Annotated in this window: 111 protein-coding genes and 3 pseudogenes (2 of these 114 only partly in view); 58 read left to right on the top strand and 56 right to left on the bottom strand. The window is 60.0% G+C overall.

Translation table 11 applies throughout. The features are described from left to right. The 6 genes from qatA to CWC48_RS25780 all read right to left on the bottom strand — a co-directional run. On the bottom strand, positions 1-461 hold the 5' portion of the coding sequence (gene qatA / locus CWC48_RS25805) for a Qat anti-phage system ATPase QatA (RefSeq protein WP_100490647.1). The gene continues 1,489 nt to the left of window position 1, outside the view; 461 of the gene's 1,950 nt are visible here — the first part of the coding sequence; the start codon lies at positions 459-461; the stop codon falls past the left edge of the window. Between the two features lie 354 nt (positions 462-815). Next, positions 816-1,613, bottom strand: coding sequence for a hypothetical protein (locus CWC48_RS25800; RefSeq protein WP_157806773.1), 798 nt, complete (start codon positions 1,611-1,613; stop codon positions 816-818). Between the two features lie 536 nt (positions 1,614-2,149). After that, positions 2,150-2,839, bottom strand: a complete 690-nt coding sequence (locus CWC48_RS25795; RefSeq protein WP_100490645.1) for a retron system putative HNH endonuclease — start codon at positions 2,837-2,839, stop codon at positions 2,150-2,152. Beyond that, positions 2,836-4,203: an AAA family ATPase gene (locus CWC48_RS25790; RefSeq protein ID WP_157806772.1), complete on the bottom strand. Its 1,368-nt coding sequence runs from the start codon at positions 4,201-4,203 to the stop codon at positions 2,836-2,838. The genes CWC48_RS25795 and CWC48_RS25790 overlap by 4 nt, the downstream gene beginning before the upstream one ends. A 246-nt stretch (positions 4,204-4,449) precedes the next feature. After that, positions 4,450-5,094 carry an HNH endonuclease gene (locus CWC48_RS30255; protein WP_157806771.1) on the bottom strand — a complete coding sequence of 215 codons (645 nt, stop codon included), beginning with the start codon at positions 5,092-5,094 and terminating at the stop codon, positions 4,450-4,452. Beyond that, a complete protein-coding gene (locus tag CWC48_RS25780) occupies positions 5,087-6,292 on the bottom strand; it encodes an AAA family ATPase (protein WP_157806770.1) in 1,206 nt (401 codons plus the stop codon). The genes CWC48_RS30255 and CWC48_RS25780 overlap by 8 nt, the downstream gene beginning before the upstream one ends. A gap of 341 nt (positions 6,293-6,633) precedes the next feature. On the opposite strand from CWC48_RS25780, the pseudogene CWC48_RS25775 reads away from it, so the two are divergent. Then, positions 6,634-6,859 (top strand): annotated as a pseudogene (locus CWC48_RS25775) (low affinity iron permease family protein); the annotation flags it as partial. A gap of 836 nt (positions 6,860-7,695) precedes the next feature. Here the strand turns inward: CWC48_RS25775 and CWC48_RS25770 are convergent. Further along, a complete protein-coding gene (locus tag CWC48_RS25770) occupies positions 7,696-8,124 on the bottom strand; it encodes a hypothetical protein (protein WP_100492462.1) in 429 nt (142 codons plus the stop codon). A 191-nt stretch (positions 8,125-8,315) separates the two neighbouring features. Beyond that, positions 8,316-9,065, bottom strand: a complete 750-nt coding sequence (locus CWC48_RS25765) for an SDR family NAD(P)-dependent oxidoreductase (RefSeq protein ID WP_100490641.1) — start codon at positions 9,063-9,065, stop codon at positions 8,316-8,318. Positions 9,066-9,168: 103 nt separating this feature from the next. Between CWC48_RS25765 and CWC48_RS25760 the strand changes: the two genes are divergently transcribed. Further along, entirely contained in the window at positions 9,169-9,528 is a 360-nt protein-coding gene (locus CWC48_RS25760) for a helix-turn-helix domain-containing protein (protein ID WP_078048471.1), read from the top strand. Between the two features lie 60 nt (positions 9,529-9,588). On the opposite strand, the gene CWC48_RS30975 is transcribed toward CWC48_RS25760, so the two are convergent. Both CWC48_RS30975 and CWC48_RS30970 read right to left on the bottom strand, forming a co-directional pair. Then, on the bottom strand, positions 9,589-10,314 hold the full coding sequence (locus CWC48_RS30975) for a methyl-accepting chemotaxis protein (protein ID WP_371857079.1): 726 nt from the start codon (positions 10,312-10,314) through the stop codon (positions 9,589-9,591). A 132-nt stretch (positions 10,315-10,446) separates the two neighbouring features. Then, positions 10,447-10,587, bottom strand: a pseudogene (locus CWC48_RS30970) (HAMP domain-containing protein); the annotation flags it as partial. A gap of 867 nt (positions 10,588-11,454) precedes the next feature. On the opposite strand from CWC48_RS30970, the gene CWC48_RS25750 reads away from it, so the two are divergent. Next, entirely contained in the window at positions 11,455-12,663 is a 1,209-nt protein-coding gene (locus CWC48_RS25750; RefSeq protein WP_099492059.1) for a multidrug effflux MFS transporter, read from the top strand. Here the strand turns inward: CWC48_RS25750 and CWC48_RS25745 are convergent. The 8 genes from CWC48_RS25745 to CWC48_RS25710 form a co-directional block, all read right to left on the bottom strand. Continuing rightward, complete coding sequence (locus CWC48_RS25745; protein ID WP_099492060.1) at positions 12,633-12,941, bottom strand: gamma-butyrobetaine hydroxylase-like domain-containing protein; 309 nt, start codon at positions 12,939-12,941, stop codon at positions 12,633-12,635. The genes CWC48_RS25750 and CWC48_RS25745 overlap by 31 nt on opposite strands. Continuing rightward, a complete protein-coding gene (locus tag CWC48_RS25740; RefSeq protein WP_100490640.1) occupies positions 12,938-13,882 on the bottom strand; it encodes a HEAT repeat domain-containing protein in 945 nt (314 codons plus the stop codon). The genes CWC48_RS25745 and CWC48_RS25740 overlap by 4 nt, the downstream gene beginning before the upstream one ends. Continuing rightward, positions 13,879-14,709: an ABC transporter ATP-binding protein gene (locus CWC48_RS25735; protein ID WP_100490639.1), complete on the bottom strand. Its 831-nt coding sequence runs from the start codon at positions 14,707-14,709 to the stop codon at positions 13,879-13,881. The genes CWC48_RS25740 and CWC48_RS25735 overlap by 4 nt, the downstream gene beginning before the upstream one ends. Continuing rightward, positions 14,709-15,491, bottom strand: coding sequence for an ABC transporter permease (locus tag CWC48_RS25730; RefSeq protein ID WP_078048477.1), 783 nt, complete (start codon positions 15,489-15,491; stop codon positions 14,709-14,711). The genes CWC48_RS25735 and CWC48_RS25730 overlap by 1 nt, the downstream gene beginning before the upstream one ends. Positions 15,492-15,504: 13 nt before the next feature. Beyond that, the gene (locus CWC48_RS25725) at positions 15,505-16,911 is read right to left on the bottom strand and encodes an ABC transporter substrate-binding protein (RefSeq protein ID WP_100490638.1); all 1,407 of its coding nucleotides are present in this window, start codon (positions 16,909-16,911) and stop codon (positions 15,505-15,507) included. Positions 16,912-17,032: 121 nt separating this feature from the next. Then, positions 17,033-17,278, bottom strand: coding sequence for a ferredoxin family protein (locus CWC48_RS25720; RefSeq protein WP_028616162.1), 246 nt, complete (start codon positions 17,276-17,278; stop codon positions 17,033-17,035). Positions 17,279-17,409: 131 nt separating this feature from the next. Further along, entirely contained in the window at positions 17,410-19,140 is a 1,731-nt protein-coding gene (locus CWC48_RS25715; RefSeq protein WP_100490637.1) for a fumarate reductase/succinate dehydrogenase flavoprotein subunit, read from the bottom strand. Next, the gene (locus CWC48_RS25710; protein WP_078048480.1) at positions 19,137-19,892 is read right to left on the bottom strand and encodes a GntR family transcriptional regulator; all 756 of its coding nucleotides are present in this window, start codon (positions 19,890-19,892) and stop codon (positions 19,137-19,139) included. Before CWC48_RS25710 ends, CWC48_RS25715 begins: the two co-directional genes overlap by 4 nt. A 184-nt stretch (positions 19,893-20,076) precedes the next feature. Here CWC48_RS25710 and CWC48_RS25705 point away from each other — a divergent pair, with 184 nt between their 5' ends. Next, the gene (locus CWC48_RS25705) at positions 20,077-20,934 is read left to right on the top strand and encodes an SDR family oxidoreductase (RefSeq protein ID WP_078048481.1); all 858 of its coding nucleotides are present in this window, start codon (positions 20,077-20,079) and stop codon (positions 20,932-20,934) included. Positions 20,935-21,115: 181 nt separating this feature from the next. Here the strand turns inward: CWC48_RS25705 and xerC are convergent, their stop codons facing one another. Continuing rightward, positions 21,116-22,030: a tyrosine recombinase XerC gene (xerC, locus tag CWC48_RS25700; RefSeq protein ID WP_078048482.1), complete on the bottom strand. Its 915-nt coding sequence runs from the start codon at positions 22,028-22,030 to the stop codon at positions 21,116-21,118. A gap of 108 nt (positions 22,031-22,138) precedes the next feature. Continuing rightward, positions 22,139-22,963, bottom strand: a complete 825-nt coding sequence (locus CWC48_RS25695) for a M949_RS01915 family surface polysaccharide biosynthesis protein (protein WP_100490636.1) — start codon at positions 22,961-22,963, stop codon at positions 22,139-22,141. Between the two features lie 412 nt (positions 22,964-23,375). Here CWC48_RS25695 and arnC point away from each other — a divergent pair, with 412 nt between their 5' ends. The 12 genes from arnC (at position 23,376) to CWC48_RS25635 (ending at position 36,386) form a co-directional block, all read left to right on the top strand. Continuing rightward, positions 23,376-24,401 (top strand): undecaprenyl-phosphate 4-deoxy-4-formamido-L-arabinose transferase, encoded by a 1,026-nt coding sequence (gene arnC, locus CWC48_RS25690; protein ID WP_061436935.1) that lies wholly within the window; start codon positions 23,376-23,378, stop codon positions 24,399-24,401. 2 nt (positions 24,402-24,403) lie between these two features. Continuing rightward, positions 24,404-26,395: a bifunctional UDP-4-amino-4-deoxy-L-arabinose formyltransferase/UDP-glucuronic acid oxidase ArnA gene (gene arnA, locus CWC48_RS25685; RefSeq protein ID WP_078048484.1), complete on the top strand. Its 1,992-nt coding sequence runs from the start codon at positions 24,404-24,406 to the stop codon at positions 26,393-26,395. Further along, positions 26,395-27,279 carry a 4-deoxy-4-formamido-L-arabinose-phosphoundecaprenol deformylase gene (gene arnD / locus CWC48_RS25680; RefSeq protein WP_100490635.1) on the top strand — a complete coding sequence of 295 codons (885 nt, stop codon included), beginning with the start codon at positions 26,395-26,397 and terminating at the stop codon, positions 27,277-27,279. The genes arnA and arnD overlap by 1 nt, the downstream gene beginning before the upstream one ends. Further along, positions 27,276-28,931 (top strand): lipid IV(A) 4-amino-4-deoxy-L-arabinosyltransferase, encoded by a 1,656-nt coding sequence (gene arnT / locus CWC48_RS25675; protein ID WP_100490634.1) that lies wholly within the window; start codon positions 27,276-27,278, stop codon positions 28,929-28,931. Before arnD ends, arnT begins: the two co-directional genes overlap by 4 nt. Then, positions 28,928-29,275, top strand: a complete 348-nt coding sequence (arnE, locus tag CWC48_RS25670) for a 4-amino-4-deoxy-L-arabinose-phosphoundecaprenol flippase subunit ArnE (protein ID WP_078048487.1) — start codon at positions 28,928-28,930, stop codon at positions 29,273-29,275. Before arnT ends, arnE begins: the two co-directional genes overlap by 4 nt. After that, positions 29,272-29,685: a 4-amino-4-deoxy-L-arabinose-phosphoundecaprenol flippase subunit ArnF gene (gene arnF / locus CWC48_RS25665; protein ID WP_099492070.1), complete on the top strand. Its 414-nt coding sequence runs from the start codon at positions 29,272-29,274 to the stop codon at positions 29,683-29,685. The genes arnE and arnF overlap by 4 nt, the downstream gene beginning before the upstream one ends. Continuing rightward, positions 29,682-31,073, top strand: a complete 1,392-nt coding sequence (locus CWC48_RS25660) for a UDP-glucose/GDP-mannose dehydrogenase family protein (protein ID WP_078048489.1) — start codon at positions 29,682-29,684, stop codon at positions 31,071-31,073. The genes arnF and CWC48_RS25660 overlap by 4 nt, the downstream gene beginning before the upstream one ends. A gap of 3 nt (positions 31,074-31,076) precedes the next feature. Continuing rightward, entirely contained in the window at positions 31,077-32,699 is a 1,623-nt protein-coding gene (locus tag CWC48_RS25655) for a glycosyltransferase family 39 protein (protein WP_100490633.1), read from the top strand. A 240-nt stretch (positions 32,700-32,939) separates the two neighbouring features. After that, a complete protein-coding gene (locus CWC48_RS25650) occupies positions 32,940-33,104 on the top strand; it encodes a type VI secretion system contractile sheath small subunit (RefSeq protein WP_157806769.1) in 165 nt (54 codons plus the stop codon). A gap of 175 nt (positions 33,105-33,279) precedes the next feature. Beyond that, positions 33,280-33,987, top strand: a complete 708-nt coding sequence (locus CWC48_RS25645) for an HPP family protein (protein WP_078048492.1) — start codon at positions 33,280-33,282, stop codon at positions 33,985-33,987. Between the two features lie 140 nt (positions 33,988-34,127). Then, complete coding sequence (locus tag CWC48_RS25640; RefSeq protein ID WP_099492073.1) at positions 34,128-35,231, top strand: enoyl-CoA hydratase/isomerase family protein; 1,104 nt, start codon at positions 34,128-34,130, stop codon at positions 35,229-35,231. 3 nt (positions 35,232-35,234) lie between these two features. Continuing rightward, positions 35,235-36,386 carry an acyl-CoA dehydrogenase family protein gene (locus CWC48_RS25635; RefSeq protein ID WP_100490632.1) on the top strand — a complete coding sequence of 384 codons (1,152 nt, stop codon included), beginning with the start codon at positions 35,235-35,237 and terminating at the stop codon, positions 36,384-36,386. Between the two features lie 137 nt (positions 36,387-36,523). Here the strand turns inward: CWC48_RS25635 and CWC48_RS25630 are convergent, their stop codons facing one another. From CWC48_RS25630 to CWC48_RS25615, 4 genes are read right to left on the bottom strand one after another with little or no spacing between them, the layout of a single operon-like run. Then, on the bottom strand, positions 36,524-37,297 hold the full coding sequence (locus CWC48_RS25630; protein ID WP_078048495.1) for an enoyl-CoA hydratase: 774 nt from the start codon (positions 37,295-37,297) through the stop codon (positions 36,524-36,526). Between the two features lie 11 nt (positions 37,298-37,308). Beyond that, a complete protein-coding gene (locus tag CWC48_RS25625) occupies positions 37,309-38,436 on the bottom strand; it encodes an acyl-CoA dehydrogenase (RefSeq protein ID WP_100490631.1) in 1,128 nt (375 codons plus the stop codon). 9 nt (positions 38,437-38,445) lie between these two features. Beyond that, positions 38,446-39,630 carry an acetyl-CoA C-acyltransferase gene (locus CWC48_RS25620; protein WP_078048497.1) on the bottom strand — a complete coding sequence of 395 codons (1,185 nt, stop codon included), beginning with the start codon at positions 39,628-39,630 and terminating at the stop codon, positions 38,446-38,448. Between the two features lie 12 nt (positions 39,631-39,642). Beyond that, positions 39,643-40,410 carry an SDR family NAD(P)-dependent oxidoreductase gene (locus tag CWC48_RS25615; RefSeq protein WP_078048498.1) on the bottom strand — a complete coding sequence of 256 codons (768 nt, stop codon included), beginning with the start codon at positions 40,408-40,410 and terminating at the stop codon, positions 39,643-39,645. A gap of 200 nt (positions 40,411-40,610) precedes the next feature. On the opposite strand from CWC48_RS25615, the gene CWC48_RS25610 reads away from it, so the two are divergent. The 4 genes from CWC48_RS25610 (at position 40,611) to CWC48_RS25595 (ending at position 45,955) form a co-directional block, all read left to right on the top strand. Further along, positions 40,611-41,504 (top strand): bestrophin family protein, encoded by an 894-nt coding sequence (locus CWC48_RS25610; RefSeq protein ID WP_078048499.1) that lies wholly within the window; start codon positions 40,611-40,613, stop codon positions 41,502-41,504. A gap of 76 nt (positions 41,505-41,580) precedes the next feature. Then, positions 41,581-42,639 (top strand): tetratricopeptide repeat protein, encoded by a 1,059-nt coding sequence (locus tag CWC48_RS25605; protein WP_099492078.1) that lies wholly within the window; start codon positions 41,581-41,583, stop codon positions 42,637-42,639. Between the two features lie 146 nt (positions 42,640-42,785). After that, positions 42,786-44,288 (top strand): ATPase domain-containing protein, encoded by a 1,503-nt coding sequence (locus CWC48_RS25600; RefSeq protein WP_100490630.1) that lies wholly within the window; start codon positions 42,786-42,788, stop codon positions 44,286-44,288. After that, the gene (locus tag CWC48_RS25595; protein ID WP_100490629.1) at positions 44,285-45,955 is read left to right on the top strand and encodes an ATP-binding protein; all 1,671 of its coding nucleotides are present in this window, start codon (positions 44,285-44,287) and stop codon (positions 45,953-45,955) included. Before CWC48_RS25600 ends, CWC48_RS25595 begins: the two co-directional genes overlap by 4 nt. 40 nt (positions 45,956-45,995) lie before the next feature. On the opposite strand, the gene CWC48_RS25590 is transcribed toward CWC48_RS25595, so the two are convergent. The 7 genes from CWC48_RS25590 to CWC48_RS25560 all read right to left on the bottom strand — a co-directional run bounded on the left by CWC48_RS25590 (position 45,996) and on the right by CWC48_RS25560 (position 56,999). After that, positions 45,996-49,133, bottom strand: coding sequence for a hypothetical protein (locus CWC48_RS25590; protein WP_100520205.1), 3,138 nt, complete (start codon positions 49,131-49,133; stop codon positions 45,996-45,998). After that, positions 49,130-50,278 carry a hypothetical protein gene (locus tag CWC48_RS25585; protein WP_100520204.1) on the bottom strand — a complete coding sequence of 383 codons (1,149 nt, stop codon included), beginning with the start codon at positions 50,276-50,278 and terminating at the stop codon, positions 49,130-49,132. Before CWC48_RS25585 ends, CWC48_RS25590 begins: the two co-directional genes overlap by 4 nt. A gap of 141 nt (positions 50,279-50,419) precedes the next feature. Beyond that, the gene (locus CWC48_RS25580; protein WP_078048504.1) at positions 50,420-50,797 is read right to left on the bottom strand and encodes a response regulator; all 378 of its coding nucleotides are present in this window, start codon (positions 50,795-50,797) and stop codon (positions 50,420-50,422) included. 78 nt (positions 50,798-50,875) lie between these two features. Then, entirely contained in the window at positions 50,876-52,069 is a 1,194-nt protein-coding gene (locus tag CWC48_RS25575) for a hybrid sensor histidine kinase/response regulator (RefSeq protein WP_078048505.1), read from the bottom strand. Further along, entirely contained in the window at positions 52,063-52,668 is a 606-nt protein-coding gene (locus tag CWC48_RS25570) for a chemotaxis protein CheB (protein ID WP_100490627.1), read from the bottom strand. Before CWC48_RS25570 ends, CWC48_RS25575 begins: the two co-directional genes overlap by 7 nt. Next, on the bottom strand, positions 52,665-53,495 hold the full coding sequence (locus CWC48_RS25565; protein ID WP_371857052.1) for a protein-glutamate O-methyltransferase CheR: 831 nt from the start codon (positions 53,493-53,495) through the stop codon (positions 52,665-52,667). Before CWC48_RS25565 ends, CWC48_RS25570 begins: the two co-directional genes overlap by 4 nt. After that, positions 53,496-56,999: a response regulator gene (locus CWC48_RS25560; RefSeq protein WP_100490626.1), complete on the bottom strand. Its 3,504-nt coding sequence runs from the start codon at positions 56,997-56,999 to the stop codon at positions 53,496-53,498. A 240-nt stretch (positions 57,000-57,239) separates the two neighbouring features. On the opposite strand from CWC48_RS25560, the gene CWC48_RS25555 reads away from it, so the two are divergent. The 4 genes from CWC48_RS25555 (at position 57,240) to CWC48_RS25535 (ending at position 61,985) form a co-directional block, all read left to right on the top strand. Next, positions 57,240-57,602, top strand: a complete 363-nt coding sequence (locus CWC48_RS25555) for a response regulator (RefSeq protein ID WP_100490625.1) — start codon at positions 57,240-57,242, stop codon at positions 57,600-57,602. A gap of 328 nt (positions 57,603-57,930) precedes the next feature. Further along, on the top strand, positions 57,931-59,331 hold the full coding sequence (locus tag CWC48_RS25545) for a DUF1254 domain-containing protein (RefSeq protein ID WP_100490624.1): 1,401 nt from the start codon (positions 57,931-57,933) through the stop codon (positions 59,329-59,331). A 126-nt stretch (positions 59,332-59,457) separates the two neighbouring features. Beyond that, positions 59,458-61,005 (top strand): J domain-containing protein, encoded by a 1,548-nt coding sequence (locus tag CWC48_RS25540; protein ID WP_100490623.1) that lies wholly within the window; start codon positions 59,458-59,460, stop codon positions 61,003-61,005. Beyond that, complete coding sequence (locus CWC48_RS25535) at positions 61,002-61,985, top strand: DUF3829 domain-containing protein (RefSeq protein ID WP_100490622.1); 984 nt, start codon at positions 61,002-61,004, stop codon at positions 61,983-61,985. The genes CWC48_RS25540 and CWC48_RS25535 overlap by 4 nt, the downstream gene beginning before the upstream one ends. 3 nt (positions 61,986-61,988) lie before the next feature. On the opposite strand, the gene CWC48_RS25530 is transcribed toward CWC48_RS25535, so the two are convergent. From CWC48_RS25530 to CWC48_RS30965, 3 genes and pseudogenes are all read right to left on the bottom strand, one after another. Beyond that, on the bottom strand, positions 61,989-62,660 hold the full coding sequence (locus CWC48_RS25530) for a DUF3313 domain-containing protein (RefSeq protein ID WP_100490621.1): 672 nt from the start codon (positions 62,658-62,660) through the stop codon (positions 61,989-61,991). A 153-nt stretch (positions 62,661-62,813) separates the two neighbouring features. After that, a complete protein-coding gene (locus tag CWC48_RS25525) occupies positions 62,814-63,308 on the bottom strand; it encodes a hypothetical protein (RefSeq protein WP_100490620.1) in 495 nt (164 codons plus the stop codon). A gap of 107 nt (positions 63,309-63,415) precedes the next feature. Next, a pseudogene (locus tag CWC48_RS30965) lies at positions 63,416-63,502 on the bottom strand (hypothetical protein); the annotation flags it as partial. A 224-nt stretch (positions 63,503-63,726) separates the two neighbouring features. On the opposite strand from CWC48_RS30965, the gene ccoN reads away from it, so the two are divergent. The 3 genes from ccoN to CWC48_RS25505 all read left to right on the top strand — a co-directional run bounded on the left by ccoN (position 63,727) and on the right by CWC48_RS25505 (position 66,147). Further along, positions 63,727-65,154 carry a cytochrome-c oxidase, cbb3-type subunit I gene (gene ccoN / locus CWC48_RS25515; protein ID WP_100490619.1) on the top strand — a complete coding sequence of 476 codons (1,428 nt, stop codon included), beginning with the start codon at positions 63,727-63,729 and terminating at the stop codon, positions 65,152-65,154. Position 65,155: 1 nt separating this feature from the next. Then, positions 65,156-65,365 (top strand): CcoQ/FixQ family Cbb3-type cytochrome c oxidase assembly chaperone, encoded by a 210-nt coding sequence (locus tag CWC48_RS25510; RefSeq protein WP_099492090.1) that lies wholly within the window; start codon positions 65,156-65,158, stop codon positions 65,363-65,365. Positions 65,366-65,454: 89 nt separating this feature from the next. Next, positions 65,455-66,147 (top strand): aspartate/glutamate racemase family protein, encoded by a 693-nt coding sequence (locus CWC48_RS25505; protein ID WP_100490618.1) that lies wholly within the window; start codon positions 65,455-65,457, stop codon positions 66,145-66,147. Here CWC48_RS25505 and CWC48_RS25500 read toward each other — a convergent pair. From CWC48_RS25500 to CWC48_RS25485, 4 genes are all read right to left on the bottom strand, one after another. After that, positions 66,144-66,656: a GNAT family N-acetyltransferase gene (locus tag CWC48_RS25500; RefSeq protein ID WP_099492091.1), complete on the bottom strand. Its 513-nt coding sequence runs from the start codon at positions 66,654-66,656 to the stop codon at positions 66,144-66,146. The two genes, CWC48_RS25505 and CWC48_RS25500, sit on opposite strands and share 4 nt — an antisense overlap. 61 nt (positions 66,657-66,717) lie before the next feature. Beyond that, positions 66,718-67,782: a DUF1176 domain-containing protein gene (locus tag CWC48_RS25495; protein ID WP_099492092.1), complete on the bottom strand. Its 1,065-nt coding sequence runs from the start codon at positions 67,780-67,782 to the stop codon at positions 66,718-66,720. Positions 67,783-67,835: 53 nt separating this feature from the next. After that, positions 67,836-68,975 (bottom strand): glycerate kinase, encoded by a 1,140-nt coding sequence (locus CWC48_RS25490; protein WP_100490617.1) that lies wholly within the window; start codon positions 68,973-68,975, stop codon positions 67,836-67,838. 91 nt (positions 68,976-69,066) lie between these two features. Further along, positions 69,067-70,173 (bottom strand): sugar diacid recognition domain-containing protein, encoded by a 1,107-nt coding sequence (locus tag CWC48_RS25485; protein WP_099492093.1) that lies wholly within the window; start codon positions 70,171-70,173, stop codon positions 69,067-69,069. Between the two features lie 162 nt (positions 70,174-70,335). Between CWC48_RS25485 and CWC48_RS25480 the strand changes: the two genes are divergently transcribed. Next, entirely contained in the window at positions 70,336-71,646 is a 1,311-nt protein-coding gene (locus tag CWC48_RS25480) for an MFS transporter (protein ID WP_078048521.1), read from the top strand. Positions 71,647-72,529: 883 nt separating this feature from the next. Here CWC48_RS25480 and CWC48_RS25475 read toward each other — a convergent pair. Then, positions 72,530-73,234: an SDR family oxidoreductase gene (locus CWC48_RS25475; RefSeq protein ID WP_100490616.1), complete on the bottom strand. Its 705-nt coding sequence runs from the start codon at positions 73,232-73,234 to the stop codon at positions 72,530-72,532. 100 nt (positions 73,235-73,334) lie between these two features. On the opposite strand from CWC48_RS25475, the gene CWC48_RS25470 reads away from it, so the two are divergent. The 3 genes from CWC48_RS25470 (at position 73,335) to rarD (ending at position 76,359) form a co-directional block, all read left to right on the top strand. Next, on the top strand, positions 73,335-74,237 hold the full coding sequence (locus CWC48_RS25470) for a LysR family transcriptional regulator (RefSeq protein ID WP_100490615.1): 903 nt from the start codon (positions 73,335-73,337) through the stop codon (positions 74,235-74,237). A 79-nt stretch (positions 74,238-74,316) separates the two neighbouring features. Next, complete coding sequence (locus CWC48_RS25465) at positions 74,317-75,327, top strand: aldo/keto reductase (protein ID WP_100490614.1); 1,011 nt, start codon at positions 74,317-74,319, stop codon at positions 75,325-75,327. A 150-nt stretch (positions 75,328-75,477) separates the two neighbouring features. Then, on the top strand, positions 75,478-76,359 hold the full coding sequence (rarD, locus tag CWC48_RS25460; protein WP_078048525.1) for an EamA family transporter RarD: 882 nt from the start codon (positions 75,478-75,480) through the stop codon (positions 76,357-76,359). Positions 76,360-76,414: 55 nt separating this feature from the next. Here the strand turns inward: rarD and hppD are convergent, their stop codons facing one another. After that, entirely contained in the window at positions 76,415-77,491 is a 1,077-nt protein-coding gene (gene hppD, locus CWC48_RS25455) for a 4-hydroxyphenylpyruvate dioxygenase (RefSeq protein WP_078048526.1), read from the bottom strand. A gap of 245 nt (positions 77,492-77,736) precedes the next feature. Next, positions 77,737-78,660, bottom strand: a complete 924-nt coding sequence (locus tag CWC48_RS25450; RefSeq protein ID WP_100492461.1) for a DMT family transporter — start codon at positions 78,658-78,660, stop codon at positions 77,737-77,739. 77 nt (positions 78,661-78,737) lie between these two features. Here CWC48_RS25450 and CWC48_RS25445 point away from each other — a divergent pair, with 77 nt between their 5' ends. The 3 genes from CWC48_RS25445 (at position 78,738) to CWC48_RS25435 (ending at position 81,794) form a co-directional block, all read left to right on the top strand. Next, positions 78,738-79,607, top strand: a complete 870-nt coding sequence (locus tag CWC48_RS25445; protein WP_078048528.1) for a LysR family transcriptional regulator — start codon at positions 78,738-78,740, stop codon at positions 79,605-79,607. A gap of 81 nt (positions 79,608-79,688) precedes the next feature. Next, the gene (locus CWC48_RS25440) at positions 79,689-81,230 is read left to right on the top strand and encodes an EAL domain-containing protein (protein ID WP_100490613.1); all 1,542 of its coding nucleotides are present in this window, start codon (positions 79,689-79,691) and stop codon (positions 81,228-81,230) included. Positions 81,231-81,428: 198 nt separating this feature from the next. Continuing rightward, on the top strand, positions 81,429-81,794 hold the full coding sequence (locus tag CWC48_RS25435) for a histone-like nucleoid-structuring protein, MvaT/MvaU family (protein ID WP_049713271.1): 366 nt from the start codon (positions 81,429-81,431) through the stop codon (positions 81,792-81,794). A 111-nt stretch (positions 81,795-81,905) separates the two neighbouring features. Here CWC48_RS25435 and CWC48_RS25430 read toward each other — a convergent pair whose 3' ends face one another. Next, a complete protein-coding gene (locus CWC48_RS25430) occupies positions 81,906-82,442 on the bottom strand; it encodes a DUF4946 domain-containing protein (protein WP_078050926.1) in 537 nt (178 codons plus the stop codon). Between the two features lie 196 nt (positions 82,443-82,638). On the opposite strand from CWC48_RS25430, the gene gloA reads away from it, so the two are divergent. Continuing rightward, the gene (gene gloA, locus CWC48_RS25425; RefSeq protein WP_025856006.1) at positions 82,639-83,160 is read left to right on the top strand and encodes a lactoylglutathione lyase; all 522 of its coding nucleotides are present in this window, start codon (positions 82,639-82,641) and stop codon (positions 83,158-83,160) included. Positions 83,161-83,214: 54 nt separating this feature from the next. On the opposite strand, the gene ahpF is transcribed toward gloA, so the two are convergent. The 3 genes from ahpF to CWC48_RS25410 form a co-directional block, all read right to left on the bottom strand. Next, positions 83,215-84,780 carry an alkyl hydroperoxide reductase subunit F gene (gene ahpF / locus CWC48_RS25420; RefSeq protein WP_078048531.1) on the bottom strand — a complete coding sequence of 522 codons (1,566 nt, stop codon included), beginning with the start codon at positions 84,778-84,780 and terminating at the stop codon, positions 83,215-83,217. A 128-nt stretch (positions 84,781-84,908) separates the two neighbouring features. Continuing rightward, positions 84,909-85,472: an alkyl hydroperoxide reductase subunit C gene (gene ahpC, locus CWC48_RS25415; protein WP_010210361.1), complete on the bottom strand. Its 564-nt coding sequence runs from the start codon at positions 85,470-85,472 to the stop codon at positions 84,909-84,911. Positions 85,473-85,616: 144 nt separating this feature from the next. Next, a complete protein-coding gene (locus CWC48_RS25410) occupies positions 85,617-86,549 on the bottom strand; it encodes a site-specific integrase (protein WP_100490612.1) in 933 nt (310 codons plus the stop codon). 170 nt (positions 86,550-86,719) lie between these two features. On the opposite strand from CWC48_RS25410, the gene CWC48_RS25405 reads away from it, so the two are divergent. Further along, positions 86,720-87,727, top strand: a complete 1,008-nt coding sequence (locus tag CWC48_RS25405) for a DNA-binding protein (RefSeq protein WP_100490611.1) — start codon at positions 86,720-86,722, stop codon at positions 87,725-87,727. Here the strand turns inward: CWC48_RS25405 and gorA are convergent, their stop codons facing one another. Further along, positions 87,728-89,086, bottom strand: a complete 1,359-nt coding sequence (gorA, locus tag CWC48_RS25400; protein ID WP_078048534.1) for a glutathione-disulfide reductase — start codon at positions 89,084-89,086, stop codon at positions 87,728-87,730. Between the two features lie 105 nt (positions 89,087-89,191). Continuing rightward, positions 89,192-90,031 (bottom strand): UTP--glucose-1-phosphate uridylyltransferase GalU, encoded by an 840-nt coding sequence (galU, locus tag CWC48_RS25395; RefSeq protein ID WP_003173830.1) that lies wholly within the window; start codon positions 90,029-90,031, stop codon positions 89,192-89,194. Positions 90,032-90,341: 310 nt separating this feature from the next. Here galU and CWC48_RS25390 point away from each other — a divergent pair, with 310 nt between their 5' ends. Beyond that, a complete protein-coding gene (locus CWC48_RS25390) occupies positions 90,342-90,527 on the top strand; it encodes a hypothetical protein (RefSeq protein WP_029294643.1) in 186 nt (61 codons plus the stop codon). 142 nt (positions 90,528-90,669) lie between these two features. After that, on the top strand, positions 90,670-90,951 hold the full coding sequence (locus CWC48_RS25385) for a hypothetical protein (RefSeq protein ID WP_078048535.1): 282 nt from the start codon (positions 90,670-90,672) through the stop codon (positions 90,949-90,951). A 9-nt stretch (positions 90,952-90,960) separates the two neighbouring features. Here CWC48_RS25385 and CWC48_RS25380 read toward each other — a convergent pair whose 3' ends face one another. Together CWC48_RS25380 and CWC48_RS25375 are read right to left on the bottom strand one after the other, a co-directional pair. Next, positions 90,961-91,191 (bottom strand): hypothetical protein, encoded by a 231-nt coding sequence (locus CWC48_RS25380; protein WP_100490610.1) that lies wholly within the window; start codon positions 91,189-91,191, stop codon positions 90,961-90,963. 222 nt (positions 91,192-91,413) lie between these two features. Then, the gene (locus CWC48_RS25375; protein ID WP_099492101.1) at positions 91,414-91,767 is read right to left on the bottom strand and encodes a hypothetical protein; all 354 of its coding nucleotides are present in this window, start codon (positions 91,765-91,767) and stop codon (positions 91,414-91,416) included. A gap of 212 nt (positions 91,768-91,979) precedes the next feature. Here CWC48_RS25375 and CWC48_RS25370 point away from each other — a divergent pair, with 212 nt between their 5' ends. From CWC48_RS25370 to ada, 4 genes are all read left to right on the top strand, one after another. Continuing rightward, the gene (locus CWC48_RS25370; protein ID WP_003191319.1) at positions 91,980-92,282 is read left to right on the top strand and encodes a DUF1883 domain-containing protein; all 303 of its coding nucleotides are present in this window, start codon (positions 91,980-91,982) and stop codon (positions 92,280-92,282) included. Between the two features lie 25 nt (positions 92,283-92,307). Next, the gene (locus tag CWC48_RS30425) at positions 92,308-92,475 is read left to right on the top strand and encodes a hypothetical protein (RefSeq protein ID WP_177409454.1); all 168 of its coding nucleotides are present in this window, start codon (positions 92,308-92,310) and stop codon (positions 92,473-92,475) included. A gap of 4 nt (positions 92,476-92,479) precedes the next feature. Further along, positions 92,480-93,145 carry a DNA oxidative demethylase AlkB gene (gene alkB, locus CWC48_RS25365; protein ID WP_099492103.1) on the top strand — a complete coding sequence of 222 codons (666 nt, stop codon included), beginning with the start codon at positions 92,480-92,482 and terminating at the stop codon, positions 93,143-93,145. Positions 93,146-93,220: 75 nt separating this feature from the next. Then, positions 93,221-94,273 (top strand): bifunctional DNA-binding transcriptional regulator/O6-methylguanine-DNA methyltransferase Ada, encoded by a 1,053-nt coding sequence (gene ada, locus CWC48_RS25360; RefSeq protein ID WP_078048539.1) that lies wholly within the window; start codon positions 93,221-93,223, stop codon positions 94,271-94,273. 78 nt (positions 94,274-94,351) lie between these two features. On the opposite strand, the gene CWC48_RS25355 is transcribed toward ada, so the two are convergent. After that, the gene (locus CWC48_RS25355) at positions 94,352-94,945 is read right to left on the bottom strand and encodes an ABATE domain-containing protein (protein ID WP_100490609.1); all 594 of its coding nucleotides are present in this window, start codon (positions 94,943-94,945) and stop codon (positions 94,352-94,354) included. Positions 94,946-95,118: 173 nt separating this feature from the next. Here CWC48_RS25355 and CWC48_RS25350 point away from each other — a divergent pair, with 173 nt between their 5' ends. The 8 genes from CWC48_RS25350 to CWC48_RS25315 all read left to right on the top strand — a co-directional run bounded on the left by CWC48_RS25350 (position 95,119) and on the right by CWC48_RS25315 (position 103,446). After that, a complete protein-coding gene (locus CWC48_RS25350; protein ID WP_100490608.1) occupies positions 95,119-95,997 on the top strand; it encodes an alpha/beta fold hydrolase in 879 nt (292 codons plus the stop codon). Positions 95,998-96,106: 109 nt separating this feature from the next. Beyond that, a complete protein-coding gene (locus tag CWC48_RS25345) occupies positions 96,107-97,165 on the top strand; it encodes a nitronate monooxygenase family protein (RefSeq protein WP_078048542.1) in 1,059 nt (352 codons plus the stop codon). A gap of 119 nt (positions 97,166-97,284) precedes the next feature. Beyond that, the gene (gene modA / locus CWC48_RS25340; RefSeq protein ID WP_100490607.1) at positions 97,285-98,043 is read left to right on the top strand and encodes a molybdate ABC transporter substrate-binding protein; all 759 of its coding nucleotides are present in this window, start codon (positions 97,285-97,287) and stop codon (positions 98,041-98,043) included. Further along, the gene (gene modB / locus CWC48_RS25335; RefSeq protein WP_046034197.1) at positions 98,044-98,724 is read left to right on the top strand and encodes a molybdate ABC transporter permease subunit; all 681 of its coding nucleotides are present in this window, start codon (positions 98,044-98,046) and stop codon (positions 98,722-98,724) included. 5 nt (positions 98,725-98,729) lie between these two features. Further along, positions 98,730-99,809, top strand: coding sequence for a molybdenum ABC transporter ATP-binding protein (gene modC / locus CWC48_RS25330; RefSeq protein WP_100492460.1), 1,080 nt, complete (start codon positions 98,730-98,732; stop codon positions 99,807-99,809). A gap of 78 nt (positions 99,810-99,887) precedes the next feature. Further along, positions 99,888-100,925 (top strand): DNA topoisomerase IB, encoded by a 1,038-nt coding sequence (locus tag CWC48_RS25325; RefSeq protein WP_099492108.1) that lies wholly within the window; start codon positions 99,888-99,890, stop codon positions 100,923-100,925. A gap of 124 nt (positions 100,926-101,049) precedes the next feature. Beyond that, positions 101,050-102,672 (top strand): ABC-F family ATP-binding cassette domain-containing protein, encoded by a 1,623-nt coding sequence (locus tag CWC48_RS25320; protein ID WP_100490606.1) that lies wholly within the window; start codon positions 101,050-101,052, stop codon positions 102,670-102,672. Positions 102,673-102,741: 69 nt separating this feature from the next. Beyond that, a complete protein-coding gene (locus tag CWC48_RS25315; RefSeq protein WP_078048546.1) occupies positions 102,742-103,446 on the top strand; it encodes a YoaK family protein in 705 nt (234 codons plus the stop codon). A 143-nt stretch (positions 103,447-103,589) separates the two neighbouring features. On the opposite strand, the gene CWC48_RS25310 is transcribed toward CWC48_RS25315, so the two are convergent. The 4 genes from CWC48_RS25310 to CWC48_RS25295 form a co-directional block, all read right to left on the bottom strand. Then, the gene (locus tag CWC48_RS25310) at positions 103,590-103,943 is read right to left on the bottom strand and encodes a hypothetical protein (RefSeq protein ID WP_078048547.1); all 354 of its coding nucleotides are present in this window, start codon (positions 103,941-103,943) and stop codon (positions 103,590-103,592) included. Positions 103,944-104,115: 172 nt separating this feature from the next. Further along, on the bottom strand, positions 104,116-104,427 hold the full coding sequence (locus CWC48_RS25305) for an AzlD domain-containing protein (RefSeq protein WP_034105135.1): 312 nt from the start codon (positions 104,425-104,427) through the stop codon (positions 104,116-104,118). After that, entirely contained in the window at positions 104,424-105,119 is a 696-nt protein-coding gene (locus CWC48_RS25300; RefSeq protein ID WP_100490605.1) for an AzlC family ABC transporter permease, read from the bottom strand. Before CWC48_RS25300 ends, CWC48_RS25305 begins: the two co-directional genes overlap by 4 nt. A gap of 71 nt (positions 105,120-105,190) precedes the next feature. Beyond that, the gene (locus tag CWC48_RS25295) at positions 105,191-105,406 is read right to left on the bottom strand and encodes a hypothetical protein (RefSeq protein WP_005788169.1); all 216 of its coding nucleotides are present in this window, start codon (positions 105,404-105,406) and stop codon (positions 105,191-105,193) included. 177 nt (positions 105,407-105,583) lie between these two features. On the opposite strand from CWC48_RS25295, the gene CWC48_RS25290 reads away from it, so the two are divergent. The 6 genes from CWC48_RS25290 (at position 105,584) to CWC48_RS25265 (ending at position 109,954) form a co-directional block, all read left to right on the top strand. Next, entirely contained in the window at positions 105,584-105,940 is a 357-nt protein-coding gene (locus CWC48_RS25290) for a metalloregulator ArsR/SmtB family transcription factor (RefSeq protein ID WP_068933077.1), read from the top strand. 19 nt (positions 105,941-105,959) lie between these two features. Further along, on the top strand, positions 105,960-107,243 hold the full coding sequence (locus CWC48_RS25285; protein WP_100490604.1) for an arsenic transporter: 1,284 nt from the start codon (positions 105,960-105,962) through the stop codon (positions 107,241-107,243). Positions 107,244-107,257: 14 nt separating this feature from the next. Beyond that, positions 107,258-107,728: an arsenate reductase ArsC gene (locus CWC48_RS25280; protein ID WP_100490603.1), complete on the top strand. Its 471-nt coding sequence runs from the start codon at positions 107,258-107,260 to the stop codon at positions 107,726-107,728. An 11-nt stretch (positions 107,729-107,739) separates the two neighbouring features. After that, a complete protein-coding gene (gene arsH / locus CWC48_RS25275; protein WP_100490602.1) occupies positions 107,740-108,426 on the top strand; it encodes an arsenical resistance protein ArsH in 687 nt (228 codons plus the stop codon). A 50-nt stretch (positions 108,427-108,476) separates the two neighbouring features. Next, complete coding sequence (locus CWC48_RS25270) at positions 108,477-109,268, top strand: AraC family transcriptional regulator (RefSeq protein ID WP_100490601.1); 792 nt, start codon at positions 108,477-108,479, stop codon at positions 109,266-109,268. Between the two features lie 74 nt (positions 109,269-109,342). After that, entirely contained in the window at positions 109,343-109,954 is a 612-nt protein-coding gene (locus CWC48_RS25265; RefSeq protein WP_100490600.1) for a LysE family transporter, read from the top strand. Here the strand turns inward: CWC48_RS25265 and CWC48_RS25260 are convergent, their stop codons facing one another. Beyond that, positions 109,955-111,262, bottom strand: coding sequence for an MFS transporter (locus CWC48_RS25260; RefSeq protein WP_100490599.1), 1,308 nt, complete (start codon positions 111,260-111,262; stop codon positions 109,955-109,957). Between the two features lie 19 nt (positions 111,263-111,281). Beyond that, a complete protein-coding gene (locus CWC48_RS25255; protein WP_068933064.1) occupies positions 111,282-111,548 on the bottom strand; it encodes a metal-sensing transcriptional repressor in 267 nt (88 codons plus the stop codon). A 431-nt stretch (positions 111,549-111,979) separates the two neighbouring features. Here CWC48_RS25255 and CWC48_RS25250 point away from each other — a divergent pair, with 431 nt between their 5' ends. Beyond that, positions 111,980-112,273 carry a hypothetical protein gene (locus tag CWC48_RS25250; protein WP_016975784.1) on the top strand — a complete coding sequence of 98 codons (294 nt, stop codon included), beginning with the start codon at positions 111,980-111,982 and terminating at the stop codon, positions 112,271-112,273. Positions 112,274-112,508: 235 nt separating this feature from the next. Continuing rightward, positions 112,509-113,673, top strand: the beginning of a protein-coding gene (gene mgtA / locus CWC48_RS25245; protein WP_100490598.1) for a magnesium-translocating P-type ATPase. 1,550 nt of this gene lie beyond the right edge of the window; 1,165 of the gene's 2,715 nt are visible here — the first part of the coding sequence; the start codon lies at positions 112,509-112,511; its stop codon lies beyond the right edge, outside the window.

Below are 113,673 nucleotides of genomic sequence, written 5' to 3'. Positions count from 1 at the left end.
TCGCCCGGGTTCTGCACGAAGGCGGAAATGGACTCCACTGCCCCTTTGAGCTGATCAATGCTGGGGATGCCGGACAATGCGGTGAGCCCGAGACCTCCGGCATGCTTCGCCAGCTTGAACCAATCAATACGTCGCAAGACCTTCTTCGCGGCGTCGGCGACCTTCTTAGAGCCTGGCCGTGCACGCTGCAATTCATCAACAATGGTCTGGATAACGACAGTTTTCGCGTCCTCAAAGCCTTCGAATGTCCAGCCGTTGAACCAAATACAGCAGACGCGCTTATCAGCGTTGAGTAGTTGCTGAGTCATCTTCAGGACGCTAGATTTACCCGCCCCCCAGTCGCCGTGCACACCAATAGTGACCGGGGTTCCCCGAGATTCATCAAGTAGGCGCTTTACCGTTTTGGCAATGGGGGCGTAATACAGCAGGTCAGTGGCTGTTTCCTGATCATTCAGGAACATGTAAAGAACTCCTTTTCTAGCATTTGAGATCAAACCAAAGGGGTGACCAGCGGAAAGCCGCCGCTCTCACATCAGGTTATGGGCATCGATAGATGTCCGCGAGTAGGCCAAAGTCGGCACATTGATGTCAATACGCCATTTGGCGGGGTGATGAACTGCCACTACTCAAGCGCGAGTTGGCTGGAGCCACCAAAGGGCGCGTTTTTCAAGAGACGGTGGCAGTGCGCCATGCAAGTGAAGCATCGGCAAGTAGACATTGCGCCATACACTGACGTAATGAGTGAGGGGCTAAGGCAAAACTCGATTTTCTAAGCGAATTAGCTCGTAGAAAATCACAATCACCTCAAAGCTAATCTACACGTTTTCAGGATGGTTTTTTGACCCCCTAAGGTAGTTATCGAGCTCCCTGCAAAGTAAACAATATCGGTAAAAACGACCTGAGAAATTAGTCAAATCCTCAGCACCCATTGTTACACTTTCAAAAATTGAAAGCGCTTCAAAATGCTCACAGCCCTCGACCCTTGTAAGAATTTCTACAGTTTGAGCATCCAATCCAACTGGCTGTGCAATAATTTTCGCGATTCGAGCATGGGCCTCCCTCTTATAGTAGATCATGCTCTCAATCCAAGGCGCATAGACGGGTGGCATTCTGACTTCTGCAATCAATCTAGAAGGCCCGTAAGGCTTCAATTTTTTGAATGCCTCCTCAACCTGCGCCTCCGTAATCTGATTAAAACTCATGTGTACCGAGGCTGCGTCGGAAAATGCAGTGATTTGTGCGGTACACGCGCTAACGATAGCTCCTGCATGCTTCTGGATATAGGGCTGTACTAGCATTTTGTCGGAGCGTTCCTTTATGTGAACGACCACAATATAAAACGCATAGCTCGCGATAATTGACGCCAATATCGAATCTACCCACAGTCCAATTTCATAGGCACCAGAGAATATTGCAGGAATTTTATTCAGAAGGAGGATTTTAATAAGTAGAAGGAAGGTTGCAGAAATCGCAAGTGCATTCGCTTCCGTTGACGCAGTACGAAAAACCTCAAACAATTCCCTTAACCAATTAAGCAGTTTATTTTTCTTTCCGCTAGTCTTCGCTCGTTGCATAAAACTAATAGTCCTTGGCGCATCCATGGAAATTTTCAAATCATTCTCATGATGGCACATCGCCCACAAAGAGTCTCGAGACGTTTCAGTTTCGTATCAGCGATCGATCGAGTGGCTGTAACTGTACGTCGCGCGCAGATAAAGGCATCAATGTGATTACCAATTAGCACTCTTTAATATTTCATTAACAGATAGCCCAGCTTCAGCGCCGGACTACCTGTGTTAGAGCCGTGCGGGTACTCACGACAATCACGGCGTCAACGCCAAGCCTGACCGGGCGTGACGGAAGAATGAAACCTTATGCAGCACCTTGACGCCAGACGTCGCATCTGCTGAGTTTAGGGCGAAGATTGGGAAATACCCCAAACTGGAAAGGGCTGCTCGAAAGGGATACCCGGGGCAGATCTGGCCGAATTTCCAGGATTGGGCCCATGCGCCCCAAATGGAGCAGCCGGTCACATTCAATCAGGCTTAGACTGAGTGGATGATGAAGTGATCGGGTAGATTCCTGCTGGCAGCGTTCGATGTGGAAATTGCGCTGATCAGCGCTAACAATCCAATTACACACGACATACCTACCTTGGAGAGAATATTTGACGAGTCAAACTATAGAAAGACATCAATTTATTCTCGTTAGGATTCAAGTATTTCTGTGAGATTTCATCAAGAAATAGAGTTTCTGAAAGGTGCTGGTCAATATAAAGACTTATCTCATCAGACCAGCTCTTACGCTGCTGAATTAGAAATTGGCTATTTAGATTTAGTATATCTATTGTATATGCGGCTCGTTGCTCATCTTCTCTCTCAAGTTCCTCGCTCGGAACTACTCGTCCGTCCGAAAGATAAGCAAAAAAGCGTTCGCAACCCCTGAGATGTGGTGATATGAAAAGGTGGGGATTAACAGGTTTTATTTTGCCATGTGCATGGCCGCCAAATGCAGAGCCAAGCCCCTCTGACTTTAACCTTTTAAGACCATCACTGGATAATATACTAGCAGCAAGATTTGTGTAGTCGAATGTGCGCAGAGGGTATTCACTCTTGTTCATCACATGCTCAATGTGATAACCAAATTCGTGACTTTCTGCTTGAATCTCAGTGTAGCAGCATAGGGAGAACTGTTCTCTAAGGAGAAGCTTAAGAAGCCGTTTTTTAAACTTACTAAACTTATGCCATCTCAGATTAGCATCCTGAGAGGTTTCGGGCGGTGAAAGATTAGCAGTGTGGAGTGGCTTGTACGTGCTTTCTTTTTTGGAGATATACCTCATTTTCTAAAAACTCTTTGGCGAGCAATGCTGCGTCTCAAACGTTGTAACTGGGGGTGTTTTTCACCCAGTGCAGGCTCCAATTTATGCAGTAGATTACTCGCTTCGATACCGTCATAAAGGCCTTGGTCAACCAATGCGGTCAGTCGTTGTAAATCAGACTTTTCTGGTACTGGTGGCTGCGGGTCAACCAGCATAACCCCCTGAAGTACTTCGCCGCTGGGTTCGCCGTAGAACTGAACGAAGGGTTTGGACGCAGTTACTCTGCCATCTGCATCTACGTTTAGAGTGCGTATGTTGTCACGATGTACCGTGCTAAGCACCTGGGGGCTATGGGTTGTGATGATAAATTGTATTTCAGGAAACGCCTGCTGCATTTGGGTGACAATCGTTTGCTGCCAGCTGGGATGAAGATGAAGGTCAACTTCATCTATCAATACTACACCCGAAGTTTTTTGTGAGGCATGTTGGCCATAATGAGGGTTCAATAGTGCACATCGACATGCGAGATCACTCACAAGCCCTATCATGCAACGCACCCCGTCTCCTAGTTGAGAGAGTTTTAATCCAGTGCTTTTGCCTCGGCGGTAAAGTATGTCAGTGCTTCCTTCTGTGGGTAAGATGATTTCCCATTCTGTGACCAGCCGAACTACCTTGGTAACCCCTATCCAAAGCGCCCCAATTTTTTGGCGGTCAGATATTTTTGTCACGACATACGAAAGTATGTGAGCAATAAATGTTTCAAATCCGATGAAGTTTGTTGTGAAGTTTATCGCGCCGTCATACCCTGCCGCTCGAGGAATATGTTCGGGCGCTGAGCGATATCGGACCGTCTTTTTCCACAATCGATTTGTCCCATAGCAAGCAATGACTGGAAAGTCTGTGGTATTGATCTTGTGGCCTAAGGGGCGATCAAATGATTCAAATAATACATCAAGCCCTTTTGATAACGCTTGGGTTTCTGCAACCCATCGGCCATGCCATTTTATTTTTTTGCGCTCACCTGTTAACGTGCAACCTATTGTATTAAAATCAAAGAGGAGGTCATTCTCGTCTTCATTTTGCTCCCAGTCGTCAGCGAAGAAAATATCGTCATCAAAATATATCTGCCCCTCAACTGAACATGGGAATTGGAGGCTTTTTCCATTGAAATAAATATCTTCATGCCGGATTGTGGGAGGCGCACCGCGGCGAACGTCTTTACCGAAAGCTCTCACGTAAGACCAGAGTAACAAGCGTATCGCTGCAACAACCGAGCTTTTCCCACAGCCATTTTCTCCGATCAACACGGTCATGCGTTTATCGAATTTTATCTCGAAATTTTCTAGGCCCCGATAATTTTTAAGCGACATCATTTTTACTTTCAAGCCTCTCCGCCCTCATCCAAATACCTGTGAACGCTCTGCACGGTCTAATGTGGAGTTACCTTTACCCCTACCAGAAGATTCATCTGCGCTGATTTCGAGATTATTCTATTCGATTACTAGGATGATGTGCTTATTTTATCTCCAATGTTCATGTCATGAGGCATCCCAGTAAACACAGGCAACCGATGCGACAGAGTCGAGGTGTCCTCACAGTGTCAAGAGTGGGAGGCAGTGCCCCCCATCCATTTACTGGCCAAACTCCGCGACAATTGCACGTGCTTCAAGCACTGTTTCACTCGGGTTAGGCGTTCGAGTCTTCAAGCCTTGAGCTGCATTAAGGCTTTCGATTTCAAGGTCTTTGAGTTTGAAGTAGTCGTACGTGTACTGTCCTTTTTCACTCTGATCTATTATCGCGTATTTTACAAACACAAAACGGCTGATCTGATGTGCTTCTCTGATAAGGTGTTGCTCCCATTCATCAAAGTTAGGATGAACGAATAAATAGTTTCCGCTTGCTTTGAACTTTAGAGGGTCGATTTTTTCGATGGCAAATCCATCATCTTCGCCCTTGACTTCCATGTTGCATCTCTTACAAGAAGTTGAGAGATTCCAAGGCTCAAAACAAAGATGCCTATATTTTGCATTTCCTTTGGGTAAAATGTGTTCACGATCAATCATGAAATGTCCGCTTCCTTGCAGGATAATTCTGCAGTAGCAGCATGTTTGCCCGTGGCGAGCGAGATGGTGGGCCCTGATTTTAGTTTTAACACTTTTTATATAATCGTTTTTTTCATCCCAAGGCTTGGGCAGAGCTAAGGCAGCCCGAATGGCGCTTTCTTCATCTACTGTAAACTCTAGCTCAGAAAGCGCTGGCAAATAAGCGTCAGTCATCCTTGTTAGACCCCTTAGAAGCATGAGCTATTTTTCGCGCCTCTACCTTGTCAACCAACACGAATAGGGCAGAAAAGAACTCTGTTTGAGTGTCGTCAAAACTGCTTCTTCGCATTCTTGAAATGAGAGTTAAAACATCTGACTTGCTCAGTTGATTGCGCTCGTACTGATTGATAGTCTCCACTATCTCCTCACTGACGAAGTGGTTTTCGGGTGTCACTATCTCAAAAATTTTCCAGAGAATTGCCTCGATTCCACCGGAGTCGACAATCTTCTTTGTCACCTGTTGACCATGGCCTCCATCTGACCTGATTTCGTACACGGATATCAGGTCGGGACGTTCTGTAACAGCGCCAGTCACCAGCATCGGAGAGTGAGTGGCGATGATCACAGACGCGTTGCGGTATCCTAGAGCAGCAAATATTTTACCCACATACTCTCTTTGCCACCCTGGATGTAAGCTATTCTCGGGTTCGTCGATCAAAACTAGAGAGTTTTCTTCAACCGTAGTAGCTAAAAAAAACATTGAACAAATTAGGGATAGCTCTCCAGAGCTTGCACCGCTCAGTTCGAACTGCGCACCATTTTTCTTCGCAAGGTAGACTTCGACTCCCTTCGTAATCCCCGCTTTTTTTAGGAATTTCTCACAGCGTAATACCGCCGCAAATTCGCGACTCAATGAGTACTGGTGAGCCGTTTGCGAGGAATCCACCCACAGAATGTCATCGTGATCCCAGCGTTCTATAAAACGCCGTGCGCTCGCGTAATCTTCGAATTCTTCTTCGGTTTTGAAAAGCCGGTGGACGTCGGTCATCAAGCTTTCAAATCTTGCAATAGTACCTGAATCGCATCCCTTCATTCGGAAGCCCAGGCTCGGATGATAGTGACAGTAGTCAAGAATTGAAGTTAGCTGATAGAACTCTGAGCTTTCTCGGTCAAGTGTCTTGGCGATCGCATTCTTGATGATCGTACCCGGTGAGGCCCCATTTCGGCCGCCCGATATTTTGTTTACCTTGTTAAGGTGGTTGAGGCGCCCATATGGGGTATTGGAAATGACTGTAACTTGTCTTTTCGTACGGTAATTCAAGGCCAACTGTAGCATATAAAAGCTTTTGCCTGCCCCATTCGGGCCCACCAATAGCGCTACGCCGTCATCGCGTGCAGCATGCTCATCAAAACCGAGTTCTGAAAGTGACATAGAATGTTTACTGTGTGAAATTGATGTAAGCGATCTCCGACTCAGCAAGGCGTCCTGGCGGCCGCTAGGCGCTTTAAGAATGTACTGAGCGGTATGACCTGCGATTGTCCCTGCGCAACCCCGATGCCTCTCCCGCTTCGGCGGCCACATCTAGTCGGTTATTCTTGCCTGTTTTTTGTTGCTGGCCAAGTGATATCGCTTGCTCATAAATTTCCTGTCTCGACTCTGTGGGTCGCACGTAGGCATTTGATTGAGCGCTGTGACGATTAATGGCAAGTCTGCATCTGGTGTGCGAGCAGCTCCAGACTGAGCGATGACAGGACATGATCATCAACACGTGAACAACCATCATCACGTTTCTGACGGTTCCTCATCCAAAACACTCAGAACAGAGATAACGACATCATCCATGTAAAGCTGGACGAGCTCATCAGGGCTACAAAGTCGGCAGAATGCTCGGTGCTTGATTTGAAGGCATTGGATTGCAGGATCTACGGCTGGCTGAGGGTCGCTCCCTGTCCTATGCAACCGCAGATGGAACAATCCTCTTCAAGGACCCTTCTATAGGCGAGCCAGGAGACGGTGCCGCCGTCGTTGATTACGGCGCGTTTCGTTCCTATCTCGATTCACATGAGCTCGAAATTGTGTGGATTTTCTCAGGCGAGAAAAGCTTTCACGGAGGGCGTCGAGGATCGGGCGGGATGCTCAGCTATTGGGGTATGTACCGATTTAACGGCAGCGTCATTGAAGGCAGCCTGACCTTTTCTCGCCAAGACGCTAGCGCTGATCAGCTTGCGGAGCTTATGTCCAATCCATAGCAGCCAAATTGAATCAGAGCCATGGTCAGGATCTGGATGCATCCAACCTGACTACTCCTATTTCCATTGGACTTGTATTGCGTACGCGGGCGAGTGTGATTAAACGAGAATCCATGCAACCCGGCGTGACTCTGTCAACCGTTACCATTTCCCGCGATGTCAACGCAAATGTCATGCACAAATGGTTACCGTTTTATTGGATTCTGTGAAGTACGGCGATAGGCTGCCGGTGAGCGCAACTGATTAAACAGCAACATTAGCCTCAATTGCTTATCCAATTCTCATGTCAGTTAGCCCAAAAATGTTGCGTATGAATAAGTAGCTCCATGCAACAAAACCGTATTTCGGCTTATCGCAACAGGAATTTGTAATATTTTTATAAAAAAACAACAAATTCAGAGAGTAATGAATCGCACAATCATCCGAACAATCCTACTTTCAGCGCCATCCGAGCTATCCGTTAGCAGCTCCGTACGACGCATTTCACTAAGCGGCCTGCAACCACCACCCGCAGATTCAAACGCAGCCACCGTCGCCCTCGTTGATCTGTCTTCGTTCGCCCCCTGGGCAGTCCGACATTTACGACTAGTCAGCGCACCGTTCACCAACATTGTGGTGAAATTGATAACGTTGCCCGTCGTAACGCATTACTGGAAAACAAAAGCCCGGGCCGCCGATCTCGACATCAGGCCAACCATCATTGCCTTTGCTGGCGAGAAACTGAGCGACACCGTTTTCTTCGAGCATGAGTTTCCAATGACCGTCAGATTGCTGGCTGACTAGATAAAATCCAGTGCCCGCTTGCCCATAACAGTCAGTGCTGCCTTCGGTAATCAACGCATCCGGCCGGCCGTCACCATTCAGGTCCTTAACCAGCTCCATGGTTGCCGGCGTGTAGCTACCAGTTGTCTCGATTTCGCACTCCGACGTCTCTTGATTAAATCCAGCAGCGCGGAATGCTTTTAACTGCTCGCTACGCGGTAGTTCATCTGCCAGCGCTGTAGCACTGGTCATGAAACATGCCACCCACAGACCTGATTTAAGCCGTCCCAGCATATAGACCGTCCCTTTATGAAGCCCAATGTGAAGTGTCGCGACTGTACCCGCACTAGCGTAAAGGATAAAACGAGAAGTGCTAAAGGGTTCGCTACGCGCAATCAGGGGCCGTGCCCGTCAGATTTCAACAGGCAAAACCCCTGTCTGGCTCAAACCTGAGCAAAGCCTCCGTCGACAAACATTTCACTGCCGGTCATGAAGCTGCTCTCATCCGATGCCAGGAACAACGCGGCTGCGGCAACTTCTTCAGGTTTGCCGATACGACCCAGAGGAACCTGCGCCGTCATGTCGTCGATGATTGCGTCCTTCTGGCCCGTACCCGACAACGCCAAGTCCAGACCCGGTGTCGAGATCGGGCCTGGTGAAAGTACGTTGACGCGAACGCCGGTGCCTTTCAGGTCCAGCGCCCAGCTCCTGGCGAAATTTCGTAGCGCGGCCTTGGTAGCGCTGTACACGCTGAATGCCGGTGTGCCCATTGTGCCTGTGGTCGAACCGGTGAGGATCACTGAGCTGCCAGCGCTCATCAGGGGCAACGCTTTTTGTACAGTGAACAATGTGCCTTTGACGTTGATACCAAAGGTACGGTCGAACGATTCCTCTGTGATCGATCCGATCGGCTGGAAATCTCCCAGGCCTGCGTTGGCGAACAATACGTCAACCCGGCCCTTGGCGGCCTTGACCTGGGTAAAGATGCGCTCCAGGTCGTCCAGGTTTGAAATGTCGCCCTGGATGGCGATGGCTTCAGGGCCGATCAGTTGCAGCGCCTTATCCAGTTCTTCCTGGCGACGCCCTACGATGACCACCTGCGCGCCTTCTGCTGCAAAGCGAATGGCGGTTGCCAAGCCGATGCCGCTGTTGCCACCGGTCACCACTGCGATTTTCCCGTTAAGCCTGCTCATGCTGAACTCCAATGAATTAGGTTGAGGCCCAACTCTAGATCTGCGCTATTCTTTTGAATAGTATGCACCTTTAAGTAAGTACCCCCATTGGAGCCAAGCCATCATGGCCAATAACTCATTCAACTGTGGTCTGGAAGCTGCCCTGGCGGTGATTGGCGGCAAATGGAAGCCCCTGGTGCTGTTCAACCTGGCCCAGAATGTTCATCGATATGGTGAATTAAGACGCGCAATTGGCGGTGTGACCGATAAGGTGCTGATCCAGCAGCTCAAAGAGTTGGAGCGCGACGAGATCATTGCCCGTGTGGACTTCCACGAGATACCGCCGAAGGTCGAGTACTCCCTGACACCCTTCGGGCAATCCCTTGCCACGGCGCTGGGCGCGTTGTGCCAGTGGGGCACGCAGCATATGCAAACGGTTGAGCGTATCGCCGAACGACGTACGTCTGCCCTCTCCCAATCCTGAGCCCCCTGCCCTGATTGCCAACTCAACTAAATGACTATTTAGTTGAGTTAAATCAATAGGTTACAGCCTAAAGCGATCAACGGACCGTGACAGCTGGCCTGCCAGGCTGGACAACTCGTCTGTTGTCGACGCTGTCTGGCCAATGACCCGGCTATTACTCTCCGACATCCCCGCAATCATCTCCACCTGGTGAGCAATTTCATTGCTGGCCAGGCTCTGCTCCCTGATGGTGCGGGAGATATCGTTGACCATCTCGGTGGTATTCAACGTGGCTTGGAGAATCTCGCGAATTGCTCGCTCCACCTCGGCGGTCACCGCCATGCCCTTATCGACCTGTGCTACGCCCTCCTCCATGCTGGTGACCGCTTCCCGCGTGCTTTGCTGGATGCGCCCCACCATGCTGGCAATCTCCTGGGTCGAAGCACTGGTGCGCCCGGCAAGGCTGCGCACTTCATCGGCGACTACGGCAAAACCGCGCCCCTGCTCGCCAGCGCGGGCGGCCTCGATGGCGGCGTTCAAGGCCAGCAGGTTGGTCTGGTCGGCAATCCCTTTGATCACCTGGATAATGCTGAAAATTGCCTCAGACTCTTTGTCCAGCGTACGGATCACCTGGGCCGATTGCTGCGCGGAACGGGCGATGCCATCCATGTCGCTGACCACTTGATGAATCACCCGGCCGCCGTCCTTGGCCAGGATTTGTGCTTGGTTGGCCATCTCTGAGGCGCGCCCGGCATGCCGAGTGATTTCCTCGATGCTGGCGGTCATTTCACTCGCGGCAGCGGCCATGGTACTGGCTGCGGCGCTTTGTTGCTGGCTGCTGCCGGCGACTTCATGGCAGCCATGGCTCAGTTGTTCGCTCATGCCGTTGACGCCGTGGGCGTTGCTGCGCACCACTTCGATCATGCCGCGCAGGTCGCGTTGCATGGTGGCGAGGCTGCGAATCAACGCGCTGGCTTCATCCTTGCGGCGGGGTTCGACAATGGTTTCGCTCAAGTTGCCATGGGCGATACTCTCGGCAATGCGGCTGGCCGTGTGCAGCGGCCCCATGATGCTGAGCATGACCCACCGCCCCTGTGCCAACAGTAATAGCAGACTGGCGATCAGCACCACGCCCAAGGTGAGGTTGGCATTGCTGATGCTCTGCCGAGTGCCGGCACTGGCCTGCTGGGTGTTGTTCTCGATCTGCTCGCTGAGCGACGCCATTTGGTCTTCAAGCTGGCTGAACGCCGCGTTGAACGTCCCCAGTTCACCGCGGGCGGCGTCGGGATTGTCGAGTGCCAGGGCGACGATGCGCTCGCCGGTGGCGATGTAGTTATCCAGACTGGGGCGGATTTTTTCCAGGCTGGCCTTGAGCGCATCGTCCAGCGGCAACTTGAGATTGTCCGCGAGCACCTGGCGAAAATGCTCGGCGTGTTCCTGCAACGAGCTGTTGACCTCCGCTTTGCTGCTGGTGCTCTTGCCCAAGCCCACCAGCATCGCCGACAGCACGTCCGCGCGCAGGGCGTCGTGCATCATGTCGGCTTCCATATGGTTACGCAGCACCGTCATGCTGAGTTCGCTGCCATGCACCGCAGTGCCCATCCGGGTGTTTCCCAGGTAGCCGGCCAGGCTCATGATCAAGGCGGTCAGCAATCCGGTCGCAATCAACAACATCAAGCGCAATTTGATCGTCATGCAGGTATCCCCATGGCCTGGACAGGCGGCTGGGAACCCAACCGCTTGAGCGTCTATTACCGTTATCGGCAACAGTTGGCTATTAGTGAAGCCCAAGTCAGGGGATCTGCGCGTTTCCCTTGCGCGGACATGCAAGGGAAACGGTTGCCAAGGCTACGCCGAACGAAAATGTAACAACTGTGTAATCGTCACCTTGTATACCCACGGTCGGCTCACTAAGCTGGCCGATCCCTTGATGGCGCCGGAAATTCCATGTCTCGAAGCATCGCCCACCTCGCCCTCCTCCTGGGCTTGATCACCGCCGTCGGCCCCTTTGCCATCGACATCTACCTGCCCGCCTTGCCGACCCTGGGCGCGAGCCTGCACGCCTCGCCGGCACTGGTGCAGATGAGCCTCACGGTGTTCTTCGTCATCGTTGGCGTGTGCCAGCTGTTCTACGGGCCGATCAGCGATGTGTTCGGGCGCAAGCCGCCGATCTACGCCGGCCTGGTGATTTTTGCGCTGGCCAGTGTTGGCTGCGCCCTGGCGCCGACCATCGAAACCCTGATCGCCTTTCGTGCCCTGCAGGCGTTTGGCGCGTGCGCGGGCATGGTGATTCCGCGCGCCATCGTGCGGGACCTCTACACCGGGCATGAAGCCGCGAAACTCATGGCCTTGTTGATGTTGGTGATGAGTGTCTCACCGATCCTGGCGCCGCTCGCCGGCAGCCTGGTGATCTCGTTGTGGAGCTGGCGTGAAGTGTTTGCCGTGTTGGCGGTGGTGGCCGTGGCGTGCCTGGTGATGACCATCGTGCAACTGCCCGAAACCCATCCGGCCGAGCGCCGCCTGGGCAAGACCCTGGGCAACGCGTTCAGCAGCTACGGCGCGTTGCTGCGTGACCCGGTATTCATCGGGCTGTCAGTGGTATGCGGTTTTGGCCTGGCGACCTTCTTCGTGTTTATCGGCAGTGCGCCGTTCGTGTACATTGAGCATTACGGCCTGACGCCAACGCAATTCAGCCTGGGGTTTGCGCTGAATGCCGCCTCGTTTTTCGCCATGAGCCAACTCACTGCACGCCTCAGTGCACGCTTTGGCCTCGCGCCGCTGATTCGTTGGTCGGTGGTAGCCGTGGCGGCGGTCATGACCGTGCTGGCGGCCACCACGCTGTGGGTCGACAGCCTGGCCTTGACGATGACGCTGCTGTTTATCGGCTTCGGTTTTCTCGGGCTGTTGCTGCCCGCAGCGGGCGTGTTGTCGTTGGAGGATCATGGCGCGGTGGCGGGTTCTGCCTCGGCCTTGCTCGGAGCGATCCAGATGATCACCGCCGCCGTGTCCATGACGCTGGTCGGTGTGTTCGCCGATCACACACCCGCGCCGATGTTAATCGGCATCGCACTGTGCGCTGTCGCGGCGATGCTCACCACGCTGTGGACGCTGCGCCGTCTACCGGCTCACTTGGCGAGCGCCCCGCCCTCCTCCTGATCGCTGCCCAATTGCGCCAGGTACGCCCACGGATAAATCCCGCGCTGGTGGCCATCGCTGAACACCAGTTGCACGCCATAACCCTGAGGGTGGACCTCCACCACCCTCACCGCTTCCGACACCATCGGTGGGCTGCCCCGTAGCCGAAACGCCCGGCACTGCGAGCAGGGGCATGCACGGCGCAGGCGTGCATGCTCGATCCATTGGGCACCGTCGGCCCACTCCAGGCGCAGACGGCCGTCGCGGCCTTTGCCAATGGCGTTCGGCGCGGCGGTCATTGCAGCTGCGCCAAGGCTATCCGCACGGCCTTGCGCACTTCCGGGTCGCCATCGTCGGCTGCATCACGTAACGCCGCCAACGCCTGGCGATCGCCCAATTCACCGAGTGCCAGGGCGGCCTCCTTGCGCAGGTTGCTGATGCTGTGGCCCAGGGTCTGGATCAACGCCCCCAGCGCGGGGAGATAACGCAGGCGGCCAAGGCTGCGCGTCGCCCGCAAGCGAACCTGCCAGTACTCGTCCGCCAGCGCTGCGACCAGCGCATTCCCCGCATTGAGGCTGCCGACTTTACCCAAGGTGGTTGCGGCTTCCTCCCGTACTTGCCAGGCCGGGTCCAGCAACGCCTGGTGCAGCGCCGGTAGAACCTGGTCATCGTTCGCCAACCCCAGGGCGCCGGTGGCAGCGCGGCGGACCTCGGTGTCGGGATCGCTGCTGGCCAAGGTCGCCAGGGCTTCAAGCGCAGGCAGGTGCTTGAGCCACCCCACCACGCCCACCGCTTCACGCCGGATACCCGCGTCGGCGTCCGCCAATGCCAGCAAGGCCGCCGGCGCCGCCGCTGCCAGGCGCAGCTCACGCAATGCGCGGAATATCGCGGTGCGCACGCTCACATCGGCATGCTCGGTCCAGGGCAACAGCAATGCCCCCGCCTCGGCGGTTTTCAATACGCTCAGGCTCTGGGCGGCCGCCTCGCGCACGGGCGGTTCGGCATCTGTGAGCGCCTCGCACAACGCCTGCACCACCTCGGTTTCTTCCCAGGCTTCCAGCAAGGTGGCGGCCTGGGCACGCACGTCCACGGAGGGATCGTTGCGCAGGCTGTCCACCAGCCATTCAAGGCCGTCGGGGTCTTCGAGGTCAGCCAGGTCGATCAGGGCAATGCGGCGCATGCCTGCGTCCGGGGCTTGCAGGCGCGGGCGCAGGGCTTCTATTTCCAGGTTATAGGTCATATGGCAAATCGCGGTGTTGAATGATCGGAGGGCAACCCGAGCGGGTTCAGGCGTGGCAACTGGCGGCCATCTTCATGGTGCAGCAGTTCCAGGCAATGACGCTTGAGGTGAGTGAATTCGGGGGTGGTCATCAGTTCGGTATGGCGCGGCCGCGCAAAGTCCAGCGAGAAGTCTTCGATAATGCGCCCCGGGCGCGGGCTCATTACCAGGATGCGATCGGCCAGGAACAGCGCCTCATCAATATCGTGGGTGACGAACACCACCGTGGTGCGAATGCGCGTCCAGATATCCAGCAGCAAGGCCTGCATCTTCATGCGCGTCAGCGCGTCCAGCGCGCCGAACGGCTCGTCCATCAGCAACAGGCGTGGGCGATTGACCAGTACCCGGGCGATTTCCACGCGCTGCTGCATGCCGCCCGACAGCTGGTTCGGCCAACGCTCGGCAAATCCTTCAAGCCCGACCAGGGTCAGGATCTCGTCGGCTGCCGCCAACCGCTCAGCCTTGGCCACGCCGCGCATCTTCAAACCGAACGCGACGTTCTCGCGCACGCTGCGCCACGGGAACAACGTGTGCCGCTGGAACACCATACCGCGTTGCTGGGACGGGCCGACCACTGGCTGCCCGTCCATCTGCAACGTGCCCTGGCTCGGCACCAGGTGGCCGGCCAACGCGCCAAGCAAGGTCGATTTGCCGCAGCCCGACGGGCCGAGAATGCACACGAATTGCCCCGGCTCGATCCTGCAATCCAGTGCCTTGACTGCCTCGAATGCCTGCGCCTGTTCGCCCAGGACAATGGACAAACCGCTGATTTCAATCCGACCTTCCATCAGGCTTTACCTCGCGAACGGTGCCAAGGGGTGAACACGGCGCCCAGGCGCTTGACCAGCCAGCTGCTGCCCATGCCCAGCACGCCGATCAACAGCATGCCGACCACAATGTCGGCATAGTTCTGGATGGTGTATGACTCCCAGGTGTAATAGCCGATGCCGAACTGTCCGGAGATCATCTCCGCCGTCACCAGGCAGAACCACGACGTACCCATGCCAATGGCCAGGCCGGTGATGATGCTGGGTGCGGCGCCCGGCACCACCACTTCCCGCAGGATCGCGCCCCGCCCTGCCCCCAGGCTGCGTGCCGAAGCAATCAACCGTGGATCGACGCCCTCGACGCCGTGCACGGTATTGAGCAGGATCGGAAACAGCGCACCGGTAAAGGTGATGAACACCATCGACAGCTCCGACGATGGAAACATCAGGATCGCCAACGGTATCCACGCCACCGCCGGAATCGGTCGGATCACTTCCAGGGGTGGCAGCAGCACATCTTCAGCCCATTTCGAACGACCGATAGCGATGCCCAAGCCAACCCCCACCAGCACTGCCGCCAGGTAACCTTCGAACACCCGGGTCAGGCTCGCACTTAAATGCCGGGCCAGCTTGCCCGAGTCCGCCAACCCCAGCGCCGCCTCCAGCACGGCGCCTGGGGTGGGTACGTTGGCAAAGGTCACCAGCCACAGGTTCCAGTGGTGGCTGGCAGCAAGTTGCCAGAACAACAGGCACACCAGCAGTGACGCTGTGCGCGGCAACCAGCGATAAGCAGCAGTCGACATGGGCCTATTCCTCTCAGCGACCGACCACGGCCTGCGCTCCGGCCGTGGTGAAATCAAACACCTTGCCGCCCTGGGCATCCGCGAACTGCTGCGCCTGGCCCTTGAGCAGGAATGCACTCAACGCGCCTTGGCGGTCACTGGCAAACCACGCCTGGTTGGCGAGCAGCTTGATGCCGCTGTCTTCGGCCTGGGCGTAGACGGCACGCACGTCCTTGCCGTCTTTTTTCAAACGGGCCAATGCACTGAACGCGGATTCGGCAGACGCGTAGTCACGCACCTTGGGCTCGCCTTTCACCCAGATTTGTGCCACGTGTTTCCAGTCGGTGATGGGCTTGCCGGTCAAGGCGTCGTTGGCCGTGAGCGGGGCCTGGGCGTAATTGCCGAGCTGCGCCTGGTAGTCCAGGCCGGACGCCTTGAAGGCAGCGCGGATGTACTGGTCATCGATAAAGGTAGTGAGGTCGAGGCCACGGTCGGCTTTTTTCAGCAGCTTGAGGGTGTCGATGGCGGTGCCGACAGCCTGGCGGTATTCCGGCTTCCAGCTCAGGTCACGGGTTTGCACGCCAAGCGGGCCGTGGAACAGGTAGTTGACCTCGGCTTCGACGCCGGTGACTTTTTCGATCAGTTCGCTGTATTTCTCCGGTTCCGCCGCCAGCAACTGGTTGGCTTCGATAGTCGCACGCAGGTAGGCGACGACCACTTCCGGGTACTGGCGGGCGTAGCTTTCATCCACCAGCGCGCCGTGGAAGGTCGGGGTGTTGGACTGCGAACCGTCATAGATCTTGCGGGCGAAACCCCGGTTGGGGAACAACTCGGCAAACGGCACGAAGTCGGCATGCGCCTCGATCTTGTTGGCTTGCAGCGCCGAACCCGCCACTTCGGGCGCCTGGGCGATGATGTTCACATCCGTGAGTGGGTCCCAGCCTTGCGCCGCGACCGCCCGCAACAGCATGCCGTGGGCGGTGGACGCGAACGGCACCGAAATGGTCTTGCCCTTCAGGTCGGCCAACGACTGGGCGCTGGACTCGGTCGGCACCACAATGCCGTTGCCACTGCCTTTGATATTGCCCGACAGCACGCTGATAAACAGGCTGTGCTTGCCAGCGCCCTCAAACGCCACGCCGTTGAAGGCGCCGGGGAAGTCGGCCATGGCGCCGAAGTCGAGCTTGCCGGCCACCATTTCGTTGGTCAGCGGTGCGCCACTGGTGAAATTTTTCCACTGGATGTCGTAGGTGGCGTCCTTGTACTTGCCGTCATGGGGCAAGTACTTGTCCAGCAGGCCCAGCTCGCGGATCAGCAAGCCGCCAGCGGCGCAGTTGATGGTGGTGTCCTGGGTGCCGATGGCGACCCGGATGGTCTGTGCCTGTACCGACAGGCTCAAGGAAGCCAGCACCAGGCCGGCCAAAGTTGCGCGCAAGAACATTGGGTGTTTCCCCTCGAATCATGGTTATAGGCATCGTCTCCGCCGCGATCTGGCGCGGTGGGAAACGAGGGGGGTACGGCTTTGGCGTCCGGTGTTGGCGGATGGCTTGGAGTCGAAACGCTCAGCGCAGCAGGTACGGGATCTCGACCTTCACCGCGCCTGTGGGGCAATCCTTTTCACACGGCATGCAGTACCAGCATTCGTCGAACGCCATATACGCCTTCTGTGTTGCGGGATTGATCGCCAGCAGGTCCATCGGGCAGACGTCGACGCACACCGTGCAGCCTTTTTCGGCAATGCACTTGTCTTCGTCGATCGTCACCGGCGCGTTGGAGCGAAAAAATATTTCCTGGGGTTGGTAGGCCATTTCACGGTGTCCTTAGCACTTTGTGGTTGTGCTGATTGTTGTGGTGAGCGGGCTTCTGTGGTGAGTGGGCTTGCCCTGCTCACCACAGAAGCCCGCTCACCACAGAAAGCCCGTTCACCAGAGATTGAGCTTCAGGCCGCATCAGCCCCCACGCGCAGGCGGTCGTAGGCTTGCATTTCTTCGGCGTCCAACGGAATGACGTAGGGCTCCACGGGTTTCTTGAAGCTGACCATCTGCCCGTCATCGCCCTTTTTCAGGTGGCAATGGCAGAACCAGTCGGCGTCATTGCGCAGCGGGTGATCGACGCGATGGTGGTACAGGCCCCAGCGGCTCTCTGCGCGGAACAGCGAAGCGCGGCCGGCCATTTCGGCGCAGTCGCGGATCACGCTGGTTTCCATGGCGCGCATCAGTTCGTGGGGGTTGTGGGCTTTCATCTGGTCGAGGTCGCGCTGGATATCGCTGAAGCGCTGCAGGCCGATTTCCATCTTGCGGGTGACCTTGGGCGGCTGCAGATAATCGTTCACGAAACGCCGCAGCTTGTACTCGACCTGCGCCGGCGGCAGGCCGGTTTCGCGGTCCAGCGGCGCGTAGACGCGGGCCTGTTCTGCGGCGACTTGCTCGGTGTTTACCGCGCTGAATTCTTTCTCCACCACATACTGGGCGGCGTTGGTACCGGCAAACCAACCGTAGGTAAACGCGCCCAGCATGTAGTTATGCGGCACCGCCGCCATGTCGCCGGCCGAATACAGGCCTTTCACCGAGGTTTCGGCACGCTCGTTCACCCACACGCCGGAGGCCGAATGCCCGCTGCAAAAGCCGATCTCGGAGATGTGCATCTCGACCATGTCGCTACGGTAATCGGTGCCCCGGTTGGCGTGGAACTGGCCACGGCTCGGGCGCTCGTTGCTGTGCAGGATGGTTTCGATGTTCTGGATGGTTTCCTCGGCCAGGTGGTCGAGCTTGAGAAACACCGGGCCATTGCCGCTTTCGAGTTCCTGGTGGAACTCCCACATCATCTGGCCGCTCCAGTAGTCGCACTCGATAAAGCGCTCACCCTTGTTATTGGCGGTGTAGCCACCCAGCGGGCCCGTCACGTAGGCGCAGGCCGGGCCGTTGTAATCCTTGATCAACGGGTTGATCTGGAAGCACTCCAGGTTCGCCAATTCGGCGCCCGCGTGGTAAGCCATGGCATAGCCGTCACCGGCATTGGTAGGGTTTTCATAGGTGCCCATCAGGTAGCCCGACGACGGCAAGCCCAGTCGGCCCGCCGCGCCGCAGCACAGAATCACGGCCTTGGCCTTGATCACCTGGAAGTCGGCGGTGCGACAATCAAAGCCCATCACGCCGTTGACGGCGCCTTCGCTGTCAGTCAGCAAGCGCGTGCACACCAAGCGGTTGGTGATGGCCACCCGGGCACGCTTGAGCTGGCGGTACAGCACTTTCTTGATGTCATGGCCCTCGGGCATCGGCAGCACGTAGGCGCCCATGTGGTGAACCTTTTTCACCGCGTAGTCGCCGGTCTCGTCCTTTTCGAACTTCACCCCCCAGCGGTCCAACTGCTCGATAGTCTCGTAACTGTGGGTGGCATAGGCGTACACCGCTGCCTGGTTGACGATACCGTCGTTGGCGATGGTGATTTCCTTGGTGTATTGCTCAGGCGTCGAGTGACCGGGGATGATCGCGTTGTTCAGCCCGTCCATGCCCATGCTGATCGCACCGCTGCGCTTGACGTTGGCCTTGTCCACCAGCAACACACGCAGCGCCGGGTTGGCTTCCTTGGCCTTGATCGCCGCCATCGGCCCGGCTGTGCCGCCGCCGATCACTACGATGTCGTATTCCAGCTCCAGGGTTGTGCGGCTCACGGGCGGCTTCCTCGTTCACGGTCGATGCGCAGGCGATACTGGAAGGCGTCGCCACGGTAATACAGGTGTTCAAAGTCCACCGGCTGGCCGTCGGCGGTATGGGTCAGGCGCTCGATGTGCATGATCGGCGAGCCCGGTTCCACGTTCAGCGCCTGGGTCAGGTCGCTGTCGGCCAGCACGGCGTCGATGGCCACATCCGCATGCCCCAAGTGCAGGCCGCAGTCGTTTTCCAGGATCAGGAAGATGTCGCGGGTGACCAGGTCAGCCTTTTCCAGGCGCTCGCCGAGGGGTTGCGGCAGGTAGGTGATTTCCAGCGACACCGGCTCTCGGTTGATCAAGCGCACCCGCTTGATCTGCGCAACCACGGTGCCCTCCTCCACGCCCAGGCGCTCGGCCACCTGCTTGTCGGCCGGCACGAAACGAAAACTGCGCAAGCGGTTGATCACTTCATAACCGCGCTCGGTCATCGACTCGGCCAACCCCTGCAAGGTGCTGACGTTCTGGTAGGCCTTGGGCTTGGACACAAACGTGCCTTTGCCATGAATCTTGTAGATCAAGCCCTCTTTCTGCAGGTCGCCCAATGCCTGGCGCACGGTGATGCGGCTGACCTTGAAGCGCACGCCCAACTCGCTTTCTGAGGGCATTTGGGTGTTGGGCGCATATTCGCCGTCGAGTATGCGACTGCGCAACAGGTCGCGCAGTTGGGCATGCAGGGGAATGCTGGACAGTGGAGAGAGGCTGGAATCGTTCATCAAGGTCACTTGTCATAACGAGTTATGACGTGATCTTAAGAAGTCTAATGGCGGCAGCGGAAATACCGTTTATGCATAAGCTTAAAGCCAACCACTCGTCGGGCTTCGGCGGCATCCGTTACAACTATCGCCCGGCATGTAACTACTAACCCCATAGCCCCTTTGCACTGCTATGGAGATTGATATGACTGACTATCCTCGCCCGCCCTTCGCCCCTCAAGCCCAAGCTGTTCCAGGTGCGCAGAAAAAAATGGACCCGTACCCCGACTGCGGCGAGAAAAGCTACAAGGGCTCCGGCCGGCTCGCCAACAAGATCGCGCTGATCACCGGCGCCGACAGCGGCATCGGGCGCGCGGTGGCTATCGCCTTTGCCCGTGAAGGCGCCGACGTGGCCATCGCTTATCTGGACGAGCATGAAGACGCCCAGGAAACCGCACGCTGGGTCGAAGAGGCCGGTCGCCAATGCCTGTTGCTGCCCGGTGACATTGCGCAGAAAAGCGTGTGCCAGTCGTTGGTGGATAAAACCGTCGAGCAGTTCGGCCGCATCGACGTGCTGGTGAACAACGCCGCGTTCCAGATGACCCACGAGTCCCTTGAGGACATCGAGGACGAGGAATGGGTGAAGACCTTCGATATCAACATCACGGCGATGTTTCGTATCTGCAAGGCGGCCTTGCCACATATGAAGGCCGGCAGTTCGATCATCAACACCAGCTCGGTCAACTCCGACATGCCCAAGCCGACGCTGCTGGCCTATGCCGCCACCAAGGGCGCGATCGCCAACTTCACCGGTGGCTTGGCGCAGTTGCTCGGTAGCAAAGGGATTCGGGTCAACAGTGTGGCACCGGGGCCGATCTGGACGCCGCTGATTGTGGCAACCATGCCGGATGAGGACGTGCAGAGCTTCGGCAGCGAAACCCCGCTGGGGCGTCCGGGCCAACCGGTGGAAGTGGCGCCGATCTATGTGCTGTTGGCCTCGGATGAAGCCAGCTACATCTCGGGTTCGCGATATGCGGTGACTGGCGGCAAGCCGATCCTCTAATCCTTGCCCCCCCCTGAAGGAGCAGACTTGCCTGTGAAGGCGGCTGCCCTCTAACTGCAAGTGCGCGATCCAAATGTGGGAGCTGGCTTGCCGGCGATTGCATCACCTCGGTACAACTGAGCTATCGAGGTCGCTGCATCGCGGGCAAGCCCGGCTCTCACAGGGATTGTGTTGGCCAATCCTACAGATCGAACCGATCCACCGCCCGGCGCCGCTCATTGTCGTCGCGCACGTCATAGCTGGCGGTGGTCTGGATATTGGTGTGATGTGCCAGTTTCTGCGCGATCGACAGGTCATGCTCCTCGATCACCCGCGTGATAAACGAACGGCGAAAGTCATGGGGCATGATCTTCACGCCCACCTGCTCACCGCGCTGGCGGGCGATGTAGTAGATCGCATGCTTGGTGATGCGCTCGCGGGTAATGTGGCTGCCGCGGCGGATGCGGTTGAACAGGAAGCTGTCATCCACCTCGCCTTCCTTGAGTTGCTCGCGCCGAAACGCCAGCCACGCCTGCAGCTTGGCGAACGCCCAGTCCGGCGCGTATTTGATCAGCTCCTTGTTGCCCTTGCCGATCACCCGCAAGCTGCGCTCTTCGAAATTGATCTGCGCCAGGTCGAGGTTGACCGACTCCGACTTGCGCATGCCCGAGCCGTAGAGAATGCCGATCACCGCCGCGTCCCGCAGGCCCTGGGGCCGTGGGTCAGCGGCGCAGACTTCCATCATTTCGCGGATCAAGCTGCGTCGCAGGTTGCGGCCCTGGCCCAGGCGGGTGCCCGGCGCAGCCTTGACGGTGCGCATGCGCAACAGGTGTTCCTGGCTGATCAGGTTCAGGCGCCAGGCTTCGTTCATCACCCCACGCACGGCATTCACGTACAGCGAAGAGGTGTTCGGCGCATAGCCGTCCTCGCGCAAGGCGGCGACCAGGGCGATCACGTGTTCGGGTTGCAGCAGGTGCCAGTCGATGTCTTCGAGGTTGATATCTTCAAAGCCCAGGCGGTCGGCCGCATCTTGCAGCACGTAGCGCATGGTCAGCTGGCTGGAGGGCGCCAGGCGGGTGAGGTACAGGGTCAGCGGGTTGCGGATAGACTCAGTCAAGGTAGATCAGCCTTTGGATTAAATAACTCGAACAAGCCTTTGTTTAATCGAGCTATTTAGTGAATTGGCGAAGGTCGAGTCTACCCCAGGACCGGCCCTCGCACAAAATCATGGGGCCGTGTCGTCTTCATCGGTGGGCTCTTGTGGCTGGACCTGGGTCTGGCTCCACTCGCTGTCCTGCTTCTGCATCAGCGCGAACCAGTGCTGGCGCATGAACGTCAGGTACGCGTCCGGCGCCTTCGCAAAGTCCTTCTCGTCCCCATAACAGCCTGGCAGCGGCAACTCGGTGCCCTGCTCCTTGTACTGGCTGACCAGCGCCTGTTGGCCGGCCACGCTGCAATCCTTGGGCAGTGGCATGCCGCGCAAGGCGCCGGCCTCTTCGTCCCACCAGGCCGCGCCGAACCGGTCGACCCCGCGCAGACGGTACTTCTGCGATTTGCCGACATGCATGATCAGCTTGAATTCATTAGGACTGACATCGCTGGTGCAGGTCCGCGAATAGCCCACGGTAGCCTGGGTGATGCCATCGCCGGCGAGGTCAGTGACCTTGGTCGCAGCCCTGTCAAAACGCAGCGCGGCGTCGAATTCGCAATGCTGCACGTCGTCGTAGAGCATCCACACGCGTTTGGGGCGGTTGCCGTCGATCAGGTATTGCGCCGCATACACGAATGCCGATTGGGTGCCGTCGTCGTCGCGTTCGCTGACTTGCTCGGCGAGCACCAGCAGGTTCTTGCCTTGCTTGTCGTCCCAGGTGTAGGCCGCGATCTGCTTGCCGCGCACTTCCACACCGTCCGGCACCTGGTCGATGCTGGTCAGCGCCACGCCGTCATCGGCCTGGGCCGTCGTGACACACGCCACACTCATCAACAACCCCATCAACGATCCCATCAAAGCAGGCCGCAACTGGCCGCGTAAAAGCTGCACGCTATTCATCCGATCACCCTGGCAAGAGACGGCTTACTTTACCGGCACTTGGGGCGCATTGCAGAGAAGATTCTTCACTAAAATTCGATGGCTCGGCGCGTACGCCCAAGTTGAACCAAATGCCCGGCAGACCGTTCCTATTTCGCTGGCCAACTAAAGTTCGCAGCCCGTTAGTTGCCTAGCTGAACCCTAGCTGTCTACCTGTCAAATAAACGAGTTTTTCATCTGCCTTTCATATCGGTTCCACATTTTTGCGCTTAATCTTGAACACAGCACTTCATAGCAAACCGCGCTATATCGTCTAACCTCTTGATTACGCTTCATCTTTGTCGCCGTTCTTTAACCTGCGGCCTGGACTTTTGCCCAATGATTGCTGCTGTTGCCACGCTCCAAGTTGCTCTAACCCCGAGGTCATGAATCTTTGAAACCCTACCCTATTCATTGTGTGTCGATCGTCATCCCGGTCTACAACGAACAAGAGAGCCTGCCTGAATTGCTGCGTCGTACGACGGCAGCCTGCAAGCAACTGGCCTACGAATACGAAATCATCCTGGTGGATGACGGTAGCCGCGACAATTCGGCCCAATTGCTGGAAGACGCCGCCGCTGAAGACGGCAGCAACGTGGTGGCGGTTATCCTCAACCGCAACTATGGCCAGCATGCGGCGATCATGGCCGGTTTCGAACAGTGCCGTGGTGAAGTGGTGATCACCCTTGACGCCGACCTGCAGAACCCGCCGGAAGAAATCCCGCGCCTGGTCGAGCAAGCTGCCCTGGGCTACGACGTGGTTGCCACCGTGCGCAACAATCGCCAGGACTCGGCCTTTCGCCGCTGGCCTTCGCGCCTGATCAACCTCGCCGTGCAACGCTCCACCGGCGTGGCCATGACCGACTACGGCTGCATGCTGCGCGCCTACCGCCGCACCATCGTCGACGCGATGCTCGCCTGCCGCGAACGCAGCACCTTTATCCCGATCCTGGCCAATGGCTTCGCCCGTCACACCACCGAGATCCTGGTGCACCACGCCGAGCGTGAACACGGCGAATCCAAATACAGCGCCATGCGCCTGATCAGCCTGATGTTCGACCTGCTGACCTGCATGACCACCACCCCGCTGCGCCTGCTGTCCATCGTCGGTTTCAGCCTGGCGGCGCTGGGCATGCTGTTCGCCCTGGCGTTGATCGTCATGCGCCTGGCCTTTGGTGCCGACTGGGCGGGCGATGGCTTGTTCGTGCTGTTCGCGGTGCTGTTCGTGTTCACCGGTGGCCAGTTCATCGGCATGGGGCTGCTGGGGGAATACCTGGGCCGCATGTACAGCGACGTGCGTGCCCGCCCGCGCTTCTTTATCGAAAAAGTGCTGCGCAACCAACCGGCAGCACCGGCTCCCGTGGTCGTCGTCGACGGCCTGGTGTCCTCCCATACCTCTACTTCTGCTGATCAGGTCTAAACATGAGTTCAAAAGCTGTTGTATTCGCGTATCACGATATTGGTTGTGCAGGCATCGAAGCGCTGCTCAATACCGGTTACGAAATTGCTGCTGTATTCACCCATGCCGATGACCCGAAGGAAAACAACTTCTACGGTTCCGTGGCCCAACTGTGCGCGCGCAACGGTATTGCGGTACACGCCCCGGAAGACGCCAACCACCCGCTGTGGATCGAGCGCATCGCCAAGCTGAGCCCGGACTACATTTTCTCGTTCTACTACCGCAACCTGCTGAGCGAGCCACTGCTGGCCACCGCGCGCAAAGGCGCGTTCAACCTGCATGGCTCGTTGCTGCCTAAATACCGTGGTCGCGCACCGGCCAACTGGGTACTGGTCAACGGCGAAACCGAAACCGGCGTGACCCTGCACCGCATGGTCAAGCGCGCGGATGCCGGCGCGATCCTGGCCCAACAGAAAGTCATCATCGAACGCAGCGACACCGGCCTGACCCTGCACGCCAAACTGCGCGACGCCGCCAGCAACCTGCTGCGCGATGCCCTGCCGCAATTGGCCCAAGGCAAACTGGCGGAAACTGCCCAAGACGAAAGCCAGGCCACCTACTTCGGGCGCCGCACCGCTGCCGACGGCAAGCTGGAGTGGAAGAAACCCGCTGAAGAACTGTTCAACCTGGTGCGCGCCGTGACCCAACCCTACCCGGGTGCCTTCTGCGCCGTGGGCGAGCACAAGCTGATCGTGTGGCAAGCCGACGTGGTCAAGGGCAACGAAGGCCTGGCGCCGGGCCGTGTGATCAGCGTCAACCCGCTGCGCATCGCCTGCGGTGAAGACTCCCTGGTGATCAAGTCCGGCCAGCGCAACGACAACGGCCTGTACCTGGCCGGCCCGTCCCTGGCCAACGAGCTGGGCCTGGTCGACGGTTCCGTGCTGCGCGGCGCCGAGTCCGGGCGCAAGCCACGCCGTACCCGCGTGCTGATCCTCGGCGTGAACGGCTTTATCGGTAACCACCTGTCCGAACGCCTGCTGCGTGACGACCGCTACGAAGTCTACGGCCTGGACATCGGCTCCGACGCCATCGAGCGCCTGCGCAGCCACCCCAACTTCCATTACGTGGAAGGCGACATCAGCATCCACACCGAGTGGATCGAATACCACATCAAGAAGTGCGACGTGGTCCTGCCGCTGGTGGCCATTGCCACGCCGATCGAATACACCCGTAACCCGCTGCGCGTGTTCGAGCTGGACTTCGAGGAAAACCTCAAGCTGGTGCGCTACTGCGTCAAGTACAACAAGCGCGTGATCTTCCCGTCGACCTCCGAGGTCTATGGCATGTGCCAGGACCAGTACTTCGACGAAGACACCTCCAACCTGGTCGTCGGCCCGGTCAACAAGCAGCGTTGGATCTACTCCGTCTCCAAGCAACTGCTGGACCGCGTGATCTGGGCCTACGGCGCCAAGGGCCTGAACTTCACCCTGTTCCGTCCGTTCAACTGGATGGGCCCGCGCCTGGACCGCCTGGACTCGGCACGTATCGGCAGTTCCCGCGCCATCACCCAGCTGATCCTGAACCTGGTGGAAGGCACGCCGATCCGCCTGTTCGACGGCGGCGAGCAGAAGCGTTGCTTCACTGACATCGCCGACGGCATCGAAGCCCTGGCGCGCATCATTGATAACGACAATGACGCGTGCAACGGCCAGATCATCAACATCGGCAACCCGGAAAACGAAGCCAGCATCCGCCAGTTGGGCGAAGAGTTGCTGCGTCAGTTCGAAGCGCATCCGCTGCGCGGCAACTTCCCGCCATTCGCCGGTTTCCGCGACGTGGAAAGCAAGGCGTTCTACGGCACCGGTTACCAGGACGTGGCGCACCGCAAGCCAAGCATCGAAAACGCCAAGCGCCTGCTGAACTGGGAGCCGACCGTGGAAATGAGCGAAACCATCGGCAACACGCTCGACTTCTTCCTGCGCGAAGCCATGCTTGAAATAGCGGATAAGAAGTAATGCAGGCAGGTCTTCGCATCGACGTCGATACCTACCGCGGCACCCGTGAAGGTGTGCCACGGTTGCTCGAGTCTCTGGATGAAGCAGGGGTGAAGGCGACGTTCTTCTTCAGCGTCGGGCCGGACAACATGGGGCGCCACTTGTGGCGCCTGATCCGCCCGCAGTTCCTGTGGAAGATGCTGCGTTCCAACGCTGTGGGCCTGTATGGCCTGGATATCCTGCTGGCGGGCACCGCCTGGCCGGGCAAGCCGATCGGCCGCGACCTGGGGCACTTGATGCGCCAGGCCAAGGCGGCCGGGCATGAAGTCGGCCTGCACGCCTGGGATCACCATGGCTGGCAAGCCAACACCGGGCGTTGGAGCGAAGCGCAGCTGGTCGAGCAGATTCGACGCGGCGTGGAGACCTTGAGCGACATCCTTGGCGAACGTATCGACTGTTCAGCGGCCGCCGGTTGGCGCGCCGATGAACGCGTGGTGCACGCCAAGCAAGGCTTCAATTTTCGCTACAACAGCGATTGCCGGGGCACCAGCCTGTTTCGTCCAACCCTGGCCGATGGCAGCGCGGGCACCCCACAGATTCCGGTGGACCTGCCGACCTTCGACGAAGTCGTCGGGCCGGTGGTGGCTGCCAAAGACTTCAATGGTTTCATCCTCGACCGCTTTGGCGCGTCGAAGCTCAACGTCTACACGATCCACGCAGAAGTAGAAGGGATTCTGATGGCCAATGATTTTCGCCAGTTGCTTGCCCAGGCAGGGCAGCGCGGCATTGACTTCAAACCCCTGGGCGAGTTGTTGCCCGCCGACCTCACCACCCTGCCCCAGCAACACCTGGTGCGCGGCGCCTTGCCTGGGCGTGAGGGTTGGCTCGGAGTGCAACAGGCATGATCCGCCGTTGGGCCTTGCCCCTGCTCCTGTTGGCGTTTGGCGTGTTCTACCTGCTGCCGTTGGCCACCCACGGCCTGTGGATCCCGGATGAAACCCGTTACGCGCAGATCAGCCAGGAAATGCTGCTGACCGGCAAGTGGGCGTCGCCGCACTTCATGGGCATCCGCTACTTTGAGAAACCCACAGCGGGCTACTGGATGATCGCGCTGGGGCAGGCGATCTTCGGGCAGAACCTGTTCGGTGTGCGGTTTGCGTCGGCGTTGAGCACCGGTTTGAGTATCCTGTTGGTGTACTTGGTGTCGCGCCGGCTCTGGAATGACCCGCAGAAAAGCCTGATCAGCACCGTGCTGTACATGAGCTTTGTCAGCGTCGCGGCCCTGGGTGGCTATGCCAACCTCGACCCGCAATTCACTTTCTGGGTCAACCTGACCGGCGTGGCCCTGTGGTTTTGCTTTGACAGCACCACCCGTAATGGACGGCTCGGCGCCTGGGCGCTGTTGGGGTTTGCTTGCGGCATGGGCTTCATGACCAAGGGGTTCCTGGCCTGGCTGCTGCCGGTGTTGATCGCCCTGCCCTACGCCATTTGGCAAAAGCGCTTTCGTGAATTACTCGGTTACGGCGTCGTCGCGGTGGTCGTGGCAATCGTCGTGAGCTTGCCATGGGCGCTGGCTGTGCACCTGCAAGAGCCCGACTACTGGAACTTCTTCTTCTGGCACGAGCACATTCAGCGCTTTGCCGGCGACGATGCCCAGCACGCCGAGCCGTTCTGGTATTACCTGCCGCTGCTGGTCGCGTTCTGCCTGCCGTGGGTGGCGCTGTTGCCGTCCACCTTCAAACAGGCCTGGCAGGACAAACGCAGTGCAAAAATCGGCTTTGTGTTGCTGTGGCTGCTGATGCCGCTGGCGTTTTTCAGCCTGGCCAAGGGCAAGCTGCCCTCCTACATCATGCCGTGCCTGTTGCCGCTGGCCGTGCTGATGGGCCATACCCTGGCCGACAAACTGGCCCAGGGCCGCTACCGCGCATTGCGTATCAACGGCTGGCTGAACCTGGTCATTGGCGTAGTGGTGCTGCTGGCGCTGAGCTGGTTCCAACTGAAGAAGCCGGTGTATGAGCATGGGCAGGAAACCTTCAGCCTGGTGCTGGTGTTCACCTTCCTGTTCGGCTGGATCCTGGTCAACCTGCTGCAAGCTGCCCAGCCGTTGCGCCTATGGGCGGCGCCGATCCTCGGCAGTTGGCTGATGGTCGCGTTGCTGCCGGCCGCCTTGCCGCACTCGGTGGTGTACAACAAGACGCCTGACGCATTCATCATCGACCACCTCCCCGAATTGCAACCCGCGACCGCCCTGCTCAGCAATGACCTGGGCGCGGCGTCGGCGCTGTCGTGGCGCCTGGCGCGGCCGGACGTGACGCTCTACAACACCGTCGGTGAAGTCAAATACGGCCTGGCCTACCCGGACGCCGGCCATCACAAGGTGGACACCACTCAGGTCCAGCAGTGGATGAGCGAAGCGCGTAAAAACGGTGCGGTCGGCGTGGTGATGCGGGTCAAAGGCGACGATGAAATCGCCGAAGTGGCGCTGCTGCCCACCGATGGCAAGCGCTATGAGCAAGGCAATATCGTGATCCTGATCTTCCCGCAGGTGACGCCTTGATCACCCTGCTGCTGTTATTGGCCGCGTGCCTGCTGACCTGCATGGGCCAGGTGTCGCAGAAGTTCGCCGTGGAACGCTGGCGCGACCTGCCGGATGGCTGGGCGTTGAAACTGCGCTCGCCGTGGTTGTGGTCGGCACTGGTGTGCCTGGGTCTGGGCTTGCTGGTGTGGCTACTGGTGCTGCAGCGCCTGGAGGTGGGCATTGCCTACCCCATGCTCAGCCTGAATTTCGTGCTGGTCACGCTGGTGGCGCGGTTTGTCTTTCATGAGCCCGTCGACGGCCGTCATTGGCTGGGGGTGGCGCTGGTGATCGGCGGTGTCGTGCTGCTGGGGCGCCACGTATGAGCCGGGTGCAAGGCTTTGCCCTGGCCCTGGGCAGCGTCGGCCTGGTGAGTGCCGCCCAACTGGGCATGCGCTGGAGCATGACGCGCCTGCCGCTGCCCAGTGACTGGCTGGAGGCGCTGAACCACAACAGCATCGACCTGCGCGCGTTCGGCATGGTGGCCCTGGCGATCCTGGCCTACGCGCTGTCGATGCTCTGCTGGCTCGGTGCACTCAAGCACCTGCCACTGGGCCGTGCCTATTCGCTGTTGAGCATCAGCTACGCCCTGGTGTACCTGCTGGCGGCCAGCCTGCCGGTGTTCAACGAAGCTTTTTCCGTTTCAAAAACCCTCGGGGTGGCTTTGGTCATCCTCGGTGTGCTGGTTATCAACTCTCGTCGTGCTAGCGCTACAAGTCCCAGGAATGTCCCATGAAAATCAGTGTATTTGGTAGTGGTTACGTCGGTCTGGTACAGGCCACCGTATTAGCCGAAGTCGGTCACGATGTGATCTGCATGGACGTCGATCAGAACAAGGTCAAGCTACTGCAGCAAGGCCATGTGAGCATTTTCGAGCCGGGGCTGGCGGCCATGGTGAAGGAGAACCTGGAGAGCGGGCGCCTGCACTTCACCTTTGATGAGAAACTGGCCGTTGAACACGGCGAAGTGCTGTTTATCGCCGTGGGCACGCCTTCGGATGAAGACGGTTCGGCGGACCTGAAGTACGTGCTGTCGGTGGGCGATGCCGTCGCCCGTCACCGCAAGGAGCCGGTGATCCTGGTGGAGAAGTCCACCGTGCCCGTCGGCACCGGCGACACCCTGCGCGCCCATATCGAAAAAGCCCTGCACCTGGCGGGCCGGCACCTGGAGTTCGATATCGTCTCCAACCCGGAATTCCTCAAGGAAGGCTCGGCCGTAGCCGATTGCCGCCGCCCGGACCGCATTATCATCGGCTGCGAGCGCGAAGAAGTGCGCGATGTGATGCGCGACCTGTACGCGCCGTTCAACCGCAACCATGACCGCATCATCTTCATGGACCTGCGCAGCGCCGAGCTGACCAAATACGCCGCCAACTGCATGCTGGCGACCAAGATCAGCTTTATCAACCAGATCGCCGAGTTGGCCGAGCACCTGGGGGCGGACATCGAAGCCGTACGCCTGGGCATCGGTGCCGACTCGCGCATCGGTTACCACTTTATCTACCCTGGCTGCGGCTATGGCGGTTCGTGCTTCCCCAAGGACATGCGCGCCCTGATCCACAGCGCCAAGCAGGCCAACTGCTCCAGCGACTTGCTTGAAGCGGTGGAAGCCATCAACCAGCGCCAGAAGAGCAAGCTGTTCGAACGCATCAATGCGTTCTTCAAGGGCAACCTGCGCGGCAAGACCTTTGCCTTGTGGGGCCTGGCGTTCAAGCCCAACACCGACGACATGCGCGATGCACCCAGCCGTGTGCTGATGGAGGCCTTGTGGGCCGCCGGCGCCAACGTGCGCGCCTTCGACCCGGAAGCCATGCAGGAAACCCAGCGTATCTATGGCGATGATCCACGGCTGATGCTGATGGGCACGCCGGAATCCACCCTGGGTGGCGCCGATGCACTGATCGTCTGCACCGAATGGCAACAGTTCAAGGCGCCAGACTTCGACCTGATCCACCAGCGCCTGAAAACCCCAGTGATCTTCGATGGCCGTAACCTCTACGACGGCGAACGCTTGGCGCGCAAAGGCTTCCAGTACTACCCGATCGGGCGTGGCGACTCCTGCCAGTTGCCGATTCCCCAGCAGCAGTGGGTGGCTCAAGAGGCAAAACAGGCCGTGGAAGCCTGAGACGTGAACAAAGCTCAACCGTCCCTGTTAAACCCAACGATCCGCCGGCAATCCCTCGGTCTGGGGTTGCTGGCGTTGTTGCTGTTTATCGCCGGCAGTTGGCACCAGGCGATTATCGGCTTCGACTCCCGCTTCGTGCTGTTCGCCCAGGAGATGCTGCGCCATGGTCCGGGCTTTTTCCCCACCACGTACGGGCAGCCCTATGCGGATTACCTGGCGACCTCGACGCTGTTAACGTGGCTGCTGTCATTGCCTATCGGCCAGGTCACCAGCCTCACGGCCTGGTTGCCCACGGCGATAGCGTCGGCGGTGATCGTCATCCTGGTGTACCGCCTCACGGCGCCCTACTCCCAGCGCTGGGGCCTGCTGAGCATCGCGCTGTTGTTGCTGAGCAGTACCTTTATCAGCGAAACCCGCTCCGTGTCCCTCGACCAGATGCTGGCCGCAATCGCTTTGGCGGTGTTCTACCTGGGCTATGCCCATGACCACTTCGGCGCGGGTAAACGCCTGCACTGGTTGTTCCTCCTGCTGATCGTCGGTTTTGCGGTGCGTGGGCCGATTGGCCTGGTCATTCCGACCGGCGTGCTGTGCAGCTATTACTTGATCAACCGGCAATGGCGCCAGCTGTTCAGCTTCGGCTTGATCGCGCTGGCGCTGCTGGTGGCCTGTGTTGGGCTGTTGCTGTTGATGGCCAAGCTGAGCGGCGGCGAGGCGTTCATGCAGGACGTGATCCGCATGCAGTTCCTTGGCCGGATGGACGGTAGTGAAGGCTCCAGCGGTGTGCTGTATTACTTCACCAGTTCCCTGGGCAACTACGCCATGGCGTATCCGCTGGCCGTGCTGGTGCTGCTGGCGATGGTAATCAGCGGGCGGCGTGCGCCGGGGCCGGCGTTGCAACTGGTGTGGTACTGCGCGGCGGCCGGGTTGCTGGTGATACTGGGGCTGTCGATTCCCCAAGCGAAAAAGGCACGCTACGTGCTGCCGATGTTGCCCATGGCGGCGATCATTGCCGCGTATCCGTTCCAGGTGGCACACGGGCGGCTCTTTGCCTGGCTGCGCGGGCTGATGCTGGGCATCTGGACCCTGTTGCCGACCCTGTTGATCGCCGGCCTGCTGATTGCGCGGGCGCGTTACCCGGAGCAATTGAGTCATTTGGGTTGGGTGTTCGGTGTGCTCGGGGTGCTGCAGGTCTTGGCAGTGCTGGCGCTGTTCAAGTCGCAGGTGCGCCTGGTCGGGCCTGCTTTTGCGGCCGTGTTGGCGGTGTGGGGCACTTATATCTTCGTGGTCGAACCCCTGGAACGCAGTGTCTACGACACCCGCACCTTTACCTTGGAGGTGCACGAGCACGTCATGCAAGAACGGGCGCCGGTGGTGCTGCATGGCTTGGGCAAAGACGCCAAGGCGATCAAATACATGGTCAACCTCGATTGCGACCAGGTCCCGTTGTTTACCCAGAAGGCGGCTGACCTCAAGCCCCTTCAGGGACCCGCCTGGCTGGTGATGAGCGAAGCCGATTATGAAGGCTTGCAGGACCCACGCTTTCGCTCCATCACCCCGACCCTGGCCGGGGAGTTTGACCGTAACCCTTACGTGCTGCTGCACTTGGCCAAAACCCCGCAACCTTGAGCCCTGTGCCGGCGCTGCCGGCACGGAAAACTCCTACACAGCTTTACGTAATGACTGGTGCCATTTCGCTTTCCTGCGCTTAAAACCGGGCTGTAAACTCGCCCCGGTGCGGTATTCATGTACCGCCACAGGTGATGGGTTACAACAAGGACGTTGAAGGAGAATGCCGTGCCAGATGATGTATCGCTTGATTCCCCGGTTCTCTCGCGCAGTGATCAGGTGCATATCGGATACCTGCCCATGCCCTCGCTCGATCGGTTGATGGGGTTGCGCGATGCCCTGGTGGCGTTGAAAGGGCCATTGGCCAGTGAGCCTGGGCTACAGGAAGACCTGCAGCGACGCTTCTTGGACGAACACGTCAATAACCGCGTGCTGGGTAAGGTTCGCTGCTTGCCCTCCGGTTAAACCACCCAACAGTTCATTAATTTTGCATTCAACCCTCATTAATATGCATTGGCGCGACGTTATCAAGGCGGGCACACTGCACGTGTTCCTTCCCCCAAATGTAGGAACTTTCAAAGGGCTTTTCCGGGCAACCAGACAAGCCTTTTTTTTGCCCGCTGTTTATGGATCCCCCTCAATGCTCGCTCGCTGGTTCCCCGCTGCTATCAACACCCGTCCGACTGAATGGAGCCGTGCCGCCATTGGTATGGCCCTGGGCACGCTGTTCAGTGTCTGGTTGTGCTCCCACGTCTTTGGCATGGACGTGGCCCTGCACCTGCTCGGCCCCCTCGGCGCTTCGGCGGTGTTGTTGTTCGCCGTGTCATCTGGTGCCTTGGCGCAGCCGTGGTCGATCATCGGCGGCTACCTGTGCGCGGGCGTCGTGGCATTGCTGGTGAACCGCGTGCTTGGCCCGTCCCTGGTCAGCGCGTGCCTGGCGGCGGGCATGACAGTGGTGCTGATGTGCTGGTTGCGCTGCCTGCACCCGCCGGCCGGTGGCCTGGCCATGACGCTGGTCCTGGCCGACCCCGCCTCCGCCGCCCTGGGCTGGTATGAGCTGGGCGCGGTGCTGCTTGGTGCCGGTGCCCTGCTGAGCTGCGCCCTGGCTTACAACAACGCCACGCGCATGCGCTATCCCAAAGGCGCAACGGAATCACCGGCGCCAACCCTGACCCCCACGGCCGCAGTAGACCCTGCAATCACCGCCGCCGATCTGAAACTGGCGCTGGCGCAAATGGAGCAGTTCTACGACGTGGCGCCCACCGAGTTGGAGCAATTGATCCACGCGGCGCAAACTCATGCCCGGCGCCGTAGTATTGGTGAAGTGTTGGCCAGTCGGGTGCCCTGAGGCCCTCACCTACTCCTGCATAAATGCAAAAACGACCTGCATGATTGAAGGTTGTACTGGGCAAATTTGCACTGGTACGATCGCGAGAGGGTTCGTTCGCGAACATCTTGATAAAGAACAATAAAAGCAGGGAGTTATCGATGACTGCTCAGGTTACAACCGAAGCAAGCCACGCCGGAACACTTCAGGACGAAGTCCTCGCCGAGGTCCGTAACCATATCGGCCACCTCACCCTCAATCGCCCCGCCGGCTTGAATGCCATTACCCTGCAGATGGTCCGCAGCCTGACTGCCCAGTTGCAGGCCTGGGCCGAGGACCCGCAGGTGTACGCCGTGGTGCTGCGCGGCGCCGGCGAGAAAGCCTTTTGTGCCGGCGGCGATATCCGCTCGCTGTATGACAGCTTCAAAAACGGCGACACCCTGCACCAGGACTTCTTCGTCGAGGAATACGCGCTGGACCTGGCCATCCACCATTACCGCAAGCCGGTCGTGGCACTGATGGACGGGTTTGTCCTGGGCGGTGGCATGGGGCTGGTGCAAGGCGCCGATCTGCGTGTAGTGACCGAGCGCAGCCGCCTGGCGATGCCGGAAGTGGCCATCGGTTATTTTCCCGATGTGGGCGGCAGCTACTTCCTGCCGCGTATTCCCGGCGAGCTGGGGATTTACCTGGGCGTGACCGGGGTGCAGATCCGAGCCGCCGATGCGTTGTATTGCGGGCTGGCTGACTGGTACCTCGACAGCCACAAGCTCGTCGACCTCGACCAGAAACTTGATGGCCTGCAATGGCACGACTCGCCGCTCAAGGACCTGCAAGGCGTGCTCGCCAAGCTTGCGGTGCAGCAATTGCCCGATGCGCCGCTGGCTGCCTTGCGCCCTGCCATCGACCACTTCTTCGCGCTGCCGGATGTACCGAGCATCGTCGAGCAATTGCAGCAAGTCACCGTCGCCGACAGCCACGAATGGGCCCTGAGCACCGCCAGCCTCATGCAAACGCGCTCGCCGCTGGCCATGGCCGTGACCCTGGAGATGCTGCGCCGTGGCCGCCGTCTACCGCTAGAACAGTGTTTTGCCCTGGAGCTGCACCTGGACCGCCAATGGTTCGAACGCGGTGACCTGATCGAAGGTGTCCGCGCGCTGATTATCGATAAAGACAAGAGCCCGCGTTGGAACCCGCCGACCCTGCATGGGCTGGCCCTCAGCCATGTGGAGAGCTTCTTTCATCACTTCGAGAAGGTTGCGAGATAAGCCATGCAAGACATTGAATACACAGAAGAACAAGTGATGATCCGCGACATGGCACGTGACTTCGCCCGTGGAGAAATCGCGCCCCACGCCCAAGCCTGGGAAAAAGCCGGCTGGATCGATGACGCCCTGGTGGCGAAGATGGGGGAACTGGGCCTGCTGGGCATGGTGGTGCCGGAAGAATGGGGCGGCACCTACGTCGATTACGTCGCCTATGCCCTCGCCGTGGAAGAAATTTCCGCCGGTGACGGGGCCACGGGCGCACTGATGAGTATCCATAATTCAGTGGGTTGCGGGCCAATCCTCAACTACGGCTCAGATGAACAAAAACAAACCTGGTTGGCAGACCTCGCCAGCGGCCAAGCAATCGGCTGCTTTTGCCTGACCGAACCCCAGGCCGGCTCCGAAGCGCATAACCTGCGCACCCGCGCGGAATTGCGCGACGGCCAGTGGGTACTCAATGGTGCCAAGCAGTTCGTCAGCAACGGCAAGCGCGCCAAACTGGCCATCGTGTTTGCCGTCACCGACCCCGACCTGGGCAAGAAAGGCATTTCCGCGTTCCTGGTGCCCACGACTACCCCAGGGTTTGTGGTGGATCGCACCGAACACAAGATGGGCATCCGCGCCTCGGACACCTGCGCGGTGACGTTGAACCAGTGCACCGTGCCCGAGGCCAACCTGCTGGGTGAACGTGGCAAGGGCCTGGCAATTGCGCTGTCCAACCTCGAAGGCGGCCGCATCGGCATTGCCGCCCAGGCATTGGGCATCGCCCGTGCAGCGTTTGAAGCGGCGCTGGTCTATGCCCGTGATCGTGTGCAGTTCAACCAGGCGATCATCGAACACCAAAGCGTGGCCAACCTGCTGGCCGACATGCAAACCCAACTGAATGCCGCGCGCTTGCTGATCCTGCACGCCGCGCGACTGCGCAGTGCCGGCAAGCCGTGCTTGTCGGAAGCGTCCCAGGCCAAGCTGTTTGCCTCGGAAATGGCCGAGAAGGTTTGCTCGTCGGCGATGCAGATTCACGGCGGGTATGGGTATCTGGAGGATTACCCGGTGGAGCGCTACTACCGGGATGCGCGGATCACGCAAATTTACGAAGGGACCAGCGAGATTCAGCGGATGGTGATTGCCAGGGAGCTCAAGCACTACCAGCTTTAATTGACACAGTGCAAAATCAATGTGGGAGCGGGCTTGCTCGCGAAGGCAGTGGATCAGTGATGAAGATGTCGACTGAAACACCGCCTTCGCGAGCAAGCCCGCTCCCACATTTGAGTTCTAGTGTTCACACAACCGCGTTACTTGTCCTTGAACTCGGGCGCGCGCTTGGCGACGAAGGCGGCCATGCCTTCTTTTTGATCCTGGGTGGCGAACGCTGCATGGAACACGCGGCGCTCAAAGCGCACGCCTTCCGACAGGCTGACTTCGAAGGCGCGGTTTACGCTTTCCTTGACCATCATGCTGATGGGCACCGATTTGCCGGCGATCAGGGCCGCGACTTTCAAGGCTTCTTCCAGCAACTCATCGGCCGGCACGATACGCGCGACGATGCCGCAGCGCTCCGCTTCCACCGCATCGATAAAGCGCCCGGTCAGGCACATTTCCATGGCCTTGGCCTTGCCCACTGCGCGGGTCAGGCGCTGGGTGCCACCCATGCCTGGCAGGACGCCGAGGTTGATTTCCGGCTGGCCGAACTTGGCGTTGTCACCGGCCAGGATGAAGTCGCACATCAATGCCAGCTCACAACCGCCGCCCAAGGCGAAGCCGTTGACGGCGGCAATGATCGGCTTGCGGCGGTTGGCCACGCGGTCACTGTCGCTGAACAGGTCGTCGAGGTAGATCTGCGGGTAGGTCAGCTCGGCCATTTCCTTGATGTCGGCGCCGGCGGCGAAGGCTTTTTTCGAGCCGGTCAGCACGATGCAGCCGATTTCAGGGTTGGCTTCCAGGCTGTCCAATGCCTGATTCAACTCACTGACCAGTTGCGCGTTCAGGGCGTTCAAGGCTTGCGGGCGATTGAGGGTAATCAACCCGACACGGCCCTGCACGTCGAGCAAAATGGTGTCGTAACTCATGTATCGGCTCCTTAGAGATTGCGTGAGATGACCATGCGCTGGATATCGCTGGTGCCTTCGTAAATCTGGCAGACCCGCACGTCGCGGTAGATCCGCTCCAGGGGAAAGTCGTTCAGGTAACCGTAACCGCCGAGGGTTTGCAAGGCGGCCGAACAGACTTTCTCGGCCATTTCCGAGGCAAACAGCTTGGCCATCGAGGCTTCCACCAGCGCCGGCTTACCGCTGTCGCGCAGGGCGGCGGCGTAATGCACCATCTGCCGGGCGACCGCGATTTGCGTGGCCATGTCGGCCAGGCGGAAGGCCACGGCCTGGTGCTCGATGATGGGTTTACCGAAGCTTTCGCGCTCGCGAGCATAGTCGCGGGCCGCTTCGAAGGCGGCGCGGGCCATGCCCACCGCTTGCGAAGCGATGCCCACGCGGCCGCCTTCGAGGTTGGCCAAGGCGATCTTGTAGCCTTCGCCCTCCTCCCCCAGCCGATTGGCGACGGGTACCTTCACGTCTTCAAACAGCAACTGGCAGGTGTCGGACGCATGCTGGCCGAGTTTGTCCTCGACCCGCGCCACGCTGTAGCCCGGCGAGTCGGTCGGCACAATAAACGCGCTGATCCCGCGTTTGCCCGCTGCTGGGTCGGTCACGGCAAACACAATCACAATCCCGGCGTTCTGCCCGGAGGTGATGAATTGTTTGCAGCCGTTCAACACGTAATGGTCGCCTTCCAGGCGCGCGCGGGTTTTCAGGCTGCTGGCATCGGAACCGGCCTGGGGTTCGGTGAGCGCGAAGGCGCCGAGCATGGCGCCGCTGGCCAGGGGCTTGAGGAAGTGCTCTTTCTGGTGGTCGCTGCCGAACGTGAGAATCGGCACGCAACCCACCGAGTTGTGTACGCTCATGATGGTCGAGCACGCACCGTCACCGGCGGCGATTTCTTCCAGGGCCATGGCGTAGGCCAGGTAACCGGTGTCGCAACCACCCCACTGTTCCGGCACCAGCATGCCGAAAAAGCCCAGCTCGGCCATTTCACCGATGGCTTCCTTGGGGAAGCGGTGCTCGCGGTCCCATTCGGCGGCAAAGGGCTTCAGGCGCTCCTGGGCAAATTGCCGGGCCGCGTCGCTGATTTGCAGTTGTTCGTCATTGGGCAGCATCTGGGCTCCTTAATACAGGCATTCGACGGCCATGGCCGTGGCTTCACCACCGCCGATGCAAATCGCGGCGACACCCCGCTTGAGGCCTTTCTGGCGCAGGGCCGAGAGCAGGGTCACCAGGATCCGCGCACCGGAGGCGCCGATCGGATGACCCAGCGCGCAGGCACCGCCATGGACATTGACCTTGGCATGGGGGATTTCCAGCTTGCTCATGGTGACCAGGCTGACCACGGCAAAGGCTTCGTTGATCTCGAACAGGTCGACCTCGCCCAGGTTCCAGCCGGTCTTGGTCATCAGTTTGCGAATCGCACCCACTGGCGCCACCGGGAACAGCCCCGGTTCATCGGCAAACGCGGCATGCCCATGGATAACCGCCAAGGGTTTGAGGCCACGTTTTTGCGCCTCGGACTGACGCATCAGCAGCAAGGCCGCCGCGCCGTCGGAAATCGAGCTGGAGTTGGCGGCGGTTACAGTGCCACCTTCGCGGAAGGCCGGCTTCAGGCTGCTGATCTTGTCGAGCTTGGCCTTGGGCGGCTGTTCGTCATGCTGGATGGTTTTTTGCTCTTTGCCGACGGTGACCTGCACCGGCACGATTTCCGCGGCAAAGCTGCCATGAGTGATCGCCTCTTGCGCACGGGTCAACGAAGCGATGGCGAAGGCGTCCTGGGCTTCACGGCTAAAGCCGTTATGCAGGGCGCAGTCCTCGGCAAAGGTGCCCATCAGGCGGCCTTTGTCGTAGGCGTCTTCCAGACCGTCGAGGAACATGTGATCGAGCACCTTACCGTGGCCCATGCGGTAACCGCTGCGTGCGCGGTCCAGCAGGTACGGAGCGTTGGACATGCTTTCCATGCCCCCGGCGATCACCACATCGACGCTGCCGGCCAACAGCGAGTCATGGGCCAGGATGGTCGCTTCCATGCCCGAGCCACACATCTTATTGAGGGTGGTGCAACGCGTGGATTTGTCCAGCCCCGCGCCCAAGGCCGCCTGGCGCGCCGGCGCCTGGCCGAGGCCGGCGGGCAGCACGCAGCCAAACAGCACTTCATCCACGGCGTCAGTAGCGATGCCGGCACGCTCGACGGCGGCGCGAATCGCGGCAGAGCCCAGTTGCGGCGCGGTCAGGCCCTTGAGGTCGCCCTGGAACCCGCCCATGGGCGTGCGCACCGCGCTGACAATTACGATTGGATCAGTCATGGGTCATCCTCCTTACTTGGCCGCCATGCGCAAGGCACCGTCGAGACGGATCACCTCGCCGTTGAGCATGCTGTTTTCAATGATGTGCCGCACCAGTGCGGCGTATTCGGCAGGTTTGCCCAGGCGCGGCGGAAATGGCACGCCGGCGGCCAGGGCGTCGCGCACTTGCGGGGTCATGCCGGCCATCATCGGCGTTTCGAATATACCCGGGGCGATGGTCATCACACGGATACCAAAGCGGGCCAGCTCGCGCGCGGCCGGCAGTGTGAGGCTGGCGATGGCGCCCTTGGACGCGGAATACGCTGCCTGGCCAATCTGCCCGTCGAACGCCGCCACCGAGGCGGTGTTGATGATCACGCCGCGCTCGCCGTCGGCATTTGCCTCGGTCTCGGCGATGGCAGCGGCCGCCAGGCGCAACAGGTTGAAGCTGCCGATCAGGTTGACATTGATCACCTGGGCAAAGCTCGCCAGAGCGTGAGGGCCGTTCTTGCCGAGGATTTTCTCGCCACGCACCACGCCGGCACAATTGACCAGCCCGTGCAGGCCGCCAAAAGCTGCGACCGTGGCCTGCACAGCGGCTTCGGCAGCGGCTTCCTGGCTGATATCCGCGACGGCACTGCGCGCGTTGTCGCCCAGCTGCCTGGCCTTGGCGGCCACGGCCTCGGCATTCAGGTCGACCAGCATCACCTTGGCGCCGGCGGCGATCAGCATCTCGGCAGTCGCCGCGCCGAGGCCCGATGCGCCACCGCTGACCAGGAAAATCTTGTTTTCAATCTGCATTGTTGTTCCCTTGAACGGTCCGAATCGTCGAAATAGTCGCCCCGCAGCGCGGTAGCGGCAATGGTCAAAGCCTTCAACCTGCCTGACTGTTTTGGCCAGTCATCGACCTCGCCGATCAACCGGTCAGCCCAAGCGATTGGACGCCAGCGATACTTGCTCCTAACCTGAGCGGCTGCACCCCCCAAGAAGCCTGCCCCTGAATGATAGTCCGCCCCAAACCCAACCTCCTGGGTATCCTGTTTTCCCTCAAGGGCTCGATCGCCAAACGCATTGCCCTGCGCAGCCTGCTGGTGACCTTGTTGGCCTCAGTGATCGTGCTGGTGGAAACCCTGCACCCGGCGTATTTCTCCAAGGTCAACGCCACGCCGTTCACCTTGCTTGGGTTGTCGTTGTCGATCTTTATGAGCTTTCGCAACAACGCCTGCTATGACCGATGGTGGGAAGGTCGCAAGCAATTGGGTCAGATGGTCATCGATGTTCGCTCGCTCATCCGCGAAACCCAGGTGCTTGGCGACCCGGTCGAACGCGCGAGCCTTTTGCGCAGCCTGTGCGGCTTCGCCCACGGCCTGATCGCGCGTTTGCGCCATGAAGATGAAGCCCAGGCGATAACGCCCTGGAGTACCTTCCAGGCCAATCACCCCAACCTTCCCGACAACCTGCTGCAACGGGTGGGCGCCAGGTTTTCCGAACTGGCCGGGCAAGGCGTGATCAGCGAATGGCGCTACACTCAGCTGGAAGCGCGGTTAGTCAGCCTCAGCCAAGTGCAGGCCTCCTGCGAGCGGATCAAGAGCACGCCACTGCCCTTCCCCTACACCCTGCTGCTGCACCGCACCATTTACCTGTTCTGCATCCTGCTGCCGTTTGCCATGGCCGAGCCGCTGGGCTGGTTGACGCCAGTGTTTACCGCCATCGTCAGCTACACGTTCTTCGGCCTCGATGAAATCGGCGATGACCTTGAGGACCCGTTCGGTTTCGACGAGAACGACCTGCCCTGCAATGCCATCCTGCGTACCCTGGAACGCGAGGTCTTGGCGGCCCTCGGCGCAACCGACCTGCCGCCGCCCCTCGAGCCGGTGGAGTACGTGCTCACCTGACGCGGGTTTGACACCTGCCGTGGTCTGGCCGAAGCTGATGGCTTTGTATTAGCTGCCCAAGCTTTCGGACGCCTGCATGTCAAAGTCACGCCGTTACTCCCTCATCGGCCTGTGCGCCCTGTTGTTTATCGTATTGATCACCTGGTATTTCTCCCGCACCACCCCGGTGGCCGTAGCGCCCGCCATTGCCCATGGCTATTCGAAAGCCTTGAAACAGGCGCGTAACGGTGAGCCCGGCGCAGCGCGCGTGCTGTATCAGCAACTGGGCCGGCCGGACCTGTCGCCCGAGCGCCGCGCGGCGTTGCATGCCGAATTGCCCAACTACCCCAGCCCCCAGGCGTTGAAGCTGGCGGACAAAGACTTGGCCAGCGACTCACCGCGGGTGCGTGAAGCGGCCATCCACAGCATTGTCGGCCTGGTGCCGACCGGCCAGCGCACGCTGCTGCTCGGCCCGGTGCTGGATGACCCCGAGCAGGAGGTCCGCTTTGCCGCCGCCAATGCCTTGCTTGGCTTGTCTCCCGATACCCTGGGCCTGTACTTCGGGCCGTTGCAGCAAGTACTGGATGAGTTCGTGAAAAAGCTCAAGGCCCAGCCTGAAACCGCAGAAGGCTGGATTCAACTGGCGCGCCTGTACATCCACAGCGCCCTGTTGCCAGACGCACAAAACGCCCTGGAACAGGCCATGCGCCTGCAACCGGACAACCTGCAAGCCGTCGTCTCGCAGATCGAACTGCTGGACAAACAGGGCAAGACCGACGAGTCCCGCCAACTGCTGGCGCGCCAACTGGCCGCGCACCCCGAGTCGGCCTACCTGCAACACGCCCTGGGCATGTGGCTGTTGCACCATGGCGAACGTCCGTACGCGCTGCTTGGCCTGTCCAAGGCGGTGGAGCTGGAGCCGGACAACCAGGATTATCGCTACGACCTGGCCACGACCCTGCACGCCCAGCAGGAATTGGAAGCCGCCCAGCGCCAACTCGAAGACATCATCCAGCGCCACCCGGCCAACCGAAAGGCGCGGGTATTGCTGGTCAATTACTGGAAAGAAAGCGGCCAGTTGCAGAACGTTCAGGTGCTATTGGCGCAACTTGAACAGCAGAACCCGGACGATCCCGCCTTACAGCAAGGCTTGTAGGCGGGCTTACAATTTTTTGTAAAACGCGGTCCAGGCCTCATTTCTCCGGCAACAGGTTGAACCGCCGCAAACCGCTACGGTCAAGAGAACATGGCGCGTCCTAATGGGCGTGCATCCTCTACTCGTATGTGACCTGAGGGCACTTCTTGTCTACATCCACAGCGCAATTATCCGAAAAAGCGGCCACTGGCATTGAAGGTCTTGATGACATTCTTGCTGGCGGACTCTCGCGCAGCCACCTGTTCCTACTGGAAGGTGAGCCCGGCACCGGCAAGACCACGGTCGCCCTGCACTTTCTGCAAGCAGGGGCCAGGAACGGCGAGCGATCGCTGTACATCACCCTGTCGGAAACCGAACGCGAATTGCGACAAGGCGCCAAGTCCCACGGCTGGGACCTGGATGAAAACATTCATATCTTCGAACTGACGCCACCCGAAAGCCTGCTCAACGCCGACCACCAACAAAGCCTGCTGTATTCCTCCGACTTGGAACTGGGCGAGGCCACCCGGCAGATCTTTGAAGTGGTAGAACGGGTCAAACCGACCCGCGTGGTCATCGACAGCCTCTCGGAAATCCGCCTGCTGGCCCAAAGCTCGCTGCGCTATCGCCGGCAGATCCTGGCGATCAAGCACTACTTCGTGCGCTACGACGCCACTGTCCTGTTGCTGGATGACTTGACCACCGAATCCCTCGACAAAACCGTGCACAGCGTGGCGCATGGCGTGATCCGCCTGGAAGAGCTGACGCCCAACTATGGCGCCGAGCGCCGGCGTGTGCGGGTGGTGAAGTACCGTGGCCAGAAATACCGTGGCGGTTTTCACGACTTCACCATCATGCAGGACGGCGTTCATGTGTTCCCGCGCCTGGTAGCGGCCGAGCATCGGGGCGGTTACCAGCGCGAGACCTTGAGCAGCGGCATTGCCGCGCTGGATGCACTGATGGGCGGCGGTGTCGAGACTGGCTCCAGCAGCCTCATCCTCGGCCCTGCCGGTACCGGCAAGTCGCTGATCTCGATGATCTTCGCCGCTGCCGCCGTGGCGCGGGGTGAGAAAGCAGCGCTCTTTATCTTCGATGAAGAACTGGGGCTGTTGTTCGAGCGCATGAAAAACATGGGGATCGACCTCGCGGCCCTGCAGGAAACCGGCAACCTGCTGATCGAACAGGTCGATGCCGCCGAACTGTCACCCGGTGAGTTCTCACACCGCGTGCGCCGTTGCGTGGACGAGCGTGGCATCAAGACAGTGGTGATCGACAGCATCAACGGCTACCAAGCCGCCATGCCCGAAGAAAACGCGCTGATCCTGCACATGCACGAGTTGCTGCTGTACCTGAATCGGCGCGGCGCGGCGACGTTCATGACCGTGGCGCAACACGGCCTGGTCGGCGATATGCAGGCCCCCGTCGATATCACTTACCTGGCGGATACGGTCATTCTGCTGCGCTACTTCGAAGCGCTGGGCAAGGTGCGCCGCGCCATCTCGATCATCAAGAAACGGACCGGTACCCACGAAGCCACGATTCGTGAATACCGCATCGGCAGCAAGGGCATGACGGTGGGCGAGCCGCTGGATAACTTCCAGGGCGTACTGCGCGGCATCCCGACCTACATGGGCGCCGGCTCCCCCTTGCTCAAGGATGAGGGCGTGTGACGGGCCTACTTCCAGTCTCCGAGCGGGCGATCGTACTGGCACCGATGGGCCGCGATGGCTCGTTGGCGCTGATGATGCTCAACGAAGCCGGGTATGCCGGCATCGTCGCCAGCAGCCTGGAGGCATTGTGCGAGGCACTCGATGATGGCGCCGGGCTGCTGATCATCGCTGCCGAGGCGCTGCGTGGTGTCAATCTGGAACCGCTGTTGGAGTACTTGCACCAGCAACCGGCCTGGTCGGACCTGCCCATCGTGTTGATGACCCATCACGGCGGCAGAGAACAGAATGGCTCATCCCATCTCAGCGGCTTGCTCGGCAACGTAACCTTCCTGGAGCGCCCCTTCCACCCGGTGACGCTGATCAGCCAGGTGAGCGCCGCCCTGCGCGGCCGCCGCCGGCAATACGACGCCCGCGACCGCCTGATCGACCTCAGCGAAAGTGAACTGCGCCTGCAACGCACCCTGGAGACGCTTGAGCAGCAGGTAGAAGAACGCACGGCGCAACTGCGCAGCAATGAAGAGGCTTTGCGCCAATCCCAGAAAATGGAAGCCGTCGGTCAGTTGACCGGCGGTATCGCCCACGACTTCAACAACATGCTCACCGGCATCATCGGCAGCCTGGAGCTGCTGCGAAGGCGTGTGTCCCGTGGCAAGTTGGACGACCTCGACAGCCTGATCGACCTGGGCGTCACCTCGGCTAACCGTGCCGCCGGCCTCACTCATCGCTTGCTGGCGTTCTCCCGCCGCCAATCGCTGGATTCCAAACCGGTTGAGATCAACCAGTTGGTCACCTCCATGGGCGAGCTGCTGCAACGCAGCATCAACGAAAGCATCAAGTTGGACATGCGCCTGAGCGATCAACTGTGGACGGCCGAGGCGGACCCCAATCAATTGGAAAGCGCCCTGCTCAACCTGGTGATCAATGCCCGGGATGCCATGCCCAATGGCGGTAGCCTGACCGTAGAAACCACCAACCGCCACCTCGACAGCGTGTTTACCGCCGCCTATGGAACCTTGAAACCGGGCGATTATGTGGAACTCAGCGTTAGCGACACCGGCTGTGGCATCCCAGAGAATGTCATGGGCCGTGTTTTCGATCCTTTCTTCACGACTAAACCCATTGGCCAGGGCACGGGCCTGGGCCTGTCGATGATCTACGGGTTTGTCCGCCAGTCCCATGGCCATGTGACCATCCACAGCGAAGTCGACAAAGGCACGACTGTCAGCCTGTTCCTACCTCGGTTTGTCGGTGACATCGTTGCCCCCGCAACTGTCGACCCTGCGGCGCTGCCCTTTGCCAATGCGGGCGAGACCGTACTGATCGTTGAGGATGACCCTGCCGTACGCGTCCTGGTGAGCGCAGTGTTGAAGGAATTGGGGTATGGGTATGTCGAAGCCGGAGACGGCAGTTCGGCTGTGCCGATCCTCGAGTCCGACCAGCGTATCGATTTGATGATCAGCGACGTGGGGCTGCCCGGCATGAACGGACGCCAGCTGGCGGAAATTGGCAGGCAGATTCGACCTGACCTTAAAGTGCTGTTTATCACCGGCTACGCGGAACATGCGGCAGTGCGCGGTGGGTTTCTTGATCCGGGGATGCAACTGATCACCAAGCCATTTACCTTCGACCTGCTGACAGCGAAAGTGCGCGAGATGATCAAGGCCTGAAACGGGGACTCGCGTCGCAAGTCCCCTTCCCTCATTGGGTTCAATCGATTCGATCGTAGACCTGTTTCTTCATGGCTGCGTCCAGCACTTGGGGCGGATACCCGCCTTCGATCAGCTCGAATGTACCATCCGGCTTTATATCAATGCCGGACGCTGTGGCAATGACCGTTGACTGCGGCTGCCTGTTGATGATGCTCAACAGCGGCTGTTGATCGCCGAGTGTTTGTTTCAATGAACTGGCCAACCCCTGCGCGCTGCGGGCGTTATCACCGCCAACGAAGATTACCTTGCCGCCATTGGCCAACGACGCGTCCAGCTGTTTCAACATTGGCAACATCGCTGGGTCGGCGACGCCGCCTTGCAGGTGGATCAACGTACGCTTGTGGTAGATCCCATCCTTCAGGTCGGTCAGCACCACCAATGCCGTGCAATCGCTGATTCCCCGGGTATACAGGATCGAATTGGCATCCAGGCGTTGTGCCGATTCGGTGACCGGTACATAAACCTTCTCCGGAACCAACGGTGAACCCGCGAGCAACTGCTGGCCACTCTGCGTCGTGGACGTATCAATGGGCGCCTCGTACAGCTGCTTGACGGGGCCGTCGTGCACGCTCGCCTTGCTCGTCCACCCTTCGTCATGGGTACTGACCCTGAACTCGAGCTTGTCAGGGTGGGTGCTGTAGGTGCGATAAGGGGTGGCCGGCTTTTTCTGGGTAAACAGGGCTTGCAGGCCTTCGTTCATGGCGCTTTGGGTGGGAAACGTGGCAAGGCCCAGGTTCGGGTCATAAAAAAAGAACTGCTTGTTCACGCCATCAACCTTCACGCCCGCCATCATCGCGTGACCCGGTGAATCGATCATCAGGGTCGTGGACTTGGTGGCGCGGCCCAGCTCGGCGATCAGCTCATCGTGGGATACTTGCCGCACTGGGTTACCGGCGTGGAACACGGCCGGGGTGCTCACCTGTTTCTGTACGTCCTGCAGTGTCTTGGTAAAGGTTACAGAGGCTGGATGAGTCGGTTTTGCGGCGGCGCTGAACATGTTTTCAATCAGCGTTTGACCTTTGCCCTGCTCGAGCGCCGAGGCCATGATCTTGGAGAGCGCGGCACATTGGCCTTGGGACAGTGAATCCACCTGACTGAGGTAAAACAGCTGGGGATTGGCGGTGAATGTGCCACCCGCCGCATCAATCAGCGACTGCGCTTGCTTTACCCCACTGAAGGCATGCTGCACGGCAAGGCGCTCGCGCTGGCGTACCAGGGCGCCAACCTGCGCCGCCGTCAGGCCGTCGGTCTGTGCCAACTTCATGACCTGCTCGGCATTCAGCCGGGAGGAAAAGCCCTTGATGCTATAGGGGTCGCCCGCGTTGTAGCCGTTATTGAATGCGGTGCTGGACGGCCCGCTCCTGAGCTTTTGTTCGAGCGCCCTGAAGTTTTCGCGAATGCGCCGGGACGGTTCGGACAGAGCCGGCGCGGCGCCTTGCCAGCTTTGCAATCGCTCGTCAGTGGCCCGCAATGAGGGCGTAAAGTCATCCACCGCGCGCTGTCCACCTGCGGGGCTGTAGGCGTGCCATTTGCCGTTGTGCAACACTGCAATACCCTGGACGACGTCGCCATTGACCTTATATACCCCCATCGCGGCGGCGTCGTAGGCTCGACTGGCTTTAAACACGTCATAGTGCCCCGCAGTGCCGCGTACCTGATTTATCACCGCCCTGAAGCGGTGCGCGCTTGCACGGCCCACGCTTGCGACGGCATCCTCGACGCCAGGAATCGGGCTCAACGCCCCGACAGCGCTACGCCCAAGGATCCGGCCGACACTCCAGGCCTTGGCTGCCGTGGAGCCAACACCACTGACTGCACGCGCCACCCGTCCCGCCGCCGAAGCGCCGGCAACGCCAAAGCCCAGCGTATCGAAAAACAGGTCTTGAATGCCGCCGTCGACATCGCCGCGATTGAACTTGGTAATGGCCCCATAGAGCGGGATCAGCCCGGTTATAAATTCGCGAATCTTTCGAATGGGCGGTATTTCACTTTCAAAGGTCGTCAGGCCCCTGGTCTCCCTGACGATCTTCTTACGCACCTGATCGTACATATTGTCCCGCACCAGTTGCGCAATACGAAAGGTTCGGTCGCTGTGGTAGGTCTGGGGAACACCCGAAGTACCGCGTTGTTCGGCGAAAAGCTGCGCGTCCTCCGGCTGGGTCGACACTTTTTCTATATAACGTCGATCAGCTGGAATGTCGGCATAGATCGTGACCGAGATCTTGTCATCATCAAGCGGCCTGGGGTGCACCTCGAATCGGTATTCGAAGGCCCGATGGCCAACCGGGAAATCTTTCTCAAGGTCAGGCCTGCGGATGATCTTGTGTTGATTGGGATTGACTTCGTAAACCCTGAACTCGTCCTCGTGTTGGGCACGGATCAGCAAAGGTTTCTGCCCGTCCGGCTGGCCACGGCGCCAATACGGAGGAGACTTGGATTGATGGTGGATCAACTCCTCACGGTAGACCTCGACCTTGCCATATTCAATGAATTCGCGGTCCTTCAAGGGCAACTGGGTGAGCATGTACACGATGGCGTCAAACGAGCTGATTTCCAGTTGATCCAGATGCTCGTTGACCTTCGTCTCGAATTGCTGGTTGAAGTCAGGCAGGTTCAGGGTTTTCGCTTGATTGACGATCTGGGCAATGGGTACACCTGGATCGTTAGACGCCCATTGTGCGGTCACGACTCGAGGTATTGGGGCTGCGCGAAATGCGTTCCTTGGGGGAATGACTTGAGGTGCATCCAGCAACTTGCCCTCAACCGCCAGGTCCACTACGGAATAAGGCCCAGGCTCATCTTTGTCACGCGGTTTGCGGTAAATACATTTTTTTTCGTAGTCAGTATCGGCGCCAAAAGTTTCCTTGAGCCAATCCAGTGTCATCTGTTTACGATCGGGGATATCGGAACGCTTGATCACTGAGGCCCGGGACAGCCGGAGCACCTCTTCATCGAAGGCCTTGCGTATGCGCGACATCTGCGCGGGGGAATGGTCGTCAGTCGGGCTGGCAGGAAGGATGCCTCGGCAAACCGCCCAGTCGATGATTGCAAAGTCCTGGGCCTGTTGGGCAACGCGTTGATCGGCGCGCGTGACCGGTGCAATGTCATCGAACGCCATGACCTGGGCATAGCTCATTGTCGCGACACTGCCAGGCGACTGGGCCTCGATGCGCGCGACTGCCGTACATAGGCTGACCCAGCTGTGCGAGCCATAAACGACCCCGGGGGGATATCCCTGACCAAGAACTGCGGGGCCTTGCGTGCGAGTAACAAGTGGGCCGCAGCCGGTGCCATGGCTTCGCTGGCGCGGCTGCGGGTCATGAGATGTTCGGTCAAACCGGCAACGACCGTCGAGGCGGGTTGACCCCAGAAGCGGCTGTCGTCCAGGTCAAAACCCGCCACTCGATTGCGCGGTGGCGGTTGTACGCTGCCCAGCAAGCTCTCTCGGTCGAGCGAGACTTGCAATCCCGCCAGGAGCCAATCGGTATCGCTGCCGGGCGTAGAACCCGCCTCAACCTTGGCGCGCAGTACACGCCCGACCTCTTGGGCCGCCGGCGAATTGATCAATGCGCTGATCACGCGTTCGGGTTCGGCGGCCTCAGCCTCGCTCAGTCGCAGCGTGCGTGTCAGCAAACCAAACAGTTCCGAGTCAGCGGGCAGCTCCAGTGCTTGCACCGGATGGTAGTACACCGCCAGTAACTGCTCGTGGGACGGCGGTTGCAACCAGGACATCGCTCCGCCGTAATCACCCAATGTTTGCGTCGGGAGGGGGGCTCGTCGGACGTAGCTCAACAGGTTCTTCAACGCGTCAAAATCGGTGGGCAGGTTCCAGCCGTGATCCTGGATAAACTGTTTGAGGGTGACCTTATCCCCCGCTCCAAGCCTATTGAACTGCGCGTAGGTCGAGCTCGGTTCGACCTCCATTGTGTGGACCTGGAGGAGATTCGCGATACGCTCGTTGAACTGCTGGTCCACCTGCTCTTGCGTCATCCCCGGAGGGTTCAGGCGTTTCTGCTCCCTGAACAATGGAAGTTGCTGGTCGAGGCCTGTCAGCACCGCCTGCGTAAAATGCTCTACGTTTTTATTGTCCGGCGATACCGCCTGCCCCCTTGCCTGCAAAGACGCGTTCACAGGGGTTTGAATGGCGCGTTTGGGGCGGGAAGTGACAGCGGTTTGCAGAGCGGGCGTCGATCTCGGCGGGGTGTTCGATACAGGTTGCGCGTCCGCTGGGAGTGGCGGGCTCACGGAAAAGTCCGGTGAGCGCATATTCACAGTGATCATTTCGATTTCCGGCCTCAGATAAACTCATCGAGCCTTCAGGGCACTGAAGGCAGAAAGTGGTCGTACTGAGTGAAGAAAACGAGGGTCATGAATCCACGGAGTGCGCGTTAAATCATGACCGGATGTATCAGGCGCAGGACATCACGCGAGTAAGCGCTGGATGTGCTCTTGTAGCGTATCCAAGTCAAACGGCTTGGCCAGGATCGGCGCGTTGCGCGTGATCGGGCTGTTGCAGTCGAGAATTTCCTGCGGGTAACCACTGATGAAGATCACTTTCAATTCCGGCCGCAACAGCAGCGCGGGCTCGGCGATCTGCACCCCGGAAATCCCGCCGGGCAAACGGTAATCGGTGACCATCAGGTCCAGGTGCGGCTTGGAGGCAAGGATTTCGAAGGCCTGCTCCCCATCGATTGCCTTCAACACCCGATAGCCCAGGCCCGCCAGGTATTCACCCAGCACAAACATAATGGATTCATCGTCCTCGACGATCAGAACGACATCTTGTGCATCTTCACTCATGGGAAGCCTTTGTCCGGTCAATTGCTGCAATTACGACCATGGGGTCACGCAGAGGTTGCGTCGAGGTGACGATTGATTTCATGTCGACGCCTGCAAGGGCAGGCACACCCGAAACAAGGCGCCCTCGCCTATCTGGCTCTCGACCTCGATAGCGCCACCGTGGGCCGCAACGATCTGCTCGGAAATGAACAGCCCCAGGCCCAGGCCCGCCGCCACTTGGCTGGCGGAAACCCGTTCGAACTGCTGGAAAATACGCTTCTGGTTGTCTTCGCTGATGCCAATGCCGTGGTCGCGCACTTCCACACGGGCTTCGCCGTGTTCGCTGTACACGCGCACCTCTACCGGGCTCTTGGCCCCGTAGCGCAGGGCATTGGTCAGCAGGTTGGTGACCACCTGCTCGATGCGGAACTCATCCCAGTTGCCTTCCACCGGCCCATCGGCCACCAGGGTCATGGTCGAGTCCGCCGCCGCGACCTGGGGCGCGAAGTTTTCCACCAGGTTGCTCACCAGTTGTGTCAGGTTAAAACGCGCCGGGCGTATCGACAGTTTGCCGGTGCGGATGCGCGATACGTCGAGCATGTCCTCAATCAGTCGGATCAGGCTCTGGATCTGGCGTTCATCGCGGTCGACCATGGCATGCATTTTGTCCAGGGTGAACGCGGCGGCGTTGTCGCGGGCCAGGTGCATCTTGCGCAATTGGGTCTCAAGGATCAGCCCGTTGAGGGGCGTGCGCACTTCGTGGGCAACGATCGACATGAAATCGTCACGCATGCGCACGGCCTGCTCCAGCTCGGCCTGGGTGGCCTGCAGGCGTGCCAGCAGCTGTTCCTGCTCGCGACGGCTGCGCTCCAGGGCTTCGACCTGTAGCTTCATGGCCTTGCTTTGGCGGTACAGGTCGACGAACACATTGACCTTGCTCTTCACCGCGTGGATATCCAGCGGCTTGTGCAGGAAGTCCACGGCGCCGCTTTCGTAGCCCTTGAAGGCGTAATTGAGTTCGCGGCCGGCGGCGCTGACGAACACAATCGGGATGTTCTTGGTTTTTTCGGTACCGCGCATCAATTCGGCCAGCTCGAACCCGTTCATGCCGGGCATCTGCACGTCGAGAATCGCCATGGCGAACTCGTGCTCCAGCAACAGGGACAAGGCCTCGTCGGCGCTCAATGCCTTGAACACCTGGCGGTCCTCGCGCTTGATCAGCGCTTCGAGGGCCAGCAGGTTTTCCGGCAGATCGTCGACGATCAGCAGTTTGGCCTGGACAGTACTTAACATGGGGAATATTCCAGGGAAGCCAGCAATGAGCCAATGTGGCTCAACGTCAGAATGTGGTCAGGTGTATGCAGCGCCAGGGCTGCACGTGGCATGACAGCGACACGTGCTTCAGTGGGTTCTTGCACGACGGTGGTACCACCCTGCTGCTTGACGTGAGCCAGGCCGCGGGCGCCGTCATGGTTGGCACCGGTCAGCAGGATCGCCATCAAGCCTTTGCCGTAGGCATCGGCGGCGGATTCAAACAGGAAATCAATCGCCGGCCGCGAATGGTGCACCCGGTCTTCCTGGCTCAGGGACAGGCTGCGGTCTTGCTCCACCGAGAGGTGATAACCGGGGCCGGCAAAGTACAGGGTGCCGGGCTTGAGCACTTCCTTGTCCCGCGCCTCCACCACCGGCATGGCAACCCGACGGTCAAATACCTCGGCCAATTGGCTGCGGCGTTCGTCCGGCAGGTGTAATACGGTGATGATCGGCAAGCCGAAATCTGCGGGCAATTGGCCAAATATTGTCAGCAGCGCCTCCACGCCACCGGCGGAGGCGCCGATGACGATAGCTTCTATGCCCCGGACCGATGCCGGGCTGGCAGACGCTTGGCTCATAGCTTCCGGTAGATCCGTTCCTGTTTGACCAAGGGTTCGAACTGTTTGCCGAACGCGGAGAAATCCAACGTCTCCTTGCTGCCCAGCACCAGGAAGCCGCGATGACACAGCGACTCGTGGAACAATCCAAACGCACGATCCTGCAATTTTTTATTGAAGTAAATCAATACGTTGCGACATGAAATTAACTGAGTTTCTGAGAATACACTATCGGTCGCCAAGCTGTGGTCGGCAAAGGTGACATTCTCGCGCAGCGTCTTATCGAAGATGGCGTAATCGTATGCCGCCGTGTAGTAGTCGGCAAATGAACGTTGCCCACCAGCCTGCTGATAATTGGCGGTGTAGGCGCGCACGTTCTCCAGGGAAAAGATGCCCTGCTTGGCTTTGTCCAGCGACGCCGGGTTGATGTCGGTGGCGTAGATGATCGTTCGCTCCAGCAACCCCTCTTCGCGCAGCAGGATGGCCATGGAGTACACCTCCTCGCCCGTGCTGCAACCGGCGATCCAGATCTTGATCGACGGGTAGGTCTTGAGCAGCGGCACCACCTCCTGGCGGATCGCCAGGAAGTGCGACGGGTCGCGAAACATCTCGCTCACCGGGATCGTCAGGAACTGCAGCAACTGCATGAACGCGGCCGGGTCGTGCAGCACGCGCTCCTGCAAGGCGGAAATGGTCGCGCAATCAAACTGGCGCAGGGCGTGGGCCACGCGGCGCTTGACCGACGCGCCGGAGTAATCCCGGAAGTCGTAGCTGTACTTGAGGTAAATCGCCTCGATCAACAGGCGCAGCTCAATGTCGCTGCTTTTTTCCAAAAAACTTCGCTCCACTTAAATGCGTTCCATCTTCGGTAGCCATACGCGAATCAGTGAGAACAGACGATCCAGGTCGATCGGTTTGGCCAGGTAATCGTTGGAGCCGGCTGCCAGGCAGCGCTCCTGATCGTCCTTCATGGCCTTGGCCGTTACCGCGATGATCGGCAGTTTCTTCCAGCGCGGGTCCTGGCGGATCAAGGCAGTGGCCTCGTAACCGTCCATTTCCGGCATCATCACGTCCATCAGCACCAGGTCGATATCGTCGACTTCATTGAGTTTATCGATGGCTTCACGGCCGTTACGCCCGATCACCACCACCGCGCCTTTGTGCTCCAGGGCACTGGTCAGGGCGAAGATGTTACGCACATCGTCGTCCACCAGCAGGATCTTGCGCCCCTCGAAGACCTTGTCGCGGCTGCGGGCGGTCTTGAGCATCTTCTGGCGATCATGGGACAGCTGGGATTCGACTTTGTGCAGAAAGAGTGTGACTTCGTCCAGCAGGCGCTCGGGCGAGCGGGCGCCCTTGATGATGATCGAGCGCGAATACTTGCGCAGTTCGGCCTCTTCATCACGGGTCAGGTTGCGACCGGTGTAGACGATCACCGGCGGGAACGAGCAAATGTCCTCGGTGGCCATGCGCTTGAGCAACTCGTTGCCGAGCATGTCCGGCAGCTTGAGGTCAATGATCATGCAGTCGTAGATATTGGTGCGCAGCAGGTCCAGGGCGGCCTGGGCGTAACCGACGTCGGTGATCTCGATGTCATCGTCACCGATCAGGCGGGCGATGCTGTCACGTTGCAGGTCATCGTCCTCCACCAGCAGCACGCGCTTGACCTTCTGGGTCAGCTTGGCTTCCAGGCGCGCGAACACGTCCTTGAGCTCTTCGCGGGTGGTTGGCTTTACGGCATAACCGATGGCGCCCATGTGCATGGCGGCTTCCACGCGATCTTCCACGGAAATCACGTGCACCGGGATATGCCGGGTGTTGGCGTGTTCCTTCAGGCGTTGCAGTACGGTCAGCCCGGAGTGGTCCGGCAGGCGCATGTCCAGCAGGATCGCGTCGGGAATGTACTCCTCGGCCAGGCTGTAGCCTTCGTCGGCGCCATGGGCCACCAGGCAGTTGTAGCCCAGCTCGTGGGCCAGGTCGAAGAGGATGCGCGCAAAGTTCGGCTCATCCTCCACCACCAGGATGCAGCGCGTGTTGAACGGGGCCTTGTCGCGGTCGTCGGCAAAGCGTGGGATCTGGCTGGCATCGGCCACCGGCAGCGGCGACACCTTGACGGGGAGCGGAACCGGTGCGGGCGCCACCACCACTTGGCGGGGCTGCTCGATCGGCGCGGCGTCTTCTTCGCGTTCTACATACTGCTCCGGCAATACCAGGGTGAAGACACTGCCCTTGCCTGGCTCGCTGGTCACACTGATATAGCCACCCAGCAGGGTCGCCAGGTCGCGGGAGATCGACAGGCCCAGGCCGGTGCCGCCATAGCGGCGGTTGGTGGTGCCGTCGGCCTGGCGGAAGGCTTCGAAGATGCTTTCCTGCTGGTCCGGGGCAATGCCGATGCCGGAGTCGCGAACCGTGAAGGCAATGCCCTCCCCTGACGCGCGGGACACCGACAAGCTGACCTCACCCTGCTCGGTGAATTTGACCGCGTTGGACAGCAAGTTCTTGAGGATCTGTTCCAGGCGCTGGCGGTCGGTGAACAGCATGGTCGGTGAGCCAGCCTGCACGTCCACCCGGAACCCCAGCTTGCGGTCGGCTGCCAGCGGCTCGAACATCCCGCGCAGGCCGTCTACCAGGCGTGCCACGCTGGAATTTTCCGGACGCACTTCGAGCTTGCCGGCCTCGACCTTGGAAATATCCAGGATGTCGTTGATCAGGTTGAGCAGGTCATTGCCAGCGGAATAGATCGACTCGGCAAACTTGACCTGCTCGGCGCTGAGGTTTTCCTGGGGGTTCTCGGCCAGCAACTTGGCCAGGATCAGCGAGCTGTTCAGCGGTGTGCGCAGCTCGTGAGACATGTTGGCGAGGAATTCGGACTTGTACTTGCTGGAGCGCTGCAACTCTTCGGCGCGGTCTTCCAGCTCAAGCTGGGCCTGGTTCAGCTCAATGTTCTTGCGATCCATGGCGTCGCGTTGCTCGGCCAGGGTCTCGGTCTGCTCGGCCAATTGTTCGTTGGTCTGCTCCAGCTCGGCCTGCTGGGTTTCCAGGTGGGCCTGGGACTCCTTGAGGATGCGCGACTGTTCTTCCAACTCTTCGTTGGCGGTCTTGAGCTCTTCCTGCTGCACTTGCAGCTCTTCGTTGAGCTGCTGGGTCTCGGCCAGCACTTCTTGCAGACGCTGGCGGTAGCGGGCGGCTTCGATCGAAGTGCCGATATTGCCGGCGATCAGTTCCAGCAGCTCTTCGTCGCGCTCTTCCAGCGGGCGCAGGAAGCCCAGCTCGATCACACCATTGACACGGTCATCATCGCTGGTGGGCATGACCAGAACGCTGCGGGTCGGGCCTTCGCCCAGGCCGGAGCTGACCTTGAAGTAATCCACCGGCACATCATCCAGGCGAATCAGCCGATCCAGTTGGGCGGCTTGGCCGACGATGCCTTCGTCACTGTAAATCGCTTGCTCACGCTGTTCCTGCTCGCGGGAGAAGCCATAGGTGGCCACGCGCTTGAGGCCGCCGTGTTCTTCTCGCACGTACAGCGCGGCAACAGCCGAGCCCATGTACTGGGCAAAAAATTGCAGGATATTGCGGCCGAGCATATTAAGGGTGAGCTGGCCAAGCACTTGTTCAGCCAGTTCGGTCTGGCCATTGCGCAGCCAGGCTTGCTGCTCGAGCCGTCGCGCAATCTTCTGTTGCGACGCGAGGTTTGCGCTATAACTCTCTGATAAAGCTAGCAAATTCTTGCGGCCGATATAGGCCAGGAAGCCACTCAAGCCGAGCACGAAGGCCAAGTACAGGGTGACGCTGATCACCGTGGTGCGGGTAACTTCCTCATTGCGGGTGATGCGGAACTGCTGCTCCATCGCCACCGCATCGTCGTATTCCTTGCGGATCTCATCGGTCAAGCGTTTGCCACGGCCGGCCTTGACCGCGCTGCGGTAGTCACCGCTGGTGCGCTGCATGTCAATCATCGACTGGGCGTACTTGTTCCACTCGGCCTGCAAGCCTTCCAGGCGCTTGAGGCGGTCCACCTGCTGCGGATTGTCGGCTACCAAATCCTGCAGGTTGCGCAGGTCGGCAATGATGCGCGGCTTGGCAACCTCATACGGGTCAAGGAAATGTTCGTCGCCTGTAATAAGGAAACCGCGCATGCCGGTCTCCAGGTCGACCGTCAGCTTGGACGACTCATTGAGGTTGTTAATGACCCGGTCGGTGTGCTCCACCCACTGGATCACCGACAGCAGATAGGTGATCAAAACGACGAAAAACACCGCGCTGAGCACGCCCACACCCAAGGGCAATGCCACGTTTCGGCTTAGGAGGTTACGAAAGCTCTTTTCATCGACGGACGACGCGGGAGTCATGGGCATGCCTTGGCCAAATACGGAAAAACCGGGAGTTTGCCCCAAAGTGACAGGCAAAACCATTTTTCTAGAACGGTTTTGTACAGATTCCTACAAAGGAACAGGCTATTCTCTCTGGTCTTTTCTATCGCATTGTTTTTACGGCCAGCGGGAACTTGTCACGAGTGCGCGCTTACTCAAGGAAGAGGCCTGACAGAACGGCCGCGTGTAAATCCTCGCCTTTTTTGGGAATTCCATACTATGTCCGCAGTCACCTCCACCATCCTTGTTGTTGAAGACGACGCCATCGTGCGCATGCTGATCGTCGATGTCCTGGAGGAGTTGGAATTCAGTGTGCTGGAGGCTGCCGACGCAGAAGAAGCGCTGGCAGTGGTGAATAGCACCGAGCAGGTCATCCACCTGATGATGACCGACAATGGCCTGCCAGGCATGGATGGCAAGGAACTGGCAGAGCATGTGCGCAAACTGCGCCCCGCCCTGCCCATCCTGTTTGCCAGTGGCTACGCGGAAATCGACGTGCCTGCCGGCATGCAGGTGATTGCCAAGCCGTTCTCCATCGATCAATTGCGCGACAAAGTCAAATCGATGCTGCCCGACGCCTGAGCCCCGCTGCCGCCCAATCAGGGCGGCCACTTGCGAGCATAGCCTGCCGAGGGGCTGATACCTGCGCTCCACAGGCACCTGAACCTTCGATTCGAAGAACGACACTCACTGGATTCTCATCGGTTTTGGTGCGGGCAACGCCTGGAAAGCCGGCAGTAACCTGTTCAATGCCTCTGTCGAGCTACAGTGGACAGTGGCGAGCCAGGGTGACGGCTCGCCCGAGTTCACGCTGCTCGCAGGGATTAACGTGACGTTCGACAAATAAACCGGTTTACTCGGCGGTTTAATCCCACGCCCTTAAAAAAGATCTCTGGAAGGACGCTACAACATGATTGGAAAACCGACGCGCCTGCTGTTGGCGAGCCTCTCGATTCTCATGAGTACCGGCGCCTGGGCCGATTTCACCGCAACCCCCAGTGAAGCCCGGGCCATCGCCAAGGAAGCCTATTTGTATGGCTACCCGGTGGTGGAGATGTACAAGACGCTCTACACCCAAGCCGTCGACAAGGGCGGGGCCAACTTCAAGGCGCCGTTCAATCACATCGGCAACACTGCCCAGGTGTTCACGCCCAAGGACACCGCCTTCGTCACCCCGAACTCAGACACGCCTTACTCCTTCGTGTGGCTGGACCTGCGCAGCGAGCCTCAGGTGCTGACCCTGCCCAAGATCGAAGACAACCGCTACTACTCGGTGCAGTTGATCGACCTCTATACCCAGAACTTCGCCTACCTGGGCACCCGCAGCACCGGCAACAACGGCGGCCACTACATGATCGCCGGTCCCGACTGGAAGGGTCAGCAGCCGGTGGACATCGACCGTGTGGTGTACAGCGAAAGCAATATCGCCTATGCCCTGTACCGCACGCAGTTGTTTGATGAAAAAGACCTGAACAAGGTCAAGCAGATCCAGAGCGGCTACAAAGTGCAGCCGTTGAGCAGCTACGTGAAGCAACCCGCCCCCGCCAAGCCGCCGAAGATTGAATGGCCCAAGCCTATGGCAACCATGACCGAGGGCCCGCAACTGTTTCGCTACCTGAACTTTATGCTGGCCTTTGCCGCACCGCAGGACAGTGAAAAAGACCTGCTGGCGCGGTTTGCCAAGATCGGGATCGCCCCGGGCGCACCGTTCAAGGTCAAGGAATTGACCGCCGAACAACGCAAGGCCCTGGAAGACGGTATCTCGGATGCCCGCGCCGAGTTCGCCGCATTCAAGAGGGACAAGATTGACACCCACCAGGTCTCCAGCGGTGAGCTGTTCGGCAGCCGCGACCGCCTGAAAAACAACTACCTGTACCGCTACGCCGGCGCCGACATGGGTATTTTCGGCAACTCCACCGACGAAGCGGCTTATCTCGGCTACTTCGTCGACAGCGAAGGCAAGCCCGCCAACGGCGCGCGCCACAGCTATACCGTGCATTTCGCCAAGGACCAGTTGCCACCCGCCGACGCGTTCTGGTCACTGACCATGTATGACGCCAAGACCAAGCTGCTGGTGCCCAACCACAAGAAACGCTACCTGATCAACTCGCGGATGCTCTCCAGCCTCAAGCGCGACGCCGATGGCGGCCTGACCCTGGCGCTGCAGCACCACGAGCCACCCAAAGCCGAACAAAGCAACTGGTTGCCGGCCCCACCGGGACCGTTTTATGCCGTGTTGCGCATTTACCTGCCCAAGCCTGAGGTAGGCAACGGTCAATGGAAGCTGCCGCCCCTGACCCCACTCAAGTAACACCGCGTGCCCGGTCGCGACAGGGATTGACCGGGCATTGACGACTCACGCGCCCTGATGCGCAGCTTCCTCAACCTGTGCCAAACCGGTAATGTGCGCGCGATTGTTTAGGGAGTTGCACCGCACATGACTTGCTGGAATGTCCTTGGCCTGCCGCCGGATGCCGATAGCCGCACGATCAAGCGCAGCTACGCCGCGCTGCTGAAGCAAACCCGGCCGGATGATGACCCCGAAGGGTTTCAACGCCTGCGCGAAGCCTATGAGGCCGCGCTGGAGTGGCACCAGGGGTTGCAGGAAGCCGACGAGGTGGTCATTGAAACCCGGGGCAACACCCTGGGCGAGCAGTATCAGGCGGCAATGGCCAATGGCAGCGCCCTGCACTTTGAAATCCACCTGTTGTTGCGCGATATCGAGAACGATCTCGGCCCCGACGAAACCCGCTGGGCGTTTGCAACCTTCAACTGGCTGACGGCCTGGCAGCGCCTGGAACTGCCCGGCGAGTTGATCGAAAAGCTTGAGCGCAAACACCGCGCGGCATTGCAGCAACCCTTGCGCCAGGCCCTGGAGCAAAAAGACGAAGCCGCCTTCCTGGCCGCCTACGCGGCACGCACGGAGTGCCCCTGGGTGAACAATCACCCGCATGCCGAGTGGTTCAACCAATGGTTGGCGCGGCTGCTGGTGCACAGTCATTACTGGTCGAGCGCCGTCTTCGAGGCGGTGTGTACCGGCCAGAACTGGCACGGCGGTGCAGATCATGAATGCCCTGCCGGCGATTGGGCGGTGCTGTTGCGGCGCCAACAAGCACCGGCCTTCATCGCGCGCCAGCGTGTCATGGCCAGCGAGCCGCCCTTCAGCCCACAACAACGGGCCGCGCGGTTGCTGCTGGCACCCATGAGCCTGGGCCAGCGCCGCGCATTCGCCCAGCGCCTGGACGAGCACGACTGGAAAGCCTGCCAGACGCTCAGTGCCGATATCTACGCCGAGCACGTGGCCGAAGCCGAAGCCATGCCCGGCGGTACCGTGTATTTCTGGCAAGGCTGGGACACGGCCATGGACACCTGGCCGTGGATCGTCGCACTGTTCCTGAGTTGCCTGGTGGGCGTGCTGGTAAACGCCGACCCTCTGGTTGGCCAAGTAGTGCCGACCCTGGGCTACGGCATCCTTTGGGCAGTCGGCGCGGTGATCGGCGCCGGGTTGGCCTGGCAGGTCTGGCGGCCCCTGGCCCACCAGTATCGGGTGCTGGATGAGCAGCTCAGTGCCCGCCTGCCACGCGCGCTCAGCCCGACTCACTTACCGTTGCTGCCGATACGCGACCTGGTGCCTGGGCTGATCCTCGCCGCCGCGCTGGGTTATGCGTTCGGGCTCTTTGCCAGCCTGACTCTGGTGGTGGCCTTGGCCGCCATCGGCGTGGCCAAGCGACCGTTCATGGATCATCACACTCCGTGGACCACCCGCCATCCCCGCTGGAGCGCGCTGGGCATGGTGCTGTTCTTCGTCTGCGGGGTTGGGCTGTACGTCGGCTTGGTGCTGCTCGACAACCAGCACCTCGTCACCCGTAACCAGGGCCTGCAACAGTGGACCGAACGCTTGTGCAGCCGCATGCCACGCTCGGCGCCGGAATGCCAGGCCCCTGCGACCCACGCGCAGTGGTATGGCCAGGAGGCCAAGCAATGAATCCGAAATGGTTGTTACCCATCGGCCTGGTGCTGGGCCTGGGATTGCTCGGGGTTGCCGGCGCCACCAAGCCGCTGCAACGCGTGCAGTTGTGGCTGGACCAGCGCGACAGTCCCTACACCGCCACGGCCAGTGCGCTGGCACCGATTATTGACTGCGTGAACCGTATCGACCGGAATACGCGCCTGGCCTACTACCGCATGCAATCGCCACAGCCTGAAACGCCCAACCAGGATAAGTTCGGCGACCGTGACGAACCTGAACCGAGGCATATCCAGGCGGCCGTCTGCTCGCAGCTGTACACGCTCAAACTGCAGCGCCAGCAGCCCGGCAGCCATTTGCTTGAGCTCGCCACGACCTATGCCGACAAGCTGAATTCATTCACATCCCTGGCGGACATGGTCGAGCCAGTACAGACCAATGGCATGCCGCCGAACGTGCGGCAAATGGTAGCGCAAGCCATGAACAATAGCCTGAAAGGGCAATTGGACCAGCGGGGCGAAGACTACCTGAAGGCATCTGCCGCGTTGCGCAACCTCTTGGAAGAGGAAGACATCCGTGTGCGCCCCGCCCAACTGGCACTGCTGGAATCACGGTTTGGCCGGGACCTGCATTGGCACCTGCTCAACCATATGATCGCGGCCCGCCAGGCAGTGAACCAGATCGACAAGGGCGTGCGCGACGCCAGCCTGACGCCGCAACAACTGCTCAGCCTGATCGATACGCTGCAACAGGCCAGCGACGCCAGCCAGGCCTTCCTGGTAAAAATGCCGCGCGATAAGCGCGAGGAAGAGGCCATTCACCTCTGGTACGCCACCCGCTCCTCCGCCGACGACTACCTCAAGGCATTGCGCACCCTGCACCAGGACTGGCTGGACCACGCCACGCCGCAGCGACTGAGTGGCGATTACTCCCTTGTCACCCGTCGCTACGACATCCTGCTCAGCTTCTACAACCGGCCGGCGAGGAACGTGTATTAGGCGCTAGTGCTTTTTCAGCTTCAGGAACGACTGGTGCAGGTCCGACGCCCAGCCATCGATCACGCCTTTCACGTCGTCGGCCTTCATCACCTGCGAGTCATTGGCCAGTGGCTTGCCGGTGCCTTTGCGCACCACCTGGGCAATCACCTTGCCACTTGAACCGTCGAGAAACTGCGCCTCGGTGCCCAGGGTGGTTTCCTGATCCCGGATGCCGGTGCCAGTGCTCACCGCCGCCGCGACCAGCGCCACCGGGACGAATTCATAGGGCTTGAGGCCTTCGGTCTTGCTGCTCACGGCGGTGATCGCCGCACGCACCACGATCACGCCGGGGCCAGGACCGTTGGCCAGGGGCAGGGATTTTTCCAGTTCCCGCTTGAGCGCCTGGTTGTAGTAAGTGTTGATGCCGTTGAGGGTACTGTCGGGGATTTTCGTGGTGGCCTGGGGCTTGGGGTAGAACTGGGTCGGCTCGATGTACACCGCCGTGTAGCGGCTCAGGTCCAGCTTGGGATCGACCCAGCGCATCACCTCGGCACCCGAGGGGGACTTGGCTTCCCTGAGCTGGCTGTAGTCCGAGAGAAAGCCGGAGTACTCATCCGGTTGTGTGACCTTGCTGGCACAACCGGTCATGGCGATCGACGCCACGCACAGCGTACTGATCATTAGCCTTCGTTTCATCATTGAACTCCCTGGCGATCATCATCGAGACATGGAGCTGTAGGTATAGCCAATCCTGGCCAATTCGCCTTATTTCCAGCGTCTGTATGACAGACCTGCCGACCCTGTAGGCGCCGGCTTGCCAGGGATGATCGTCAACGATAACGCGTACTATCAGCCACGTTCGCGTGGAATCAGGCTCTGCAACTGCGAGGCGAGGAAGTTGGCGTCGAAGCCAAAGGTGTCCGGGTCTTTCAGGCCGTTGGTTTTCTTCCACAGCCAGTCGTTTTTGTCCGCGGGCAACACCAATGACACGCTGCCATGCCGTGCAGCAGTCAAGCCGATGACCGACACGGAGATCAACCCGCCCGCCCCCATCACATCCGGTACGAATTCAACCGGTTTGCCGGTGATCTGCACGGTCAGTTTTTCGGTCTTGAAGGTCGACGCTTCCACCGGCACGCTCGGGCCACTGGCGACATAGGCCTCGCGGCGCACCTCCAGCAACCCCACCGTCTTCACCCGCTCAAGCCATTGCTCGATCTGCCCGAACAACTCATCGAGCTTTTGCGCCCAGCGGGCAGACTGCACATCGAATTGCTGCTTTTTATGCGCTTCGCTGTCGGCGTAATGACGAAGCATCTCGCCCAATTGCTGTACATCGTCCATTGCGGAGTTCCTTGGGTGAGCCAGGTTGCGAAGCCTGATCATGGCAGATGCGCTGCCTCTGCGTATGATTAACGCCCGCACGCCTCATGCCGGTTGCCCCGCTTACAGCCCGGTGCGCTGTGGTTGCCCTGGGCACCGCCGAGGGTGACGTGGCACCACTCGCTGCCATTTCTATCGACACCCAAGATGCCGACAGGGTTGGCCGCGCGCCAGGGCGCAGCTTCTACGGGGCGACTATGCGCTTGCAGCGCAGTGCATTGAAGATTCAGGTGGGTGGATATAAACCGGATCAGATGGGCCAGAAGCAGCGATTTCAGGCCAAATAAACTGATCCGCAACAATGAAGTTTTTCTGAGCCTGTTTTGTTTTACCCACGCTTCCTACAGTGCCGCCACTTGGAACCGTGGGAGGACTGAGCATGAGCACCGCAACAACCGGGCAGGCCTACAACTACAAGGTCGTGCGCCAATTCGTGATCGCTACCATCGTCTGGGGCGTGGTGGGCATGGCCATGGGCGTGTGGATCGCCTCGCAACTGGTCTGGCCCGAGATGAACCTGGACCTGCCCTTGACCACCTTTGGCCGCCTGCGGCCCTTGCACACCAGCCTGGTGATCTTCGGTTTTGCCGGCAGCGCACAGTTTGCCGCCAGCTATTACGCGGTACAGCGCACTTGCCAGGTGCGGTTGTTTTCCGACCGCCTGGCTGCGTTTACCTTCTGGGGCTGGCAGTCAGTCATCCTGATCATGTTGATCAGCTTGCCGCTGGGCTACACCACCACCAAGGAGTACGCCGAGATCGAGTTCTCCGGCGCCGTGTGGATGGCGGTGGTGTGGGTGGCGTATGCCATCGTGTTTTTCACCACCGTGGTGCGGCGCAAGACCCGGCATATCTACGTGGGCAACTGGTTTTTCGGCGCGTTCATTCTGGTGATCGCCATGCTGCATGTGGTCAATCACCTGGCGATTCCGGTGGACTGGTTCAAGTCCTACCCGGTGTATTCCGGCGCGACAGATGCCATGGTGCAGTGGTGGTACGGGCATAACGCGGTAGGGTTTTTCCTGACCACAGGCTTTTTGGGGATGATGTACTACTTCGTGCCCAAACAAGTCGGACGCCCGGTGTACTCCTATCGCCTGTCCATCGTGCACTTCTGGGCGCTGATCACCCTGTACATCTGGGCTGGCCCGCACCATTTGCACTACACCGCGCTGCCGGACTGGGCGCAGTCCCTGGGCATGGCGATGTCGCTGATCTTGCTGGCGCCCAGCTGGGGCGGGATGATCAATGGCATGATGACCTTGTCCGGCGCCTGGCATAAATTGCGCACTGACCCGATCCTGCGTTTCCTGGTGTTGTCGCTGGCGTTCTACGGCATGTCGACGTTCGAGGGCCCGATGATGGCAATCAAGACGGTCAATGCCCTCTCCCACTACACCGACTGGACCATCGGCCACGTCCACGCCGGCGCACTGGGCTGGGTGGCGATGATCACTTTTGGTTCGCTGTACCACATGATCCCCAAAGTATTCGGCCGCGAGCAAATGCACAGCGTGCCGCTGATCAACCTGCACTTCTGGCTGGCGACCATCGGCACGGTGCTGTACATCGCCTCGATGTGGGTCAACGGCATTACCCAAGGCCTGATGTGGCGGGCAGTCAACGATGACGGCACCCTCACCTACTCGTTTGTCGAGGCCTTGCAGGCCAGCCACCCCGGGTTTGTAGTGCGCTTTGCCGGAGGTGTGTTCTTTCTCACCGGGATGCTGCTGATGGCCTACAACACTTGGCGTACGGTGCGGGTCGCAGACCTGAACATGGCCCAGCTTGACGCCAGGATCGCCTGAGATGTGGAGCCTGCTGATGGTGGTGTGCCTGTATGGCGCAGTGGAGTACTGCCTGCATGGCCAGTGCGACAAGAGCCTGGAGGATGCCAGCCTGATCCCCTTTGCCGATGACCCGGAAGTGGCGCGGCGCGTGGAGTTGGCGACCGGCAAGCAGGTCAACGCGGTGGCGCCGCAAGCGCCGAGGCCAGGCTGGGTCAACCAGGACATGTGAACTGCACCGGTCATTTCGCCGCTAACTGCGTATGACTAATCCACGGCTGGTGCGTAAGGTGAGGCGACTTTCCTTGTCAGGAGCTTCGCATGCGCACCATCGGCCTTATCGGCGGCATGAGCTGGGAATCCAGCGCCGAGTACTACCGCATCATCAACCAGCGCGTGCGCGACCAGCTTGGGCCGCTGCGCTCGGCGCAACTGTTGATGTACAGCGTGGATTTTGGCCCAGTGGAACAGGCCCAGCATGCCGGTCGCTGGGACGACACCGCGCTGATCCTCGAAGATGCCGCGCGCCGCCTGCAGGCGGGGGGCGCCGAGTGCGTGGTGCTGTGTACCAACACCATGCACCTTGTGGCGCCGCGTATAGAAGCGGCGGTGTCGATTCCGTTCCTGCACATCGCGGATGCAGCCGGTGCGGCGGCCGTGGAAGCCGGCACGCTCACGGTTGGCCTGCTCGGCACCGCGTTCACCATGGAGCAGGATTTCCTCAAATCGCGCCTGGCCGCCCAGGGCCTGACCGTGCTGGTGCCCGAGGTGGACGAACGCCAGGCCGTGCACCGGATCATCTATGAGGAATTGTGTGTCGGCGTGATCAGCGCTGCCTCACGCAAGGTGTACCAAGGGGTGATCGAATCCCTGGCCGCACGCGGGGCCCAGGCGATCATCCTGGGTTGCACGGAAATCAGCCTGCTGATCAAGCCCGAACACAGCGACCTGCCGCTGCTGGACACCACCGAGCTGCATGCGCAGGCTGCGGTGGCGTTTGCCTTGCAGGACTAAGCGGACTTGCGCAGGCGGGCCATGCTCACGGTGTCGACAAACCGGCCGTCACGCAGGGCGTAATCGCGCAATACGCCTTCGACCTCGAAGCCGAATTTACGGTACAGCGCCTGCGCCGCCTCGTTGTCGGCGTATACCGTGAGTTCTACCCGGCGCAGGTTCATCCAGTTGTCGGCCACGTCCAGCGCGGCCGACAACAGCCGCGAGCCGACGCCCTTGCCCTGCCACGCGGTCGCCACGCCCATACCGAACGAACCGACGTGGGCCTGACGCACACGCAGGTACTGTTCCAGGCCCAGCTGGCCGATCACCTCACCACCGTGCACAGCCACCAGCTGTAGCCGCCGTTCGTTGTCCTGGACCAGCCTGTTACGCCACGCCTCCACCGACTGGAAAGGCATTTGCAGCACCTGACGGCACACGGCCGGTTCGTTATAGAGCGCCGCGACTCCTTCAAGGTGGGCCTCGGTAAAGCGCTGGATCACGATAGCGGGTTCAGGTGCGTGCATTGTGTTTCATCCTTTGAAAGACAAGTGGCCGGCCAGTGTAGGGGGCGTTGTCGTCCGATGGCTAGGGGGCTGTATGGGTCGACCACAGCGCCGGCCAATCACCCGAAGCCACTCCGGTGCAGCGCGGCATCATGCGGAACTCGCTGAGCCGCAAGCGCTCGCCGTCAAATACCCAGGACCCTGTGCCGCCGCAGTCACCGATCCCACGCAGCTTATAGAAATAGCTCAGGGTGCCGGTGGCTTCGTCATACCACACTGAGCCCTGCAGCGCGGCGCCATCCAAGGGCAGCGGCTGTATGGCAAGGCTGGTTTCGTCGTAGGGCGCCTGCCGTTTACGGCTGTTGACGTCGTACTCACAGTTGTAGGCTGCACAGTCATAACGCACCACCGTTATTGCCTGTTGCGCCGTCAGCGCCCCAGCCGTTGCCTCGGGTTCTCCCTCCTCCGGCCTAACCGCCTGCAACGCAGCGGCCATCAGGCTCGCCTGCTCTTGGGTGGTCAGGGCGGGGGGTGCAACAAACTTGCGCAGTACCGGCGTCGACATACGCGGCGGCACGTCACTGGCCGCGCCCTTGCCTGTTCGGGCCAGGGCCGTCACGTTATCCACCCGCCCCTGTACCGCGTCCATCAACAGCAGCGAAGCACTCAGCCCGCTCAGCGACACGTGCGCCTGCTCATCACCCGGCAACTGCAAACGCTGCCCGTTGCGCAGACGCTGCAACCAGCGACGCGCCGCAGCGTCCTCGATCACACCGTAAGACTGCACCTCGGGATCACCGCCCTGGTCGTCCAGCTCGACGTGCAGATCCCGGGTCAATTCCAGACCAAGGGGCTTACCGTCCAGCAGCAAGGTGGAAAGGTCGACGTCCTGACCTCGATGATCAAAGCGCAGACGCAAATAGCCCTCTGGCCCAGCCTGATGCCAGAGGTGCAATGTCAGCGAGCTGTAGTCCTCTTCATCCACGCCACTGGGCGCGCTGAGCGCATGACAATTGCGCAGGTTGTCGCAACCGACCACCCACTGCTTGATCTCGCGCAGCAGCGGCACGGTTTCAGCGGGCGTTTGGGCGAAGGTTGGGGCAGCGGCGCTGGTGAGTAACAGGGCCAGGAATGCAGGGCGAAGCATCGGGACTCTCCGTGTCAAAAAGGCGCGGATTGTCCCATGTTCGCGCTTGCGCGTCAGCGCTTACTGGCGATGCGCCACAGCCGCGCAATATCGGCTGCGCGTTCGCTGAGCAAACGCGGTGCTTCGCTGCACGCTTGCTCCAGGCTCATCGGCCCGGATGGCAACGCGAAAGCCGCGTCTACGGCATGGGCGTACATCTGCTCGTAACCCTCGCCCAATGTGCCGGCAATCACAATGACGGGCACCTGATGTTGCTGGGCGATACGCGCCACGCCGAACGGGGTTTTGCCGCGCAGGGTCTGGGCGTCGAACCGGCCTTCGCCGGTGATTACCAGGTCGGCGCCACGGACGGCTTCGTCCAGGCCGACCAGTTCGGCTACCACATCAACGCCGGCACGGAACTGCGCGCCCAGGAAGGCCTTGGCGGCGAAGCCCAGGCCGCCGGCGGCGCCGCTGCCGGGTTCGTCGCGTACATCTTTGGGCAAGACGTTAGCGCAATGATCGGCGAAGTGGCCAAGGGCGGCGTCCAGTTGCTGGACTTGCTCGGGACTCGCGCCTTTTTGCGGGCCGAAAATCGCCGAGGCACCGTGGGGGCCGCACAGCGGGTTGTTGACGTCCGCGGCGATGTCGAAGCGCACCTGGCTCAGGCGTGGGTCGAGTTGATCAAGTTTGATATCGGCCAGGCGCGCCAGGGCCAGGCCGCCAGCTGGCAGCGGCTGGCCTTCGGCGTCGAACAGCTGCACGCCGAGCGCTTGCATCGCGCCTGCGCCGCCATCGTTGGTGGCACTGCCGCCAATCGCCAGGATGATGCGTTCAGCGCCAGCATCCAGAGCCGCGCGGATCAGTTCGCCGGTGCCATAGGTGCTGGTCTTGCACGCATCGCGCTGCCCTGGCGGTACCAACTGCAGGCCGCTCGCCTCAGCCATTTCGATGATTGCGGTGTGGCTGTCGGCCAACCAGCCCCAATGCGCTTCGACCGCTGCACCGAGCGGGCCGCACACCGTCTGGTGACGCAACTGGCCATTGCACGCCGCAAGCACCGACTCCACCGTGCCTTCACCGCCATCCGCCATCGGGCACTGGATCAATTGTGCATCCGGCCAGACCTGGGCCAACCCGGCGGCAATGGCCTGGGCGACGCCTTCGGCGCTCAGGCTGTCCTTGAACGAGTCGGGGGCGATGATGATTTTCATGGGCTTTCTCCGGTTTTTATAACGCCCATGCTGCCAGTTGGCACCGCCGCTGACGCCGGTCCGATGCACAAGTCCGGATGAGCTTTGTTGTTCATTCCGACAAAGATTGGGGCAACAATTGCACGCCGAGGTACAACGCCAGCATGCCATCCAGGGTCAATGGGTCGACACCGCTGAGTTCGGCAATGCGCTCCATGCGGTAGCGCAGGCTGTTGCGGTGAATGCCCAGGGCATCGGCGCAGGCCTGGCTTTGCCCGTCGTGATCGCACCAACTGCGCAGCGTTGCCAGCAGTTGGCCGTTGCCATCCTTGGCCAGCACTTTACGCAGGGGGTTGAGCAGCTCGTCGAGGGCATCGTCGTTGCGATGGCGCCAGAGCATCACTGGCAGGCGATAGCGGTTCAGGGTCAACAGCCGTGACTGCGGCAACACATCGCGGCCATAAGCAAGCAGATCGCCCACGCGGCGATAGCAACGACGCAGCCCCGCCAGCCCATCCGCCTGGCCACCGACGGCAACGCGCAGGATATTCCAACCGTGGCCTTCAAGTTTTTCCAGCAGCCGTGGGTTGTCGACCTGCACCGCCGCCGGCCGGCACCACAGCAAGGAATATTGCGCCGAGCTGACGCACCAGCTGTCCGGATAACGCGAGGTCAGCCAAGCGCTCAAGGCTTCCGCCGATTGCCCCGCGCCCAGTTCGAACAGGTACGGCGTACGCGCCATCTGCGGCTTTAGCCCCAGTTGCTGGGCCTCGTCCACCAGGCGCGGCGAATCGCCGGTTTCGGCCAGCAGCAGGGCCAGCAGGTCATCACAGCGCTGGCGTCGCCATTGCTGCTCGGCCTGTTGGTGGCGGTGACTCACCAGCATTTCGGCGGTCATGCGCACGAGTTCGGCGTAGGTGCGCAGGCCTTCCGGCTCGCCGGTAATGCCAAGCACGCCGATCAGGCGGCCGTCATGCAGCAATGGCAGGTTGATGCCTGGCTGCACGCCCTTGAGGTGCTTGGCGGTCTGGCCATCGATTTCCACTACGCGGCCATTGGCGAGCACCAGTTGCGCGCCTTCATGGCGGGTGTTGATACGCTCAGGCTCGCCGCTGCCGAGTATCAGGCCCTGGCTGTCCATGACGTTGACGTTGTAGGGCAGGATCGCCATGGTGCGATCGACGATATTCTGCGCCAAGTCATGATCCAGCTCGAACATGGGGCTAATTTCCTAGAAAGCGATGGGTTGTTCATCAGCACAGCGCAATAGCTGCTTCACTGTGCGCAAGCACAAAGACAGCGGCGTGCCAGGTGGTCGAGACTCTTTGGGCGATCAACGTTACCTTCGCATCGCAAAAAATCATAATAAAGAGAGACTCCCATGTCACAGAGCGCCGCAGCCACACTGGCCACCGATGACGATAAAAACGCCATCTACAAGCGCATTACCCTGCGCCTGATCCCCTTCATTTTCATCTGCTATCTGTTCAACTACCTCGACCGGGTAAACGTTGGCTTTGCCAAGTTACAGATGCTAGATGCACTCAAATTCAGCGAAACCGTGTACGGCCTTGGTGCCGGGATCTTCTTTATCGGCTACGTGCTGTGCGGCGTGCCGAGCAACCTGGCGCTGACCAAGTTCGGTCCACGGCGCTGGATTGCGTTGATGATGATCGTCTGGGGCACGCTGTCCACCTGCCTGCTGTTCGTCACCACGCCGACGCATTTCTACACCCTGCGCCTGTTTACCGGTGCCGCCGAAGCCGGCTTCTTCCCTGGCGTGGTGCTGTACCTCTCGCAGTGGTTCCCGACGTTCCGCCGTGGGCGGATCATGGCGCTGTTCATGTCGGCCATCCCGGTGTCCGGCCTGCTGGGCAGCCCGTTTTCCGGCTGGATCCTCAACCACTTCGCGGCCGGCCAAGGCGGCCTGGCCGGTTGGCAGTGGATGTTCCTGCTGCAAGGTATCCCGACCGTGATCCTGGGCGCCCTCGCCTACTTCCTGCTCAGTGACAGCTTTGCCAATGCCAAGTGGCTCAAGCCCCACGAGCGTGCGGTCCTGGAAGCCGACCAGGCGACCGACCTGGCCAACAAGCCGAAAACCACCACCGATTCGCTCGCCGAAGTGTTCAAGAACCCGGCGATCTGGGCGTTCGGCCTGATCTACTTCTGCATCCAGAGCGGCGTGTACGCGATCAACTTCTGGCTGCCGTCGATCATCAAGAACCTGGGGTTCAGCGATAACCTGGTGATTGGCTGGCTCAGTGCGATCCCCTATCTGCTGGCGGCGGTGTTCATGTTGCTGGTGGGGCGTTCCGCCGACTTGCGCAAAGAGCGTCGCTGGCACTTGGTGGTGCCGATGTTGATGGGCGCTATCGGCCTGGTGATTGCGGTGAACTTCGCCACCACCCCGGCGATTGCAATCCTCGGCCTGACCATCGCCACCATGGGCGCACTGACCGGCCTGCCAATGTTCTGGCCGGTGCCCACCGCCATGCTCAGTGCCGGCGCGGCAGCAGGTGGCCTGGCGTTGATCAACTCCATGGGCCAAATGGCCGGCTTCCTCAGCCCGTACATCGTCGGCTTTGTGAAGGATGCCACCGGGTCCACGGATGTGGCGCTATACCTGCTGGCAGCGGTGATCGTCGCCGGTAGCGTATTGGCGCTGCGAATGACCCGTACCCTCAAGGCGTAACCTTGCCCTGTAGGCGCCGGCTTGCCGGCGATGGTAGAGGCGTCTACACAACACTGTGGCAACCATGGTAACCACGATGCGAAGCGAGTCGCTCTTGATCTTGATGTTGCCTTTGATCTTAGGCGCCCCGTCAAACACGCTGGCCGGAATTCGACAGGGATTTGGGGGGTAAACCGGCAGGGATGCCGGTTTAGCCGCCCCGCGCCATGGATGGCGCGTGGCGGCGGCCCCCCAAATCCCTGGCGGATTACGGGCACACCGAGCCTAGGCGAGGTGCCGAGTGTTGGGGCAAGAGCCCTTTGCTTACTTTGGGGCTTTTCCAAAGTGAGCCGCCGTAAGGGCGGAACCAATAGAAGCCTTTACCTAAATAACGGATATGTACCCGATCAGATCCAGCATCCAGGTCGGCTGTGAGGCCGCCTTCGCAGGCAAGCCAGCTCCCACATTTGGATTGCGGTGTGCCAGTTAGATTGTGGTCGGCTGTTAGGTCGCCATCGCTGGCAAGCCAGCTCCTACAGTTAGATCGAGGGGTGATAGTTAGATTGTGGTCGGTTGTTAGGCCGCCTTCGCAGGCAAGCCAGCTCCCACATTTGGATTGCGGGGTGACAGTTAGATTGTGGTCGGCTGTTAGGCCGTCTTCGCAGGCAAGCCAGCTCCTACAGTTAGATCGCGGGGTGATAGTTAGATTGTGGTCGGCTGTCAGGCCGCCTTCGCAGGCAAGCCAGCTCCTACAGTTAGATCGAGGGGTGATAGGTAGATTGTGGTCGTCCATACGAGCGCTGGCGGGAGCAAGATCCCTCGCCACAGGTCCAGCGCCGTACTCAGAACTGTATAGATACCTATGCCCTGAAGGCCTACCCCTCAGCCGGCGCCGACAATTACGTCAGAGCAAACCGCCGCCGTCGATGTCAATCACGGCACCAGTCATGAAGCCATTCTCCATGGCCAGCACATACCCCGCCGCGACCTCATGCGCCTGACCCACGCGCCCGACCGGCAATGCGCCGCCCGCCTTGGCGAACATCGCCAGGCGCTGTTCTTGCGCCAAGCCTGCATACGCCGGCGTATCGATGACCCCCGGGCTGATCACGTTGACCCGACGCGGTGCCAGCTCCTTCGCCAACTGCTTGCCCAACGCTTCAGTCGCCGCGTTGATACCCGTCTTGATGAACTGGCCCGGCGCCAATTTACGTCCCAGTTGCCCAGAGGTCAGGCTGATGCTGCCGTGTTCGTCCAAAAATGGCAGCGCCAGTTGAATCGCCCGCAGCGAGCCCCAGAGCTTCACATTGAAATTTTCCTGGGCCTCGTTCAGGTCGGTCTCGACCAGCGGCTTGGCACGCACGCTGGGGCCGGAGGTGTAGACCAGATGGTCAAAGCGCCCCACGGTCTCGAACAGGCGCTGCAGAGAACCCGCATCAGTGACATCCACCGGTTCGCTGCGCAGGCCATTTTCCACGCCAGACACCAAGCGCCGCCCGGCCAATACCACCTGTGCGCCCCGCGCGGCCGCAGCCTTGGCCACGGCGGCACCGATACCACTGCTGCCGCCGATCACGATGACGGTTTTGCCGTTGAGGGAAGTAGTCATGGGGAAATTCCTGAGTGAGAAAATGAGCGTTCATCTTCACAGCTTGGCAATCGGCGAAAAATCCCGGTAAAACGACAAGATCTTTAAAGGATTTTTACAAATGAGCTCGACCCTCGACCTAGAAGTCTTCGTGCGCACCGCCGACACCGGCAGCCTGTCTGCCGCCGCACGCGGGCTCGGCCTGACCCCGGCCGCCGCCAGTATCGCCCTCAAGCGCCTGGAAACCCGCCTGGGTATTCGCCTGCTGGCACGCTCCACCCGCAGCATGCGCCTGACCGAGGAAGGTCGGCGCTACCTCGAGAGCGTGCGCGTCGCGCTGGAAGCCCTGTCCGAGGGCGAACAGGCGATCAGGCAACAGGGCCAGAGCCTCAGCGGCTTGCTGCAACTGGCGGCGCCCTCGGATTTCGGGCGCAATGTGTTGCTGGGCTGGCTGGATGAATTCAAGCTCGAACACCCGAATATCCGCCTGCAATTGCTGCTCAACGACAGCAATGCCGACCTGTTCCGCGACACGGTCGACATCGCCCTGCGGTTTGGCGTGCCAAGGGATTCCAGCCTGGTGGCGCTGCCGGTGGTGCCCGATCACCACCGCATCCCCTGTGCCAGCCCGGCTTACCTGGCGCGCCATGGCCCCCCCCTCGCTCCGGCTGACCTGGCGCAGCACAACACCCTGCGCTACATGCGCCAGGGCCGGGCCAACAACACCTGGTATTTCCGCCAGGGCACAGTGCTGCAGGAGGTCGAGGTGTCGGGCGATTACCTCAGCGATGACGGTGAAATCGTGCGGCGCTGGGCGTTGGCCGGTCACGGAATCGCCTATAAGGCCAATCTGGACATTGCCCAAGACATCAAGGCCGGTCGACTGGTGCCCTTGCTGCCGGATTGGCAAGGCGAACCCACGCCCTTCAACCTGATGTGCCCTCACCGCCTGCAAGTGTCGGAACGCGTGAAGGTGCTGCATCGCTTTTTACAGCAGCGTTGCCAGACATTACTGAGCCCATGAAGAAACGCGCGCAGGGCTTGTCCCAGAGCGGCTGAGTCTGGTATTGCATGGGTACATTTCCCGCCTTGAGGAGTTATCCATGATTTACCGCACATTGGGCCAGTCCGGGTTGAAGGTGAGTGCCTTGACCCTGGGCACCATGATGTTTGGCGAACAGACCAACACCGAGGACTCGCTGCGCATCATCGACAAGGCCTGGGACCAGGGCATCAATTTCATCGACACGGCGGACGTCTACACCGGCGGTCGCTCCGAGGAAATAGTCGGCGAAGCCATTGTGCGCAATCGCCAGGATTGGGTGGTGGCGTCCAAGGTCGGCATCGGCCCGGTGGACGGTTTGCCCAACCGCAGCGGCTTGAGCCGCAAGCGCATTTTTAACGCGCTGGAGGCCAGCCTGACCCGCCTCGATACCGACTACCTGGACATCTATTACCTGCACCGTGAAGACCACAACACGCCGCTGGAAGTAACGGTATCGGCGATTGGCGACCTGATCCGCCAGGGCAAGATCCGCTACTGGGGCCTGTCCAACTATCGCGGTTGGCGCATCGCCGAGGTGATTCGTGTGGCCGAGCGCCTGGGCGTCGACAAACCGGTGATCAGCCAGCCGTTGTACAACATCGTCAACCGCCAGGCCGAAGTGGAACAGATCACCGCGGCAGCCGCCTACGGCCTGGGTGTGGTGCCTTACAGCCCACTGGCCCGCGGCGTGCTCAGTGGTAAATACGCCCCGGACGTTACCCCTGAAGCCGGCAGCCGCGCGGCGCGCCAGGACAAACGCATCCTGGAAACCGAATGGCGCGTGGAATCGTTGCGCATTGCCCAGCAGATCCAGCAGTACACCCAAGGTCGTGGCGTCGGGATCGTCGAGTTTGCGATTGCCTGGGTACTGAACAACTCGGCGGTCAGTTCGGCGATTGTCGGGCCGCGTACCGAGGCGCAGTGGGATGCCTATATGGGTGCACTGGAGGTGAAGATCAGCGCCGAAGATGAGGCGTTTATCGATTCGTTGGTGACGCCGGGGCATTCATCCACGCCGGGGTTCAATGATGTGGGGCATTTCGTCTCCGGTCGCATACCACGCGCATAACCCCTCCACTTTGTAGGAGCGAGCTTGCTCGCTCCTACAAAAGGTTGCGAGAAATTCTCCTGAAAAACGCCCCAAAACAGCGCAACCCTCTCCCGCCAAAAGCTCCATAATCCCCTCATCTTTTGTATCAACGGTTTTCGCGAGGACAGTGTGTCTAAAGGTGTTGTGTTATCGGTCTTGGCCTCGGTGTTGTTTGCCGTGATGTATTACTTCACATCATTGCTCACGCCCTTGAGCGGCCTGGAAATTTTCGGCTGGCGCATGTTGCTTACGGTGCCGTGCATGACCGTCTTCATGATCGTCAGTGGCGAATGGCGGCGCGTGTGGGAACTGGTGCGCATGCTGGCGGACAGCCCGCGCCTGATTGCCGGCGTGTTGCTGTCATCCGCGTTGCTCGGCGTACAGCTGTGGCTGTTCATGTGGGCGCCACTGAATGGGCGCAGCCTGGATGTGTCGGTGGGTTACTTCCTGTTGCCACTGACCATGGTGCTGACCGGGCGTCTCGTGTGGGGTGAACAACTGTCCTATCTGCAACGGATCGCCGTGTTTTTTGCCGCCCTCGGTGTACTCAACGAGTTGTACCAGGCGGGTGGATTCTCCTGGGCAACGCTGGTGGTGATCATTGGGTACCCGGTTTATTTCATCGTGCGCAAATACCTCAAGACCGACCACCTGGGCGGGCTCTGGCTGGACATGGCGCTGATGCTGCCGGTGGCGTGGTGGTTTGTGCAAAGTGGCGAGCAAGGCTTTTCGGTGATGGATGCGCACCCGAAACTGTATGCATTGATACCGATGCTGGGCCTGATCAGTGCATCAGCGCTGGTGAGCTATATCATCGCCAGCCGTTTACTGGCGTTCAGTCTGTTTGGCTTGCTCAGTTATGTGGAGCCTGTGTTGTTGCTAGGCGTGGCATTGATCCTGGGTGAAGGGATCAAGGGCGGCGAATGGTTGACCTATATCCCGATTTGGCTGGCGGTGATGGTGCTGGTGTTTGAAGGTTTCAAGCACTTGGTCCGCCAACGCAAAGCCTGATGCGCAGGCGATAAAAAGCCCGGCCGGGGTCACCCTCGGCCGGGCTTTTTTACGTTTAGTCGGCGGTCAATACACCACGACGCACCTGGTCACGTTCGATGGACTCGAACAACGCCTTGAAGTTGCCCTCACCAAACCCATCATCGCCCTTGCGCTGGATGAATTCGAAGAACACCGGGCCCATCAGGGTTTCCGAGAAGATTTGCAGCAGCAGGCGCTTGTCGCCTTCGATAGACGAGCCGTCCAGCAGAATACCGCGTGCCTGCAACTGATCCACCGGCTCGCCGTGGTTCGGCAGGCGGCCTTCGAGCATTTCATAGTAGGTGTCCGGCGGCGCGGTCATGAAGCGCATGCCGATCTTCTTCAACGCATCCCAGGTCTTGACCAGGTCGTCAGTGAGGAAGGCCACGTGTTGGATGCCCTCGCCGTTGAACTGCATCAGGAACTCTTCGATCTGCCCAGCGCCCTTTGACGATTCTTCGTTCAGCGGGATGCGGATCATGCCATCCGGTGCACTCATGGCCTTGGAGGTCAGGCCGGTGTATTCGCCCTTGATGTCGAAGTAACGCGCTTCACGGAAATTGAACAGCTTCTCGTAGAAGTTGGCCCAGTAGACCATGCGGCCGCGATAGACGTTGTGGGTCAGGTGGTCGATGACCTTAAGGCCCGCACCCTGCGGGTTGCGCTCGACGCCTTCGAGGTACACGAAGTCGATATCGTAGATCGAGCTGCCTTCGCCGAAACGGTCGATCAGGTACAGCGGCGCGCCACCAATGCCTTTGATCGCCGGCAGGTTCAGCTCCATCGGGCCGGTTTCGATGTGGATCGGCTGGGCACCCAGTTCCAGGGCGCGGTTGTAGGCTTTTTGCGAGTCCTTGACGCGGAACGCCATGCCGCACACCGACGGGCCATGTTCCGCCGCAAAGTAGGAGGCGATGCTGTTGGGTTCGTTGTTGAGGATCAGGTTGATCTCGCCCTGGCGGTACAGGTGCACATTCTTGGAGCGGTGGGTCGCGACCTTGGTGAAGCCCATGATCTCGAAGATCGGCTCCAGGGTGCCCGGGGTCGGCGACGCGAATTCGATAAATTCAAAGCCCATCAGGCCCATTGGGTTTTCGTATAGATCTGCCATGGTGGCACCTCATCATTCTTGTAATAAATACTGAATTAATTGCGAGCAAGGATGAGGTTGGAGGGCGGCGCACAGGAAAGGCCTCGCACGCTGCGGGCGAGGAAGTCACCAAAGATGAGGGGGGAGCCGAGTAGCTTCATGGGGGCATCAGTCTCTGACGGCTTAGGCTTGCGTGAGCGCAAGTCCATATTCTTGTATGCGTAAATCGATTCTACACAGCGTAACAGTGTTTGTCCGTAGTCTTATCAAATCCCCATTGCCCTGGCAGGCGCAAGAGGTTTGTTGCACAGGTAGATGCCCAGCAGGATCACCGCCCCGCCAATCAGCATGGGCAGGGTCAATTGCTCGCCCAGCAGCAAGGCGCCACAGATCACCGCCGTGAGCGGGTTGAGCGCGATAAAGACCCCGGAGCGCGTCGCGCCGATACGCCGGATGCCATCGTAATAGCCGATATAGGCCAGTGCCGAACCCAGTACGCCCAGGTACATAAGGCTCAGTGCCTGGGGCCAATGCAGGCTGCCGATAGCCTCCAGGCTGAACCGGCCCATGCCCAGCGTGGTGAGGAAGAGCATCAGGGTGCCCAGTAGTATGGACCAGGTGACCGTCTGCAGCGGGCCAAGGCTCTGGTTCAAACCTCGGGAAAACAGCGAGTAGACGCCCCACCCTGCTACGCACCCGAAGATCAGCACGTCCCCACGCCAAGCGTTGGCTTGTGCGTTCAATACCTGTGGGTTACGGCTGACGATCACCGTGGCTGCGCCCGCCAAGCACACTGCAATGCCCATGATTTTGCTGGCTCCCAGGCGCTCCTTGAACAGCCACCAGGACGCCAGGCCGATCACTGCCGGGTTCAACGCCACAATCAATGAGGCCCGCGACGCGTTGATGTAATGCAACCCATAGAAGAAACACAGGTTGTAGAAAAAGATGCCGAAAAAACCCAGCACCGCCAACTGCCCCATCTGCCGCAGGTTTGGACGCGACAAGGGTATGCGCGCAAGTCCCATGAACCCCAGCAAGGCCAGGCTCGCCAGCCCAAACCGCAGGCTGGCCGCCAGCAACGGGTCGAGTGCCCCGCTCAAAAAGCGACCGGCTACGAACGTGCCGCCCCAGATCATGGTGACAGTGGCCAACTTTATGTAAGTGATGCGATCCGACGAAGAATGCACGGGCAGAGGCTCTAGTGGCTTGAGGACTTTGGCATTCTTCTGGTAATACAGCGTCATCGTAAAATGAGTGATTACTCATGACCCTGACCCAATTGGAAATATTCTCACTGGTTGCCGAACTGCAAGGCTTTACCAGCGCCGCCCACCGCCTCGGGATCAGCCAATCGGCGGTCTCCCATGCGATCAAAGGCCTCGAGCAGGAACTGGGGGTGGCATTGTTCCGCCGCCACCAGGCCCAGGTGGAGCTCAGTGATATTGGCAAGCAGTTGCTGGGACGCGCCCGGGCAATGCTGGGCTTGGCCAATACCCTGCAACAGGAAGCGGCGGATGCGCGCGGCATGAAACGCGGGACCCTGCGCATCGGTTCGTTCGGCCCAACCTCTTCGACCTACCTACTGCCAAAGATCCTCAACCGGTTTCGCCTGGAGTACCCAGGCATCGAAGTGCACGTCGACGAAGGGCCCGACAGACAAGTGATCCAATGGCTTGATGAACGCCGGATTGATATTGGTTTTGTGGTGCTGGACCAGGAGCGCTTCGACACCTTTGCGTTGTTCGAAGACCAGATGGTGGCGCTGCTGCCGGTCAATCACCGGCTGGCAGCCCAGGAACAGGTGAGCCTCAAGGACCTGTGCAGCGACCCTTTCGCGTTGACAGAGGCGGGCTCCACTGAGCTGGTGGTGCGCCTGTTCAACGAGGCGCGGCTGACGCCGAATGTGCGATATCGCTGCTCACAATTGCTCAGTACCCTGGAAACCGTAAGCCGCGCAGAGGCTGTCAGCGTGGTGGCACAGGCTTCATTGCCGACCGCGGCCGATTCGCGGTACGTGCAGCGCGCGCTGTCGCCCCGTGTGCCGCGTCGGGTCGGCCTGGCGGTACTGGATCGGCGTCAATCTTCGCCGGCGGCGCTGGCTTTTATCCGTATTGCACAAGGGCTTGAGTGGTAACCGCGCAGGCTCGGCGAGCTTATTTTGTCCCAGCCAACTATCATCGACTGAATCTGATCCCTGCAACAGGCCGTGCCCTTCATGCCCCTGACCGTCAACGGCCCGCGTAAACGCGCCACTCGTTACTTGATTACGTCGCTCAGCGCGTTGCTGCCGATCGCGCTCGGGTTGGTCATTCTGCATTGGCAGGCTGAACGCACACTGGAACAAAGCACGGCGCAGACCGCCCAGGAGGCGGTGCGCCAATTCGACCTGATGCTCGACAACACCGCCCTCGCCGCCCAGGCCTTGCTGCCGTTGGCGGGGCAGCCCTGTGATAACGGTGCACAATTGGCCCTGCGCGAACAAGTCACGCGGCGGCCGTTCGTGCGTGCGACCACCTTGTCCTGGCAGAAAAACATCTACTGCAGCTCACTGTTTGGCAGTAACTACGAATCACCGGTCAACCCGGACGACTACGTGGATGGTCGCTTATGGTTGATGAACGGCAACCCGGTAACGCCCGATACCGCGCTGCTGGTTTACCGGCTGGTGGACGGTGACAAGGCCGCCTTTGCGTCGATTGATGGTTACCACCTGACCAACGCCCTGCGCCTGATCAGCCGTTATGCCCACCTGGTATTGCAAGTGGGTCCAAACTGGCTAAGCGGCGACGGCAAGGTGCGTGACACCGCCGTGCCGGTGTTTGCCGTGGCCCATCACCAGCTAGCCTCCGAACGCTATCACTACAGTGTCGAGGCCGGCATGCCGGCCGGCGAGGTGTGGCGCTACATGCAGGCCCGATACCCGGCGCTGTTCAGCCTGGTGCTGTTCTTTGGCGTGCTGGCAGGCGTGCTTGCGCATTGGCTGCAGAAGCGCTCTTCGGCACCGACCCATGAGCTTCAGCGCGCGCTGGGCGCCAATGAATTTATTCCGTATTTCCAGCCAGTCGTGCGAGGTGACACCCGTGAGTGGGCGGGATGCGAAGTACTGATGCGCTGGCAACATCCCAAGGAGGGCCTGGTGCGCCCCGACTTGTTTATCCCCCTGGCCGAACATTCCGGCCTTATTGTGCCGATGACCCGGGCGCTGCTGCGCCAGACCGCTGCGCAACTGGCGCCGCATGCGGCACGTTTCAGCCCTGGCTTCCACATCGGCGTGAACATCACCGCACGGCACTGCCAGGATCTGGCGTTGGTAGATGACTGCCGGGAGTTTCTTGCCGCCTTTGCCGTGGGCCAGGTGACCCTGGTGCTGGAGTTGACCGAACGCGAGCTGATCGAGCCTACGGATATCACCCGCCGCCTGTTCGACGCCTTGCATCAGCTGGGGGTGATGATTGCCATTGATGACTTTGGTACTGGCCATTCCAGCCTGGGCTACTTGCGTAACTTCAATGTGGACTATTTGAAGATCGACCAGAGTTTTGTCGCCATGATCGGTGCCGACGCACTATCACGGCATATTCTGGACAGCATCATAGAACTGTCCGGCAAGCTCGACTTGGGCATCGTTGCCGAAGGTGTGGAAACCGCTGAACAGTGTGAATACCTGGCCGCACAAGGCGTGGATTTTCTCCAGGGCTACCTCTTCGGAAAGCCTCTACCCTGTGATGAATTTATTAAATCACTGGCCAGCCATTGAATAGCCACGTACTACCTGTGTGGAAAGAATGTTATTTAGACAAAAGACATGATTTACTCGTAGCGCATTAACTACTACAATTTTTCCTGCCTGTGCAGAACTCGCGAGACGACTTCTTTTGTGGGTCGCCTTAAAGCGCTTGGCTTATAGCTTTGTCTGCAGTTGATATCAGCCAAATACACTATTGGAGTACAGATTTTGTCCAGACTCGCCGAATTTCGCGCAGCAGAAAAAGCCCTTCAAGAGCAGCTTGCCCAGCTGGAATCCCTGAAGAACGACGCCGGCCTGAAGAAAGAAATCGAATTCGAAGAAAAGCTTCAAGCCCTGATGAAGACCTATGGCAAAGGCCTGCGCGACATCATTTCCATTCTTGACCCCAACCCGGGCAAGTCCAGCGCCGCTGCCGCTACCGCACCAAAACAGCGCCGTGCACGCGTGGTCAAGGTTTACCAAAACCCGCACACCGGTGAGCTGATCGAAACCAAAGGCGGCAACCATCGCGGCCTCAAGGCCTGGAAAGAACAGTACGGCGCCGCCACTGTAGACTCCTGGCTTCGCGGCTGATTGCATCGCACTAATAAAGAGCCCCGCTTATGCGGGGCTTTTTTATTCAAGGGTTCGAAATCGAACTAAAATAACGTTTCATTATGTTCAAAACCGACGCGCACGCCACACTTAAAGTTTCAGGCTGTCGCGCACTGAACTGACTTCGTCCTTGCTGGCTTCGTAAGCATCAGCCTGGCCTGCGTATGAAAAAACATAAGCCTTATCGGCATCCACCGCGCCCACCAATGTTTGCGAAATTACGTGGCGCCCGTTTTCGGTAATCACGCAAGTAGTTTCCAGCGCGTCAAGACGGCTCAGTGTTGTAGGGTGCATCTTGCTGCACACACTTTGATAACCGCCCTGGGCAAAATCTTTCTGGATCGACTTGCGCATCTCCAGCAATACCCCCTGCAGATTAACCTTATGCCCCGCTTCAATCGGTGTGCCGGTCAATTCGATAACCATCAAGGTCGCGCCGTTTTCATCATTCTTGATCGCCCGCTGCCGAGACACCGGCTGTGGTGTTACCGGCGCCTTGTCGTCGGGCACGACTTCTTCGACTTGCCAACCGCTGGGCCAATGGATTTCGGGGTCGGCCGCCATCAATAAGGGGCTGGCCAACAACAGACACACCGTACTCAACAGCCGTTTGCGAAGTTCAATCATCACGAAAAACACCCAAGGTCCAAGCATTAAAGTTTGGCCCCCGGTCGCCCTGTGTCGCAAGGCCTGCGTGGGCTTTTTCATTTGGCGCATGGGGCGAGCCTTGCGTATCATGGTCCGGCTGCACGGATGCCAGCCGCAAGCCAAGGAACCGCTCACATCTTAGAGCCGCGTTTGCCCCATTTTTTCTGGAGGGCCCATGAGCCTGCACGAACTGAACACTTTCCCGGGCGTCACTGCCCAACCTGACACCGCCACCGCCAACTTCGTGTTCAACCACACCATGCTGCGGGTCAAGGACATCACCAAATCGCTGGACTTCTACACGCGCGTCCTGGGCTTTTCGCTGGTCGAAAAACGTGATTTCCCAGAAGCTGAATTCAGCCTGTACTTCCTGGCCCTGGTGGACAAATCCCAGATTCCCGCTGACGCCGCCGAACGGACCCAATGGATGAAGTCGATCCCAGGCATCCTGGAACTGACCCACAACCACGGCACCGAAAACGACGCCGACTTTGCCTACCACAACGGCAATACCGACCCGCGTGGCTTTGGCCACATCTGCATCTCCGTGCCGGATATCGTCGCAGCCTGTGAACGTTTCGAAGCCTTGGGCTGTGATTTCCAGAAGCGCCTGACCGACGGCCGCATGAAAAGCCTGGCCTTCATCAAGGACCCGGATGCGTACTGGGTCGAGATAATCCAGCCCGCACCGCTGTAACGAAAAAAGCCCCATGATCACTCATGGGGCTTTTTCATTTCCGGGGCCCTGGGTTTAGGCCGGGGCGGAGGTGCGGATCAAGTGATCGAAAGCACTCAGGGAGGCCTTGGCGCCCTCGCCCACCGCGATCACGATCTGCTTGTACGGCACTGTCGTGACGTCACCGGCGGCAAACACGCCTGGCAGTGATGTCTCGCCACGCGCATCGACAATGATCTCGCCGCGCGGGGTCAGCTCCACGGTACCTTTGAGCCAGTCGGTGTTAGGCAGCAAGCCGATCTGCACAAAGATGCCTTCCAGGTCGAGGGTCTTGAACTCGCCACTGTCGCGGTCCTTGTACGCCAGGCCAGTGACTTTCTGGCCATCGCCTTTCACTTCGCTGGTCAGCGCGCTGGTGATCACGTCAACGTTCGGCAGGCTGTAGAGCTTGCGCTGCAACACGGCGTCGGCGCGCAATTTGCTGTCGAACTCGAGCAAGGTAACGTGGCTGACGATACCAGCCAGGTCGATGGCCGCCTCAACGCCGGAGTTACCGCCGCCGATCACCGCGACACGCTTGCCTTTGAACAACGGACCGTCGCAGTGCGGGCAGAAGCACACGCCCTTGGCCTTGTATTCCTGCTCGCCCGGCACACCCATTTCTCTCCAGCGGGCGCCGGTAGCCAGGATCACAGTCTTGGACTTGAGGGTCGCACCGCTTTCGAAGCGAATTTCGTGCAGGTCACCGGTGTTTTTCGCCGGGATCAGGCTGCTGGCGCGCTGCAGGTTCATGATGTCCACGTCGTACTGGCGTACGTGGGCTTCCAGGGCGCTGGCCAGTTTCGGGCCTTCGGTTTCCTGAACCGAGATAAAGTTCTCAATGGACATGGTGTCCAGCACTTGCCCACCGAAACGCTCGGCAGCGACACCGGTACGGATACCTTTACGTGCCGCGTAGATCGCCGCCGCCGAACCGGCTGGGCCACCGCCGACGACGAGGACATCAAAGGCGTCCTTGGCGCTGATTTTCTCGGCGGCTTTTTCGATACCGCTGGTGTCGAGCTTGGCGAGGATTTCTTCCAGGCCCATGCGGCCCTGGCCGAAGTTCACACCATTGAGGTACACGCTTGGCACCGCCATGATCTGGCGTTCGTCGACTTCAGCCTGGAACAGCGCGCCGTCGATGGCGACGTGGCGGATGTTCGGGTTGAGCACGGCCATCAGGTTCAGCGCCTGGACCACGTCCGGGCAGTTCTGGCAGGACAGCGAGAAGTAGGTCTCGAAGCTGAACTCGCCTTTGAGGGCGCGAATCTGTTCAATCACTTCGACACTGGCCTTCGACGGGTGGCCACCGACTTGCAGCAGGGCCAGCACCAGCGAAGTGAATTCATGGCCCATGGGGATGCCGGCAAAACGCAGGCTGATATCGGCACCCGGGCGATTGATGGAGAACGAAGGCTTGCGCGCATCATCGCCATCGGTTTTCAGGGTAATCAGCGTAGTGAGGCTGACAACGTCCTGCAAAAGGGCAAGCATTTCCTGGGATTTCGCACCGTCGTCGAGGGAGGCGACGATCTCGATCGGCTGGGTGACCCGTTCCAGGTATGACTTCAACTGAGCTTTAAGATTGGCGTCCAACATACGGGCGATTTCCTATTAATTCGGTTTATTGCAGACAAAAAAACGCCCGAGCGAATCTCGCCCGGGCGTTTTTGGGGGCGGATGCAGCTTACTTAAGTGCGGATTTCCGCCCTTGAGACTTCACAGACTTAGATCTTGCCGACCAGGTCCAGGGACGGAGCCAGGGTGGCTTCGCCTTCTTTCCACTTGGCTGGGCACACTTCGCCTGGGTGGGCAGCGACGTATTGAGCGGCCTTGATTTTGCGCAGCAGCTCGGAAGCGTCACGGCCAACACCGCCGTCGTTCAGTTCAACGATCTTGATCTGACCTTCTGGGTTGATCACGAAAGTACCGCGGTCAGCCAGGCCAGCTTCTTCGATCAGTACGTCGAAGTTGCGGGAGATGGTCAGGGTTGGGTCGCCGATCATGGTGTACTGGATCTTGCCGATGGCTGGCGAAGTGTTGTGCCAGGCAGCGTGGGCAAAGTGAGTGTCGGTGGAAACGCTATAGATTTCGACGCCCAGCTTCTGGAATTCGGCGTAGTTGTCAGCCAGGTCTTCCAGCTCGGTTGGGCAAACGAAGGTGAAGTCGGCTGGGTAGAAGAACACAACGGACCACTTGCCTTTCAGGTCAGCGTCGGACACATCTACGAAGTTGCCGTTTTTGTAGGCGGTAGCTTTGAACGGTTTTACTTGGCTGTTGATGATAGGCATCGTTGACTCTCCGTCAGGTTTGTAAAAGGGGTGAAGAAGTTGATGAAGTGAATCCTACCCACTCTCTCGGCCGATGGCTCATTGGCAAACCTCATGCTGACGATTGGTTTTCCCTATCAGGTGACTGTATTAATAGAAGAAATCTCAAAGCAGCGGCTGGGTTGCCAAGGTCATGCCCAGAAAGGGCGTCGCTTCAACATAGCGCATGGCAGATTTCATGTCGCTCCAGCCGACGTAACTCATCAACGACTTGATATCCCAGCCGCTGCGATGGGCCCAGGTGGCAAAGCCGCGACGCAGTGAGTGGCTGGTGTATTGCTCGGCGGGTATGCCGGCGCGCTCCAGCGCCTGGCGCAGCAGCGGGATGATGCTGTTGGGGTGCAGGCCCTCCTCCCCCAGATTGCCCCAGCGATCAACGCCACGAAACACCGGGCCGCGCACCAGCGCCGAGGCGCTGAGCCATTCGCTGTAGGCCTGTACCGGGCACAAGCGCAGCAACGCCGGGGTGTGGTAGGTCTTGCCGAGGTTGTCGCGGTCGCTTTTACTGCGTGGTAGGTACAGGCTGATACCGGCACCGGGCGTCGCCTGCACCTGTTCGATCTCGAGGCGGCACAGCTCATCGCTGCGAAAGCCGCGCCAGAAACCCAGCAGGATCAAAGCTGTGTCGCGCTTGGCGCGCAGCAGCCGAGCCTGATTCTGTGCCTGCGCCGCCTCTTTCGCCTCTCTCTCAAGAGACGTCACCACTTGCTCCAGATGCTTGAGCTGCAAAGGCTCGGCCTGCTTCTCCTGAGCCGGGTGCACAGCACGAATACCCTTGAGCACCTTGCGCACCACCGGCGCCTTGGTCGGGTCGGGAAACCCCTGGCTCGTGTGCCACTGCGCCAACGCCGAGAGCCGCAGCTTCAAGGTGTTCACGGCCAGGACCTCGGCGTGAGCAACCAGGTACCGCGCCACGCTGTCGCTGGTCGCGGGCAGGAACCCGCCCCAACTCACTTCGAAGTGCTCGATGGCTGCGCGATAGCTACGCCGGGTGTTATCGCGGGTGGCGGCATTGAGGTAACGGTCCAGATCGCTCATGGGAGGCCTATTCGTACTGCTGGCAGGTGCTTTCGCGGATTAAACGCGTATGACACGGGATAATACGCCAATATCCCATCTGTTAAATGATGAATTTAAACAGGTTTTTATTCGTGTTACAGTACGTATATACATACCACGTACCACACTACGAAATCGACGGAGACCCCATGGCTCGCGGCGGCATCAATAAAGCAGTAGTTCAAACGGCACGCCTGGCGATCCTCGCCCGTGGCGAATACCCCAGCATCGACGCTGTACGCATCGAAATGGGCAACACCGGTTCAAAAACCACGATTCACCGCTATTTGAAGGAGCTGGACGACAGCGAAACCCGCGCCACCATCACTGAGGCGCCCATCGACGATGAGCTCGGCGAACTGGTCGCACGCCTGGCACAGCGCTTGAAAGACAAGGCCCAAGAGCCAATTGACTTGGCCCTGGCACAGTTCGAACAGCAAAAAGCCGCCCTGCTCGCCCAGATAGAGGCGCTTGAAGACGCTCATGGCCAGCTCAAGCAACAGTTTGATATCCAGGCCGCAGCCCTGGCTGAAGAAAGCGCCGCTCTGCAAACCGCCAGCACCAGCCTGCAGGCCGAGCAAACCCGTAACGCCGGGCTGAGCCAGGCATGCAGCGATTACGAATTACGGATCAACGACAAGGACGAACAGATTCGTTCGCTGGAAGAAAAGCACTTGCACGCCCGGGAGGCCCTGGAGCACTACCGTACAGCGATCAAGGAGCAGCGCGAGCAGGAACAGCGCCGCCACGAAGGCCAGTTGCAGCAGGTCCAGGCCGAATTGCGCCAGGCACAACAAAGCGCCATGGTGCGTCAGGATGAGATCACCCAACTGCATCGCGACAATGAGCGCCTGTTGATCGAGCATCGGGTGACAGCGAAGGAGTTGGCCGCCTTGCAGGAACAGTCCCGCAAGGATCAGGCCCAGCAACTCAAGCTGAGCGAACAGGTCGGTCTGATAGACAGCGAGCGCACCTTGCTTCAGGAACGCCTACGGGTGGCCGTGCTGGAAAGCCAGTCACGCCAGGAAGCACTGACCGAACACCAGCGCAACAACAAGAACCTGGAACTGCAGTTGATCAAGGCCCAGGCCAGTATCGAGGCATTGCGTCTGGCGGCCGCCGTTGCAACGGCCCCAGAGGCAAGCCCCAACGGCTGATCAGCCTGCCACGGGCGTGCGCATGGTGACGAACTCTTCCGCCGCCGTGGGGTGCACGCCGATGGTTTCATCGAAATGCTGCTTGGTCGCGCCCGCCTTGAGCGCGATCGCCAGGCCTTGCACGATTTCACCTGCGTCCGGCCCCACCATGTGGCAACCCAGCACTTTGTCGGTGTCGGCGTCGACCACCAGCTTCATCAGGGTTTTTTCCTGGCACTCGGTCAGCGTCAGCTTCATTGGCCGGAAACGGCTCTCAAAGATCTGCACCCGGTGGCCCTTCTCTTTCGCGTCTTCCTCGGTCAACCCCACGGTGCCGATGTTCGGCAGGCTGAACACCGCCGTCGGGATCATCGCGTAGTCCACCGGGCGATACTGTTCGGGTTTGAACAGCCGACGCGCCACGGCCATGCCTTCAGCCAGGGCAACCGGTGTCAGCTGCACACGACCGATCACATCACCGATGGCCAGGATGGATGAATCGGCGGTCTGGTACTGGTCATCCACCTCAACGAAGCCGCGCTTGTCGAGTTTGACGCCGGTGTTCTCCAATCCCAAGTTATCCAGCATCGGACGACGCCCGGTGGCATAGAATACACAGTCGGCTTCCAGCACGCGGCCGTCTTTCAACGTCGCCTTGAGGCTGCCGTCGGCTTGCTTGTCGATGCGCTCGATGTCGGCATTGAATTGCAGGTCCAGGCCGCGCTTGGTCAGCTCTTCCTTCAGGTGCGTGCGCACCGAGCCGTCGAAGCCGCGCAGGAACAGATCGCCGCGATACAGCAGGGTTGTCTGTGCACCCAGGCCGTGGAAGATCCCGGCGAACTCGACGGCAATATAACCACCGCCGACAACCAGCACGCGCTTAGGCAGCTCCTTGAGGAAGAATGCTTCATTGGAACCAATCGCGTGTTCACGCCCTGGAATCTCTGGAATCTGTGGCCAGCCACCCGTAGCGATCAGGATGTGCTTGGCAGTGAAACGCTCGCCATTGATCTCGACCTGATGCGGATCAACCAGGCGTGCATGGCCTTCATGCAGGGTCACACCGCTGTTGACCAGGAGGTTGCGGTAGATGCCATTGAGACGGTTGATCTCGCGGTCCTTGTTGGCGATCAGGGTGGGCCAATCAAAATTCGCCTCGCCCAGCGACCAACCAAAACCGCTGGCTTGCTCAAAGTCTTCGGCAAAATGTGCGCCGTACACCAGCAGCTTTTTCGGCACGCAACCAACGTTGACGCAGGTGCCACCCAGGTAGCGGCTTTCCGCAACGGCCACCTTGGCACCAAAGCCTGCGGCAAAACGCGCCGCACGAACACCGCCAGAACCGGCGCCAATTACATACAGGTCAAAATCGTAGGCCATTTCACTCTCCTCGGCAGGACATCAGCATACCGACTTACATGGGGCTGAAAAACGAAAAAGCCACCCGAAGGTGGCTTTTTTGGAACAGGCCGCTTACACCGTGGATCAGTAAGCCTTGCCGGTCTTGTAGAAATGCTCGTAGCAGAAGTTGGTCGCCTCGATGTAGCCTTCAGCGCCGCCGCAGTCGAAACGCTGGCCCTTGAACTTGTAGGCAATGACGCAACCGTCTTTGGCTTGCTTGAGCAAGGCGTCGGTGATCTGGATCTCGCCGCCTTTGCCTGGCTCGGTTTCTTCGATCAACTTGAAGATATCCGGGGTCAGGATGTAACGACCGATGATCGCCAGGTTCGAAGGTGCGTCTTCCGGTGCCGGTTTTTCAACCATGTCACGTACGCGGATCAGGCCATCACCAATGTCGTCACCGGCAATAACGCCGTACTTGTTGGTTTCGGTCGGGTTCACTTCCATCACAGCAACGATGGTGCAGCGGTATTTCTGGTAGAGCTTGACCATCTGGGTCAGCACACCGTCGCCTTCCAGGTTGACACACAAGTCATCCGCCAGGACCACGGCGAACGGCTCGTCGCCGATCAGTGGGCGACCGGTCAGGATGGCGTGGCCGAGGCCTTTCATCTGGGTCTGACGGGTGTAGGAAAACGAGCACTCGTCGAGCAGTTTGCGGATACCGACCAGGTATTTTTCCTTGTCGGTGCCCTTGATCTGGTTTTCCAGCTCGTAGCTGATGTCGAAGTGGTCTTCCAGCGCGCGCTTACCGCGACCGGTCACGATGGAGATTTCGTTCAGACCGGCATCCAGTGCCTCTTCGACGCCGTACTGAATCAGTGGCTTGTTCACCACCGGCAGCATCTCTTTGGGCATGGCCTTGGTCGCTGGCAAGAAGCGAGTGCCGTAACCGGCTGCTGGGAACAAGCATTTCTTGATCATATGGGTCCTTACAAAGGGCTGTGCGTACGGAATTCGGCGCAGTCTAATCAGGCCGCAGTCACCTTACAATGGGTCCTGCTGGCGTTGCGATGTCATCATAGAGAAAAAATGTCGGCGTAAGTTCCGCTCAAGTTGCACAGCGGTTTATCAATGACACGGCAAAAAATGCCTGCACCTCAGTATTTCCAAGGTCTGCAAGCTTTTTAACACGCTTTCAGGCCCAGAACACTGACCTGGAATAACTTGCGCGGCCCCGCGACATTTGGCGCTATCATTAGGGCCTTGAACCAAACCACGAGATACTTGATAGATGTCAGAACCAAAAGGCGTGAACGGCTACCTGATCACCAAGCGAGCGGACGGTTGGCACTTGATCAATTTCCACGGCGACAGCGTCGCAGGCGCATTCGCGACAGAAAGCCAGGCTATCGCCGTGGCTGAAGTGTTCGTGGACGAAGCAGGCCATGCGTCGAGCAAGCGGCCCAAGGGCAAGTAAGCTTCAGCGCACTGTGCAAAAAGCCCCGATGAACGGGGCTTTTTTGTGTTTGCCTGTACGTAGATGGCAGTTCGCTATAATCTCGCCGAAACGCCCCACGACAGTGTCAGCGCCCCTCCAACACCCTTTATGATGAATACACATGAACAAGATTCTGGCACTGACTGCGGTACTGGCGATTGCCGGCTGCACCACCACCTCTGACGTCTACCTGAAAAACGGTGAACAAGGCCTGACCATCGACTGCTCGGGCGAAGCCAACTCCTGGGCCAGCTGCTACGAAAAGGCTGACGCCTCGTGTGCGGGCACTGGCTACCGTATCGTCGGCACCGAAGGCACGCCTTCGCTCAAGGAAAGTGAAAAGACCCTGGGCCAGGACGTCGGCAACTTCAAGAGCCGCAGTGTGGTGGTGGTCTGCAAGTAAGCGTTACGCCTACAGCTGAATATCGGCAAACTTGATGCCCAGCCCTCGGATGGTCTCTACCAGGCCATCCAGGCGCGGGAACGACTCGACTTCGTCCTGATCGTCCACCAGGAAAAAACTGCGACCGCCGCTTTTCTTGAAGAAGACGATCCATTCGCTCAGGTCAGCGGGGTTCTGGATGATGTGAGTGGCCGATATCTGGCCTTCGGCCTGGCGAGCCCTGACGTGTTCACGCTTCATAAAAGACTTCCCAAAAAAGACAAATGCCGCACAAACCGAGAGTTCGCGCGGCATTTTTACATATTGGGTGAGAGTTTAACGGATGCCCTACCGTACCGGCACGTCTTCTGCTGATCGGATCGCAAAGCCGGCGCACTTTACACCAACAAAAAAAGCCCGGTTCCACACATGCGGAACCAGACTTTTTATCGGATTCGAAGTCGTTGGGTCAAACAGGCCTTGTCAGCCGGAAATACAGTCTTCGCCAGCCTTCTTCACGTCACCCGGACGAATCGGCACATTGGACATGCTCTCGTAGAGTTTAATGCTGCTACCACTGGAACGTTCATCAATTTCGAAAATCGCCGAAGGATCGGCTGAGAATTTTTGCGGTACGATTACCTGCACGCCACCGTCCTTATGCGGTTCGATCTGCGGCGGCCGGCGGGTTGCGGACAACTTTCGTACGACGCACGCAGCGTATTCCTGTGGTTTCTTCCCGGAAATGACCGCCAAGGTCGGCGGGGTCTGCTTGATATCTGCAACCGAAGCACACCCACCAATCGCCAGGGCCAGAACCAACACACTCCACTTCATACAAAACCTCCGATAAAGACCCTACGACAGCAGGAATGGTATTTTTCTCCCGCCAACGTAGGATTTATCCCTGATAACTCGGTAAATAACTGTTTTAAATTGTCGACGTCGTTGAAGACGGGCCGATAATAAACGCGCTGGGGCTGATAAACTCCATCTTAACCTACGTATCGTTCTGATTTTTCAGAAAAAGCCCTTCTGGAGACACCCTCATGAAATTTATCCACCAGCGCGAGCACCTCAACGAGGGAGACATTGTCGTCATCGAATGTTCGCAGACTTGTAATATCCGCCTGATGAGCGATGCGAATTTTCGCAGCTTCAAGAACGGCGGCCGCCACACCTACCATGGCGGCGCCTTTGACAAATTCCCGGCCAAAATCACCGCACCGAGCACCGGCTTCTGGAACATCACCCTGGATGTGGTTACACGTCGCGCCATCAGCGTGACCCGCAAACCCGCGCTGTCCCACAAGATCCGCATTGTTCGCCGTACCAGTTCCAAACTGAGCTGACCCGAACACCCCACAGGAAATCATCGTGACCGTTACCACCAAATACGTGATCAAGTACAAGCTCAACGGCGAACGCCGCTTTGAGTTCGCCCAACTTCAGACCAATGACGTAGAAGAAGCCAAGCAAGCGCTGGCAAAGATTCACGATGCCAGTGACGAAATCACCGACATCACCGTGAGCAAGGCGCTGTAAGCCAATGCCTGGCCCCACCGCCGACCTGTTCGCCGATGATGCCTTGCAGCAACCTGCAGGGCGCGAGCAAATCGGCGAACAGTCCTACGTATTAAGGGGTTACGCCCTGCCCTGGATTGAGCGCCTTCTGCCGGAACTGCGCCAAGTGCTGGCTCAATCACCGTTTCGGCAGATGGTCACGCCCGGTGGCTTTACCATGTCGGCCGCATTAAGCAGCTGCGGCGACCTGGGCTGGACCACCGACACCTCCGGCTACCGCTACTCGCCACTCGACCCGCGCACCCAGCAGCCGTGGCCGAACATGCCGGAGGTCTTGCGCCAATTGGCTAGCGTGGCGGCGGCAGAAGCCGGCTTTGTCGACTTTGCGCCCGACGCCTGCCTGATCAACCGATATGTGCCAGGCGCAAAAATGTCCCTGCACCAGGACAAGAACGAGCGTCGCTACAGCGAACCGGTGGTGTCGGTGTCCCTCGGCTTGCCGGCGATTTTCCTGTTTGGCGGGCATGCGCGCAGTGACAAGACGCGCAAAGTCTCGCTGTTCCATGGCGACGTGGTGGTCTGGGGTGGCGTGGATCGCCTGCGCTTTCACGGCGTGATGCCGATCAAGGAAGGCGTGCACCCGATCATGGGCCCGCAACGCATCAACCTGACCTTTCGCACCGCCGGCTGATTTGACCGCAAGCTTCAGAGTGCCAGGTCTTCACGGCACGACTAATCTGGCCATGATCCGTCAAGAGTGCCGACCATGACTACCGAACTAGACCCCCGCTGGGCAGCCATCCTCGCCCGTGATCCCAAGGCTGATACGCTGTTCGTCTACGGCGTGAAGACCACCGGCGTGTACTGTCGCCCCAGCAGTGCCTCGCGCTTGCCGCGCCCGGAAAATATCGAATTTTTCGACACCCCGGCGCAGGCCGAAGCTGCGGGCTACCGCGCCAGCAAACGCGCGGCCGGTGACCAGACCCAGCTCGCAGCACAGCATGCGCAACTGGTGGCCGACGCCTGTCGCCATATCGAGCAGGCCGACACTCCGCCCAGCCTGAATGCGCTTGCGCTGCAAGCCAACCTCAGCCCCTTCCATTTTCATCGCGTGTTCAAAGCCGTTACCGGCCTGACCCCCAAGGGCTACGCCAGCGCCCATCGCTCACGCAAGGTGCGCGATAGCCTCAAGGCTTCGCACTCGGTGACCGATGCGCTGTATGACGCGGGCTTCAATTCCAACAGCCGCTTTTATGCGTCGGCCAATCAACTGCTCGGCATGACGCCCAGCGACTACAAGGCCGGTGGCACCAACAACGCGATCCTGTTCGCCGTCGGGCAGTGCTCCCTGGGTGCGATCCTGGTGGCACAAAGCGCCCGTGGCGTGTGCGCGATTCTACTGGGGGATGACCCGGATCAGTTGGTGCGCGACCTGCAGGATCAGTTTCCCAAGGCCGAACTGGTGGGCGCCGACCAGCGATTCGAACAATTGGTGGCACAGGTCGTGGGGTTTATCGAAGCGCCGGCGCTCGGCCTGGACCTGCCGCTGGACCTGCGCGGCACGGCGTTTCAGGAACGCGTTTGGCAAGCCTTGCGGGATATTCCACCGGGGAGCACGGCCAGCTACGCACAGATCGCCAAGCGCATCGGCGCGCCGACGTCTTTCCGTGCCGTGGCCCAGGCCTGTGGCGCCAACAGCCTGGCAGTGGCAATCCCCTGCCACCGCGTAGTGCGCAGCAATGGCGAGCTGTCGGGCTATCGCTGGGGTGTGGAACGCAAGCAGCAGTTGCTCGCCCGCGAGCAGGCGTCGAAGACCTAACGGATACCGATGTGGATCAGCGCCAGGTACGGATTGCCTCGACGTACTGCTTCTGGGTGTTCTGCAAAGCCCTCTCGCTTAGAGCTTCAGTTTGCGTTTACGAAACTCAGCGACCTTATGCCGATTGCCACACAGCGCCATGCTGCACCAGCGACGCTTGTGGGCCTTGGTCCGATCATAAAACCACAAGATGCATTCCGGATGCTCGCAGCGGCGGATCAGATTGAAATCCCCCTCCACCACTAACGTGGCGGCAGCCTCGGCGATCGGCGCCAGGAACTGCTCCGCTGTTTGCTGCTTGCGTTGACGCTCGAGCCGGGGCGCCTCAGTGGCCGGCCAGACCAACTGCGGATGGCTGACGGCCTTGCGTAAGAAGGCGTTAAGCGCCGCAGGGTTGCCCGGTTGTTGGGCTTTACGGGCAGCAACAAGGTCGCGGATTACTTCACGCAGTTCTCGCGCAGCGCTGAGTAAAGCACCGGGTTCAAATCCTGGAATGCTGTCCTGTTCAACCCATTCCACGCGCGTCAACCAGGCGGCTACGTCAGCATCGGCTTGCCAGAAATCCCACGGCACCCCGTCGATATTCGCCAGGGTATTGAGCATATCCAGCACCGGGTCATCGGCGAGGACGTAGGGTTCCGAGGGGGCGGTAGTCGGCGGGGAAACAGTCATGGTCAATCCTCTGGTGAGCGCTGGCATCGTAACCGCTATTTCACTTATTGGGTAGTTACACACGACAACAAGCTAACCTGAATAAATTATTTGACAGGTTACTTTTTTAAGCGCAGCTTTTGAAAACAGTAACCCTTAAATCAATCCAATCCAGTTACAGAGACGCTCTGATCATGACCACTCCAGCTCCCATCGTTCATTACCGCCACGTCGATGTGGACGGCGTACGCCTGTTTTACCGCGAGGCTGGCGATCCGTCGGCTCCGGTCATGTTGTTGCTGCACGGCTTCCCCAGCTCTTCGCATATGTACCGTGACCTGATTCCGCTGCTGGCCACGCGTTTTCGAGTGATCGCCCCGGACTTGCCTGGCTTCGGTTTTACCGAAGTGCCGGCCGAGCGCGATTACCACTACAGCTTCGATAACCTGGCAATCACGATTGGGCATTTTGTCGATGCGCTGGAACTGAGCCGCTACGCCCTGTATGTCTTCGACTACGGCGCGCCTGTGGGTCTGCGCCTGGCCGTGGCTCACCCGGAACGGGTCAGCGCGCTGGTGTCGCAGAATGGCAATGCCTACCTGGAAGGCCTGGGGGATGCCTGGGCACCGATCCGCGCCTATTGGGCCGAGCCGAGCCAGGCCAACCGAGAGGCGATCCGCAACGCCGTGATCAGCCTGGAAGGCACGCGCTACCAGTACCTGCACGGCGTGCATCAGCCCGAGTGGGTGGCCCCGGAATCCTACATGCTCGATGTACTGCTCATGCAGCGTCCCGGCAACGATGAGATCCAGTTGGACCTGTTTCTCGACTACCGCAACAACCTGACGCTGTACCCGGCGTTCCAGGCCTTCTTCAAGGCCAGGCAAGTGCCGACACTGGTGATCTGGGGCCAGAATGATCCGTTCTTTATCCCGCCGGGTGCCCATGCCTATAAAACCGACAACCCCAACGCTGTCGTGGAACTGCTGGACACCGGCCACTTCGCCCTGGAAACCCACGCGGCCCATATCGCCGAGCGGATACACGCGGTTCTCGGCAACGCCATCCATTGATGGCACACCACGAAACCACGCTTTCGTCCAGTGAATAAAACAGACTGGCCGGGTGCCGAGGGCCCTGTTAAAACAGCGAAAAGCCTCATTAACGCTGGAGAAGCAACCCATGAGCACCTGGCCAGACACCCGCCTTCTCGACCTGCTGGGCATTGACGTGCCGATCATCCAGGCCCCCATGGCCGTCGGCACCACCACCGCCATGGTCATTGCCGCCAACCAGGCGGGCGCGCTGGGCTCATTGCCGGCCGCGGCGCTGAGCATCGAGCAACTGCGCGACGCGCTGACCACCATCCGCCAGGCCAGCCCACGCCCGATCAACGTCAATTTCTTCTGCCATCAACCGCCCGCGCCGGATGCCGCGCGCGATCGACGTTGGAAGGCGTTGCTGGAACCCTACTACCGCGAACTGGGTGCCGACTATGACGCGCCAACCCCGGTGTCCAACCGTGAACCGTTCAACGAAGCAGCGTGCCAGGTAGTCGAAGCATTCCGCCCCGAGGTCGTCAGCTTTCACTTTGGCTTGCCGGAAAAATCCCTGCTGGACCGGGTAAAGGCCACCGGGGCCAAAGTGCTGTCTTCGGCCACTACGGTGGAAGAAGCCGTCTGGCTGGAACAGCACGGCTGCGATGCAATCATCGCCATGGGCAGTGAAGCGGGCGGGCATCGCGGCTTGTTTCTTAGCGATGACCTCAACACCCAGATCGGCTTGTTCGCCCTGCTGCCGCAAGTCGTCGACGCCGTCAGCGTACCGGTGGTTGCGGCCGGTGGGATCGGGGATGCACGCGGGATTGTCGCGGCCTTTGCCTTGGGTGCCTCGGCGGTACAGATCGGTACGGCTTACTTGTTTACGCCCGAAGCCAACGTCACTGCGTCCCACCACTACGCGCTGCGGCATGCCCAGGCCAGCGAGACCGCGTTGACCAACCTGTTCACCGGTCGCCCGGCGCGGGGCATCGTCAACCGGGTGATGCGTGAACTGGGTGCGATCAACCCTGCTGCGCCCGCCTTCCCGACCTCCGGAGGCGCGCTGATCCCGCTCAAGGCCAAGGACGAAGCGGGCTTCAGCAACCTGTGGTCCGGCCAGGCACTGCGCCTGGGCAAAGACATCAGCACCTATGAACTGACACGTGAACTGGCCGAACAGGCGCTGGCCAAGTTCAACTAGAACCCTTACCCAAGGCAACTTTGCACTGTACCGGCAATGGCCAACCGCTATATATTCCCATACATAGCGGTTGAGCCTTCTACCTAGAACGAGCCGTATAGCCTCAAAGGAGCTGCTTCATGAAGATTCACGCCTCACGCCTGGCCATCCTGATCGCTGCCCTGGCCTTTGGTTCGGCGCATGCCGATGAAGTCCAGGTGGCCGTGGCCGCCAACTTCACCGCACCGATCCAGGCGATTGCCGCCGACTTCGAAAAAGACACCGGCCATAAACTGGTCGCTGCCTACGGTGCCACCGGCCAGTTCTACACCCAGATCAAGAACGGCGCGCCGTTCGAGGTGTTCCTGAGCGCCGACGACACCACCCCGCAAAAACTCGAAACCGAAGGCGACACCGTCAAGGGGTCGCGCTTCACCTACGCCGTCGGCACGCTGGCACTGTGGTCGGCCAAAGAAGGTTACGTCGACGCCAAAGGCGAAGTGCTGAAGAAAAACGACTACAAGCACCTGTCGATCGCCAACCCCAAAGCCGCGCCTTACGGCCTCGCCGCCACCCAGGTGTTGGCCAAGGAGGGGCTGACCGAGAAGGTCAAGGACAAGATCGTCGAAGGCCAGAACATCACCCAGGCCTACCAGTTCGTGTCCACCGGCAACGCCGAGCTGGGCTTTGTCGCCTTGTCGCAGATCTACAAGGATGGCAAGGTCACCAGCGGTTCGGCGTGGGTTGTCCCAGCCTCGATGCACGACCCGATCAAACAAGACGCGGTGATCCTCAACAAGGGCAAGGACAGCGCGGCTGCCAAAGCCTTGGTCGAGTACCTGAAAGGTCCTAAAGCCGCGGCTGTTATCAAGTCCTACGGTTACGAGCTGGCCCAGTAAATGCCGTTATCGAGTGCCGATTTTTCGGCTATCTGGTTGACCATCAAACTGGCCTCACTGACCACCGTCATCCTGCTGGTCATCGGTACTCCGATTGCCCTGTGGCTGTCGCGCACCCGTTCCTGGTGGCGCGGCCCCATCGGCGCGGTCGTCGCCTTGCCGTTGGTGTTGCCGCCCACGGTGATCGGCTTCTACCTGCTGTTGACCATGGGCCCCAATGGCTACTTCGGCCAGTTCACCCAATGGCTGGGCCTGGGCACCCTCACCTTCAGCTTCGCCGGGCTGGTGATTGGCTCGGTGATCTATTCCATGCCGTTTGTGGTGCAGCCGTTGCAAAACGCCTTCTCCGCCATCGGCACACGCCCGCTGGAAGTGGCCGCGACCTTGCGCGCCAACCCGTGGGATACCTTTTTCAGCGTAATCCTGCCGCTGGCGCGGCCAGGGTTTATCACCGCTTCCATCCTGGGTTTTGCGCACACCGTCGGTGAGTTCGGCGTGGTGCTGATGATCGGCGGCAATATCCCGGACAAAACCCGGGTGGTGTCCGTACAGATCTACGACCATGTGGAAGCCATGGAATATGCCCAGGCCCATTGGCTCGCCGGCGCCATGGTGGTGTTCGCGTTCCTGGTGTTGCTGGCGCTCTACTCCAGCCGTAAAACCAAGATGGGCTGGAGCTGATGTCGATGATTGATGTACGCCTGCACCTCACCTATTCGGGCTTCGCCCTCGATGTGGACCTGCACCTGCCTGGGCGCGGCGTGACCGCGCTGTATGGGCATTCCGGCTCCGGCAAGACCACCTGCCTGCGCTGTATCGCTGGCCTGGAGCGGGCCGTGGACGGCTTTATCCAGATCAACGATGAAGTCTGGCAAGACAGCCGCCAGGGCGTGTTTGTGCCTGCGCATAAACGTGCGCTGGGGTATGTGTTTCAAGAGGCTAGCCTGTTCCCGCATCTGTCGGTGCGGGCCAACCTGGAGTTCGGCCTCAAGCGCATTGCGCGCCAACAGCGCCGTGTGGACATGGCACAAGCCACCGAATTATTGGGCATTGGCCACCTGCTCGACCGCCATCCCCAGCACCTTTCCGGCGGCGAGCGCCAGCGCATCGGCATCGCCCGCGCGCTGCTCACCAGCCCGAGCTTGTTGTTGATGGACGAGCCCCTGGCAGCCCTCGACAGCAAGCGCAAGGGCGAGATCCTGCCGTACCTCGAACGCCTGCACGATGAGCTGGACATCCCGGTGCTGTATGTCAGCCATGCCCAGGATGAAGTGGCACGCCTGGCCGATCACATCGTGCTGCTCAGCGATGGCAAGGCCCTGGCCAGCGGCCCCATCGGCGAAACCCTGGCGCGGCTCGACCTGCCCATGGCCCTGGGCGACGACGCGGGTGTGGTCATCAACGGCACGGTGAGCGCCTACGACGAACACTACCAGTTGCTCACCCTGCAATTGCCTGCCAGTGCCCTGCACATGCGCGTCGCCCATGCTCCGCTGGCACTCGGCAAGGCCCTGCGCATCAAGGTGCAGGCGCGTGATGTCAGCCTCAGTCTGCAAGCCGAGGAGCACAGCAGCATCCTCAACCGCCTGCCGGTGACGGTCACCCAGGAGATCTCGGCGGACAACAGTGCGCATGTGCTGGTGCGCCTGGACGCCAGTGGCACGCCGTTGCTGGCACGCATCACGCGTTTCTCCCGCGACCAACTGCAATTGCACCCTGGCCAGACGCTATGGGCGCAGATCAAGGCGGTCGCCGTGCTGGCGTGAACAACCTTTTGGCACGACCGCAAACGGCTGCGGTCAATCAGACATACCGGCCTGATTTGTTGCCAAGGAACCCGCCTCATGTCCGACTCTGCGCTGCCCCGCGACCTGCATTACGTTGACGACACCCAGCCCGGCATCCGCCGCAAGACGGTGCGCGGCAAGTTCCAGTACTTCGACCCCAAGGGCGTGCGCATCACCGACGCCGATGAGATCAAGCGCCTTAACGCCTTGGCGGTCCCTCCCGCCTACACCGACGTGTGGATCTGCGCCGACCCGCGTGGCCACTTGCAAGCCACGGGTCGCGACGCACGTGGGCGCAAGCAGTACCGCTATCACGCGCGTTGGCGCGAGGTGCGCGACAGCGACAAATACTCGCGCCTGCAGGAGTTCGGCAACGCCCTGCCGAAATTGCGTAAACAGCTTGAAGCGAAAATCGCCGAGCCCGGCTTCACCCGTGACAAAGTCTTGGCCACGGTGGTGATGCTGCTGGATGCCACGCTGATCCGCGTCGGCAACACCCAATATGCGCGCGACAACAAATCCTACGGGCTGACCACCCTGCGCACCCGCCACGTGGATGTAAAGGGCAGCGAGATCCAGTTCCAGTTCCGCGGCAAGAGCGGCGTCGAGCACCAGATCAGCGTCAAGGACCGGCGCCTGGCCACGGTGGTCAAACGCTGCCTGGAATTGCCGGGGCAGAACCTGTTCCAGTACCTGGACGAAGACGGTGAGCGGCACACCGTCAGCTCCCAGGACGTGAATGAATACCTGCACAGCCTCACCGGTGCAGACTTCACCGCCAAGGACTACCGCACCTGGGCCGGCACCGCCATGGCACTGGCCGTGTTGCGGGAATTGGAGTGGCAGCCCGAGTCCGATGCCAAGCGTCATGTCGTGGCGATGGTCAAGGACGTCGCCAAGCAGCTTGGCAATACCCCGGCGGTGTGCCGCAAGTGCTACATCCACCCGGCCGTGCTGGAGCATTTCAGCCTGGGTGAACTGTCCAAGCTGCCCAAGCCAAGGCTGCGCAAAGGGCTCAAGGCCGAAGAAGTGGCCTTGGCGATGTTCCTTGAGCAACTGGCGGAAAACTTGCCGAAGAAAGCCAAGGCGGGTTAGGCTCTGCCTCCCTTCTGACGCACGGGACGACCGCCGACGTGAACAACTAAGCCTTCCAAAATGTACCTGCAACGAGCCGCCTGGCGCGCTTGTTGGCCTGTTCGACATTTTTTTGGAGGTGCTGATGACTGACGTCAACCGGCTGCCCGTGCTTGTTTCCCTGCAACATGTAACCTTCCAGTTCGCCAATGGCGAGACCCTGCTGGATGATGTGTCCCTGTCCATCGACCACACCCCCACCGGCATTGTCAGGCGCAACGGACGTGGCAAAAGTATCCTGGCCAAACTGATTGCCGGGTTGCTCTCGCCTTCCTCCGGCACGCTCAATGGTGCGTCCCGTGTCACCTACGTACCGCAGAGCGTCGAGGTGGCGCCCGGAGACACCGTGGCTGATCTCACCGGCACCCTGCCGATCCTGTCAGCCCTTGAACGCATGGCTCTAGGCGTTGCACAGGTCGATGACCTTGCGTTGATCGACGACCGCTGGGACCTGGCTGAGCGACTGCGCGGCGCCCTGGATACAGCCGGCCTGGAAACACTCACTGCTCAAACGCCGGCCGAGCAACTCAGTGGCGGCCAATTGGCGCGAGTCGTGATTATCGGCGCGCTGTTGGCCGCACCCCAACTGCTGGTGTTGGACGAACCCACCAACCACCTCGACAGCGAAGGCCGAATGTGGCTGCTGCGCATGCTTGGCGAATGGCGTGGCGGCCTGGTGGTGGTCAGTCATGACCGGCAATTGCTCAATGCCATGGCGCGCATCATTGAACTGTCGCCGCTCGGCGTCCACGTGTATGGCGGCAACTACGCGACCTATCGGCACCAGCGCGACGCTGAACAACAGGCTGCCCATGCCGCGCTGGAACACGCACGCCTGGCGCGCAGTCGTGAACGGCGGCGCCTGCAAAAGGACCATGACAGCCTGCAACGCAACGCGGCCCGTTCGCGCAAACATGCCGAGACGGCCAATGTCGACCGTTTTACCAAAGCGCGCTGGAAAGGCGCCGCCACAGAAATCGTCAGCACCGTGCGCAGCGCGCACTGGCAGCACAAACATGAACTGGATGCCCAGGTGCGCGACGCCTACGAACGGGTCGTGGATGAGACCCCGACGCTGTTGGCACTGCCCGCGTCGGCCGTGCCCAACGGTCGCCAGGTGCTGTCCCTGCTTGACGCGCACTTGCCGTGGCTACCGTCGACGCACCTGAACGTCCACCTTGCCGGGCCGGTGCGGGTGGCTGTACGTGGGCCGAACGGTTGCGGCAAGTCCACGCTGCTCAAGGTGTTGGCGGGAGAATGGCGAATGGTCAGCGGCGAATGCAGCGTGCAGGTGCCCAGTGCCTATATCGATCAGCATCTTGCGCTGCTCGAGGACCAACGCTCCCTCGTCGAACAGCTCAACCTGCTCGACACACCACTGGCCGAAGCCGAACTGCGCACACGCCTGGCCTTGTTGCAACTGGATGCCTTGCGCGTGACCCAACCCGTCGGCCAACTCAGTGGCGGTGAGCGTTTGAAGGCCGCGATGGCCATCGCCCTGTGGCGCGAAGTACCGGCGCAACTGCTGCTGTTGGACGAGCCAACCAACCATCTGGACCTGGAGTCGGTGATGGCTTTTGAGCAGGCGTTGCAAGGATTTACCGGTGCGATGCTGGTGGTGTCCCATGACGCGGCATTTGTACAGGCGATCCGGCCCACGCACTACCTGGACTGGCATCCTGCGGGTTGGTGCCTGGAGCGTGCCTGAGGTCATTGCATGCGCGCCGAAAGCGTCCTACCGTAGTGGCCGGATAATCTCACCGAGGAACCCGGCCCTATGCTGCCTTCGCCCCGCAAGCCCTACGCCAATGCTGCACTGGCCCATCGACAGCGCTGGCGCGGCCGTGTCGGGCTGATGCTGGTGGCCAGCCTGTCGGTGCTGGCGGGCATGACCGATGCCATCGGCTTCATGGCGAGCGGCGACTTTGTTTCGTTCATGAGCGGCAACACTACGCGCCTGGCGGTGGCGATCAGCGCGGGTGACTTGGGCCTGACCGGGCGCTTGTTGTTGCTAGTCGCAACATTTGTGCTGGGCAATGCGTTGGGCGTGGTGGTCAGCCGACTCAGCCGTCGCCATGCCCTGCCCTTGCTGTTGTGTATTGCTGCTTTGTTGTGCGGTGCGGCGTGGCTGCCTTTCGCGGATACCCTGGCTGCGCTGCTGGCAGCGATCATTGCGATGGGCATGCTGAACGCGGCGGTGGAAGAGGTAAACGGCCTGCCCGTGGGGCTGACTTATGTCACGGGGGCGCTTTCGCGTTTTGGTCGTGGGCTGGGGCGCTGGCTGCTCGGCGAGCGCCGCAGTGGCTGGCGCGTGCAGTTGATCCCGTGGGCCGGAATGTTTGTGGGCGCAGTGATCGGCGCGCTGTTGGAGCAGCAGATGGGCTTGAAGGCGTTGCTGGTCAGTGGGGTATTGGCGGGATTGCTGGGGCTGATATCCCTGAAAATTCCCCGCCGCTGGCACCTGGGCTACATGCCGCGCTGAACAAAGGGGATGCTCGCCCGACGTTTAGGCCTCGACGTCCGTGTACTGGTAAAGAGCCATCATGTCGGGCGAGCGGGTGCATCATAAGCTAATGCGTCGTTGCTGTCGTGCCAGGCATTTCCTAAAACGACTTAGGCAACAGACTACAGGCAGGTCGCGAGTGCGGCCAAACGACGCTTGGCCGGCATGTTGTCTTCTGCGGCGTAGTACTTGATGGTGGAGCCGGTGCCTGCGCTCTGCACGTCGACAAAGTAATCGCCTGCGGTGGTGTAGACAGTAAAACCACCCGCCCCGATCGGCTCCTTGAAGCCGCCGGCGTCAACGCCGAACACGCTTTCGTCCTGCCAGCCGAACTGCACGCATTCGGCAACGACCAGGGTGGCCTTGTCCGAAGCCAGGGTTTTGTAAGGCACACCGGTGCGCGCTTCTTTCATCTTCGAACCCGCGCAACCGGCCAGGGCCGCCAGTACCAGTGCGCCAATTACCACCTTGTGCATGCCATTGCTCCATTGGAAAAAAACGCGACTGTACCATTGCCGCGAGCCGGACTGACGACTGCATGAACTTTGTTTCACGGTAAAGGGTGCAGGCGCCGCCTATAGTGGCCACGCTCATTTTTAGAAGCTTGCCTTCTGCCCGCCCTCCCGCGGGCTTTTTTTCGCCTGGGTTTTAGAGCAGCCAGCGAAACAGATAGAACAACGCCATGCTCAGCAGCACAGTCATCAGCACATTGCGCGTCCAGAACATCAACGCCACCGCACTGATGCCTGCCAGCAGGTACGGGTTGGCTGGGCTCAGGTTCAGATGATGATCCGCCAGGAAAATGATCGGCCCGCAAATCGCCGTGAGCATCCCCGGTACGGCGAACCCAAGGAACTCCCGCGCGCCACGGTTGAGGCGCACCGGCAGGCGCGGCTCAATAAAGAGGTAACGGTTGAAAAAGACCACCAGGCCCATCGCCACGATCATGATGTAGATCATTGCTGCCCCACTCCCAGTCGCTTGCAGGCATAACCCGCGCTCATGCCCAGCACGCCGGACACCACCACCGCCGATTCCCAATGCAGGAAACTGAGCCACACCGAAAACACCAGTGACACCGCCACGCAGACCACCGTGGGGACGTCACGCACCACCGGCGTGATCAGCGCGATAAAGGTGGCGGCGATGGAAAACTCCAGGCCGAGTTGGTCAAGACCGGGGATGCTCTTGCCGAGCACGATGCCTGCCAGAGTGAACAGGTTCCAGGCGATATAGAACGTCAGCCCCACACCCAGCGCATACCAGCGGTTGAAGGTCTCACGGTCGTAGTGGCTGACCAGTGCGAAGAATTCGTCGGTGAGCAGAAAGCCCAGGCTCACGCGCCAGCGGGTCTTGAGCGGCGACACAATTGGACGCAGGTGCATGCCGTAGAGCAAATGCTGGGAGGTCAGCAGCAAGGTGGTCAGTACGATGGAGATCAGGCTGGCGCCGCTCTTGACCATACCAATGGCGACCAGTTGCGCCGCACCGGCAAACACGATGGCGGACAACCCCTGGGCTTCCAACGGGCTGAACTGCGCATCGATGGCCATGGACCCGGCCAGCAGTCCCCACGGCGCACAGGCCAGGGACAGGGGAATGACGGCGATAGCGCCGCGAGCGAAGGCGTAATGAGGTAAGGCGGTAGGCATGGAAACGGCTCATCGACAAACAGTCGACAAGCATGCCAGCGCAACAAGGGGCTTGTCTTGAACGATCTTGCTCAGGCGAGCCGGACCGACACCTGCTCCACCGAATCACGCGCTTCGCGCAACTCATAGGCATCCTGGTTGAGCCGGTGAATGGTATTGAGCAGGCGCTGGCGCAGAACTTCATCACCGAGTTTTTCAACGGCGCGCATCAGGTCGAACGCCGCGGTTTCGTTATTTTCCGCGACGGAATCCAGGGTCTTGCGCAGGTTGCGAGTGGCACGGGTCACGCGGGTTCTTCCTTCATAAGCAATGGGCAGGCACTTTAGGACATTCGTGTTTCATTTTAATTTCAAACACTTGTGGCGGATTCCACGGCATTTGATCCATATCAATTGAAACGGGGTTTGACTGATACATATGGAAATCCGTATATTCGGAAAACCATATATACACAGGCCTTGGCCATGTCGGACCTCATCACCCCACCCACCCTGTTCAAATGCCTGGCCGATGCCACCCGGGCACGCCTGACGTTATTGATCCTGCGTGAAGGCGAACTTTGCGTGTGCGAACTGATCCATGCCTTGGATGACAGCCAGCCCAAGATCTCCCGCCACCTGGCGCAACTGCGCAGTTGCGGGTTGCTGCTGGATCGTCGCCAGGGTCAATGGATCTACTACCGCATCAACCCGGCACTGCCCGAGTGGGTGACCGAAGTGCTGCATACCACCCTACAAGCCAACCAGCCATGGTTGCACAACGACGCGCAGCGTCTGGATGCAATGGGCGACAGACCACAACGGGCCAGCACCTGCTGCTGAGCCATCGGAGCCTTTATTCATGCTTGTCGCAATTGCCATTTTCATCTTCACCATCGTCTTGGTCATCTGGCAGCCCAAAGGTTTGGGCGTCGGCTGGAGCGCCACGATGGGCGCGATCCTGGCCCTCGCCTGCGGCGTGATCAGCCTGGCTGACATTCCCGCGGTGTGGCACATCATCTGGAATGCCACCGGGACCTTTGTCGCGCTGATCGTCATCAGCCTGTTGCTGGACGAGGCCGGTTTCTTTGCCTGGACCGCCCTGCATGTGGCGCGCTGGGGGCGCGGGCGCGGCCGGCGATTGTTTGCCTATATGGTGCTGCTGGGGGCGCTGGTGTCGGCGCTGTTCGCCAACGACGGCGCGGCACTGATCCTTACACCGATCGTCATGTCGATGCTGCTGGCCCTGCGCTTTTCCCCTGCGGCGACCCTGGCGTTCGTCATGGGCGCGGGCTTTATCGCCGACACGGCGAGCCTGCCGCTGGTGGTGTCGAACCTGGTGAATATCGTCTCGGCGGATTACTTCAAGATAGGCTTCAACGAATACGCCGCCGTGATGGTGCCGGTGAATTTCGTCAGCGTCGCGGCCACGCTGGCTGTGCTGCTGTGGTTCTTCCGTCGTGATATCCCGCAGACCTACGACCCCACGGACCTCGAAGACCCCGCCAGCGCCATCCACGACCGCGCCACCTTCCGTGCCGGTTGGTGGGTGCTGGGCATCCTGTTGGTAGGCTGCTTTGCCCTGGAACCGCTGGGCATTCCCATCAGCGCAATTTCCGCCGTGTGCGCCGTGCTCCTGCTGGTGATCGCGGCCAAGGGCCACAAAATTTCCACGCGCAAAGTGCTGAAGGAAGCACCGTGGCAGATCGTGATCTTTTCCCTCGGCATGTACCTGGTGGTCTACGGCTTGCGTAACGCCGGCCTCACCACCTACCTGGCGACCTGGCTCGATACCTTCGCCACTTACGGCGTGTGGGGCGCGGCCATGGGCACCGGCGTGCTGACGGCGTTGCTGTCCTCGGCGATGAACAACCTGCCGACGGTGTTGATCGGCGCGCTGTCGATCGAGTCCAGCCATGCCGTGGGCGTGGTCAAGGACGCGATGATCTACGCCAACGTGATCGGCAGCGACCTGGGCCCGAAAATCACCCCCATCGGCAGCCTAGCCACCTTGTTGTGGCTGCACATCCTGGCGCGCAAGGGCATCACCATCACCTGGGGCTACTACTTCAAGGTCGGCATCGTGCTGACCTTGCCGGTGCTGTTGATCACCCTTGCCGCCCTCGCCTTGCGCCTGAGTTTCTAAAAGGAGATCGCTCCATGAAAGTCCTGTTCATGTGTACCGCCAACAGCTGCCGCAGCATCTTGTCCGAAGCGATGTTCAACCACTTGGCGCCAGAAGGTTTCGAGGCGATCAGCTCCGGCAGCTTTCCCAAGGGCCAGGTCCTGCCACGCAGCCTGAGCACGTTGCAGGCCGCCGGCATCAGCACCGAAGGCCTGTACAGCAAAGGCAACGAAGCCTTTGAAGGCAGCCCGCCGGATGTGGTGATCACGGTGTGCGACAAGGCAGCCGGCGAGGCGTGCCCGGTGTATTTCGGGCCGGCGGTGAAGGCGCACTGGGGGTTGGAAGACCCTTCGGATGTGCTGGGTGACGATGCACGCGTGCAGGCGGCATTCGACGCCACGCTGAAGACCATTGCCACTCGCTGCCGAGCGTTTTTCATCCTGCCGTTTGCCGAGCTCAGCCCAACTGAACTCAAGGCGGAACTCGCTCGAATTGCCGAGCTGTGATCGGAGGCCCCATGACCACCCTGCCCAACCTGGACCTGTCCCTGCTCCCGTCAAAATCGGACGGCTCAGCCCAACCACCGCGCATCCTGCTGCTCCACGGCTCGACCCGGGAGCGCTCGTTCAGCCGCCTGCTGGTGGAAGAAGCCGCACGCCTGTTGCAGCACTTCGGCGCGCAAACGCGTATCTTCAACCCCAGCGGTTTGCCACTGCCGGATGACGCACCCAGCGATCACCCCAAGGTGCAGGAACTGCTGGAACTGATGCAGTGGTCTGAAGGCCAGGTGTGGTGTTCGCCCGAGCGCCACGGTTCGATGTCAGCGGTGTTCAAGGCGCAGCTCGACTGGGTGCCGCTGGCCCTTGGCGCAGTGCGCCCGACCCAGGGTAAAACCTTGGCGGTGATGCAGGTGTCCGGCGGCTCACAGTCGTTCAACACGGTTAACCAGTTGCGCGTGCTGGGGCGCTGGATGCGCATGTTCACCATCCCCAATCAATCCTCGGTGCCCAAGGCGTTCATGGAGTTCGACGATCAGGACCGCATGAAGCCCTCCGCCCTGTACGACCGCGTGGTCGATGTAATGGAGGAACTGGTGAAGTTCACCCTGCTGCTGCGCGAGCGCCCGGACCTGGTGGACCGCTATTCGGAGCGCAAGGAAAGCGCCGACGAACTCTCGCACCGCGTCAATCAACGGTCGATCTGAGCCCGCCTGCCCGCGTATGCTCGTGCCTGTCTCCTGACTGAGTTGAATCGATGAGCGCCGTGCGACACGCCTGGTTGGGCCGCTATGAAATCAGCAGCACCGCCTGCACCGGCCTGACCTTTGCCCGCCATAGTCATGATGAATGCGTGATCGGCGTGAACCTGCTGGGCGAAGAAAAAGTCTGGCTCGACCGTCGGGAGTTCCACGCCGGACCCGGCTCCATCACCTTGTACAACCCCGGCCAGATTCAGGGCGGCGGCGCGGCAGACGGCGCGCCCTGGCACTTTGTAAGCCTGTACGCCACCGCGGATCAATTGGCGACGGACCTTGGGCTGGCGCACCTGGAGTTTGATCGTTCACTGTGCTTCCAACCCGACCTGGCGCTGCGACTGGCGACGGCGATCAAGGGCGCGTTGAGTACCGACACGCTGGTTCGCGAACTGAATGAAGAGGCGTTGGTGCTGCTGTTGGGGGAAGTCGTGGATATCAGCGGTGTGCGTCTGCCAGGCAGCGCCGGCACCGGCAAGCCTCTGATCAGTCGCGCCCAGGAACTGCTTGCCGAGCAACTGCATCAACCCCTGACGCTGGACCACCTTGGCGCCGAGGTGGGCCTCTCCAAATTCCACCTGCTGCGCGCCTTCCAGAAAGAAACCGGGCTGACGCCCCGTGAGTGGGCCATGCAACTGCGCACGCGCCGCGCCAAGGGCCTATTGCGCAACGGCATGGCCGCTGCCGACGTCGCCCATCACTTGGGCTTTGCCGATCAAAGCCACCTCAATCGACACTTTCGCTCCGCCTACGGCATCACCCCGGGTCTCTATCAAAGCGCTGTTAAACGCTGAACAGCGCAATCTGGTCCAAGACACCACCTCGGCTCATCCTCACACTGCCTGCCATCTCCTGAAGGAAACTGGGCATGCTGACGATCTTTTTCTACGCACTGGTATTCGGTTTTGTGTTCTGTCTCTCACCCGGCGCGGTGTTGGCAGAGACTTTGCGCCGTGGCTTGCTGCACGGCTTCACACCGGCCTTGCTGGTGCAGTTCGGTTCACTGGTGGGCGATGCGGTGTGGGCGATAATCGGCCTGACCGGCATCGCTTTGCTGATCCAGCATGACGCCGTGCGCGTGCCATTGACGGTGGTGTGTGCGCTGTACCTGGCTTGGCTCGGCATTCGCAGCCTGATCGACGCCTGGAAGCTACCTGAGTCAGACGATGCACCCGCCAGCACTCGGCAAAATGCGCTGGCGGTGGGCGCAGCGATTTCACTGGCCAACCCGAAAAATATTGTCTACTGGGGCGCGTTGGGCAGCGCGCTGTCAGGTATCGTCGGCACCACGCCCAGCCACGGGCAGACGCTGATGTTCTTTGCCGGGTTCATGTTGGCGTCGGTGCTGTCGTGCTTTCTAATCGCGGGGCTGGTCAATTTGTTGCGCCAGAATGCCTCGCCCACCTGGCAGCGCATCAGTTATGCCGCCTGTGGGCTGGTGCTGATCTATCTGGCGATATTGGCCGCGCAAGGCATTTGATCAAGCTGGCCAGCGGCGGTGCAGGTCATCGATGACGTAGGCATGCCCGTGCATTCCCGCTTTATTGCGTGCCAAGTGCGGATGCCCCCCGGGCAGATCAGGGTGTTCATGCACCACCGCAGGTTGCTCATGTTCTGGCCGCCAGAGGCTGGCGCAGGCGATCAGTGCCAAGGTAGCCACAAACGCCAGGCTGGCAAATGTCTGCGACATTCCGAAGTTGGCACTGAGCCAGCCGGCCAAGGGGTAAGTCAGCAGCCAGCAGATATGCGACAACGCGAATTGCGCAGCAAACAACGCAGGCCGGTCTTCGGTATGAGCGGAGCGACGCAACAGGCGCCCGCCAGGGGTCTGCACCAGGGAATAACCCAGGCCCAGCATCCACCACAACAGCAGCATTTGTCGGTAATCCGACAGGTAGACACCCACGCTGAGCCCCATGATCAGCAAGCCGGCGCCTGAAATCATCACGGTGCGATCACTGAGGCGCGCCAGCACCCTCGGCAACGCCCATGCAGCCATCATCGAACCGGCCCCGAACGCCGCCAGTGCAAACGCCGTGAAGCGTTGCGGCAAGGCAAATCCCGACTGTACCAGCACCACACTGTTGACGATGACCATCGCACTCGCGGCCGCCACCGCCAGGTTGAGCGCGAGCAAACCGCGCAGACGCGGGGTCGCCAGGAAAATCCGCAGACCACGGGTGGTGCGGTCATAGATACCCCGCCGCACCGCCGCTCTGGCCTGCGGCAGCAGCACCGAAGACACCAGCAGCGCCGAGATAAAAAAGCCCACTGACGTCCCGGCAAACAAGCTGTGGAAACTGATGATGCTCAGCAACATCGCCGCGAGTATCGGGCTGATCACGCTTTCCATGTCGTACGCCAGGCGCGCGAGGGACAGGGCCTTGGTGTACTGCGCTTCATCGGGGAGGATCTCGGGAATGGTCGCTTGAAAGGTCGGCGTAAATGCCGCCGAGGCAGACTGCAGCACAAAAATCAGCAGATAGACCTGCCAGATCTCCGTGACAAACGGCAACGCCAAGGCGACCAGGGCGCGGATCAGGTCCAGGCTAACCAGCATCGCCCGGCGCGGCAACCGCTCGGCAAAGGCTGCCGCCACCGGCGCAACGCCGATATAGGCCGCCATCTTGATCGCCAACGCCGTGCCGAGCACGGTACCGGCTTGATCACCCGCCAGGTCGAATGCCAGCAGCCCCAGGGCCACCGTCGTCAAGCCAGTGCCGATCAGCGCAATAATCTGAGCGAAGAACAGGCGCCGGTACGTCTTATTGCTGAGCACATCGAACATGGGAATCTCCCCTCGCGGCCTACAGGTACTTGGTCAGTTGCTTGAGCTCGGCCAACGAGGCCTGGCCATCCAGCGTCACGCTGCCTTCCAGGCAATGGTCGATATGGTCCTGGATCAGCGTGCGCTTGGCCTGGCAGATGGCTTTCTCCACCGCGTGCAATTGCTGGGCGATATCCACACACGGGCGCTGCGCCTCGATCATGCTGGTGATGCTGCGCAAATGACCTTCGGCACGCTTGAGGCGTTTAACGATGGCTTCGTGGGTTTGGTGGGCGTGTTCGCTCATTGAGATGCTCCTTCGGCGATGCGCTTATCGTATCCCCCCAGGGGGGATACGGGCAAGCCCGCTCATCTCCTTAGCGGAGAATAAATACCCTCACACTCGAAACCCTGACTAAGTGTAAGTAGCTAACGAAATGAAACAGGCCTTCTGTCTGAACAAACTCTGAACTTGTAATGAATTAATACATTAAGCGTTGACATCCTGCAGCGTCGTGAGTAGATTGCCCGTGCCCGCAACTGGGGCCTTTTTTAAACCTCACAAAAGAAGCCAATGGACACAGTATCTAGTCGCTGTCCGAGCACCGCTTACGCGGGCATCGGGCGCCAAACCCAGAATATGACAGGACTCGCCACCCCGGTCCGGTAAGCTGCGCTAGAGCTCGATGCTCCACCGTAACTGCCTCGCCGGTCGCCTGTCCGGTCCCGAGGTGTGTTATGACCTTCCAAGCCCTTGTTTTGCCTGATGTACGCACACTAGCGGCCGCCTTGCGCGCCAAGCTGTGCCGTGAGCCCGTAGGTTTTTCGCCTACCCGCTCTGCTTTTGCTGCACCCTCCCCTCAAGTGCGCCCGGCCTACCCGCTGGCGCATTGGCGTATCTGCCCGGAAAGCGGCCAACTGGTGCAGCACTGGGATCACGCCGACCCTCAAGACCCACAGAGACCCAAGGTTTCCAGCCTGGCCCAGGCCAGCTTGATGCTCGGTCTTTATGTGAGCGCTCGCGCCGCCTGACCAGGCTGGAAACAGCAACTTCCTGATCCATGTTCTGGAGTTCTTTATGAACACGTCCAGTAGTAGCCCGCTGCGCGCTAGTTAACTAACGCACTGTTAGCGGGCACTGTAGAAGTTATGTGAACACCTTATTTAAACCGATCGCGAAGTTAGCGACTCGGCATGCTTTCGCTCGCCTGTTTCCAGGTAAGTACCGGGTATGTTTTGTCGAAAATTGGCGACAGGAGTACAGACAATGAGCGCCGTAAAAAACCCGCCGCTGCACAAAAAGAATGGCACCGACGCCGACACCAAGCTGTCGATGCGTGCCGCCCGCGAAGCCCATAACGGCCTGTCGGCCACCCTGGCCAACGTGCGTGCCACCCAGGACGGCCTGACCGAACTGGATGCCAGCGCCCGCCTGCAACGCGAAGGCTACAACGAAGTTGCCCATGACAAGCCACCTCACACCATCGTCCAGTTCCTGCAGGCACTGAACAACCCGTTCATCTATGTGCTGCTGACCCTCGGCGGCATCAGCTTCTTCACCGATTGCTGGCTGCCGATGCAGGAAGGTGAAGACGCCGACCCGACCAAAGTCATCATCATCATGACCATGGTGCTGCTCAGCAGCCTGCTGCGCTTCTGGCAGGAGCACCGCTCGGCCAAGTCCGCCGAAGCGCTGAAAGCCATGGTGCGCACCACGGCGACCGTGCTGCGCCGCGAGCAAGTCGGTTCGCAACCCACCCTGCGCGAAGTGCCGATGCGCGATCTGGTAGCGGGCGACATCGTGCAGCTGTCGGCCGGTGACATGATCCCCGCCGATATCCGCCTGATCGAGTCGCGCGACCTGTTCATCAGCCAAGCCGTGCTGACCGGCGAAGCCTTGCCGGTGGAGAAGTACGACACCCTCGGTGATGTCACGCACAAATCTGCCGGGCCGGTGGCTGCCGACCAAGGCAACCTGCTGGACCTGCCGAATATCTGCTTCATGGGCACCAACGTGGTCAGCGGCCGTGCCAAGGCCGTGGTGGTGGCCACCGGGCCACGCACCTACTTCGGCTCCCTGGCCAAGGCGATTGTCGGCTCGCGGGTGCAAACCGCTTTTGATCGCGGGGTGAACAGCGTCAGCTGGTTGCTGATCCGCTTCATGCTGGTGATGGTGCCGATCGTGTTCTTCCTCAATGGTTTCTCCAAAGGCGACTGGGGCGATGCGTTCCTGTTCGCACTGGCGGTTGCCGTCGGCCTCACCCCAGAAATGCTGCCGATGATCGTCAGCGCCAACCTGGCCAAGGGCGCCACTGCCATGGCCAAGCGCAAAGTGGTGGTCAAGCGTCTCAACGCGATCCAGAACTTCGGCTCGATGGACGTGCTGTGCACCGACAAGACCGGCACCCTGACCCAGGACAAGATCATCCTCG

It is taken from the genome of Pseudomonas sp. S10E 269, assembly GCF_002798465.1.
Classification (GTDB): Bacteria; Pseudomonadota; Gammaproteobacteria; order Pseudomonadales; family Pseudomonadaceae; genus Aquipseudomonas; species Aquipseudomonas pergaminensis.
Note: the sequence above shows the minus strand (reverse complement) of the source record. Positions and strands in the feature narration are given on the sequence as shown.

Coding starts and splice junctions, on each gene's coding strand:
- CWC48_RS25280 (WP_100490603.1), top strand. CDS start 107,258: ATGAAAGTCCTGTTCATGTGTACCGCCAACAGCTGCCGCAGCATCTTG.
- CWC48_RS25750 (WP_099492059.1), top strand. CDS start 11,455: ATGTCTCGAAGCATCGCCCACCTCGCCCTCCTCCTGGGCTTGATCACC.
- arsH (WP_100490602.1), top strand. CDS start 107,740: ATGACCACCCTGCCCAACCTGGACCTGTCCCTGCTCCCGTCAAAATCG.
- ccoN (WP_100490619.1), top strand. CDS start 63,727: ATGAGCACCGCAACAACCGGGCAGGCCTACAACTACAAGGTCGTGCGC.
- CWC48_RS25390 (WP_029294643.1), top strand. CDS start 90,342: ATGTCAGAACCAAAAGGCGTGAACGGCTACCTGATCACCAAGCGAGCG.
- CWC48_RS25720 (WP_028616162.1), bottom strand. CDS start 17,278: ATGGCCTACCAACCCCAGGAAATATTTTTTCGCTCCAACGCGCCGGTG.
- CWC48_RS25255 (WP_068933064.1), bottom strand. CDS start 111,548: ATGAGCGAACACGCCCACCAAACCCACGAAGCCATCGTTAAACGCCTC.
- CWC48_RS25285 (WP_100490604.1), top strand. CDS start 105,960: ATGCTTGTCGCAATTGCCATTTTCATCTTCACCATCGTCTTGGTCATC.
- CWC48_RS25740 (WP_100490640.1), bottom strand. CDS start 13,882: ATGACCTATAACCTGGAAATAGAAGCCCTGCGCCCGCGCCTGCAAGCC.
- CWC48_RS25660 (WP_078048489.1), top strand. CDS start 29,682: ATGAAAATCAGTGTATTTGGTAGTGGTTACGTCGGTCTGGTACAGGCC.
- CWC48_RS25710 (WP_078048480.1), bottom strand. CDS start 19,892: ATGAACGATTCCAGCCTCTCTCCACTGTCCAGCATTCCCCTGCATGCC.
- gloA (WP_025856006.1), top strand. CDS start 82,639: ATGAGCCTGCACGAACTGAACACTTTCCCGGGCGTCACTGCCCAACCT.
- CWC48_RS25610 (WP_078048499.1), top strand. CDS start 40,611: ATGATAGTCCGCCCCAAACCCAACCTCCTGGGTATCCTGTTTTCCCTC.
- CWC48_RS25480 (WP_078048521.1), top strand. CDS start 70,336: ATGTCACAGAGCGCCGCAGCCACACTGGCCACCGATGACGATAAAAAC.
- ahpF (WP_078048531.1), bottom strand. CDS start 84,780: ATGTTGGACGCCAATCTTAAAGCTCAGTTGAAGTCATACCTGGAACGG.
- ahpC (WP_010210361.1), bottom strand. CDS start 85,472: ATGCCTATCATCAACAGCCAAGTAAAACCGTTCAAAGCTACCGCCTAC.
- CWC48_RS25650 (WP_157806769.1), top strand. CDS start 32,940: ATGCCCTCGCTCGATCGGTTGATGGGGTTGCGCGATGCCCTGGTGGCG.
- ada (WP_078048539.1), top strand. CDS start 93,221: ATGACTACCGAACTAGACCCCCGCTGGGCAGCCATCCTCGCCCGTGAT.
- CWC48_RS25745 (WP_099492060.1), bottom strand. CDS start 12,941: ATGACCGCCGCGCCGAACGCCATTGGCAAAGGCCGCGACGGCCGTCTG.
- CWC48_RS25320 (WP_100490606.1), top strand. CDS start 101,050: ATGACTGACGTCAACCGGCTGCCCGTGCTTGTTTCCCTGCAACATGTA.
- CWC48_RS30255 (WP_157806771.1), bottom strand. CDS start 5,094: ATGACTGACGCTTATTTGCCAGCGCTTTCTGAGCTAGAGTTTACAGTA.
- CWC48_RS25490 (WP_100490617.1), bottom strand. CDS start 68,975: ATGAAAATCATCATCGCCCCCGACTCGTTCAAGGACAGCCTGAGCGCC.
- CWC48_RS25795 (WP_100490645.1), bottom strand. CDS start 2,839: ATGAGGTATATCTCCAAAAAAGAAAGCACGTACAAGCCACTCCACACT.
- modC (WP_100492460.1), top strand. CDS start 98,730: ATGATTGATGTACGCCTGCACCTCACCTATTCGGGCTTCGCCCTCGAT.
- CWC48_RS25405 (WP_100490611.1), top strand. CDS start 86,720: ATGGCTCGCGGCGGCATCAATAAAGCAGTAGTTCAAACGGCACGCCTG.
- CWC48_RS25780 (WP_157806770.1), bottom strand. CDS start 6,292: ATGTCACTTTCAGAACTCGGTTTTGATGAGCATGCTGCACGCGATGAC.
- arnT (WP_100490634.1), top strand. CDS start 27,276: ATGATCCGCCGTTGGGCCTTGCCCCTGCTCCTGTTGGCGTTTGGCGTG.
- alkB (WP_099492103.1), top strand. CDS start 92,480: ATGCCTGGCCCCACCGCCGACCTGTTCGCCGATGATGCCTTGCAGCAA.
- CWC48_RS25305 (WP_034105135.1), bottom strand. CDS start 104,427: ATGATCTACATCATGATCGTGGCGATGGGCCTGGTGGTCTTTTTCAAC.
- CWC48_RS25585 (WP_100520204.1), bottom strand. CDS start 50,278: ATGATCACTGTGAATATGCGCTCACCGGACTTTTCCGTGAGCCCGCCA.
- CWC48_RS25575 (WP_078048505.1), bottom strand. CDS start 52,069: ATGTTAAGTACTGTCCAGGCCAAACTGCTGATCGTCGACGATCTGCCG.
- CWC48_RS30975 (WP_371857079.1), bottom strand. CDS start 10,314: ATGGCCGCTGCCGCGAGTGAAATGACCGCCAGCATCGAGGAAATCACT.
- CWC48_RS25440 (WP_100490613.1), top strand. CDS start 79,689: ATGCCCCTGACCGTCAACGGCCCGCGTAAACGCGCCACTCGTTACTTG.
- CWC48_RS25345 (WP_078048542.1), top strand. CDS start 96,107: ATGAGCACCTGGCCAGACACCCGCCTTCTCGACCTGCTGGGCATTGAC.
- CWC48_RS25505 (WP_100490618.1), top strand. CDS start 65,455: ATGCGCACCATCGGCCTTATCGGCGGCATGAGCTGGGAATCCAGCGCC.
- CWC48_RS25370 (WP_003191319.1), top strand. CDS start 91,980: ATGAAATTTATCCACCAGCGCGAGCACCTCAACGAGGGAGACATTGTC.
- galU (WP_003173830.1), bottom strand. CDS start 90,031: ATGATCAAGAAATGCTTGTTCCCAGCAGCCGGTTACGGCACTCGCTTC.
- CWC48_RS25760 (WP_078048471.1), top strand. CDS start 9,169: ATGGCCAATAACTCATTCAACTGTGGTCTGGAAGCTGCCCTGGCGGTG.
- CWC48_RS25465 (WP_100490614.1), top strand. CDS start 74,317: ATGATTTACCGCACATTGGGCCAGTCCGGGTTGAAGGTGAGTGCCTTG.
- CWC48_RS25770 (WP_100492462.1), bottom strand. CDS start 8,124: ATGACCAGTGCTACAGCGCTGGCAGATGAACTACCGCGTAGCGAGCAG.
- CWC48_RS25355 (WP_100490609.1), bottom strand. CDS start 94,945: ATGACTGTTTCCCCGCCGACTACCGCCCCCTCGGAACCCTACGTCCTC.
- CWC48_RS25635 (WP_100490632.1), top strand. CDS start 35,235: ATGCAAGACATTGAATACACAGAAGAACAAGTGATGATCCGCGACATG.
- CWC48_RS25430 (WP_078050926.1), bottom strand. CDS start 82,442: ATGATTGAACTTCGCAAACGGCTGTTGAGTACGGTGTGTCTGTTGTTG.
- CWC48_RS25725 (WP_100490638.1), bottom strand. CDS start 16,911: ATGTTCTTGCGCGCAACTTTGGCCGGCCTGGTGCTGGCTTCCTTGAGC.
- CWC48_RS25555 (WP_100490625.1), top strand. CDS start 57,240: ATGTCCGCAGTCACCTCCACCATCCTTGTTGTTGAAGACGACGCCATC.
- CWC48_RS25310 (WP_078048547.1), bottom strand. CDS start 103,943: ATGCACAAGGTGGTAATTGGCGCACTGGTACTGGCGGCCCTGGCCGGT.
- CWC48_RS25485 (WP_099492093.1), bottom strand. CDS start 70,173: ATGTTCGAGCTGGATCATGACTTGGCGCAGAATATCGTCGATCGCACC.
- CWC48_RS25695 (WP_100490636.1), bottom strand. CDS start 22,963: ATGAATAGCGTGCAGCTTTTACGCGGCCAGTTGCGGCCTGCTTTGATG.
- CWC48_RS25735 (WP_100490639.1), bottom strand. CDS start 14,709: ATGGAAGGTCGGATTGAAATCAGCGGTTTGTCCATTGTCCTGGGCGAA.
- modA (WP_100490607.1), top strand. CDS start 97,285: ATGAAGATTCACGCCTCACGCCTGGCCATCCTGATCGCTGCCCTGGCC.
- CWC48_RS25620 (WP_078048497.1), bottom strand. CDS start 39,630: ATGACTGATCCAATCGTAATTGTCAGCGCGGTGCGCACGCCCATGGGC.
- CWC48_RS25510 (WP_099492090.1), top strand. CDS start 65,156: ATGTGGAGCCTGCTGATGGTGGTGTGCCTGTATGGCGCAGTGGAGTAC.
- CWC48_RS25615 (WP_078048498.1), bottom strand. CDS start 40,410: ATGCAGATTGAAAACAAGATTTTCCTGGTCAGCGGTGGCGCATCGGGC.
- CWC48_RS25470 (WP_100490615.1), top strand. CDS start 73,335: ATGAGCTCGACCCTCGACCTAGAAGTCTTCGTGCGCACCGCCGACACC.
- CWC48_RS25265 (WP_100490600.1), top strand. CDS start 109,343: ATGCTGACGATCTTTTTCTACGCACTGGTATTCGGTTTTGTGTTCTGT.
- CWC48_RS25300 (WP_100490605.1), bottom strand. CDS start 105,119: ATGCCTACCGCCTTACCTCATTACGCCTTCGCTCGCGGCGCTATCGCC.
- CWC48_RS25525 (WP_100490620.1), bottom strand. CDS start 63,308: ATGGACGATGTACAGCAATTGGGCGAGATGCTTCGTCATTACGCCGAC.
- CWC48_RS25385 (WP_078048535.1), top strand. CDS start 90,670: ATGAACAAGATTCTGGCACTGACTGCGGTACTGGCGATTGCCGGCTGC.
- CWC48_RS25535 (WP_100490622.1), top strand. CDS start 61,002: ATGAATCCGAAATGGTTGTTACCCATCGGCCTGGTGCTGGGCCTGGGA.
- hppD (WP_078048526.1), bottom strand. CDS start 77,491: ATGGCAGATCTATACGAAAACCCAATGGGCCTGATGGGCTTTGAATTT.
- CWC48_RS25410 (WP_100490612.1), bottom strand. CDS start 86,549: ATGAGCGATCTGGACCGTTACCTCAATGCCGCCACCCGCGATAACACC.
- modB (WP_046034197.1), top strand. CDS start 98,044: ATGCCGTTATCGAGTGCCGATTTTTCGGCTATCTGGTTGACCATCAAA.
- CWC48_RS25570 (WP_100490627.1), bottom strand. CDS start 52,668: ATGAGCCAAGCGTCTGCCAGCCCGGCATCGGTCCGGGGCATAGAAGCT.
- CWC48_RS25500 (WP_099492091.1), bottom strand. CDS start 66,656: ATGCACGCACCTGAACCCGCTATCGTGATCCAGCGCTTTACCGAGGCC.
- CWC48_RS25445 (WP_078048528.1), top strand. CDS start 78,738: ATGACCCTGACCCAATTGGAAATATTCTCACTGGTTGCCGAACTGCAA.
- CWC48_RS25705 (WP_078048481.1), top strand. CDS start 20,077: ATGACTGACTATCCTCGCCCGCCCTTCGCCCCTCAAGCCCAAGCTGTT.
- CWC48_RS25290 (WP_068933077.1), top strand. CDS start 105,584: ATGTCGGACCTCATCACCCCACCCACCCTGTTCAAATGCCTGGCCGAT.
- CWC48_RS25315 (WP_078048546.1), top strand. CDS start 102,742: ATGCTGCCTTCGCCCCGCAAGCCCTACGCCAATGCTGCACTGGCCCAT.
- arnD (WP_100490635.1), top strand. CDS start 26,395: ATGCAGGCAGGTCTTCGCATCGACGTCGATACCTACCGCGGCACCCGT.
- CWC48_RS25560 (WP_100490626.1), bottom strand. CDS start 56,999: ATGACTCCCGCGTCGTCCGTCGATGAAAAGAGCTTTCGTAACCTCCTA.
- CWC48_RS25545 (WP_100490624.1), top strand. CDS start 57,931: ATGATTGGAAAACCGACGCGCCTGCTGTTGGCGAGCCTCTCGATTCTC.
- CWC48_RS25375 (WP_099492101.1), bottom strand. CDS start 91,767: ATGAAGTGGAGTGTGTTGGTTCTGGCCCTGGCGATTGGTGGGTGTGCT.
- CWC48_RS25645 (WP_078048492.1), top strand. CDS start 33,280: ATGCTCGCTCGCTGGTTCCCCGCTGCTATCAACACCCGTCCGACTGAA.
- CWC48_RS25590 (WP_100520205.1), bottom strand. CDS start 49,133: ATGAGCTATGCCCAGGTCATGGCGTTCGATGACATTGCACCGGTCACG.
- CWC48_RS25260 (WP_100490599.1), bottom strand. CDS start 111,262: ATGTTCGATGTGCTCAGCAATAAGACGTACCGGCGCCTGTTCTTCGCT.
- CWC48_RS25350 (WP_100490608.1), top strand. CDS start 95,119: ATGACCACTCCAGCTCCCATCGTTCATTACCGCCACGTCGATGTGGAC.
- CWC48_RS25540 (WP_100490623.1), top strand. CDS start 59,458: ATGACTTGCTGGAATGTCCTTGGCCTGCCGCCGGATGCCGATAGCCGC.
- arnA (WP_078048484.1), top strand. CDS start 24,404: ATGAGTTCAAAAGCTGTTGTATTCGCGTATCACGATATTGGTTGTGCA.
- CWC48_RS25495 (WP_099492092.1), bottom strand. CDS start 67,782: ATGCTTCGCCCTGCATTCCTGGCCCTGTTACTCACCAGCGCCGCTGCC.
- gorA (WP_078048534.1), bottom strand. CDS start 89,086: ATGGCCTACGATTTTGACCTGTATGTAATTGGCGCCGGTTCTGGCGGT.
- CWC48_RS25630 (WP_078048495.1), bottom strand. CDS start 37,297: ATGAGTTACGACACCATTTTGCTCGACGTGCAGGGCCGTGTCGGGTTG.
- CWC48_RS25380 (WP_100490610.1), bottom strand. CDS start 91,191: ATGAAGCGTGAACACGTCAGGGCTCGCCAGGCCGAAGGCCAGATATCG.
- CWC48_RS25765 (WP_100490641.1), bottom strand. CDS start 9,065: ATGAGCAGGCTTAACGGGAAAATCGCAGTGGTGACCGGTGGCAACAGC.
- CWC48_RS25530 (WP_100490621.1), bottom strand. CDS start 62,660: ATGAAACGAAGGCTAATGATCAGTACGCTGTGCGTGGCGTCGATCGCC.
- CWC48_RS25730 (WP_078048477.1), bottom strand. CDS start 15,491: ATGTCGACTGCTGCTTATCGCTGGTTGCCGCGCACAGCGTCACTGCTG.
- CWC48_RS25250 (WP_016975784.1), top strand. CDS start 111,980: ATGACCTTCCAAGCCCTTGTTTTGCCTGATGTACGCACACTAGCGGCC.
- CWC48_RS25625 (WP_100490631.1), bottom strand. CDS start 38,436: ATGCTGCCCAATGACGAACAACTGCAAATCAGCGACGCGGCCCGGCAA.
- CWC48_RS25580 (WP_078048504.1), bottom strand. CDS start 50,797: ATGAGTGAAGATGCACAAGATGTCGTTCTGATCGTCGAGGACGATGAA.
- CWC48_RS25325 (WP_099492108.1), top strand. CDS start 99,888: ATGTCCGACTCTGCGCTGCCCCGCGACCTGCATTACGTTGACGACACC.
- CWC48_RS25270 (WP_100490601.1), top strand. CDS start 108,477: ATGAGCGCCGTGCGACACGCCTGGTTGGGCCGCTATGAAATCAGCAGC.
- CWC48_RS25640 (WP_099492073.1), top strand. CDS start 34,128: ATGACTGCTCAGGTTACAACCGAAGCAAGCCACGCCGGAACACTTCAG.
- CWC48_RS25605 (WP_099492078.1), top strand. CDS start 41,581: ATGTCAAAGTCACGCCGTTACTCCCTCATCGGCCTGTGCGCCCTGTTG.
- CWC48_RS25475 (WP_100490616.1), bottom strand. CDS start 73,234: ATGACTACTTCCCTCAACGGCAAAACCGTCATCGTGATCGGCGGCAGC.
- arnF (WP_099492070.1), top strand. CDS start 29,272: ATGAGCCGGGTGCAAGGCTTTGCCCTGGCCCTGGGCAGCGTCGGCCTG.